Here is a 112,292-nt window from a genome sequence, read left to right on the forward strand (position 1 = left end):
TCAGCCGAAAGGCGATCCGCCCGATTGGGCCGCGGCCGCCGAGGGCATCCTCGCTAACAAAAAGCGGACGCCATTGTCCTCATGCTCGGACTCGATGACCGTGCCCGACGTCAATGTGCGGCCGGGTCAACCGGCCTGCGCCCGCTTGCCGGACCGATCCTTCCCTTGGGGGCCCCCTCCATTGGCGCGATCAATTGCTCGGCGCTCCGGGGGCGCCGCCGGTGGCGATCGATGCGCTGGCAGCGCGGGTCTTGGTCAAAGGCGAGCTCTCGTCGCCACCGGCCGGTCGCGCCGACGATTTCGTCTGGCCGCGCCGCGAAGTTGGACGCGAAGGGTCCAAGGACACTCCACTGGCATCGGCTTCGTCGGATGGCAGCGCCCCAGTAATGGGGCCGGCGGTATCGCTAAGCGGAAGAAGCAACGCGGCCAACCCTAGACCAGACGCAACCATACGTCGACCTGCAGGTCAATGACGCGTCTTCTCAGCACATTGTACCGAGGCGAGACGAGATTCGGAACTTCCCGCCTAGCCAGTCTGTCTGAGCGCAGCGACGCCATCGACGTGATCGCAAACAATTGCCGTGCGTGCCTTCACGCCTAGGGCACCTACCAGGCTTCTGGGCTGTCCAGGATCCGGCGCAGCGCTGCTCCCCGTGCGCGTCTTTCCTTGGTAACGGACGCACGAACCACTCCCGCGCTCGTGACATTGCGCCTGAAGGTCTCCACGTTAGGCGACGTTATCACGCCATCCCCTATGTTGACCGAGTAATTGTACGTCGGATTGCAACCTCCGCTTGGCGTAACAAAAATGATGTTCCACGAGCCGTCATGCGAAGAGCGAGCGTCAGCAGCCGTAGCAAGCGGCTGTGCAGCACAGCGAACTAGGATCGCGAGCAAGTGACGATTCATGATGAACCTCCATTGGAATATTTATCACCCTGGCAATTTGTCGTCCTTGACGCGCTCATAAGAGTGTACGTGAACTGAACAGTCCGGTCGGTGAGCGCTGTTGCGGTAGATCAATCGCATTCGGCACGGCTTGTGTATTTTTGCCAAGTAATCCTCTCGAGAGAGTTCCAAGCTGCTCGACAAGCGATACGTGCGAGAGTTCGGCGGTAAAGGCAATTATATGATGTTCCCCGAACCATTTTGCGACGTAATTGATGTGGCAAATGGAGGACTGTGAAAAGAATGCCGAGAGAAGAAGTTCTCGACCTCTTACAGAAATACGTCATCCCTTACCGGGTCACCAAACGCAAGGGCTTCCGGCTAAAGGACTTCGATCCGGGTGACACCGGCGGCCTGCAGATGGAAAAGGCCGAGGCCACGGAGCTCCTCCAAGCCGGCACCGCGTGGCTGGCCGAAGAGCAGGACATGCTCTATGCCCAGGACCGATGGTCCTTGCTGCTCGTCTTCCAGGCGATGGACGCGGCCGGGAAAGACGGCACCATCAAGCACGTCATGTCGGGCGTCAATCCTCAGGGATGCCAAGTGTTCTCGTTCAAGCAACCATCATCGGAAGAAATTGCCCACGACTTCATGTGGCGCTACGCCAGACGCCTGCCGGAGCGAGGACACATTGGCATCTTTAACCGTTCGTACTACGAGGAAGTCCTCGTCGTCCGTGTCCATCCCGAGCTCCTCGAACGGCAGAAGCTGCCCCAGCCGCTCGTCAGCAAGCGGATCTGGGACGAACGGCTCGCCGACATCGCGCATTTCGAGGAATACGCCGCCCGACAGGGTACGAAAATTCTGAAGTTCTTCCTTCACGTGTCGCGCCAGGAGCAGGAGAAGCGCTTTATGGAGCGCCTCGAGCAACCCGAGAAGAACTGGAAATTCTCGCCTTCCGACGTACGCGAACGCAAGTTTTGGGACGAGTACATGCACGCGTTCGAGGAAGCGATTGCGGCGACAGCGTCGAAGCAGGCGCCGTGGTTCGTCGTACCTGCCGACAATAAGTGGTTCAGCCGGCTCCTCGTCGCCGCGGCAACCGTGGAGGCAATGGTGAGCCTCGATCTCGCCTACCCGAAGGTCGATGCGGCGAAGAAGAAAGAGCTCGCGGCCGCGAGACTGGCGCTGTCCCGCGAGCGCTAAGGCATTTTTCCGTCATGCACGCCACCCATATTCAGAACTACCTTGCCCAGGCCGAACGACACACCGACTCGGGCTTTGATCGCGTCGATGAGCCGATCAACGAGGCCCGCGCGCGAGCGTGGACCTGCCGCTCACGTTCGAGGTCGGATCCTCCAGGGTCAAGATCGGCACCTTCGAGATTGGATGATACATCATGAATCCATCAGTGATTTCCGCTGTCGCGGCACTGGGCGGAGCCGTCATAGGCGGACTGACATCTATCGTTGCATCGTGGGTGACTCAACGGATACGAGTCAGGGCAAAGCAGCTCGCGCAGCACAAGCGGCGTCGAATAAAGCTTTACAATGAATTCATCGAGGAGGCCTCGAAGCTCTTTGTCGACGCGTTAGAGCACGAAACTCCAAACCCTTCTGCAGTGATCGGGCTCTACACAATAATCAGCAGAATGCGCATCTTATCCTCAGCGGCGGTTATCGAATGCGCTGAAAAGGTCTGCGATGTTATCGCCGAAATTTACCTTGCGCCCAAAATCACTTCTGATGGACTGCGAGAGACGTTGAAAGGTCGGACATTTCACTCGTTCGACTATGTTCGCGATTTCAGCAAAGCTTGTCGCGCGGAACGAGGAACGGATCTCCCGCAACGCGTCTAGGACGGAACGTTGATTGCTTCGACCGCTACTGGAGGCAGGCATGTCTGCCCACCCAAAACAGCACTGGCCGCCCGATCTCTCACCGAGGCAGTCGGAGGCAGTACCAACCTTACGAGCTGCGTATTCGGATCGCATCTCAGCACTGATGGCGCTTTTCTGTGAGCTTGCCCACGATACGTTTGTGGCCGACCAGTGGCCTGCAGAACAGGCTGGCGCTCCAACGGTTGCGGGAGAGGCAGGCCGCGATGAGCTGAAGCGGCGCCTGGACGCGGGCAGCTTTCGGTTGGTACAGGTTTTCAACAAGAATCAAGGTTTCCTGGCGGTTCGGGAAGGGTATTTTGCGGTTCTTGTGTTTCGAGGCACCGAGGGGAAGGAGTTGCTGGAGACTGATCTTAATCTCAGACTCGTCCCATTACCCGGAAAATGTGGAGTGATGGTGCACTGTGGCTTTCTTGAAGTTTTCAGTCGCTGCAAAACAGAGATTGAAGCTGCTGTTAATGAAAGCGTGCCGTCGACGCTCGCGTTCTACATTACAGGGCATTCCCTCGGCGGTGCACTCGCTCAGATCGCGTCGGCTGCGCTCAACCGAGATAACCTCGCGGCGTGTTACACTTTTGGGTCTCCGCGAGTCGGTACCGCTGGCCTTGATGAGCAGGTTAAGTGCCCACACTACCGAGTGATCAACAATTGGGACCTTGTCCCTGGCCTTCCACTAGGATTCTTCCGTGGCTATCGCCACAATGGGGACCCGAGGCTCTTGACGCCCAAAGCATCGTTTGCACTTCGCCGCGACCGGTACGCCGACTTTCTTTACAATATCGCTGCAATAGTCTTCGTGACACTGCGCACAAGCAAGCTCCTAATCAACGACGATCACATGATCTGGAATTATCGGAGACGACTTGAGGAGATCGCGATGGCGCTTGCTCCGGCTCCCATGATCGCGTAACGGGCCACATTCATCCTTGCCAGATCAGCCCTCGGAACTCGAAGCGGTTGCCATTCTCCGATGCCAGCGGGCGTAGTTAAATGGGCGCTCGCTCCGAGAGGGCGTGGGCCCACGGTGCACCATCCTGCCGCTATCGAGTGGTCGGGACGGTCTTGTTTTTCGGGGTGGTTATTGGGATAGCGCGACCAGCAGCGCTGCGGTGTTGATGAGATTTACCGATTTTCAGTTCACTTGGGCCGACAGTCGAGCCCGATCTGACCCGCCTCAAGACGAGGCGAGACGTCGCGGTTGGGCCGCCGCTCAACTCTTGCGTCCACGTCTTGGACCCGTTGTCGTCGCGAAGATCGAACCAAAGCCGCACAGGTGCCGTGCCGAGATCGAATTCCACCTGCTTGGAGGACCAACTCGCGGCGGAATAGACGAGACGGATATTGTTCGACGGCCAGATCACCTCGAAGAAGTAGTTGTCCTGATCGCCGTTCGCCGAGAATATTTTGGTCTCGATGATCTCCTTCGGCACGGCGGGTCCGAGAGCCGCTGGCTGCGCGGCTGATAAACGGGACTGGACAAGTTCGAGTCTGTCGAGCGTAGTGCCCACTCGCGAAGCGGCGTTCTGCACTCGTGTGCGTAGGCCCAGTTCAAACGACGAGTCTTGCGTGCTCTCCTTCCGCGAAACCTGTTGCCGACTAAGCTCAAGCTCGCCCCAGCGGACTGGAGCGCTCGTTTTTTGCGTCGGATTCAGAAAAGTGAATTCGCCTGGGATCCTTTTTTGAATCAAGTCAGACACCTCGGTCCCAGCTCGTTCTTCGATCCGGAAAAATTGTACTGTCCCTATTTGTCCTAAGTAGAATCCCGAGGCGTCCTAATTCGCTAGCAACCATCGGAACACTTGGACCGTACGTCCATTAATCGACATGAACGGCCAACGGGAATTGGCCTTGGGCATCGAGCGCCGGTACCCTAGGTATTTTCGAGACCGCGCGGCGGAGTTCCGGGCAAAGGCTGACATTTGCGAGCACGAACAGACTAGGCAAACGCTTAGCAAAGCTGCCAATGCCTTTGACGAGATAGCCCGACGCGCCGAGTTGATCCGCACCGCCCAAGACGCCGCAGATAAGGCCGCCTCAGTTAGCGCTAGGTCGGTGCTGCAACCTTTTCCCGCTTAGATAGCTGTGCTTAGATCTCATCGCTTTAGTAGCGGGGGAGTACAATGAGTAATGACCGGATTGTTACGGCAGCCATCATTGCAGTTGGCGCCATCAACACGGTGCTCGTAGCGATAGCTCTCTTGTCCTTCTGAGCACCCGCCATGAATAAGAGGCGGCCTCAGTTGGCGGCCTCATTCTGCGCCCGTGGCCCCGCATCCGTTCTTCGACAGTAACGGCGCGTTGATCTCCTCGAGCTCGATACGGCCATCCTGGACCGCCTCGATGCTCTTGGCGAGCTCGATCAGTTTGCGCGCGGCGGCCCCTGGATCGGAGTAGGGGCGTTCGTTCGTTCAGTTTCGTCATGGCTACCGCTCTTCGGTGGGGTGCACCCACTTGTAAGGAGTGATCTGCCGCGCCTCGGTTAATTTGATCATGCGCGCGGGCGGTGCGTACCGGGGCGTCCGGCAAGAGCGGCATTTCAGGGAAGCTTCCAGGGTCCAGAGCGGCGTATCCGGTGGCCGGCGGATAGCGTCAAGCGGCAGGCTCGCGCGGGTCTTGCAGCGAGCGCACTTGACCTCAAGCCAGCCCAAGCCTCCGTTGAGGCACTGTCCGATCGTGGGTGAGGGCTGGGCAGGGCCGCCGTAAACGTCGCCGGTCGCCAAGCCAGCCTCGAACGACAAGAAGCAGCAGCACTGCGATCAGACGGCGGGCAACAACCATAACTCGCCTTGCTATTGAGCCCAGCTCTGCTCATGCGGGCTGAAGCGGACTTGATATGCTCACACAGAGTTCTTCGGGGCCATGCTGATCCTTGGCTTCTCTGGTCTCGGCTTCCTCGCATGTCGGCGCAAGAGCAAACCGGCGCTCGCCGCCCGATCGATACCGATCGTGATCTGCAAAGGCCGCCTTCGGGCAGCTCACACTGCTAACAAGCCTCGGCTCTGCGGGGAGAGGGCAGATCCTCGGAACGTCTCGTCGGTTTGGATCTGATGGAGCGCCTTGCAATCTTTTCAGACATGGACGTGGAAGCAAATAGGCCGGGCAACATGCGCGGCCTGTTGTGGCGATAAAAAACGTCTAGACGAAAGTCAGTATCTCGCCGCGACAGGGGCTTTTCCCCAGCTGCCGAAGCGGTAGTTGAAGCGCACGGTGACCATATCCACGTCCTGGCTGATCCGGCCGCCTAGGAGGGTGACCCCACCCGGCGCGATCGCGCCTGCGCCTGCGAAGGTGCGGTCGTCATGCCCCATCCAGACATGGTGGTATTCAATACCGACCGACCAGTTCGGCGCGAAGCCATACTCCCAGCCGACACCCGCCGTGCCGCCCCAGCGCGTGTTACTTGCCGAGACCAGACCGACCCCGGTGAGGTTGTTGAAGACATCAAGGCGATTGCACGGCGCTTCGGGGCGGTCCCGCGTTTTGCTTTCAACCCTCCCGCGCTGCGTCGTCGCGCGGAAGCCGCGCAATTTCAGCCGAGGCCAAGCCCTATAGCTCCCGCTCCATAGGAAGGGCGCCGCGAGTTTGCCACTCAAAGGAACTGCCCTGCTGCTGAGCCACAGGTTTAGTGCTGTGTCTGATCTAGTGTTTTGAGCAAAGCGTGGAGAAACGCGCTCGCATGATCATAATTTAAGTTGCCGTCGGCTACCGCGTGAGCGCATGGACCAAGCACGCTACCCACAATTTCCGGATTAAGTGCCTCGACGCGCTCGGACCACCGATCGAGGAGGCTATCAGAGATATTTGGACTCGACGCAAAGAGCTTCAGAAGTCGAGACGCACCAGCGTGGTTGTTGTTCAGCTGTGCGGCGAAAGCATAGAGCGCGAACAAGCCACGGAAATCCTCACGGGATACTAGTCGCGGGGCCATGGAAATTCTCCGACTGAAAAAAGCGAGTAAGCAAATCAAATGCACGTTAGGGCATTTTGCTCAGCCTGAATAGAGTCTGGAAATAGATTTAGTGGCGCCGGAATCCGTAGTGAGCAACGCGGACGGATGCTCCTAGCGGTTAAAGCTTAGCGCGCGAAGACGGAGGCGCCCACTATCATTTGTTACGCTTCGTCTTTAGCTGCATTGGAGCGGCATGCGATGTGCCGGGCTTTGCGGGAGCGGCCCGAAGTCAATTGAAAAATCTGACGCCGCACGTCGTTCCGCGCCGCCATACCACACAGCAGCGCGTCGTCGTTTTGAAGCCATCAGGCGACAGATCAAAATCCGAAGAAAAAATGTAAAACGGGCTGTGCAATTTAGCTCCGCGCTCGGTGACATCCTTTACCATGCAGACGTGAACGCCGGAAATTCCATCAAAATGAAGCATCGCGGGCTGGTTGATTTCAATGCGCTCTAGGGATCGTCGCTCAATCATCGGGCCACCTCCAAGAAGTCATAGGACCAAAGCCCTTTGAGGCAGTAATCGGCACAGACTACTCGATCGCACTGAGGCTTAAAAGGCCGGGAGGTTGACTCTTTAAAATTGTACAAGTCAGGATCCGGTAGTTGCCCGTCTTAACCAGAAGCGCTCAACGGCGCGCGACAACATCGGATCCCCTTGCTGATTTAATGCGTATAACCTTGGTTTTATTGTCCACTGTGTCGATCGCGGTACACCGCATCGGCCGGAATCGCCGTAGGCTCCAGATGCGTCTCTTATGGCGCTTACTCCCTGCACTTGAGCCCGCCGGGAATGGCGGGCTTCCTTCGATGCAGTAAATGGCCCTCGCTTTGCGAGAGGCGGGACCTAAAGACTGCGCTATCACATCGGCGGGGTGCCATCTCTCGATGGTCGGTCCCTAACCGTGCTGGTACGCAGGCCGAGCATCTGGCCATCCCGCTCGGCTGCTCAAACGTCCCTGGATTGCAGCCGCGCGACAACGTCTTTTCAATATTTACGTAAGTGATCAAGATTAAGACGCGCCGTCCTTAAGGAGCCGGACATATGTCCCGCTCTCGTGCAGCTCGAGTTAGCCGCGTTCGACCGCGTGCTTGATCCCGGCGCCAAACTCGGCTCCGCTGGCCTTCGGGGTGTACAGGAACGGCGCGTTGATTTTCTCGATGTGGATCCGGCCGTCCTGCATCGGCTCGATGCCGCCCGCGATCTCGACCAGCTTGCGCGCTGCGGCCTCTGGATCGGCAAAAGGCCGGCTCGGGGCGAACTTAGTCACGCCGCGCCCTGACGATCCACGTATCCGTCCGGTGAAGCTTTCAATTACCCATAACTTTGACCACTCGGCCTGATTTGCTGATCGGCGAAATCTTGAGTCGAAAGAATCACTTGTGATTCCTTGCTGAGCACCTGATTCGCGAGGGGGGTGCTCTATGGGGCTGACATTAAGGGATCGATCGGCAAGAGGCCGGTTGCGATCCTTGGAGGGTGAATGTTGGATTGATCGAGAGACTAGTGGATGCGAGTTTAGGGACGCGCGGCTGGGCGACAGATTCCGCAAGCTGCTCACGCAGATTGGAAGCGCCATGGGACAAAGCATTCCGCTCGTCTGCCAGGATTGGGCGAATACCAAGGCAGCCTACCGCTTCTTCTCTAATGACCGGGTCAGCGAAGCGGACATTCTGGCCGGCCATTTCCAATCGACAAGTGATCGCGCCGCAGCCACAAAAGGTCTCGTTCTTGTGCTGCATGACACAACCGAATTTAGCTATCGGCGCGAAAATTCCGAAGCAATCGGCATCACCAAGAGCATAAACAGTGGATGGGATAAGGCGGGGCGCCTCAGATCTCACACGGTTTGCGGCATCCTCATGCATTCGAGCCTCGCAGTTACAATCGAGGGTGTGCCGCTGGGGTTGGCGGCCGTTAAGTTCTGGACCCGGAAGAAATTCAAGGGGACGGCAGCGCTTAAAAGGAAGATCAATCCGACCCGGGTTCCCATCGAGAAAAAGGAAAGCGTCCGGTGGTTGGAAAATCTCAAGCAGTCTACGCAACTCTTGGATCATCCGGGACGATGCATCCATATTGGTGATCGCGAGAGTGACATCTACGAGCTCTTCTGCGCAGCGCAGGAGATCGGAACCCATTTCCTGATCAGGACCTGCGTCGACCGCTTGGCTGGAGACGGGGATCACACGATCGCTGACGAAATGGACGAGGTCGCCGTCAAAGGGCTCCATCGCATCGAAGTCAGAGACAGCAACGGCGATCCCGACCAGGCCATTCTTGAGATCAGGTATCGCAAGATTCGCGTCCTGCCGCCGATTGGAAAGCAGAAGCGCTATCCCGCTCTGACCCTGACGGTGATCCATGCCGAAGAGCGCGGAACGCCGAAAAACAGGAAGAAGATCGATTGGAAGCTGATCACCGACCTGCCTGTTGGTTCCCGCACCGACGCCATTGAGAAGCTGGAATGGTATGGTTTGAGATGGAAGATCGAGGTGTTCCACAAGATCCTCAAATCGGGCTGCAAAGCTGAGGAGTCGAAGCTCAGGACCGCCCAGCGTCTGACCAATCTGATCTCGCTCTTTTGCATCCTGAGTTGGCGGGTCTTCTGGATGACGATGCTCAACCGTTCCGCCCCAGACGCGCCGCCAACCCTCGCGTTGACTGCGACTGAAATCGGCGTGCTCGATCGCCTCGTCAACGATAAACCAAAAGCAAGACGCAAAACGCTCTCGCACTATCTGATCAAGATTGCCCGACTCGGCGGTTACCTCGCCCGTGCCAGCGATCCGCCGCCCGGCAATACGGTCATGTGGCGCGGGCTGTCACGCCTCACTGACATCGCACTGGGCGCCATGGTCGGAGGAGAATTTGTGGGTAATTGAAAGCCGGTGAAGGACGCCTTGCGGAATGGGGCGTGTCAACCCTAGCCACTGTCAATGGAAATGCGACTCAAGGCAACCCGGGCCGCTCCTAGGGAACGTTCATTCTTGTCCCCGAATGCATCTTGATTGCTTTGGCAACTGTGCGCGGGTTAAAGTTCAATGCGCAGATCACTTCCTTCTTTTTCAGCCCAGATTGGCCTCGAGAAAACTGCGAACACGCTCGATGTTGTACAGAAAACCCTTCACACAAGCGGACATCCGTCCGCTGCACGACTATGAACTGCTCCACCTATTCGACACCGTTCGGAGCCGATCCCGCAAGTGGGCGTACTATCAATTCGATGCCGATGCCGCGCAACATCTGAGGGAGTTCGAGAATACTCTGTAGCGTGAACCAACCCCTTGAGATGAAATGCGTCCGCGGTCCGTTCGGTATTGTTCGCTTGGCTGCGTCTAGAACGATCACGTCGGAAATCCATTTGTCGTGCGATTTCGCGATTTCCAGCGCCTGAGCCATATCGATCGAATGTGTGATCAGGACGGCTTTTCGGCCCACGCGCTCCGCAACGTCGCGAATGGCATTTGAGGCCGCTCGCTCATGCGCGGACCGGTGGAAACCGACAGAAAGCCTCGTTATCACCGGACGGTAACCAATGGCCCGGAGCCAAGCCGACAGCGGCAGAATCATGAGGTCGGTGCCAAGCTGCGGTGTCACCAGGAGAACCGGCTTGCCGTCCCCGTAACAGGACACGCTGCCCGCCATGATCGCCTGTCGGGCGGAAGTGAGAGATTTGTATGAGGCTGACGTCAAGGCAAGCGGCCACGTCGCAAACATGTCGACCACGGATGCAAACGGGTTCGATGCCGCCCGCCCCACGTGTTCATGATGCTGGGCAGCAAGTGCGGTGGCTTGTCCTTGGTCCACGGAAGCGAGAAACGCGACGATGTGGTGGATACATTCTTCCGTGCTTTCCCAGAGCACGCGATGCCCGCCGTCAGGAACGACAATCAGCTTCGCGTTCGGAATGCGATTGACCATCAAGCGCGAGTTCTGGGGCGGGATGAGTTCGTCCAGACCGCCAGTGAGCACGAGAGTAGGGCAGCGAATGTCCTTCAGCGACTTCGATCCATCGAACTCTGCAAATGCCTGAAATTGCAGATCGGCGGCATGCAGGGGCGTGGGTAACGCGATCTCGCGCCGTGTCTGATCCACGGCGGCGCTTTGATTTTGAGCCAAATATGCAGGCGCGTAGGTGACTTTCCAGATTTGCCGTGCGGCCTGCTCTGGCGAGAGACCATCGAGATCGCGCATGACCCGAACGACGTTAGCATCTGCGTAGGTGGCGTCAACGCCCCCGCACATGGTCGCACAGAGGATGAGGCTGGTCACGCGCTCGGGAAACTGGCTTACGAATTCCTGGGCAATCGCGCCGCCCATCGAATAGCCCATCAGATGGATTCGCCCGATATCAAGCACGTCGAGCAAGTCATGGATGTCGCGCGCCATGTTGGCCAGGGCATAGCCGTGAACCGGCTTCTCGCTTCGTCCGGTCCCGCGATTATCGAGTGTGATGACTGTGAACTGGCGCGCCAGCGTGTCGAGGAACGCTATCGGCCATGCTGCGGAGCTCAGCCGATAACCCATCACGAGAACCAGCGGCGGCCCGCTACCCTGCACCTGGTACGCGATGTCGATCCCATTGACCCCAGCGATTTGCATCGTCATTTCGCTCGTTTAGTTCAAAGTCCAGACACGAGGTGACCGCCGTCAACTGCGACGACACTGCCGGTCATGAATGATCCCGCGTTAGAAATCAGCAGGAGCAGCGGTCCGTCAAGTTCATGAATCTTGCCGAGGCGACGTTGTGGCACGCGCTTGATCAGCGCCTTGCCGTAATCGCTCTCGAAAAAGTCTTCGTTGAGTTCGGTGGCGAAATAGCCCGGTGCAAGAGCATTCACCCGGATGCCGTAGCGCGCCCATTCGAGCGCGAGCGCCTTGGTCATCTGGATCACGCCGGCCTTGGAAACAGCATACGGAGCGACGGCGCCGGCGACGCGCAGCCCTAAAATCGACGCGATATTGACGATCGAGCCATCAACCTTGTTGGTGATCATTCGCCGCGCTGCAGCTTGCGCGACGAGCCAGACACCCTTGAGATTGGTGTTGACGACGCTGTCCCAGTTTCCTTCATCCTGTTCGAGCGCGGGCCTGGTTGCCGTGACACCGGCGTTGTTGACGACGGCATGAATGGGACCGAAGGTCGCTTCGGCTTGCTGGATTGCTTCATCGACCTTATCGGCCATCGTGACGTCGAGCATGAGGCCCTGCGCCGTACCCCCCGATGCATCGATGTCGGCGACCACCGATCTCAGTGCGTCGACACGCCGCGCGGCCAGCGTGACCTTCGCGCCATGGCCGGCTAGGAATCGTCCAAAATGTCGGCCAAACCCGCTCGAACCGCCGGTCACCAGGATGTGTCGATCGCGTATTTCAAACACAGCTTTCTCCAAAGTTGGCGTCCGCGAGACGGCTTTATGAAGACGCCCGCCATTTGCGCTCGGCCTCATCCCAAGCCGCGAGCGGTTGGAGGTCCGGAACCCACGCAAGTCCGGTCTTGCCGTCGGATGAGATGGCGTCGGGCGTCACAACCATATCGAGGAGGGCAGGACGATTGGCGAGCGCGCGCTCGATCGCCGGTCCAAGCTGTTCCTCGGTCTCGACCCGCTCTGCGTGCATGCCGAACGACCGTGCCATGCCTGCATAGTCGGCCACTTGCAATCGGGTCCCGACCACCTTGCCATGCGTGACGGTCTGATCATGAACCTCGATCTGCCAGGCGCCATTGTTGGCAACGACGATCAGGACGGGTGCCTTGTGGCGAACGGCAGTGTCCACCTCGATGGCGTTGAATCCGAAAGCACCATCGCCCGTCGCCACCACGACCGGCTTGTCTGGGAAGGCAAGGCTGGCAGCTATGCCATATGGCACGCCGACGCCGATGCAGCCGAACGGACCGGGATCAAGCGTCAGCGGAGCGTTGAGTCCGACGCGCGCAAAAGCGAGGAAATCGCCGCCATCTGTGATGACGACGGAGTCATTGCCGAGCGCTCGTTGCAAGGCCGACAGCACCTTGTTTGGGTGGAGTTTCCCGTCGGAACCATTTGGTGCGGTCGCCATGGATGCCTGCAGCTTCTTTGCGCGTTGCTCGTGTCCGGCGCGCAGCTTCGCCGCCCACAGGCGATCGACCTTGGATTCCCGATTGCCTGCATGCTCCACCATGGCGCGCAATGTCTCGGCAGGAGAAGCCAGGATCTCAACCGCGCCGCGGCGGTTATCGCGCATTTCGGACGGTGCATCGCCGATGCGAACGAACTTCGCGTCCTGGAACACGGAAGGAGAGCCGTAGGCGAGCTGGAAGTCGAGCCGTCGGCCGACCGTCAGCACAACATCGGCGTCGCTCATCACTGCGCCGCGCATCGCGCCGACGACCGATGGATGGCTGTCCGCCACCAGTCCGCGGCTCTCGCCGGTGTCGAGGTAGACGGCGCCAAGGCGATCGAGCAATGAAATCAGCTCGGGTCCCGCGCCACGGGCGCCTCGGCCGGAAATTACCAGAACGCGGCGAGCGGACCAGAGCATGTCGACCGCTCTTGAGACCTGCGTCGGATCAGGCCGCGTGACCGCACGCGGCTTTGGCGCGAGGTGCTCTTCTAGTTGCAGCGCCTTCGGCACGATGCCGCGCAACGTGTCGGTGGGGAAATCGATGTAAGACGGGCCCGGCTCGCCTCCTTCGCCAAGGGCGCGCGAGATGGCCTCATCCAGCTCCTGAAGCACCAAGGAGGGTTCGCGAACCGTACGGGCATAGCGGGTGATGGAACGCACGAGTTGTGTGTGATCCATGTCCTGAAGTCCGCCGCGGTTCTCCTGAGGGCGCGGGTTGCCGCCGGAGAGCACCAGCACCGGTGCGCGCGACACATGAGCGTTAGCAATCCCGGTGATGGCATTGGTCATGCCGGGGCCTGCCGTGACCAGTGCGACGCCGAGCTCGCCGGTCAGTTCCGCATGGGCCTGCGCCATGTGCACAGCGGCGCGTTCGTCACGAACGTCGATGATGCGGATGCCTTCCGCATCGAGGCGCATCCAGATCGGCATGATGTGCCCGCCGCAGAGCGCGAACACGCGCGCAATACCGCGACGCTTCAGGAGACGTGCAATCAGGTCGGCAGCACTATCGGGCAGGACTTTCATATGACAACTCCCTCTTCGGGTGACCGATTTCATCTAGTCTGGGCTAATCATCCGACCACCGGCACGGTCAGGACAGCGGATAGTGAGGCGAAGGCGAGCAGGTCACGCCGGCTTCTAGGCCGCAAGCCTCGCGATCTGATACTTATATTCAGCCGCTGAACTTCTTCCTCAGCTCGCGATGAAGAACCTTGCCGGTCGCGTTGCGCGGCATCTCGCTTTCTGCGATGAAAGCATAGGATCGCGGACGCTTGTACCCGGCAAGCCGCTCCTTCGACCATTCCATCAAGTCTGCTTCCTTCAGGGTCGCGCCATCATGCAGCACGATAACTGCGTGAACGCGCTCACCCCACTTTGCGTCAGGCAGCCCGACCACCGCGACATCCTTGACGAGCGGATGCGCGCCTACCAGAGCCTCGATTTCGGATGGATAGATATTCTCGCCGCCCGAGATAATCATGTTACTCTTGCGATCCGAGAGGTGAATGTAGCCATCCTCGTCGCGGCGGGCCATGTCGCCAACCGAGCAGTAGTCGCCGCGGAAAGCTTCCTTGGTTTTCTCAGGCAAGCGCCAGTAACAGTCAAAGGTATGGGCGTTACAGGAATAGAGTTCGCCGGCCTGACCGTCTGGAACCTCGTTGCCCGCGTCGTCTAGAATCTTGATCGGAGCTGCGCCGACGCATTCGCGGCCGACGGAGCCCAGCTTGCTGAATTGCTCGTGCGGATGAAGCATGGTGACCCAGCCTGTCTCGGTGGCGCCATAGAGCTCGAACAGGCCGGAGTTTGGGAACATCTCCATGATTTCCCGCTTGGTCTCGGGACGTGCGGGTGCGGATGAGATCATCAGCTTGGTCACGGCATCATAGTTGAACTTGCTACGAACAGCCTTAGGCAAGCCTAACATCATGATGTAGTGCGTCGGCACCAGTGAGGTGAACGTCGAGCCACCTTCGGCCAACGTCCTGACCGCGTGCTCGGGATCAAAGCTCTTGCGCGAGTAGATCGAGTTCACGCCGCCGCTATAACCGAACGCACCGAAGAAGTTCAGCGAATTGGCGTGACACATCGGCATGACAAGCAGGGCGCCGTCATTGCGGTGCAGACCAAGCTCAATCTCGGTGACCATCGACAGCAGAACCGCGCTGCGGTGGCTGCGCACCACCCCCTTCGGGTTGCCGGTCGTGCCGGAAGTGTACATCAGCGTCCAGGGATCCGAGAGCACGACGATCTGTGACGGCTCGCGGCCGCTGCCGGCTGCAAGAATGTCCTCGTATGGCCGGTAGCCGGCCGGGCACGGCCGGGTACCGAAATGAATGAAGCGGTCCTGCTTGATCGGCAAATCCTTGCGGATTTCCTCGACAAGGCCAAGCAGTTCGTCCTGGACGATGATGGCCGAGGCTTCCGCATTTTCGACGATGAACTGCACTTCCTTGCCGATCAGACGAAAGTTGATCGGCAGCGCGACCAGGCCGGCCTTTGCGCTGGCAGCAAAAATCTCGCACCATTCCACGCAATTATAGGCGAGGACAGCGACTCGATCGCCCTTGGCAAGTCCCAGCCCGAGGAGGGCGTTTGCCAGTCGGCACGAACGCTCGTTCCATTGCGAGAAGGTCATGGTGCGTTCGAGGTCGCGGGCGCCAATGCGGTTGGGCGTGACCCGCGCGTGCACCGACAGCATTTGTCCGAAGTTCAGAAGGTCTTTCATGTTTTTGCTCCGCAGGGCGTGAGTCAATGCGTGTTCACAAAAGTCCGATGGAAAACCAAGGCACAGCCGCGATCACAATGGTGCCGATCAGCAGTGCCAGAATGTAGCCGAGCATCGGCTTGATGCCTTCGTCAGGATGGATCCGGCTGATGGCGCAGGCGGCGTAGTAGCCAACACCGAACGGCGGGGCGAACAGGCCGATACCCATCGCGAGAATGACCACCATCGCGTAGTGAACCTCGTGTACGCCGACCTGCTTGGCGATCGGGAACAGCAAGGGTCCGAACAGCACGATGGCGGGGATGCCTTCCAGCACGCTGCCGAGGATGATGAACGCAACAATGGTGACGGCAAGGAACGTCGGTGCGCCGCCCGGCAGGCCGGTCATCATCATCGCAAGTGACGAGGAGAAGCCGGATTGGGTGAGCGCCCAGGCCATTCCGGTTGCTGCGCCGATGATGAGCAGGATCGCGCCTGATAGCGCCGCAGTCTCGACAAGCATCGGGTAGAGCCGATTCCAGTCGAACTTGCGGTAGATTAGAAGCCCTGTTAGCGTCGAATAGACGATGCCGATCGTGGAGACCTCGGTCGCGGTCGCGACCCCGCCGACAACCGCTGCACGGATCACGAAGGGCAGCGCGATCGCAGGCAGCGCAATCAGCAGGGCCTTTCCGATCTCGCTCGCGGCAGCCTTCCTGACGTGAGAGAGATCATCATTCCGATAGCGCCGCCAGACGACCGCGCACAGCATGACCGCCAGGACTAGACCCGGCAGCAGACCCCCGGTGAACAGCGCGGCGATCGAGACGCCGGTCACCGATCCGATGGTGATGAGCACGAGGCTCGGCGGGATGGTTTCAGTCTGTGCGCCGGTTGCCGATAGTAGTGCGACCAGATCGCCGGGCTGCGCGCCGCGCCTGATCATTTCCGGGAACAGCACGGGGGCGACGGCTGCCATGTCGGCTGCCTTTGCACCGGAAATGCCGGAGACCAGGTACATGGCCGCGACCAGAACGTATTGCAAACCGCCGCGAACGTGGCCAAGCAGGCTTGCGAGGAAGCCGACCATGGCACGCGCCATTCCCGTCATTTCGATCAGCAGACCGAGAAAGACAAAGAGCGGCACCGACAGCAGGATAAGGTGGCTCATGCCTTCGTCCATGCGTCCCACAACAACGGTTGCCGGCGTCGAGGTGGTCAGGGTGATGTAGGCGAAGGTTGCAAGGCCGAAGGCGAATGCGATCGGCACGGCCGCGAAGACCATCAGGGCAACAAGGCCAACGAAGAAGATCAGTAGGTTGATATTGCCGAGGGGAATAAGGGCCGGGCTGAGCAAGTAAAGTACGCCGCCAACCACCAATATGAGAGCGACGGCACTCCCGGTCAGTTTCCAGTCACCGACCGACGCAAGGCGCAGGAAAGCGAACAGGGTCATGAGACCGAGGCCGACCGGAAGGGCAGCGGCGCGCCAGAGATTGGAAATGTCGAGGGCCGCCGTCGTCACGAACAGCTCGTCGGACGCAAATTCGTAGGCAGGATGAATGACCAGCAGCAGAAAAGCGAGGGGCGCGGCAATCGCGAGAATGTCGAGGAACGCTCTCGCCCTCGGCTTCAACATGCCGATGACCGCCGTCATTCTCATATGCTCGGCCCGCTGGAACGCGAGCACGGCGCCGAGCATGGCGAGCCAGAGAAACAGAATGCCGGCAAGCTCATCGGTCCAGATCAGCGGCTTGTGAAGGAGATAGCGGGAGGAGACTCCCGCAAAGAGCACGATGATTTCTGCCAGGACGAGAGCCGCCGCGACGATTCCGACGATCGAAGCCAGAAAGTGCTCGATCGTTCGCAAGCTGCCGGTTGCATTCGCATTGTTAAATCCTGTCGCCGAGTCGATGTTCTCTGCCAAATGCATGGCGATCACCCGATGTTACCGGCATACTTCTGCAGCAGGGACCACGCCTCCTCGCCGAACTTGGTCTTGGCGTCCTTGTAAAAGGGCGTCTTGGCCAGCGCCGCCTGGAAGACGTCAGCCTGGGTCGTATTGAAGGTAAGGCCCTTCGCCTCCAGCAGCTTCTGGTATTCTGCGTTGGCCTTCACGATGTCGCCACGCTGCTGCTTGGCGGCGGCGTTGAAATGCTTCTGCAGGAGTTCCTGAAAGTCCTTCGGGATGGTCTTCCAGACCCTGCCGCTCGAGATAAGCCAGAAGCCGTCCCATGCGTGGTTCGTCAGCGAGCAGTATTTTTGAACTTCGTAGAACTTCGCCGACTCGATCAGCGCAAGCGGATTCTCCTGACCGTCGGCGATCTTGGTCTGAAGCGCGGAGTAGGCTTCGTTCAGTGGGATGCTGACCGGTGCCGCGCCTAGTGCGGAGAACATCGAGACCCAAAGGGGCACGACTGGAACGCGGATCTTGAAGTTGGCGAGGTCTTCGGGCGTTTTGATCGCGCGCGTGCTGCTGGTGATCTGGCGAAAGCCGTTGTCCCAGACCGCCTCGAAAGGGATGAGCCCCGTCTTCTCTATATTGCCACGGATGAACTTGCCGACCTCGCCGTCCATCGCGGCCCACACCTTGTCGTAGTTGGTGAAGGCGAAGCCGACACCGGTGAGCGAGGCGGTCGGGATCAACGTCGACATCACTGTGCCGGGCATAGTGGCCAGCTCGAGCGCACCGGAGCGCAGCTGCGCCATCATGTCGGTATCGCTGCCGAGCTGATTATTGGGGAATAGGCTGATCGCGACCTGCCCCTTGGTCTCGGCGGTGATCGCGTCGATCGCTTCCTTCAGTCGCACGTTCACAGAGTGGGTGACGGGCAGGTCGTTGCCGAACTTCAGCTTGAGCGGAGCGCTCTGCGCGAAAACGGTGGGGCTCTTGAACAGGCCTCCTGCCGCGGCGATCCCGGCAGCGGATTTCAACAGCGAACGACGGCTAACCGCGAGCATTGGATCCTCCCATATGATGACCGCTTCGAGGCGGATTGAATTCGAATACGGAATTCGTATTCTGAATTCGAATTCGACGCAATAGATTTTTTGACATTGCAGTGTTAAGGCTTGGCAGCCGCTCCTGGAGTTCCCTATGCCTCAAATTCCATCCCCGCCGACCCTGGTCGAACAGGTTGTAAATGCTATCGTTTCTGAGATCGTGGAGGGGGAACTGCCTGCGAACTCCCGGCTCATCCAGGATGAGTTGGCCCGCGCCTATGGCGTTTCGCGGCAGCCGGTTCAGCAAGCTTTGCTATTGCTGCGAGACCGCGGAATGGTGAAGGAGGCGCCCGGGCGGGGGCTGATCGTCTCACCGCTGGATGTGGGCTTTGTTCGCAATTTGTACGAGATTCGGGCCATGTTGGATGGGCTGGCGGCACGCCTTGCCGCTGAGCGCGGTGCAGAGCGGGCGCGGGCTGAAGGGCCCTCCGTTCTCGACCTGGGGCGCGCTGCGGTCGAAAGCGGATCACTCAGCGAGCAGATCGAAGCCGACATGCGGTTTCACGCCTTTGTCAATGAACTCGCTGGCAATTCATTGATTGGCGAGACGACGGCTCCGCATTGGCCCTACCTGCGCCGTGTCATGGGCGAGGTTCTCCGGGACGACGAGCAGATGCCGCAGTCCATTCTGAGCGAACATGTTGCCATCCTCGGCGCGATCATCGCGGGCGACGGTCCGCGCGCGGAGACGCTCAGTCGCGATCACATTTCGCGCGCTGCAAAAATATTTGTGCAGCGACTCGAGGCCAAGCAGGAGGCGTCAGAGAAGAAACTACGGGATCGCCCCGTTCGGCGAATCCGTTGATGATGCTTCGGGTGTCACCAGTGCTCGGCTGCGAAGCACTCATATCTGGACACGTTTTTAATCAGATGCTAAAGCGCCAGAACGAAAGACTGAAGCCGGGTCTATTGCTATCCCATCAGACCGGACGCGCCCGGAACCTACTGGGCTGACCCAGCCTATATGCGCGACCTCATGGCTTATTGGCGGTCAGTTCGACTGGCGCGCGCAGGAGGTAAGGCTAGCGGATTCCCAATTGAAGGTGGCGTTGAACACACCGCGATCGTCGTGAAGGGCGCCGTGAGGGTCCTAGTCAAACCGGTCGGCTCGACCGGAGGCCGCTCAAGTCGAGGATGCGAGAGCAAAGTTTCCATGTGATCGCTGCTTCTCAAGACGAGCAACAAACACCTCTGCGGTTCTTGAGATATGAAGACGCGCTAGTTTTTCGGCTTTTGACGCATCCCCTTCGATTACTGAATCCAGGATCTCCTGATGCTGATCCCATATACGCCGTGGTGTCTCATCACGCATCAAGACCTCACCCATAAGACGTCGCAGATGCAGCCAATACGGTTGTGTCATTTCCTTGATGAGTTTGTTGCCAGAAATCTCGTAAAGGAATTCGTGGAATTTGACATCCGCATTAATCAATTTTGATACCGAGCATTCGCGCTCAGCTTTTCGACCCTCTTCAATTAATTTGGCTCCGTGCTTCGCTGCTTTGTCCGCTCCTCGATTGGCGGCGAGACTGCAAGCTAGGCCCTCTGCTGCTGCTCTGATCTCATAAAGATTGCGAACGAACTCGATGTCGATCGGAGTGACTTCGACGCCACGACCTGGCGCCTCCCGCACGAATCCCTGATTTCTCAGCAAAATAAACGCCTGCTGAACTGGGTGGCGCGATACGCCCAAGTCTCTCGCAACGTCTTCTTGTATGAGGCGTGCATTTTGAGGCAATCGGCCGGAGACGATTTCGCCAAGTATTTCTTGATAAACCTGTTCTGACATGCTCGGCGGCGCGGTCAGAGTTCGCATTGTCGACCTCACAGCTAGTGGATTGAATTATAACCGCTATTCCCAGTCGCGCCAAGGAGCGATTTGCATTCAGAAGTCCGAAGTCTTGCGCGAACTCTGAATTCAGAGTACGATAGCACTCGTTCCGCTAGGATGGAAATGCGTCGGCACCCGCAATCGAGACTGGCAAGTTTGGGTTGTTTTTCTGAATCGACGAAATTTGTGAAGTCCGCGCACTCGTCGTTAAGCCGATTTGTCTGGTCGGCCGGCTTGTGATGCGAGGAGCTCCGCGGTCATACGAAGTGAAAATGGCGCGAGAAGTCCGAGAGGACGCATGAAGAGGCTTGTCGAATTTCTGCATCAAGCAGGCTGGAAGAGTTGCTGTTCGATGCAAGAACGCTGCCCGCGTGAGTGACAGCAATAACCTTGCTCTCCTGGGAGACGAAAATGAAGTGGACCACGCCCAAGATCGTTGAACTGCCAGTCGGCATGGAAATCAACATGTACGCTTGCGCGGGCAGGAGCCTTAGCAAGGCGAGCTAACGGAACAGTGGTTCACATCCCGATTGACGCTTCGCAGCGATCGGGAAGCGACGCATTCACACAATGACCGGCCGCAAGCGTCGGCTTTTCGGCAAACTTCGAGCCAACTGGTTCGCATGCCCGACAACACTTGTGCACTGACAATCAATCGATCAACCCAGGAGCGAGACGCGACCCATGACCTTCACGATCCACTCGTCCAAAAACGGTAATGTTCAACAAACGCTTAGATTGAGCTTGCATGCAGCCGTCGAGCGCGCGTTGGAGCTGCAGCGTGCAGGTTGGGAAGTCCACATCACTGGCCCAAGCGGTGAACGATTTCAGCCGGAGGTTTTGGCTGGTGCGGGACCTGAAACCGAGTGCCCCGCGGAACAAACTCGACGAGCAGTTTTGCTCGGTACGCTCGCAGTGACCTCGTATCTCGTTAGTTCCGGACAGGCCGCCGCCGATGATAAGCCTGGCGCCGACGAGCGCCCGCAGAAGGGCGACCTGCTGGTCATCTCCGATGGGGACAATGAAGGTCAAGTGATCAAGGCCACCGACCTAAAGCAGGGTGGGCCTCCGGTTCGCGCCTGGCCGAAAAATCCCAAGACCTCGGTGGTACGCGACGGCTCGCGGCTAAACGAGATCCTGGTGGTGAAGCTTGATCCAGGCGAACTCGACGAGACTACGCGCGCCCGCGCCGTCGATGGCATCGTCGCCTATTCCGCAGTCTGTGCTCACGCCGCCTGTCCAGTGACAGAATGGGTCAAGAGTGATGTCGGCGACAAGGAGGTCTTGAAATGTCCCTGCCACAACTCCGAGTTCGATCCCCGCGCGGGCGCGCAGGTCGTGTTCGGACCGGCGCCACGGCGGCTCGCCGCGCTTCCGCTGGCGGTGAACGAGGGCTCCCTCACTGTCGCAGGTCCTTTCATCGGAAAGTTGGGAGGCGCTCAGCCAGGATGACAGACGGATGGGTTGTGCCCGCACGAGAGGCCGCATTCGCCTAGGGGCGGACGACGGAACGAACGACAAGAATTCAAACGGAAGCAAAAGGAAAACGTCCATGACCAGGAAGCAATGGTACCTGTCCGGCTTTGTCGCCTTCACCTGTCTTGCCGCGACCGCTGCGACGGCCGGTCCGATCGAGAATTATTCGCCGGTGACCGCGCAGCGGCTGGAAAATCCGGAGCCCGGCAACTGGATGCTCTACCGCCGAACCTATGACGGGCAGGGCTACAGCCCGCTCGACCAGATCAACGCCTCGAACGTGAAGAATCTCACGCCGGTCTGGACCTTTGCCACTGGCGTGGTCGAAGGCCACGAGGCGCCGCCGATCGTCAACAACGGCGTGATGTTCGTGGCGACCCCGATGGGGCAGGTCATCGCATTGAACGCGAAGACCGGCGACGAATATTGGCGCTACAAGCGGCAGCTTCCCGACGATCTGTTCCAGCTGCATCCGACCAGCCGCGGCGTCGGCCTCTGGGAGGACAAGCTCTATCTCGCCACCACCGACGATCACGTCGTCGCGCTCGATGCCAAGACGGGCAAGGTGGTGTGGGACACCAAGGTGCAGGACTACAAGAAGGGCCAGTACATGACCCTGATGCCGCTGATCGTCGACGGCAAGGTTATCGTCGGCGGCTCCGGCGGCGAGTTCGGTGTGCGCGGCTATGTCGCCGCCTATGACGCCAAGGACGGCAAGGAGCTGTGGCGGACTTACACCATTCCCGGTGAAGGCGAGCCCGGTCACGACACCTGGCAGGGCGACGACTGGAAGAACGGCGGTGGCTCGGCCTGGATGACCGGCAATTACGACAAGGACACCAAGACGATCTATTGGGGCGTTGGCAATGCGGCGCCGTGGCCCGGCGAGACTCATCCCGGCGACAATCTCTACACCTCCTCGGTGCTGGCACTCGATCCGAACAACGGCAAGATCAAGACCTATCACCAGTATCACCAGAACGATTCCTGGGATTGGGACGAAGTCGAGGCGCCGATGCTGATCGACCTGCAACGCGATGGCCGCAACATCAAGAGCCTGGTCCATCCAGGGCGCGATGCGATCTTCTGGGTGCTCGAGCGCACGCCGACCAAGATCAATTACGTTGCCGGCTGGCCGTTCGTCTCCACCGACGTGTGGAAGGGTATCGATGCCGAGACCGGCAAGCCGATCGTCGATCCCTCGCACAAGCCAGGGATCGGGAAGCGCGTCGAGTTCTGCCCATCGCTGTGGGGCGGCAAGGATTGGCCGTCGGCGGCATACAGCGAAAGGACCAAGCTGGTCTACGTGCCCGCCAACGAGAACTTCTGCGGCGGCTTCACCGGCGAGAAGGTTGCGCTCAAGCCGGGTGAGCTCTGGCTCGGTACCAAGCCCGAGGACATCGGGCTGAAGACAAAGCCTGGCGCTGATCATTTCGGCGAGCTGCAGGCGTGGGATCCCGTCACCGGCAAGAAGGTGTGGCAGCACAACTTCCCGAAGTCGCAGCTGTTCGGATCGGTCACGGCAACCGCGGGCGATCTCGTCTTCGCCGGCGGTACCAACGACCGCAACTTCCGTGCCTTCAACGCCAAGACCGGAGAGCTGTTGTGGGAGCAGAAGACCAACTCCGGCGTCATGGGCATGCCGGTGTCCTATGAGATCGACGGCACCCAGTACATCGCGATCCAGTCGGGATGGGGCGTGGACGCGCAGCGCATCCAGGATGCGCTGGTGACCAACAACATTGGCATCGAGGCCAATGTGCCGCAAGGCGGCGTGATCTGGGTGTTCGCGCTGAAGAAATAGCTCCGCGGGCGGATCGACGAAGGCGGAGCAATCGGCGAATGCGGTGGACGGAAACGGCCACCGCAGGGGCCTGATTTGAGATAGGAACGATTCCGCTGGTTCTTAGCTTAAGTTAACAGCCGTTAGTTGTTAAACGCTTAGCCATGCTGCGCATCACGCTTAGGCCGAACCAGTCCTACGAGATGCCGTCAATGTCGGAAGATCGTGGAGGCCCGATTGTCCTCCTGAAGGCCCTTCGCAGCGCCCTAGTGAGAACGTAGGGACGTCGCTCGGGGGCTCTCGCGGTCACTATAGTGGCATGAATAACTTCAGCCTCTGGCTCAAAAGCAGCGGTCGTCTAATCAATCCGGCGGCGTCCGGCTTTGGTCCAGGCACGCTATTTGGCGCGCAAATTTTCGCTACGAACTCACACGATTTGACTTGGCTCAAGTGCGCACCGCAGGAATCGTAGACTGTATCTACGCGAAGGCGGACAGCCGCAATGGGTTGTTACAGCCTCGGCGCCCCCGAATACCCGCGCCGGGGCTCGCTACTCAGTGCGCTTTCGATCGGTCACGTGCGACTCGGGCCGGGAAGCTCCTGATGTCAGTTGATGCAGATAACCTTCAATTAGCCGTGCGCTTCGCGTTGTTGACGACGCGAGCTATCACTGTTTGTCCATTTCATCCGGATGTGATTATCCGCGTCGGCGATGATTGCGCCGAGACCCATGCTTATTATCGCGCCCGGAACATCGTCAAAAGCGATGGCTCGCGCTGGGACCACGACGATCTGATGGACGAGATTGCACGCCAACTGGTGCATGCGGCCGATGGCGAGTGCCCCGGTGTACCCAACTCCTCGGACCTCGTAATTGACCGCCCGAATACAGTCTCGCATGCGTCCCGTTCACAACGGGAATGGGCCCGCTGTCTGCTCGACTGGCGATTGTGTTGCAAAACTCCCGATTCGTCCGAAGAAACGGCCAAAGGGAGAGAACGTCGTCGATCTGATGGAGGCGCTGCGGCAGAGCGTTGGAAGGGAAGCATCGGCCGGACCCAAAAGCACGTCGAAAAACTTAGCCAAGAAGCCGCCCAAGGCCGTGTCCGGGACAGAAGGAAATACTGATGCCTATCGCCGGTACGAAGCAAGTAAGGGCGAAAAGTGCCAAAGGGCCGGCGCCTAGGTCCCAGCGACGGTCCGCATAGCCGAGGAGGCTGAGGCCTAGACCTGCCTCTTGTGCTGTGCGTCACCGGGAACCCGACTTGCCTCTTTTGCGTTCCCTGTCATGGCCGAAATTGGGATCGCTCTACTCTGCCGAGAGGCTCTGAGTAGACGCAAGGGGAGTGCGGATGTCGACCAAATCCGTCGGTGGAGGCAAGAAAATCAAAGAGTTGCCACGAGTCTCGACGGGCAGCGATGGTCTGGACGACATTCTGGGCGGGGGCCTCGACCCTAACCGAATGTATCTTTATGAAGGCCGGCCCGGGACGGGAAAGACGACGTTAGCCCTTCAGTTCCTACTAAGGGGCCGGCAAGCACAAGAACGCGTACTTTACATTTCCCTGTCTGAAACAAAGGGAGAGTTGGACCTCGTGGCACAGCGACATGGCTGGTCGCTGGAGGGCGTCGACATCTTTGAACTTGTTCCAGCGGAGACAACGCTTGACCCAGAGCGAGAACTCACAGTCTTCCATCCCGCTGAAATGGAGTTGAGCGAAACGACAGCTGTGATCTTCAAGGAAGTAGAACGGATTAATCCCACCCGCGTGGTACTGGATAGCTTGTCCGAGCTGCGCCTTCTGGCACAAAGCCCTTTACGCTACCGTCGGCAAGTGTTGGCGTTGAAGCACTTTTTCACCAATCGCAATTGCACGGTGGTACTGCTCGACGATCTCTCTTCATCGCAGGACGACCTGCAATTGCATTCCATCGCTCATGGCGTGGTGATGCTCGAGCAGTTGGCGATCGACTACGGGGCCGAGCGGCGCCGCCTCCGAGTGATCAAAATGCGAGGGATACGATTTCGCGGAGGCTTCCACGACTTCACGATTGAAGAGGGAGGGCTTCGCATTTTTCCTCGCTTGATCGCCGCGGAACATCACAAGGCCTTCCTGGGTGACTTCACTCCGAGCGGCAACGTCGAGCTTGACCAGTTGTTGGGCGGTGGCCTCGAACGGGGTACAAATGCACTTCTTATAGGCGCTGCCGGGGTAGGGAAATCTTCCGTTGCACTCACTTATGTTATCGCGGCTGCTGAACGCGGCGAACATGCGGTCTTCTTTGCCTTCGACGAGGGACGCGGAACGGTAGAAGCTCGGTCTCGTACGCTAGGTCTCCCCCTCTTAAAGTTCGTCGAGTCCGGACATATCCGATTTCAACAAATCGATCCCGCAGAATTGTCGCCAGGTGAATTCGCTGCCAACGTGCGAAGGAGTGTTGAAGTCGACAATGCTCGCATCGTCGTTATCGATAGCCTGAACGGCTATCTTAACGCCATGCCTGATGAGCGCTTTCTAGTCTTGCAGATGCACGAGCTGCTGACGTATTTGGGCCAGCAGGGCGTCCTCACCATTCTGGTGCTCGCTCAACACGGCTTGGTGGGGCCGATGGATACGCCTCTGGACATCAGTTACTTGAGCGATGCTGTGCTCATGCTGCGTTACTTCGAACTGGGAGGAACGGTTCGGAGAGCCTTGTCGGTTGTCAAGAAGCGCAGTGGAAACCATGAGCATACAATTCGCGAGTTTCGTCTCACTAGTGAGGGAATTAAGCTCGGCCCGCCACTCAGGGAATTCAGTGGGATATTCTCCGGCAATCCACACTATACGGGAACGAGCATGCCTGAGGGATCGGTCGGATGAGCGCCGACCGGGACCATGTGGTTCTCGTCTTTGCTCCGATCGGCCGCGACGGACCCGCGGCGGTAGAACTTTTTCGAAACGCGAGCCTCGAGGCTAGGGCCTGCCGGAGTCTTGAAGAACTCGTCAGCGGGTTGAACGCCGAAACAGGACTCGTTTTCATCGCAGAGGAGGGGCTTTTTGGGAAGGATACAGGCCCCTTGGAGCGATGGATCGAGACTCAGCCGCCGTGGTCGGACCTTCCGTTCGTCATGCTCACTAGCCATCGAGAGCAGCCAACAGTCCTGGCCTGGCGGCGAAGCATCGTGCAACTACTCCAAAACGTTTCGCTGCTTGAAAGGCCGGTCCAGCCGATCACGCTGACCAGCGCCGTTCAAGCTGCAATGCGCGCCAGGCGCCGGCAATATGAGATACGAGCCTTGTTGGAGGCGCGCGAGCGGACTGCTCAGGAGCTTGAACAGCTTGTGATAAATCGTACTCGTGAATTGGAGGAAGCCAATAATCAGCTCAGGGTCGAAATGAGCGAGCGCGCAAAGGTGGAAGAGACGCTTCGTCAAGCGCAGAAAATAGAAGCTATCGGTCAGCTCACCGGCGGAGTTGCCCACGACTTCAACAATCTATTGATGGTCATAACCGGCGGCTTGGAGATGCTCGAACGTCAGGCTGATCCCAAGCGGCGCCGTCAGCTGATGGACGGAATGATTAGAGCTGCCCAGCGTGGTTCTGGATTGACGAAACAGCTTCTAGCCTTCTCGCGCCGTCAGGAGCTTCGACCCGAAACTGTCGACGTCGCTCTGCAAATCGGCGGTATGCGCGAGCTTCTCGACCGCAGTTTGAGAGGTGATGTGCACGTTGAATTTGAATTTCCGGAATCCCTCTGGCCGGTCGAGGTGGATCCGGGGGAGCTTGAGCTGGTTATCCTGAACCTGGCTGTCAATGCCCGAGATGCCATGCCTAACGGTGGAACGATCACTGTAAAGGCAGACAATCTTCCAAACCTGAGGGATGATCAGCTCGCGGGTGATTACGTACGTCTATCAGTCGTTGACGTTGGGGTGGGCATGAGCGCCGAAACTCTTTCTCACGTGTTCGAACCATTTTTTACAACGAAGGAGATCGGCAAGGGCTCCGGCCTTGGGCTTGCGCAGGTTCATGGGTTTGCGACGCAATCACGCGGTGCTGTGCGCATAAATTCTGAGGTCGGCGTTGGAACGTGTATAGATCTCTATTTACCTCGATCTTCCGGCGAGCCAATTCGGACGGGACGCGTCATCGATTTCAACAAGGTCAGGCCGAACAAAATTAACCAAGGCAAGGTCCTACTGGTTGAAGATGATGATGAAGTGGCCGCGTTAGTGAGCGAAATGTTGCGGCAACTTGGCTACGAGGTGATGCGAGCAGCCAGTGCCGCTGCGGCGCTGGGAGCCTTAGCAGACGGACGACCAATAGATATGATCTTTTCCGACGTCATGATGCCGGGAGGAATGAATGGGGTCGAACTTGCGCATGAGGTCAAGAAGAGGCGGAGCGACATCCCAATCCTCCTGACTAGCGGCTATTCAGAAGCCGTTGCTCACGAAGCGAAGCTGGAAGGCATTCAGATTCTTCCGAAGCCTTATCAAATAGATGATTTGGCATCTGCTCTCAGCGCCTTGAGGTCGCCTACGGCTCATTAAGCCCAGCAGAGAACGTTTTCCTTTTGCCCGAAGACGCGCGCAACATCCAGAGCTCGGCGCGGTTGCTTAGGCGGATGCTCGGATTCGTATCAAGACGTGTCGGTACCTCGTCGTGAAATTATGTTTGGCGTGCAGGGCCATGAAGGACTATCTGGCACACGTCGAAAGGTTCTGGAAAGAGGCCGCTTGAGTGTGCCCTCATCCGCGATCCAGCCGCTGACAAAGCAAAGCGCGAAATGTTTAATCGATTGGCCGCGCATCTTAGCTCCGTTCCTGACGAATTGAAAAATGAGATGCTCAAGCGTTGATAATGAAAATGCTCTTCGAATATCTGGAGCGAGCCGTGGCGCTGGAACAGCTCGCCGCGACCGAACAGGACGAGACCTTCAAGTCCCAGCCACAGAAGCAGGCTGACGCCTATCGGAAGTTGGCGATCGAGCGAGCGCAGCAGTATGGCCTGCCTATGCAAGCCCACCGCGAACGTCTTAGAGAGTAGCGCTTCGAAGCATCGGTCTTCGGGCCAGATGTTCAAGCGGCATCGCGTACCTCGGTTCGGTCATTGCTTGTCAGCGCGCCAACGATTCGTCGCAGCCATGTTCGCGAACGGTAGCACGGCGATGGAGGACTTGTCGGGAACTGCAGGAGCGCTCTCGGCCGCATCGCTCGAAGTTGAGTCCGCAACTTGGCGCGCCTCCCGCACTTGTCCGACGAAGCGAGAGCCCTTGGTAGTTTTAATGAAACGCTGTTCCCCGCCGGAATCGCCAATTGCGCCGCGGGCGGCATTCAGGCGGGTTGTCAACGCCACGTCAGATACACTGCGCCCCTTCCAAATGGCCTTCATGAGGTCGTCCTTGCTGACAACCCGCTCCCTGTTGCGGATCAGGTAATCGCCCGCATCACGGGGCTACGGGCGCGCACATCTGGGCGGACAAGTTCGAGCGTGACATGACGGACATCTTTCGCGTTGCAGGACGAAGTCACGCTCGCCGTTGTCGCAGCTATTCAGCCAAAGTTGTTTCAAGCAGAAATTGCATTGACGACGAGGCGGCGACCGGAAGACCTCACTCGTATGATCTTCATCTCCGGGCTATACGGCAAGCCGTCCGTTCAACCCGCGAAGGCTTGGCCGGAAGCAACTCACATAAGCAAGCATCGCGACCCCGCGACATTGCCACTGCTGGATTAGGAAAAACAACGTGTTATAGTTTGCGAAACTTACTTGTAAAAGTGGAGCGCGCAAATGGCCATTCTCGGATACGCGCGCGTCAGCACTTTGGACCAGCACCTCACCGGTCGGTTCTTGGACTGATAAGGTTTTAAGAGTTTGCTTATCGTGTTTGCCCCCGTGTTCGGCAGTTCGAAGAGAGCCCTCGAAGACTTCTTCGCGAAGGAAGGAACATGAAGTTCGTCTTCATCGCGAAGCACCGGGCGATCTGGCCGGTGGCATGGCTATGCGATGCGCTGGAGGTGTCGCGGTCGGGGCTTCCATGCCTGGCTGAATCGCTCGCCCAGCGCAGATCCCGCAGCGACGAAGAGCTCGGGGGGCCCCTCCTGTTTCCGGCGGCTTATAATCGTCATGGAATGGCAGCGTGAGATTAGGCCCCACTGGGGGGAATTCCTTGTCCAGTCGGTCCATGAATACGCGCCAATTAGGCGAGTAATTCATAAGCCGCAGCTAGATGTTCCCCGAGCTTGGGATGTCCGCGAGTGGCCCAAATGTCTGGACCGCGCGGCGTTGGGCGACGTATAGCGCGGAATATCGTTAGTGCCTGGGCCATGATTTGGTTGTGAGTTCCACGCTCGCTCTTGATGCGATTCACTATGGGGAGTGGTAGGTCACCAATTGGTAGGCTCTAATTTTTTCGACGACGCGTGCGTTTCATGTAGTTGTTTACCGGGGATGCGCGGGAGATGTACGTCCTTGCTCTGGTCACCCAAAAAGGCGGAAGCGGCAAGAGCACGCTGGCCGTCGGACTTGCAGTCGCGGCAATGGAGAACGGGGAGCGCGTCGCATTTGTCGAGGCTGATCCACAAGGCACGGTTTCAAAATGGAAGGAGCGGCGCGGCAATCCCTTTCCGCGGGTCGTTCGGGTCGCCGATCCTGCCGAGATAGAAAGGGCGCTGGTCCGCCTCGAAGCCGAGGGGATCTGGCTTGCGATCATCGATACTGCCGCCACCAACAATGCGCTTGCCACGCACGCCATCACGAAGGCCGATCTTTGCCTGATCCCAACGCGTCCAAGTCCCGCCGATATCGAAGCTGCAATACCGACGCTGATTGCTATTCGTAGATTTAAGCGCCGATTTGCGTTCGTCCTCAATCAGACGCCACCGCGGGGCTGCCGTTTGAGCGAAGCTGCAACTTCGCTCAATTCGCTCGGCGTGCTAGCGCTTCCCTACGTCGGACAGCGCAACGACCACCAGGACGCGCTGGGGACAGGATTGGGCGTGACCGAGTTTGCACAAGAGGGAAGAGCCTCGGAGGAAGTTCGTGAACTGTGGCGCTGGGTCTTGAAAAAGCTTGTCGAGGGGTCGTTAGATCATGAGCCACCCGCAAAAAAGGCGGCGTGCTAGCCATAAGCGCTGTGCGCGACGCTCGCTCGTGGAGCTTACCGCGGCGGCGAGCCGAGCCATTGACGATCGACTGTTTCTGTTGCCCAGCGGGATTGCTGCTTCCAATTCGCGATCGGAGCACACACGCGAGAAGACGTTTGATCAAACAATCCTTGCAAGGCAAGCGATGGCTCCGAGTCCCGTTGCGGTGCTTGAATCTCGGAATGCGGCGGCGCCGCGCACGGAGGAACGCCTAGATTCCGACACTGCTACCGACAAGATGGTGAAGATTGCCAAGGACTATCAAAACAGAGCTTTTGAAAACATCAACGCCAGCCTAAATGCTGCGTTGGACCATGCAAAGGATCCATTAGAGACACGGGTGGGAGGCGACGCGACGTGGAAAGACCTCGGCGGCTCCAGTCTTGAAAGCAATTTTTTGACCGTAGAAGCCGCGCCGGAGCTCCGCGCGGATGTGGTCGAATTGATTGTGCAGAAGGAACCGGCCGACAGCGCAGGGCAGCCGCAACCGCGATACATGCGGCGGCTCACTGACGAGGCGGTCAGATTGCTGGACGATCTTCGGAGCGGCGAGCTGGAGAATCAGGCAAACTTCATCCTGAGCGAATGCTTCAGAGAAGCCGCCAGCGCGTTCTCTATGATCAATCAGCAGCTCAGGCGCGACGGCTATGCCGCGAGCATTGATCCATCAATCTTCACCTGGCTTGCCAATATCACCGAACCGGAGACGCGCGACATGGGGACCATGCGGCTCGAGATCATACCCAACCACCGAGGTCGTCCGAGCACGTACGCGCGCCAGGTCGCTCAGTTCATCTGGCACCTTGTCGAGGGGCAGGGCTGCGGGCGACAGGCCGCATATAGGGGGGCGCTCACGAAGTTCACCGTGAGCGCGAGTTTCGCCGAGAAGGCCTATGCCTTTTGGGAGCCGATCTTCAAACGGGCGGGACCGCACGTGAAGATGCTGACGCGTATTTCAGATCCAGAAATGTAACGCTAAGCAGCGCGCCTTTCCCACCTTATCCTAAGCTCATCGAGAAGTTTCCATGCCTGTCGCGCAAGCTGACGGCGTTGCGTCAGGACTCATGGCCACGCGGCACTGGCACGCAGCACGAGTGGTTCGCCGCCGTTCTGCGCGGGCACTACGGCTACTATGGTAGGCCGAATAATTATCCAGCGCTCAACGGCTCCTACCGCGAAGTGCATCGGACCTGGCCGCGTTGTCTGAGACGGCGCAGCCAGAAAAGTCGGCGCATGGGGTGGCCGAAGTTCGAGACCCTGACAGCGCGCTTCCGCCTGCCAACTCCACGCATCACTCGCACATGGGCGCAGGGCGCGGGTATGACGCGGGTTACGCTCGGGAAGAGCCGGGTGCGGGAAAGCCGCCCGCCCCGATCTATGAGGGCAAAGCCAAATGGCCGAGCTACTCGACCATCATCCGACGACCGGCCCTACAGCGAGTACCGCCATATGGTGGTTCGCGCGAACTTGCTGCTTCCAGCAAGGTCAGGGCGAAGGCTGAGACGGTCCAGACCTTCATGCCCAATGTTCGATCGTCCAAGCCTTGAACCCAGGCGGGCCGTGTACTCACCTCGCTGCCCACTTTCGACGGACGAACGGTGAGAACGGAGCCGAATTGCCGACTGATAAGCTTTGGTGGCAAAGCTTATCAGTCGAGGCACGGGTAGTTCGCGACTGGGTAATTTCTCAACTCGCAAACTAGGAGGGCTCTTGGGATTCGCCACGGTGCAGGCTCGGGCTTCAGTTGCAGCGAGACGCCCTCTCGGCCTCCACACCAAAACTCCTGCTCCACAGGGGACTGTTGTGGCATCTTGCCCAGGGCAGACATAGTCGTCGGGACGGTTTCGGAAAAAGCTGGCAGATAACCCGCTTGTTTCCAGATGCGTGTGCGCGGATCGCGGCGTCATCACGCCCTTTGCTTTTTCGCTCCTCGTAGGACCGGCCGAGCTAAGCGTCATGATCACCCTTTCCAATGACGATCCACGATGGCTTGCCATGATACTGCTTGCGGCTGCATCGGCACTCGCAACGTTTCTCATCGGGCTGACGCTGTGGATGGCCGCAGCAATCGAACGCTTCTTGGGCATGGCCGGCTTAATGTCATGACCCGCGTCACGGCCCTCATCGTCGCAGCGATCGGCGTGAATTTCGTCACGACGGCCATCAGGAGCGAATTGCCAGGCCAATGAGATGGGTGTCCGGATTCGGCTAGAGCCCTCCCTGACACTTTCAGAATCTAGCCAGTACGAGAAGCAAGGGTCCTGCGTGCCGCTCATGAGCGCAATGATTTATTGTGTTAACTCAATAACTTACACCTGCGCCGGCCCACAAGCCGCTGACTAGCACTCTCCTCTTGAAAGTGCCAGTGATCGTCCCAAATCAAAGCCTCGAGGGGCGACCATGATCCTTCCTCGCCCCGTTAACCAAATAGGGGTTGCAAACATGATCATGGGATTTGCTGATCCGTTCGACACACTGCTCGACCTACAACGCTCCCTTGAATCGACTTTGGCCAGCGACTGGCTGCAAGATCTGACCACCAGTCGCGGGCCATTCCCACCGATCAACGTTTTCCAGCAGGGCGACGACATCCTAGCGATTATCGAATTGCCGGGTGTTAGCAAAAGCGACCTGCAGATCCAAGCCAAGGAGAACTCGATCCGCATCTTCGGAAAGAAGGCGGTCGGCTATCCCGGTGAGTCGAGCCTGCATCGGCGCGAGCGCGTTTCCGGTGATTTCGACCGAACGTTGTCATTGCCGGTGCAGATCGACCCGGATGGCATCAAGGCCGAATATCGGGACGGCATCTTGGCGCTCTTCCTGCCGCGTGCGGAAAACGACAAACCGCGCACCATCAAGATCACCTGAACCCCTCTGCCGCCACCAGTTCGACCAAACGGTGGAGGACCGCGTGGCGTGGCAGCTTTGAGGAGTAACTATCATGGCTTCCAAAAAGGAACTGCAGGTCCCGCAGAAGCGCGAGTTGGAAAAGAAGGAGGAGACTACCATCCCTGCCCGGATATTTATGCCAAGCGCGGACATCTATGAGACCAAGGACGGGCTCAATGTGGTACTCGAGATGCCGGGGGTCGAGAAAAATAGTGTCGACATTCGAGTTGAGGACGACGTGCTGAAGGTCGACGGAAAGCTCGACTTCTCCAAATACCGCGGTCTCCAACCCCTCTACACCGAATACAATGTCGGGCACTTCTCGCGAAGCTTTCGTCTCTCGAGCAAGATTGACCAGGGCAAGATCGCAGCTGAACTCAAGGACGGCGTGCTGTCGCTCATGCTGCCTTTGGCCGAGAAAGCCAAGCCGCGAGCGATTCAAGTCAACTGAAGCGGCGGTAGTCCCGGGTGGCGTGCGCTACGTTGCTAGCTCGCGCCCTGAAGCAAGCAGAGATTGTTGCGGTCCTGAGCATGTTTCGGCCGTGACAGGAGGTGACTAGCCGCACGCGCGGGCTCTCGGCGCAGCCATTTTTAGGGAGGAACGATCATGAGCTCAAAGGAGGTACGAATGAGTGCCAAAAAGTAAAGACGCGCAGCCGCCCGCGTGGGGCCTATCGCTGGTCATGGGCCTGCTCACACTCGTGTCCAAGTCGGTCGTTAGCGCTCATACTCCCGCGGTCGTGTTTGTAGCGAAGAACGGATCGTCGCGACGAGAGCAAGGACGAAAGCGGCTGGGCTGGGCAGGACTGGAGACAGAATTCGGCGCGCGATCGCCCTCAGGAAGAGCGAAGAAGACCCGCCGGAATGAGAAGGGGTGGCGCCGATCTCATCGCACGAAGCATTGCCAACGGCTGACACAGTCGCCGAATGCTGCGGCAAACGGAAACAAAACAGGCCGCCCTACCGAGGCGGCCAACTGCCGTCGCCCCCGCTAACAGGATGGCGTCACGATGCTGGCGATACCTTCATCGCTGTGGTGGCCCTTTCCTCACCGGAGGCCGCCACTCCCTGACATGCAGATCGGAGAGTGCTTGTAACCGACTTAACCGCGACCTTACGCCGGTGGACGATACGGATATGCGCACCGCGAATGGTCCGCCAGCTATGGGAACTCCTAATCTGAGTCATTTAGCCTCCGAGGTCGAGTGAATAGCGACGGTTGGCTCAGCGTCGTGCTTTGCAACTCACGCCCGGGATAGCCGATCGGAAGGTCAATGACCGTGATGCGCGTCACGGTAACTTCGAGGATTAAATTGGCTGATGGCTTGTAGCACTAGACTGGGCGGCGGGTGAGGTCGGTGCTCTCGGCCGGCGCTCTCAGCGCGTCTATGCTGCACAAATCGACGCGTCCATGTTCTAGCGGATTCGGACGCCCGCTGGTGATCAATACGGCCGAGCGGCGGTCGCCGGGCTTCTCAACAAGAAGCCGGTCAACTATCGGGCCGCAAGGCAGCCAACAAGCACGCGCGTCTTGCAACATGTGATTAGGATCACGGCCCTAGCGTACGACTTGTAAGATTGTCGCGCCTATCAGTTGTTTGCTGTTCTTTGAGGAAGCACACTATGAACGTCGTGATCAAAAGACTTAATGGCCTGTGGCACCTCGTCGTCGGATCGTGCCAGCTCCGAACCCCCTTCGTTGAGACTCAGGACCGGGAGCTGGTCGTAACGTACGCCCGGAGGATTTACCCTGGCGCCAAAGTCTTCGAACGCAGCTGACCTCAGAGCGACGCACTCGAGCGGATGTTGTCTGATACTCGAGCTGATTGGCAGGTGCGTAGAAGAGACCGCTCGCGCGGAGCACTCGGCGCACTCCTTGAGCGCGTCTGGAGAGTGCTCCGATTCGGTCACGGTCGGATGGCTATTGTTGTGTCGAGCTTCAATCGAGAAATGTCCCGGACACACCGCGAAGTGTGCAGACTAGATCACGGAGCGACGCTCTCGCGCAATCGGCGGAGCTGAAACCGGAGCCGTTCGCAGCCTAATTCCTTTTCAAAAGTGGTGATCGCCTGAAGTGTAGGTTCAGCGCGCAGGCTCTGCAACCGTGCCATGTCGCGGGCGCAAGTATCTTCGGAACGGACAGACTCATTCTGTGCCTGCTGCGTCGGAGCCGCTTGCGGCGCCGCATTTCCGCCAGAAGGCAGAGAGGTAGTGCCAACAATACTCTCAAACAGACGCTGCACTTGTGAACGCAGCCGCTTGCAGGCGACCTCGCGTTGGAAGTTGGTGATCTCGTCCGGCGCAGGGTTGGTGCGCAGACGCGACCGCGGACACAGTGGTCCGTGATTTCGGGGGGCGGCTGAGCGGGAAGCGGCGCCTTGGGCAGTTTCGCCTTCACCTCCGGTGGCGTCCTTGGCGGCGGCGGATTGACCACGGCCGGCTTCGGCAGGGTTGGCGCCGGAACTGGCGGGGGGGGGGCCGGGGGCGGCGGTACCGGCGCGACATTTGTTGCACCCAACTGCGGCACTAAGGAGATGGTTGCGCCGCCGAGAGAGCCATAGATGAATGGCTCCTGCCGTCCGCCGGTCATGGTGATCACCTCATCGCTCACGCGGCCAAGCGCGATCCGAACGTCGACACCAGGCTCGGCAAGATGCCGGAGCAACGCAGTTGCGTAGGGACTGTTCACGCCGTCGCCGTCATAGGAAATCGAGCCCGCCTTAGCCGCGAAGGCCACCAGCGTATCGGCGCTGATTTCATCAAGCTTAGCAAGTCCGCCTCTGGTCGGCGAGCGGCTTGCGAACCGCAGCTTGGCCGCAAACGGGTTCTCGCGGCAGGCGTCGAGCAGTATCAAACGAAAACGACGTACCGGTTTGCGCCCAAATGATGCGATCGAGCGCGATAGCCTCATCGTCGACGTCGTAGTCGTGGCTCAGCCTGGCATCCGTCGGTATCAAATAATTCATGCCGCCGATCTCCATGCCGTGGCCGGCGTAATAGACCACCGCCACATCGGCATTCTCGGCAGTAACGAGAAACTCGTGCACAGTGCGCTTGAAGTCGACGACGCCGAGATCGTTGCGCGAAATGACGACGTCGAAACCGATAGATTTGAAGAGCGCTGCGATTGCTTTGGAGTCGTTGCCGGTATTGGGCAGCGTCGGTGCGTTCGTATAGGCGGAGAGGCCGACCACCAGCGCGACCCGACGCTCCGCTGCGGCCGCATCGGCGAACATCGCGCTAACGATGAGGCAGAGGACGTAGATCAAGAGCCGGCGCGATTTCATCGCTGCATAAGTAACCCCGCCAGGAGCGATGGCGGTACTTGCGCTTTCTCGGCGGCTGGCCGCTCTCCGCCACGGTGACGTTGATGATGTCGGAGAATCGGAAATAACTGCAAACATTGATAATATGCCCGTCCGATTTGCCGCCCAATGTAAACCAAAATCCCGCGGCGCGATCGTCGCCTTGCCAGTCGCGGCCGGATGAAGCATTCTATGCCACATTGAATGTGATGTGTGCATACTCCCGATCGTTCGAGCCGACCGGAGATCACAAGATGAAATCCGCCGCCTTGTCTGTGATTTTTCTCACAGCACTATTTGCAAGTACTGGGGCAACTGCCCAACGAGCGCTGAGCAGCGGCCCATCTGGCGACCAATCATTCGCGATCAAGCCGGCGGAGCTGGAGAATTCCGTGGGCGTCATCGTCGGCACCTTCAACAAGGATCCAAACGACGAGAGCTGGAAGGACGATGAGGCCATCAAGGCCTATCGCGCCTTCTTCGATCGGTATCTAGCAGGCTCCGATATCATCAATACGAGTTATCTGACCGGCTATCAGCAGGGCATGCTGCTAGAGCAGATCCTCAAGCGGCGACGACCTCTCGCGCGAGAACATCATCAAGCAGGCGAAGTCGCTGAAGAACTTCACGTTGTCGACAGCACTGCCGGGCATCCGGATCAACACCAGCGAAGCCAACAACATGGTCTGGACGCAACTGCAGCTTCAGCGCTGGACCGGGAGCCGCTGGGAGCCGGTCGGTGGGATTCTTGACGCGAGCTCGGAGTAGCCTATCCGCCGCGTGACTTCTCGGCCTCGAGGCGAGGAGCGACGAGGGCGGAGACGACCAGGAGGAAGCCATCATGCCTGACTTGCGGATATTCTCCTACTTGCCGAACCCCCGGGTCTGGAAGGCGACCATCGCAGCGCGGTGCTGCGGAGTGGAGGTCGAGGTCAGGGGAGCGCCGCCCAAGGAGCTGCGCGACTGGTTGTGGGACTATGACGCCCATCCTTTGGCGGAGCATGAACGCTCCTCGCTATCTTCGCTGGCGCGAACCGGTCGCGTTGGGCTGACCGGCTCGCAACTCTTCAAGACCGATGCGTTCATGGCAGCGCAGCCGTTCGGAAATGTGCCTGCTGCCTTCGGGCCCGATGGCAAAATCGGCATCTTCGAGTCGAACAGCATCATGCGGGCGGTGGCGCGGCTCGGCGAGTCGAAGTCCGCGCTCTATGGTCGCGACGCCTATGAGGCGTCCAGGATCGACAGCTTTCTCGACGTCAGCCTGGTGTTTGCCCGGGATTCGCAGATCTATCTCTTGGCACTGTCGGACGGCACGGTCGACGCGGCCGCTCACGCGCGAGCAAGAGAAGCGTTTGCGATCTATGCATCGGGGATTGAGCAGGCGTTGTCCCCGCGGCGCGAGGCACTGGTGGGTACGGGATTATCGCTGGCCGATATCTGCTTTGCCGCAGAGCTTGCGCTGTTCATGAACGAGCATACGCGGGCCGACCAATTGCACAAGCTTGGGCTGGACAGGATCCTGCATCCAGCGGTGCGGGATGAATATCCGCGGACCTTTGCTCATTTCGCTCGTCTCGTCGAGCACGCAGATTTCCAACCTGATCTGAAGCCATACGTCGAAAAGCTGTTGGCGAAGGCTGGCGACTGAGCTGCCGGCCGAACGTGGAGGACTGATCGCATGACCGCGCCTGTCTGCCTGATATCCGGTGTCGGCCCCGGCACAGGTTCCGCTCTCGCCAGGCGGTTTGCCGAGGGCGGCTATCGCGTCGCTCTGCTCGCCAGGAACGAGGAACGTCTCGCCGCCCTGGAGAAAGAACTGGCGGGTGCGAAAGGATTCCGCTGCGATGTTTCCGATCCCGAGCAGGTCGAAGCGGTGGGGGCGGCCGTGGAGCGCGATCTCGGCAATCCCGCCATCGTCATCCACAACGCCGTTGGTGGTGCGTTCGGCACTTTTCGCGAGATCGATCCATCGATCCTGAATCGCAACTTCCAGGTCAACACCATGGGTCTATTGTATCTCGCGCGGCGGTTCGTCCCCGCGATGGTGACGGTCGGAAAGGGCGCCATCGTTGCCACCGGAAACACCTCGGCCCTGCGCGGCAAAGCCGGTTTCGCCGGCTTCGCGCCGACCAAGGCGGCGCAGCGAATCCTGGCCGAAGCGATGGCGCGCGATCTCGGGCCACGGGGCGTTCACGTCGCTTATGTCGTTGTCGATGCCGTGATCGATCTCGAGTGGACACGGAAACGCTGGCCGGATCGCTCGGACGATTTCTTCATCAAACCGTATGCCATCGCGGACGAGATATGGCACGTCGTCCACCAGGATCGCTCCGCATGGTCGTTCAACGTTGAACTGCGACCATTCGGAGAGAGCTGGTAGTATGCCGGCTTGTAGCAACGCTGCTGCGGCAATAGCTCGGCAGCAGCTAAGTCGTCGATATTAGGTAATCGGTTTCCTAAACCTTTTGAGTTGCGCCGAGGCATAGGGGCGCCAGGTCGACCCCAGCCTTGCAAGGCCGCTGTCCCATCACCTTCCTACCGACATCGAACTTGATGGCGAGCAGGCATCTCATTCCATTTCGAACGGACGATTTGGCATGCGCTGAATGGCGGTTGAAATCGCCGAAAAAGAGCACAAAGGTCACCACACAACCGAAACCGGGCTCCGAAAAGCTTTATTTTAATGGGTTTTCTATTCTCGTTAGATCGCTCGGTGAGAGTCCCGCTCTCTCCGCTCCACTACTTGTCCATTAAACCCGCCGCCAGGAAACCGCAGGACGCATTTCGCATAGCACGCAAAGGCCAAGCCGCTTGAGGTCGGAGCGGAAGCGGCACCCCGATATGAACGTGCGGGGGGCTCGTGGGGGATGAGTGATGGACAAACCTTTCTCTGATTGGCTCAAACTGGACATCTATTGCTGTCAAACGACAGTTGGCGCGGCTTGTCTGAGATACGTTGCTGTGGACGGCCGCCAGAGCCGTCCGACTACAGGAACGACCGTTCTTGGCGCAAAGCGGACCGGATAGATGGCGGGCAGTAGTGCGGTGAGCGGCGCGCGAACCACCAAACCAGCGCTTTCCTGATCTCTGACGGTATATGAAGCTACGCGGGCTCGAGGAACTGGCGGAGCTGATCCAGCGGGTGGAGGCCAATCCGCGGGGTAAGTCTGCCCGCGAGATTGCGCGCATCCTGAACGACCGCAATGGCGCCACGCCCACAGGCAAACCGTGGTCTGCGATGACGGTTATCCGAGCCCGCGATCGCCTTGCGGCGGCCGCGTAGAGTAGCCAAGCGCGGTCTGAGGGAGTTGTTTCCAAAACAACCCTCACTCTCGACGGGGGCGCCTCCGGGCGCCGCCCTTGCTGACCAACAGCGCCACCACGAAAACGACGATCGCGCCTAGGTCGGTTGCAATCGTAAACCTCTCCATGCAGGCCAGTCAGCCACATGGTCTATGACAGGTGTGTGACGCATGGCGGCACGCACGCCCGCGTCGCCGAATTTTTTCCGAACACGAGCCTACCAGTCGATCAGAGTCCTATGCCCCAGATCCCAATGCCGATGATCGTCAGTGATACCAGGATCACCAGCACGTCGATCGCGAGCCACTGAGGTATGCGCTTTGCAGGTTGCTCGGCCATGCTATCGGCCCTCCGCACACCCCTGATGTTGCCAGCGAAATGCGCAAACCGGTATGAAGCAACTCACATAAGCAAGCATCGCGACCCGGCGACAAACTGCTGGATTAGGAAAAACAACGTGTTATAGTTTGCGAAACTTACTTGTAAAAGTGCAGCGCGCAAATGGCCATTCTCGGATACGCCCGCGTCAGCACTTTCGACCAGCAACTCAGCCAGATCGAAGCCCTGACGGCGGCCGGCGCCACTACGATCTTCAAGGAAAAGGTCAGCGGTGCCCGGGCCGATCGACCCCAGCTCGCAAAGCTGATCGCGTCACTCAAGGCTGGTGACATGGTCCTGGTCACCAAGCTCGATCGGCTCGGCCGCTCGACGCGCGAGCTGCTCGACCTGATCGAGCGCATCGGCAAGGCCGGCGCCGCCTTTCGGTCCCTTGGTGATCCGCTCTGGGATACGTCCTCATCGCAAGGCCGGCTGCTGTCGACGCTCCTGGCCGCAATCGCTGAGTTTGAGAGGGACTTGATCCGGGAGCGCACCGGTGAGGGCCGGAAGTGCGCGCAGGCCAAAGGCGTCAAGTTTGGCCGCAAGCCGAAGCTGTCGGAATACCAGCGGCTGGAAGCGCTCAAGCGCCGCGCCGCCGGTGAGACCCTGGCCGAGATCGCGAAGTCCTACGCGGTCGATCTCAGCATGATCTCGCGTCTGGCCGAATAGGGAGGGCCGACCCATGACCGATTTGGTGCAACGATTGCAATCCGAGCGATCCCCCATCTGCCTCGAGGCAGCACGCGAGATCGAGCGCACGGCCTCGATGCTGCGCGAGGCAAAAGCCGAGATCGTTCGTCTGCGCGATGCCAAGCGCCGCGCTATGCAGGTCGCCGACGAGCGCGCGAAAGAGATAGTCGACCTGCGCATGCAACTCGCCAAGAGCTTTGCGGTCGACGTATCGATGATTTCGCGGCTGAGTCGAAAGTCTACGGATCGTTAAACCGCGGAACGCGCGCATCATTACGCCGCGACCCCGGCCTTCAGATCAGGCCGGTGGTCTGCCGGCTGTCGACTGAAGTGGCGCTCCCGATCGAGCCGGTGCCGCCATCTCGGCGGCCCTTTCCGTGGCCGCCTCCGATGCGCCAGCGGCGCCCGTGCTCTGGCAGCGCGTGGCGTGTTGCCCCTCACTCTCGGCGGCCCGCCTCCGGGCGCCGCTCTTGCTGACCAGAGGCTCGCCAGCCCGCGAGCGCGGGTCCCAGGGGCCGCCCGAGGTCACGCCAGGCGCTGGGCGGCCTGCAAGGCTGCCCCACTCGACAACGGGGGCGGCTTAAGCGTTTGATATAGTGTCTAAGGCCCGTATAATCCCGCATCTGCGGCGGTGGTGTAGGACGAATGGTCTCTTCGATTCTTCAGGCCTTTACGGAAGACCACGTGATTCGGCTGACGGCCTGTCGCGATCGCAGTTGCGCGCCTGGGACCGCATCGGCTTCTTCAAGCCGGACTACGCCTATGAGGATCGGCACCAGCCTTATAGCCGCATCTATTAGTTCCAGGATGTCGTCGGCCTCCGGAAGATCGCGGTCCTCCGTAAGCAGTACCGCATCTCGCTCCAGCAACTGCGCAAGGTTGCGGACGAGTTGAGCGCGCGCGGGATGGCCAACTGGCGATGGTCCCGGTGATCGACGTCATCCCCAACGTTGAGGATCGCGTACGCGAGCTCCGGGAGCGCAAGAGCGACCAACGCGGCCATATCGAACATCTTCGCCGGCCTTCTTTAGCCGCACACGAGTCCCGCTCTCGTGTATTCCAGCCAGTTGCGCTCCACGGCATACTTGATGCCGCGCCAAACTCTGGGCCTGTCGCGTTGCCAGCCGTTCTTGGAAAGGAAGGGCGCGTTTATTTTCTCGATGTGGATGCGGTCGTCCTGGACCGCCTCGATGCTCATGGCGAGCTCGATCAGCTTTGCGCGCGGCGGCCTCAACTTGGCAGCCTTCCTGACCTTAACGTGGCGCCCCCGCAACAGTAGCGATGTTCCTTTTTGGAACAGGATTTCTCGACTCAAACCGCGCAGCAAATTCTGGAATCAATCCGATCAACCGGGCTGGAAGTGGCCATTCAATAAACAGTCAATTTTCCCGGACAGGCCGCAGGGCCGGAGCTGGCGAACCAATTTTTCCCGTTCGGTAAAATTGGCGAGTAGGTCCTGCGGCCATTTCCCCTTTAGCTTCGCCGGAAAACTTGAATGAGGACACTTAAGGGACGGCGCCGGGGTGGCGGCTTGTTGCTGTCGCGGACGACAAGCACCGCGAGAACGCATGGGCATTGAGAACCCGTCGGCTCCCAGGCCGGCGGGTTTTGCTTTGCGCTCGAAGGCGCTAAAATGTTCGTATGGCGGAACGAGTAACGGTTTTCTTCTACGGCCTGTTCATGGATCCGGAAGGCCTCCAGGCCAAGGGCCTGCGGCCATTGCTGGTTAAGCAGGCTTTTGTCGAGCGTTTTGCCTCAAGCTTGGTGAGCGGGCCACACTGGTGAGAAGCAAGGGCGAGTCTACGGCACGTAATGCAACTCACCTACGCTGAGGTTGACCAATTGTATTCGGACTCCAGCGTCGCTGCTTACCGGCCTGAGCCCGTGCTGGCGCAGGTGCCGACGGCTCAGCTGAGCTGGCTCTTTGCTTCAACCTGCCGAGCACTCCGGAGGGATCTAGCGGCAACCCGGAGTATGCTAGTGCGCTGCAGGCCGTCGCACGAAAGATGGGCCTTCCAGAAGCCTATGTCGCGGAGCTCAAAAACTCGACGTGACCGAGAGAGCTTAGAAGCAAAGAGTCGCGAAGATGCTGGGAACTTGGGTTCAGAACGGCGACTTGGCGGTGCAGCATGTCGAAAATAGGGACGGCAAAACGAAGGTACTACGACTGGGCGATGGTCATGCCCCTAGGACAGGCTGGCGAGGCCGTACAGCGGCTTTGGTGCTTGGCTAAGCGAACGCCCTCTATCAGCATTGTTCTCTACAACACCTCGGCGCGAATCTGAGCCACGCCACGATCCGTAATCCCTAAGCTGTGCGCGGCGGCCAGGGATAGGTCTAGAATGCGGCCCCTGACCCATGGCCCGCGGTCATTGACGGTGACAATGACGCTTCGGTTGCCATGAGTGACGCGTAACTTGGTACCGAACGGCAGGCGGCGGTGCGCCGCGGTCATTAGATTTCGATCAAACAATGAACCGCTAGCTGTCCTGCCTTTGGCATACGAATAGTAGGAAGCCTTTCCGGAAAAGACCCGCTTGAAAGATTGAGCCGGATGATCGTTCGGGGGCTCTTGCGCGGGTTGCGCTTGCGATTGCGGCTCATCCTTCTTTGTTTGATTAAGTCCGTCAGGAGGTGGCTCCGCGTGAGCCTTTGGGATGATGGACCACCGGTCATCGAAGGACTGCGCCACAGCAGGATTCGCATGGATTGCCATCCACGCCGGCATTGTTGCAATCGCGATCATTCCGCAAAGAAGTCGCATGATCGGCCTCACGCACAAATGACACTGATGGACAATGCAAACTCATTCGCCCGCGTTCCTGCGCAAGCATTCACGTGCAGAACAAAGGTGAATTGGTACCGATGGCGTGACGTTCCGGAGATGTTTAGGAGCGGCGCAGCAAACGGCCATTTCGCTGCGGTGCATCACACCAAATGAGGTAGCGGGCTTCGATCTTTGCGAAACGAAGGGCTCTAACCGGCCCATGGGAAATTCGTGCGCGGGGTCCCGCGGTGAATCAAGATTTTCGGACAAGAAAGGAATTTGATGACGAAATCGAATCCTAAGGGACCGAAGCATCTACGCAAAGAGGACTTTTCGAGAGGATCTGCTTGGTTTGCCTCCGCTGAGGCCGGTGGACACAACTCCGAAATGACTTTCCGTGAGTGCAGTCCTGCCGGCTCGGCACGACTTGGGCGAAGCGGGCTATGCGGATTTCTGGAGATCGATCCTCCCGGGGCGCCAAGGCAGACGCGCGCGATGATGCGGAACGGCGCCAGTTTCGCGTCGTTGCAGGATCATGGGCGCAAGGTCGAGGAGTGGCATGCCTGGACGAATGACCTGCTGGTGAAGTGTCCCAGGTGCGGCACCTGGCCGATGGCCGCCAGCTCCGGGAAGGGCACGTTCTCGAAACGTGAAATTGCGTTCAGATGCCCAAAGTGGGGCAGCGAGGAAACGGGACAACTCCGCCGCGCCGCGCTTACAGCGGTCTCGGCGGAGGGCGGTCGTGATGCTGCCTGAGCCGGCCCGCGGCTCGGTCGCTTGGAACGCGCCTTGTCCGCGCGACTTGATCCAGCGGAAATCTACGCGCGCAGGAGCGCGAGATCCGGATGCTGCAGCGCGCCGGCGTCCCGACGTGATCAGCCGAGCTCCTGCTGACGCGTATGCGAGCGAAGGTCGGAGACCTTGCCGCCACCCCGCGTTGCGGAACGGCGCCGGCTCGGCCACGCGAAGTTCAGATGGCTCATCGGCTGCAAGAACGTCGGGCACAGCTTCCGGCTCGAAAGAGCACAGCCATCGTGTTTTCCCCACCCGGCTGGAGCGCAGGTCCATCCGCCCAGTCGTGCAACAGTGTCGCGGAAAGTTGTCCGCGATGTTGTCCGCTCTTGACCTCTCCGGCGGTCGATATTGAAATCGGGCCTTCGGTGATGAGGGGGTGGCGTCGTGGAAGAGTTCTACAAAAGCTTTGCGCAGCGGGCACGCGATCTGGCGGAGAAGGCGGATCCCTTCACCAGGCGGCGGCTGCTCGCGAACCGCAGTTATGTGCAGCCGAAGATGTTCACGCTCATCGCAAGCATCCAAAAAGTCTGGATGCGTGGGAACTGCTGATGCGTGCATTGTCGCACTATTGGCTGGTTACGCGGCGGGATAACGAAATCGCGCAGAACCTTCTCGAGCGGGCCGTTGCAATCGATCCCAACTACGGCCCGGCGCTCGGCGTGCTCGCTACCAGCATAGCTTTTGGCGCCCACATGGGCTGGGCGGAGATAAAAACCGTCGGAACGACCGCGGAGCGCACGGCGCTGGCGGCGATCCGATCCGATGGTGAGGACCCATGGGCCCACCATGCGCTCGGATCTTTTTATTTGATAACGCGGCGCTTTGACGATCCACAAGGGGGGAAATTCGACCCGCCAACGTTAATTGGTTGGTGCTTCGCGCCGCTCCACTCTTGCGCGCCAAAGGGAATCGAAAGTGTCTCGGTGCGTTAGCGCCAGCGCTTCTGAGCCGATCGGATCCCCAAGCTTTTCTCTAAGCGCGCCCGCATCAGATCGCGTCGAAGCTAGAGCAGGCCACTCCAACGATGATTTCGAAAGCAGAGGCTTGCCTGCGTACCAACATTTTCGTCCGTCGATCAGGCGCCAAGACCAATATTCGCGGGGATTTTGCGGCATTGCCGCGCTGCATTGTTGTTTTGCCTGTACAATTGGAAGTTCGATCAAAGGGAGCGCAGCGACGCAAATGGCAAGAGGAATCGATGGAAGTTGTTTCGCCATCTGAGGACTAAGCGCTAGTTCGTTGCTGCAATCGAGCCATGGCAACTACCAAATCGGGCCGCTCAAGAACCTCCACCAGCTTGTCGAGGAGGCGCTCATTGTCATGGGGGCGCGGCTGAAGGTATTCGTCCAGTATGCATCGGGCTTCGCTGATCGCGTGAATAGCCAATTGCTGATCGGTCATCGCTTCTTACCTATTCGCAGTTGCGCGTTTACAGAAGGATGGCAGATCAAGTCCTCATTTTGACTTATCCCATCAAATTTTGTTTCAGTGTAGGGCCTTTAGCGGGGCTCGGACTCATTCTGTTCGGCTAGCTAGCTTTGCATGCGAGCCTTGCCGCGCAGGAGCGGACCGCTGATTCGGGGGGATGTTGAGGTAGTGGTCACGGGCGCGATCTCGGCTCAACGCGCCACGGCCAATGCCTTTCCTAGATCGCCTTACGCGGTCCCCAGTTGGGTGCAATGGTCGTGGGTGATGGCCGTTGCCACGGTCCCCGGCCGCCTGATCACCTACGTACGAATATAGTCACCGGGCGGTTCACGGGGGTCAGCGTCTCGTCCGGAGGCCGCTCAGCGACCGTCCATTCGCTCAAAGGCACTGAGATAGATTGCATTGCGCCTGTCAAGGTTTACTCGCGATCCAGCTTCGTTCACCCGCTGACTACTACGCTGAGGAAAACTCCCTATTTGGCCTCACACCATGGACACGCTCGAAACGATCGGGGTCATAGCCGTCCCTTTCGCCCCGTTTCTGGTCTCGCTTGGAGCGGTGCTCTCGGCTGGAGGGCTCCGCAGATGGCCATTCTTCTCGTACGCGTTTTCGTTTTTAGCTGGCTTGGTGGCCGAAAAGGTTTCGGCTTTCTGCTGTGGTCCATCTGCTGGATCGTTGCATGGGTGTTTGCCGGGATTGCCCTGAAGGCGCGTGGAGCTACGGCTAGCGGATGATGCAGCAGCTCCCGGTCCTAAACAAAGATCGCATCAGCCGGAGAAGGATGCCGGGCCAGCAGGGCAGCGCTAGGACCGCCCGATCACGGGTGGTGGTCCACTGGCCAGAACCGCGGGATGCCGCGTTCGCGCGATTAAATTGAAGGGCTGACGGATCCGCACGGCTTACGGGTTACGAGCACGTGCCCATGCCGCCAATTTTGGAGCACGTGCCCGTTCCAACATTGATGGTGTGTTTGCGCGAAGCCGATCGAGGCCATTATAATCAAGGCCACTGCGACGCATGCGGCTAAAATGTTCTGTACCATGGCTGCCACTCCCCGCGGGACCGCACGGCCAAGGCTTTAGAGAGAACACCCTGGGATGGAAGCCGTCAATGCGGCGCATCAGCGGAAGGTCGTCGATGCCACCCACGTTACTGGCGGCCGCGACGAATCATTTCCATGATCTGCTCGGGCGTCTCGCGCACGGTAATGCTGTGTTTGCGCGCTTCTTTGGCAAACCTGAGGGGTTGTGTACTGGTCCTGAAATCGAACCATCAAGACCACCAGGTCCATGTTGACGTATACGTCTTCGAAATTACTTGCTGAGCATTGTTTGTTTTCTTTTTCAGCCGCCTCCGTATCGTGGTGCGTGGTATACCAGTGCTAGGTTGAGCGTATATGGATCGTCCTCTCCGCTGCGCTCTGCGACAGTATCAGGCGTGCAGAAGTACGTCACGGCATTAGCGCACTGACCATGGCCATGCCGATGAAGGTTGCGGTTTGTTGGCTTGCGGCCGCGCCGGGGTTGGCACCGGCTTGTGCGTCTGGGCGACATTGGTCGGCCGCCGCGGACGTGGCACTGGTATTTCGGGCATCACCTTTGGTTCTTCAGGGCTCATCTTTGGTTCTTCGAGGCTCGCCTTTGACTCTTCAGGGCTCACCTTTGGCTCTGAAGCGGTGGCGATGACGCGGGCCAGTTGTTTCTGGCTTTCGTTGAGCCGCTCGGTAACCGTTTCTCTTTCGCGCTCGAACTGTATTTGGGTCGCCCTGATCTGCTCCATGATAGTGTTGTTGCGCGCCGCTTCTGCCTGGCTCGCCTTGAGTTGGCTCGCGACATTTTCATTGTCGCGGACCAACTGTCCTTGCCTCATCTCGAGCTGCGCGACCGCTTGCCTCAAGGCAGCGAGATCGTTCGCTATCGGTTGGAGCTGCTGCGCCAAGTCGGACGAAAGGGCGACTGCAGTCGGCGCGTCCTGTTTCAGAGGTGCTGGGTCTGAGGAGGGCATGGTTTCCGTATGAACGGAAGACGACCACCACCAGGCAGCAACGCCGATGGATGCTGCCAGCAGAGAACCGACCAAAGCCAGGTAACGCCAATCGGCCGGTGTATGAATCGTTGGCGGAGGACTAAACGTCTTCGTGCTGGTCGGCGGGTCCGAAGGATTGACCCACGCTTCGCGCGCTAGGTTCGAAAGCTGCTCCTCCAAGCTCGCAAACATCCCTTCCGAGAGTTTGTCGTCCAGCGTGGGATCCATTTCGGTGCTCCGTATTAAACACAAATGTCACCCGCGCGAGAGCGATCCACAGCCCCGCAACGGCGAGCTAACTTTCGACGGGCGCAGATAGTTTTTGCAGCTGCGATCCTTCGCAGCGCTGATAATACAGCCTGCACGTCACCGTCTTTTTTGTGAGTTCATCCCTGAACTGTCCCTGGGTGTTTAAACTAGCCGACGAGGCGGAACTATGTTCACGGCGGGAGAACTACGGAAGGAACCCTTACTGTTCTATCTGGCCCCAGCGCGTCCGTTGAGAGGGACCCGTAGCCGGAAAGCGGCCGGACCTAGGCACATAATGCCCGTAGGCGCCGCGAACGAGTGGCGGAATCGATTGCGGAAGGTGAAGCATGCTTCACGCGTGCGTTCAGTCTCCCTCCGGGGACGGCCGCCTTGTCGAGCCAAGTCGGGTACTGTCCTGGTGGAAGCAATAAGTGCAGTTCTCAGGTTGAAGTCGCGACATTTGTGATTCCACCAGGGCAGGGTGTCAGTCCCGAGAAACTGCCGAAGATCTTCAGGGCGCTGCATGCGGGTTGGCTTGCGAGGGGTTGCGGAGCGAAGGCTGCGAATGAGCTGGATGCCATCATAGCGAGCCGGCCGCTTAGCTGTGTGCCGGTGAGCGTGGATCGATATGGCAGTAGTTCGATTGCTGGCGTTGACGTTGCGCAGTGGCTGATTCGCAACGGCTCGCGTTGGATTGGCCTCTGTACTCAAAGGGCAAGTACGAGGAGGCATATGGGCGAGCAGCTACGTAGAGCCCTGGCGATTCGCATGTGTAATTAAGCGAGGCGAAAGGCCGCGCGACCGTTCGGACGATGCGAGCGCTTTTGGCGGCTGCGGAATGATCTGCGTCCCTGAGCGCGTTAATTGGCGTCGTTTATCCCGCCGCTCCCCGAATTAAATCGTCGCTGATCGGCACGTCATCGTCTGAGCGCGGCGAGGATGATCGAGCCGCGAGTCGGCGCGCCGCCGCGCCACCGCACGTTGTTATCGTGAGGGCGAACGACGCGCTGCCTATCCGCGCCTGGGCGCTCAGCGCTGATGACCTAGGCCGATCCCCAGCTGGGACGCTTTGACGCGTAACGCGCTGATCGTTCGCTTGAGTTCCTTGGAGATCTTCGTGACCGGCGTGCGAGACTTCGAGTGCTTCTTCAAAGTCCGCACGTCCGCCGATGTCCATTCACGGCGCTGTGGTATCGCCTTCTTCTTCGTTGATTTCAGCTTGTAAGCTCCGGTGTTGTTAGGTCCACCCGCACATGGCTGCGCTACACCTGCGCCTTCGCGCTGGCAAACAAGGTCCGCGACACCCGCCCTGAGATGCAGCACACCGTCAGATAAACGGAGCCATCACTAGCCGTCGCTGTTAGCAATCGTCAGCAGCGTTCGCAACTAGCAATGTGTCCAAAATGTCAGGGCTTATCGTACAATATCCTGTCTACTAAAATCGTTTCCCGACGGGAGCTGAACGTGTCTGAACGGCTATCATTCAAGGCGTCCCGCAGGCACTCGCGTGCTCGCAAAATACGAATTGATCATGCACTGAGCCCGGCGGCCGGATGCCATCGCGATGCACTGGGGCAGCGACGGGTAGCGGCATTCGTAATAGTTCGCGTCCGGGTGATACACGTGCAGGCAAACCAGATAAGCCGGATCGTAGGTCTGAGCCTCCGCCGGCTCTATTGAGACCGTTCCGATCGCGGACATCGCAAAGATCAGAATGCGCATCAGAACCTCCTTGGGAATTGACGGCTGGGATGCGACGGCAGCTCCGCACTGACGCTGAAAAGGAATGGTGCGCGCAATGCCCAACTTTACGCATTCGAGGCACCTCGTTGCGCATGTGTAGATAATCCCAATCGCCTCATATTGCGCCGGCGTAAACTCGGAAGCTCCGCCGCGACTGCGCGTCGATCGGATTGCCGGTGCACCAATCAAGGGCCAGAAACCTGCCAGCCTCGCCGGGGGCCGGGGCAGCCGCTTCGGTCCGCTCCATCACCATGACCTCCATCCTCCGGCAAGTGAGTAAGTAGGCAGTCCAGGCTGTTGCGCGCGTTCCAGCTCCAACTGTGGCTGACCCTCTGCCCCTGCGCCCAGGAATGGTTCGCTCCGCCGCAGGTCGGCGTGAAGCCGAGCGTTCTCAAGTGAAATCGCTGCTCACGCAGTAAGTGTAGTCCGACCTGTGCATTAACTATCACCGCTGTGATCGCGTTGATGCTGCCGCGGATGCGGTGCCTGTTGTACTTGCGGGCCTGTAGGAAGCTTTGGATCTTCTCGACCGCCGCCGGGCTGGTTCTGCCGACCTCCATCTGGTCGACCATTCCGACGAGGATGGTGTCTGCGAGCTCGAACGTGTCTCTGTCGTGCTGCGTTAGCGACTGGGCGAGATTGGCCATGTCGACTTCGGCATTGCGCAGCTCGACCTGGCAGGTCTCCCACTCGCGCCAGCCGCTCAACACCAGAATGGAGACGCCTGAAGGCCACGAATGCCGCCCACAACGGGAAGAGAGCCTTCTCCCTCGCGGCGGGTATTTGGCGAGCTTGCTCCTTTTCGCGCTACGTCCCTTAACGGACGATCACCCTGGAGCGCAAGATCAACGACGAGACAACGGTCGCCGGAACGCAACATCCTGCCGCGATCGCAAACCCGTCCCTTAACGAGCGACTAAAGCCGGCCCCGGATGACTACGTAAAGGACGACGCGCGAGGCCGCTCCCCAGGTGCGTGGTTGATGACGGAAGCGGCGTCACGCTCAGGGGACGGCGATCCCGCAGGGTCTCGTCAGAACGGGCGCGGGTGGGTTCGGCTCCAAGCATCGCCCGTCGTGCAAATGAGAGTGCCATGGACCATAGCTCGCAATCGCTAGCTTCGATCTTGAGCAAGCTGCGCCTCCATGATGGCGACGGCGAACCGGACATCACGCGGCCCCGCGCCCCGTCTCGGGTGCGGGAGCCGGCCAGACAGCCGGAACCTTAACGACGCCGAAGCGGCATTCAACGGCCGAATTCGTTGCTGCCGCTGCTCGGCCTAGAGGTCTGACGCTGAGCGTAATGCCCGCGCGCCTCGCGCTCGCGCGCCGCTTGCCGCTCGGAGGGGGCGCGACCGATCTTGGCCCGCAGCTCTGCCAGGTCAATGAAAACGTCCGCCTGGCGCCGCAGCTCATCGGCGATCATAGGCGGCTGAGTGGCGATCGTCGAGACCACTGCGACACGGACGCCGCGCCGTTGCACCGCAACGACGAGAGGCCGAAAATCGCCGTCGCCGGAGAACAGGATCATTTCGTCGATTCGTCCAGCGAGCTCCATTGCATCGACCGCCAGCTCGATGTCCATGTTGCCTTTGACCTTGCGGCGTCCGGAAGCGTCGACGAATTCCTTGGTTGCCTTGGTCACGACGGTGTAGCCGTTGTAGTCGAGCCAATCCACCAGAGGGCGAATCGAAGAGAACTCCTGATCCTCGAGAACGGCCGTATAGTAGAAGGCACGGAGCAGTGTGCTCCCAGCCTCAAACTCCTTCAGGAGGCGCTTGTAATCGATGTCGAAGCCGAGCGTCTTGGCCGTGGCGTAAAGGTTGGCCCCGTCGATGAAAAGGGCGATTCTGCGAGGTACGGGATACATCCAGACCCTCGAAATGCGGAAAGTGCGCTCCGCACGCGCCCATATTCAGTCTCGACGGTCGGGCGGCTTGGGCCGTTCTGTCGTTCCGTCGTGCAGCCGAGCTGCGGCTGTGAGAGGCTATCTTCAATCCTTTGCTGATTCAAAAGTTTTTTCGTGATTACTTGAACCCCGAGACCCGCGTTGATGACATGGAAGTATACCCGACGAAGGCCATGCCCAATAATCTGCCGCTCTTTGAAATCCATTTGAGAGGGCGTCGCGGGACGGTCCGGTTCTACAGGTCCAACGGCCCACCGCTCATGCTCGGATCGGAGACCAGCAGCGCGGCCGCCAGAGACCAGGCAGGTCGGGCACTCTTCCTGATGCTGCTGGGGTCGGCCGCCACTGCGAATGATCGCCCTGCATGCCGCAGTGGCTCATCGGCAAAGTATACCGACTTCGGCAGCTCGCGCATCTGACCGAACCGGGTGCCCTGCATAGTGACGAGCAATCCGGCGGCGAGGTCCGCATCTCAGAATTCCGTTGCTGCGGACTGGCGGTGTTCTGAAGCCGCCGCGCTAGAACTTCAACGTGGTCCGCAGGCCAAAGACGGCCGCGTTCTTGAGCGCTCTTCCCGGCGTCGGGCCCGCAGGATCCGTCGCTCCGCCTCCAATGACGTATTGAAAATTGGGTTGTAGGGTCCGCCCGTCTCTCAGCTGATGCTGATACACCGCCGTCAAGAGTCGCTCGAAACGGCGCACCGGCCACGCTGGGCCGGCAAGTGCGCGATAGTCGAAGTCGAGCGCCTGCGCTCGCTTCGAGACGTGCGCATAGCCGGCCGCGATGCCGAACTTGTCATCCGGCCGCTTGTCGCTGAGGCCGATGAACTCAAGTCCTGCATTGGCGGCAGAATGGAGGTCACCCATTCAGGCATCGATGTCCATCCGGCGAGCATTGCGCTCCCTCTGGAAATGCATCCAATGACGCTGGACGAGCAGCTCGCGCAGGAGCGCCGTCACTCGGAGAGCGTGTCTCGGTCGCGGCAGAGGTCCGGTCACCCCCGACCGCATGCGCCATCCCGAACTCCGTCGAGGTCTCGAGACGCCGACCAGCTGCAGCTCCAGTCGTGCTCTTGGGCCGCAGGTCTACCTGCCAACCCTTGAAGGATGCCGGCCAGCACCCTAGATAGCATCCACACGCCATCCAATCGGATGGTAAAAATGGATGCTATCGATGGCCGATAATGTGCGCGAGCTGCGACCCAAGCCCCCCGACACCGAGAAGATCACGATCAACCTTGGCTATGTCGACCTCGGTCATGTCGATCTCATGGTGCAGGAAGGGTTCTATTCGAACCGGACCGATTTCATTCGGACAGCAATCCGGAACCAGCTTGAGCGCCACGCGGAGGTCGTCAGACAATCCACGGTCCGGAAGAACCTGGACCTCGGGCTGCGCAACTACGCGCGCGAGGATCTCGAAGCGGCGCGCCGCGCCGGCGAGATGCTGCAGATCAATGTTTTGGGCTTAGCCACCATCGCCCAAGACGTCACCCCCGAGTTGGCGCGCGCCACAATCGCGTCGGTCTCGGTGCTGGGGGCCCTTCACGCCCCTCCCGCGGTCAAGGCCGCTCTCGCCGACAGAATGAGGTGAACGATGCTGAATCAAGACATAGTCCGTGAGGCAACCCGTCTTACGCGTGCCGGCCAACTGGTCGAGGCCACCGCGCTCCTGCAGCGCATGCTCCAGGGCGGTTACGCTCCAAGACCGGAGCCTCGTAGCGCCGCTCAGGCCCGGTTTCCGCTCGATCCGCTTACTATCGACGCCACTGCCGACGTCGTCGAGCAGCGGGAAGCTCCGCAGATATCGCCGGCCCGTTCTGCTCGGGGGCGCAGACGCTCCTTACCGCTCGACGGCATGCGAGATTTTCCCGGGCTCGGCCTGCGAAGTCCGATCACGCGCGCTCCTCTGGCCCGATCGGACATCGTGCCCGAGGGCACACAATTTATCACCGGTACCTTCAGTAACGCCGCAGGAAGCCGGACCTACAAGCTGTTCATCCCAAGCCGCTTTCAGGGGCGACGGCTTCCCCTCGTAGTCATGCTTCATGGCTGCACGCAGTCGCCGGATGATTTCGCGGCCGGCACCCGGATGAACTTTCTGGCGGAAGAGCAGAATTGCTATGTGGTCTATCCTGAGCAGCCGAGCGGAGCCAACCAGTCGAAGTGCTGGAACTGGTTTCGCACCGGTGACCAGCGTCGCGGCGAGGGCGAGCCCTCGATGATCGCCGGCATTACCCGCCAGATCATGCGCGCTCATGCGATCGATCCGAAGCGCGTATACGTCGCGGGTATGTCGGCCGGCGGGGCCGCCGCCGCGATCATGGGCGCAACGTATAACGACCTGTACGCGGCCGTCGGTATTCATTCAGGCCTCGCGTGCGGGGCCGCGAGCGATCTTCCCTCCGCGTTCGTCGCCATGCGGCAGGGAGGCGGCTCCAAGGCGAATGCGGAGTGCAAAACTCCCGTGCCGACCATCGTTTTCCACGGCAATCGCGACACTACGGTGCATCCAAAGAATGGCGACCAGATTATCGAGCAGTCCGCCAGGGCGAGGCCGACGAGGAAGGTACTTCGCGGACGCGTACCCCACGGCCATGCCTATACGCGCACCGTCCTGATCGACCGGGCCGGTCGAGCGATCTCGGAACAGTGGAACATCGATGGCGCCGGACACGCGTGGTCAGGCGGCAGCCCCGTCGGGTCTTACACTGATCCGCAAGGGCCGGATGCGACAAGGGAAATGCTGCGCTTCTTTCTTGAGCATTCGCTCGATGGGTAATCTGGTTTTGAAGGGCGCTCAGGGTTGTCTTCGCGCACGTCACTGAGCTTCCGGATCAGCTTGGCGGCCTCTATCCGCCCGTCTCGCAATCAAGGCACGAATGCTAGCGTAGTCCCCGCAACGTAAAGCGGTCTTTGGAGAGGACAACGGGCGGAGAGCTGATGGCTCCTCAGACCGCCACCCGTTGAGCGTAGGTCCGGAAGATCGCCAGCCATACGTGTGGATGCCGTGCGACATGACGTCAGTCAGAGAATACGCTCACGAGCGAGGCGGAGGCAAACGCCGGACGGGACTAAGCCTGATTGCGGGCGGGCAGCGGGGGGCCATCGACCAGATCCGCCGCAACACGCTCATCTTCGGCGCCGGTCACTCTGCCTTCGAGGACTGCGTTCAACCGGGCGGGATCGAGCTCGCCCTCGGTCCGCGCGATCACGATGGTCGCCACGCCATTGCCGATCACGTTGACCAGCGCGCGCGCCTCGCTCATGAACCGGTCGATGCCGAGGATGAGCGCCATGCCCGCGACCGGGATGGTGGGGACGACCGACAGCGTTCCGACCAGCGCGATGAAGGACGCGCCGGTCACACCGCTCGCGCCCTTCGAGGTCAGCATGGCGACGGCGAAGATCGCGATCTGCTGCGAGAGCGAGAGATCGGTGTTGGTGGCTTGCGCCACGAAGAGTGCGGCGAGCGTCATGTAGATGGACGAGCCATCGGTATTGAACACGTAGCCGGTCGGCACGACGAGTCCGACGACCGGCTTGGAGCAGCCGAGGCGTTCCAGTTTTTCCATCAGGCTCGGCAGCACCGGATCGGAAGATGACGTCCCCAGCACGATCAGGATCTCTTCCTTGATGTAGACGAGGAACTTCCAGATGCTGAAGCCGGACCACCAGGCGATCGGGCCGAGAATGCCGAACACGAAAACAGCCGACGTCAGATAGAAAAGGCCGATGAGCTTGGCCAGCGGGCCGAGGGAGCCGACGCCGTAGCGGCCGACAGTGAACGCCATTGCTCCGAAAGCGCCGATCGGTGCGAATCGCATGATCACGTTGATGGCGCCAAAGATCAGCATCGATCCCCCGTCGATCGTGTCCCGGACGGGCCTGGCGCGCTCGCCAAGACGGGACAGGACGCATCCGAACAGGATCGAGACCAGGACCACCGGAAGAATGTCGCCGCGCGCGAATGCGTCGATGACGGTATTGGGGATGATGTTGAGCAGGAATTCGGCGATGGTTTGCTCTTTTGCTTTGCCGGCATATTGCGCGACGGCCCTGGCATCGAGGGTTGCGGGATCGACGTTGAAGCCGGCGCCGGGCGTCGCTACATGAGCGGCGAGGAATCCGATCAACAGGGCCAGGGTCGAGAGGACCTCGAAGTAGAGCAACGCCTTGCCGCCGACGCGGCTTACCTTCTTCATGTTCGACATGCCGGCAATGCCGGTCACGACCGTGCAGAAGATCGCGAGGGCAATCACCATCTTGATCAGTTTGATGAAGCCGTCGCCGAACGGCTTCATGTCGACCGCGATGGCGGGCCAATAGTGCCCCAGGACGATCGCGACCGCGATCGCGGCCAGGACCTGCACGTATAGAATGGTGTAGAACGGCTTCCTTGATCGTCCGGTCGAGCTCGTGCCCATCGGTTTCTCCCTGTCGTTATTTTGAATGTTGATTACAGACCCCGCTGACGCTCATCGGCCGTGAGCGGCATCACCAAGAGCACGGCCACCGGTGCGTCCGTCCTGTTGGTCAGCCGGCGGTTCTCGCCGCCGGCGATGCGGCAGGAGTCCCACTTGCCCAGCGTGATTTCGGTCTCGCCGTTCGAGACGTGGAGCGTCCCGTCAGGCGCGACGTACATCTTCTCCTGCGGCGATGAGGACAAGGTCGTCCCGCCGCCCGGGGCGATCACCGACACGCCGATCCAGAGGTCGGAGGAGGGGCCGGCCTCTCTGCCTTGCAGGCGGACCATCGCCATCTCGTGATGGCCCGGGGCGGTATATTCCGGCGCGTCGGCGAAGCGAACGACATGCATGATCAAGTCCCCGGACGAAGCACGATGCGGTCGCGTGACGATCCGATCACCGCGGCGTAGGCCGCCTTCGCGTCGGCCAGGGAATAGATGGCGTTGCCCGTGATCGGGAACGGGCGAAGAGAGCCGTCGGCGAAGCCGGACAGCACGCTGCGCAGGACGTCGGCGCTCTCGACCGAGGAGAAGGCGAGGGTGTCGATCCCGACATAGGTGTGCCGGCCCCGGTAGAACTCCAGGATGTTCAATTGCACGATCTTGTGGACGGCCGCGATCAGGATCTGCCGTCCGTCCTTCGCAAGGGAATGGTGGGCGTCGTCGAAATAGGGATCACCGACCGTGTTGAAGACGATATCGGCGCCCTTGCCGTCGGTCAGCTCGCGGACCCGTTTTGCGACGTCGGTCGTGGCCGAGTTGACGATCTCGACGGGAGCGTTGGCGTGGCCTTCATAGGCCTCGTCCTTGCGCACCACGCCGATCACCTTGGCGCCTCGCCAGGTCGCAAGCTGCACCGCTGCCTGCCCCACCTTGCCGTTGACGCCCATCACGAGGACATGCTCGCCGGGCTTCGGTCGGCCGGACCGGCGGAAGCCTTCGATGGCCGTCACGAACGGCACGCCCAGCCCGGCGGCTTCGTCCATCGAGATGCCGGCGGGCTTTTCGACCAGCGCGGCGGTTTCGACGACCAGATGCGACGCGTGCGTGCCGTCGCGGCGGATGCCGAGATCGCCGGAGGTGCCGAATACGGACTTGCCGACCCATTCGCTCGGACCGTCGATCACCCGTCCGGCGAAGTCGCGGCCCGGCGTCCGCGGAAACAGCGCGTAGGGCATCAGGCCGGTGGCGGCCTTCACGTCGGATGGATTGACGCCCGCGGCGTCGATGGCGACGATGACCTCGTTTGCTTGCCGGGACAGTGATTGCCGTTCGACGACGGGTTCGATCGACGCGGTGTCGGCGGCCTTGGTGTTGAGCCGCACGCTGGTGGCTTCGACGACGAGGTTCGCTTTCGCTCTGGTCATGACGGACACGGGCCGCTCCTATGCTGCGCTTTTGGCTGAAGGCGGCAGGCCCACGATGCGGCGTGCCTCCTCGACGGTCGCGATCGTGCCGCCGAGGTCCTCGACAATTCGGCGCGCCTTGGCGACCATCGCGGCATTGGAAACGGCGAGCCGACCGCGGGAGAGATAGACGGAGTCCTCGAGGCCGACCCGCACATGGCCGCCGGCGAGATAGGACTGTGCCACTGTCGTGAACGCGGCCTTGCCGATGCCGATGGCGGTGAACTCGGTGCCTTCGGGCAGCAAATTGCGCGCGTAGAGCACGGTCTCGGGAGAGGGCTGGAAGCCGTAGCGCACGCCCATGACGAAGGAGCACAGCACCGGCCCGCTCAGCATGCCGTCGGCGATGAGATCATGCATCAGCGCGATGTCGCCGGAATCGAACAACTCGATCTCCGGCTTGACACCGGCCTCGCTGATTACTTTCGCCATGCGACGGACGTTGCCGGGCGTATTGATCACGACCTCCCGGCCGGAATTCATGGTGTTGAGATCCAAAGTGCAGATGTCGGGTCGCAATGCGACGATGTGCTCGACCCGTTTCTCCGGCACCATCAGGGTCGTTCCCTCGGCGGCCACCTTCGGATCATCCTGCGACGGCACGAAGCGGCCGCCCGGACCGGTCGTGATGTTGAGGATGAGCTCCGGATTGCGCCCGCGGATGCGCTGCACGACGTCGACATAGTGGTCGAGCAGCATCGACGGGCGCCCGGTCAGGGGATCGCGCGCGTGGATATGGACGATGGCAGCGCCCGCATCCGCGGCGCCGAGGCAGGCATCGGCGATCTGTTGCGGCGTGATCGGCAGATGCGGCGTCTGTTCGGGCGTCGTGAGATTGCCGGTCACGGCGCAGGTGATGATGACCTTGTCGCGTGGAGTTCGCATGGGTTGTTCCTCAGAGCGAGCGGCCGCCGTCCACCACGAAGGTGGTGCCGGTGGCGAAGCGGAGCTGCGTGGCGCAGGCGACGATCGCTGAGGCAATGTCCTCGGCCGTGCCGATCCGCTTCAGCGGGGTGGTCGCTGCGGTCTTGGCGTTGAAGTCGGCGCCGCGCCCCGGAACGAAGCTGGTGTCGACCACGCCGGGAGCGACGGCGAGCACGCGCACCTCGGGTGCGAGCACGCGGGCCAGCGACTTGGTCATCACGTCGATGCCGGCCTTGGCCGCGCAATAGGCGATCGACGAGCCGATCCCGTTAGTGCCGGCAATGGACGAGATCGAGACGATCAGCCCGTCTCCGGAAGCCTTGAGCAGCGGGGCGAACGTGCGGATGGTCGCGAACTGTCCGCGCCAGTTGACCGCAAACATTCGGTCGATCAGCTCGTCGTCCAGCGCATCCAGATCGGCATGTGGTACCGGCTTGGTGAAGCCGGCGGCATTGACGAGAACGTCGAGCCGGCCGAAAAGGCGTTCGATCTCGGCGCGCAGTAGCTTCAAGGTATCGGTCCGCGACACGTCGGCGATCAGCGCCGCGTGGCCTTCTCCGGGCAGGGTTTGCACCACCTTCGCGGCCGCCGCGGCTTCCTCCGGAACATCGCGATGACTGATCGCGATGCGGGCGCCAAGCTCGGCAAATTTTCGGGCGGACACGGCGCCGATGCTGCCGCCGCCGCCGACGACGAGGACGACCTTGCCGTCCATGGACTGGTTCATGATTTCTCTCACTTGATCGGTGGTTTGGGAAGGATCGCCTCGCCGGCCTCCATGACGAAGCGGTAGTTCAGCGTGTACCAGGGCGCCTCGACGCGAGGTGCGGGACGCTCGCCCGCGTCATGGCGGCGATAGTCGCCGACCAGCGCGCGAGTGACGCCGAACACCACGTCGCTTTCGAGATGCTCGTCGTCATCGACGAAGACCTGCGTGATGAGGGTCTTGTAGCCGGGCTTGAAGCCGAGGAAGTGGATGTGCGCCGGACGGTAGGGATGCCTGTTCTGGGCACGCAGGAGATCGCCGACGGGGCCGTCGGTCGGGACCGGATAGCCGGCCGGCTTTACGGAGCGGAACGAGAATCGGCCTGCTTCATCGGTCGTGAACTTGCCGCGCAAATTCATGTCCGTCTGCGTGTCGTCCTGGTTCTCGTAGAGGCCGACCGGGGAGGATTGCCAGACGTCGATGTCGGCGCCCGCGACGGGCTCGCCTGCGACATCCACGACCTCGCAGCTCACGAACAGTTCGGGGCCGGGTGTCGTCGAGCGGACGATTGATCCGCCGTTCGCGGTCCGCGGCGAGTTGGCGCGCCAGAACGGGCCGAGCAGCGCCGCGGCGGTCTCGGTGGCGCCGGCATTTCCGTTGTTGAGGAGGCAGACGAGCGTCGAAAAGCCGATCGCGTCGGCAAACAGGATGCCCTCGTTGTGGCTGTCGTGGGTGGCCTGTCCGATCCGGTTGAGGAAGTCGACGCCGAGATCGTATTCCGCCTCGGTCAGCTTCACCTCGCGGGCGAAGGCGTGCATGTGCCGGACGAACGCCTCCATGACCGTGCGGAGCCTCGGGTTGTCCGCAGCCGACATCGCCTTGAGCACGTTGGGCGTCACGTCCTCGAGCGTCGCGATTATCCCTGTCTCCATCGCCTCACTCCTACATTTATTTCTTGCAATCGATTGCATACATATTGCAATCGATTGCAATCCGTCAAGTAGGGCGCTATCGTCATTTGCAAGAGCTGGCTAAATGTTGAAAATCGCTCAGTGAATCGACCTGTCGCTACCATCAAGCAGATCGCCGATGCGACCGGGGTGCACCCGTCCACGGTGTCGCGCGCGCTTGATCCTAAGAAGCGGCATCTCGTCGCCGATGACTTGGCGAAGCGGATTGCTTCGCGGGCGGAGGCTCTCGGCTACCAGCCTAACCGTTTGGCCGCGAACCTGCGCCTGGGCCGGTCCGATCTGGTTGGAGTGCTGCTGCCCGATATTGCCAACCCGGTGTTCGCGCCGATCCTCGGCGGCATCGCGGAGGTCCTGTCTGCGCAAGGCTATGCACCGATCGTTGCCGATGCCGGCAACGCATCGTCGCAACAAATCTCTTTTGTCGAGAGGCTGCTCAGCCAGCGCGTTGATGGTCTGATCCTCGCAACGGTTTCGCAGGATGATGAATTGGTCGGCTTCTGCATCGAGCGCGGCCTTCCAGTCATCCTGGTCAACCGCTCTGAAGCGCGCGATCGAGTCTCTTCGGTGGTCTCTGACGACGAGATGGGCATGCGCCTTGCGGTCGACCATCTTGTTGGTCTTGCACACAGGCACATCGCACATGTCGCCGGGCCGCCGTCCACATCGACCGGCGCGCTACGGCGCGACGGATTCGAGCGCGCGATGTCATCGCATGGATTGAGCGGTCTGATCCGCGAGGCCTCCGCCTACGGCCGCGAGGAAGGTGCGCAAGCGGCGACGCATCTGCTCAATTCCACGCGCGACATCACCGCAGTTGTAGCCGCCAACGATCTGCTCGCCCTCGGCGTCCTCGATGCGCTGAAGCAGCGGCGACTGCACTGCCCGGAAAATGTCTCGATCGTCGGTCACAACGACATGCCGCTGATGGACGTGGTCTCGCCGCCGCTCACCACGGTGCGGATCGAGCACAGGGAAATGGGCCGCATAGCCGCCAAGTTGCTCCTCGATGCAATCAAGAGCGGCTCGTCTGAGCGCCGGCACGTCGTGCTCCGCTCGGAACTCGTTGTCCGAGGATCGACCGCGAGCCTGCGAAACGTGTAGTCCTTTCCGCCAGCGATATTTTCGGCTGAAAAAGCCCGAAAACGATTGAAAATAAAGGGATTTTTCTGTTCTTGTCGGACGAGCGAAAGGCCCGGGCCGACCTGCTGGGCCCTAATAGGCCCTAGTTTCACATGGCGCTGGCGCGGCCCGATCCCGTCACCCGTCGTCCGGTTGCGCTGTGCGGGCTTCCTGTGGCCTTGCGCCTGCCGTCTGCCAGCGTCGTGCTGTTGCTGATGCGGAGCGCGAGAAGAGCGCCTGTGTCAATGGGTCAAGTTGAGCGTCTTATCGGCGCAGACGTTGATGCCGGAAGCATTCGCCGACTGGCCGTCGTCGAACGTTTTAGAGATCCCACTAGACGGCGCGCTGTGCGGCCTTCCTGCCGCGCGACAGTCCTCCCATCACGCGAGGCTCGTGGTAATGTTATGGATACGGACACGCCCACGAGCCGGGGCAGCCATGGTCGAATATCCTGCAAGGCGGATCGACTACCGGGAGCAAGGATCGGGGCCGACAATTCTTTTCGTGCCCGGCTCATGGAGTACGGGAGCACTGTGGCGCGGCGTGATCGCCCCGTTAGGAGATCGCTTTCGGGCGGTGACAACGAGCCTGCTCGGCTATGGCGACACCGATGAGAGCCGGACACCGGACGACCTTTCGATTGAACGGGAGATCGACGTCATCGAGGCGGTCATCCAGCGCACCAACAGCGCCGTCCACCTTGTGGGGCATTCGTGGGGTGCCACGGTATGCTTGGCGACCGTCCTCCGTGACCGGACCAAGGTCGCAAGCATGACCTTGATCGAGGCGACCCCGTTCAATCTGCTTCGCCACTCCGGCGATCTTGAGCTGTATGAACAAGCGCGCGCGGTGGCCGACTCTTATGTCCGCGCGTGTGACGACGGAAAGCTGCTGGCTGCGCGGAGCATCATCGACTTCTACGGCGGCGACGGCAGCTTTGATAGTTTCCCGGCCCGGACCCAGGACTACATTGTTGCCACTACGCCGACGAACCTTCTCGACTGGTCGTCGGCGTGGGATTTCGATGCGCCGCTTGCCGCCTATGCGGGCATCACTGCGCCAAGCCTCTTCGTGCGAGGGGAGCGCGGCCACCCAGTCGTTAAGCGCGTCGCCGAGGTGCTGACTAACGTAGTCTCCAGATCGTCACTGGTGACCGTTCCAGGGGCCAGTCATTTCATGCCCGCGACTCATGCGTCGGATGTCGCGAGGCTCATCCGTGAACACGTCGCGACGGTCGAGACGATGCGCTAAGCGTCGTTAACACTCGCCCGCTGGGGCTTTTCTCGTGCCTATCAGTCGTCAGGGGCTGGTGCTTGCCGCGATGTCGCGGTGACGATGGCGCGCGTTTGCGGAAACGCTCGCCGGGGGCGATACGCGGACGCACCAAGAACGGAACGGCTCCGCCGCTGCCGGGCTGGCTAGGCATGTGCGTCGGAGCCGCCTCGGCTTCCCGCGCATTCAGCATCCCGAGAGCGTGGCGACCATCCGCGCTGCGCTATGGAGTTTCGTCGCTTTGCGAATGAGCGGTGAGTGCCTTCCGCGCCTGTTGCTCGATAACTTTCACCGCTGCGTCGACCACCCGCTCGTGCTTGTCGTCGAGAGATTTGTCGCTCATCCAAACATACAGGTAGACCGCCAAAGCGTCCTGCAGGGTCATTGGCAGTTCCTCCTCGCAACAGCGTCCATAAGCCTTTCGGAATGATCCTGCTTTACGTACACCGACGCAATCAGTTGCAGCCCTTAAGTCGAGGTTAAGCTTGATTGCAGCAATGCGATTCAAATCTGTGCGCCCTGAGGAAAAGTCCCGCCATCTCCATCAAGGAAGACCGAGCCGAAGTGTCAGCCTGCTCTTGCTCGAAGACGTTCTGCTCGCCACGCAACAGGTGATGCTCAGCTTCCTCTAAATGTTGAAGTTAGCGGGACCGATTCCATTTTGGCTCCTCCGCTAAAGGCGGGAGCGCAATCGGTCTCTCAGCCACCGCCTACTGGCAAACTCTTGGCGGGTGATAGTGATAGAAACAAACCCTTGCGCGAAACGTTGCTAGACACTGGCCAGCATGTTTCTGAATGCTCACATTGCGCCTGATCGCGCCAGCTGACTACTCCGTCCGCGAAGACGGTCGGCCAATCGGCCGCATCAGGCTGGCCCACGAGCGCGCGCCCCCCGATACGTCACCGTGCCGCTGCCACGGCCCCCCGTTGGGTGATGCCCAGACGCTCGACGAGGCCAAGGGCCGGTTCAAGGTGGCTTGGGAGAGGTTCAAGGCGCAACGCAGTGCGGAGGAACAGGTGCGAGCCTATGAGGGCATAGGCCAGGCGAACCGACCGGGTCGATATGGGCGTGAACTCAGCTAGCCAAGACCCACCCTTGCACTGCAGGAAGCGCACACGAGGTTAATACAACAGGCGGTCGCACTACTTCGCTTCTGATTTCATGAGAGTAATGACTTCGCCGACGCGACCACAATGGTCACAAGTGAATACGTGCTCGATTGTCTTTTCTGCCGCGCGAAGCATCGACCGCGACCATGACATCGCAACATTACACTCCGAGCAAATCGGGGCGCTGAGTTGATCGATCGACCGCCTGAGTATTTCCATCTGGGACCCGCCTCCGCCGGAACATTTTCGGCGCGCCACGAACATACGGCAATAACTTGAGATAGCGTAACCGTGATGTTCCGCCCCTGAACAGAGCATTCAACCGCCGTTCATAGGAATTCCGGTCGCAAACAAAGCGGAGAATTACCCGGGCCAAATACATCCGAACGGGGCGGTCCCGGCGATCCCGCGCCGCCTCGGCTTTCCCAAAGTACCTTTGCAATTGATGGGCCCTGGCGCGCCTCGCGCGGGGCGGGGGGCAGTCGACCCACGCCGGCCATCACTTTCGCTCGACATAGGAGAGCACGCGCTGCCGATCCCAGCCGAGCTGCGAGATGGGTGCCTTAGGACTGCTCGTGGGCGGCACAAGAATGTGTTGGGCGCCGGCTTGAACTTGCCTGCCGGAGAGAACGCAAAATCTGGAGGGTTGATCGGCCCGTGCCGCGCTGATCTCTTCCACGCCCCAGACACAGGCCCGAACGCCCTTCTATGGGGAACGTCGCAGTTGCCAGATCGTTGGAGCCCTAGGTCACAAGGGTTGCTGCGCATGGACCTGCGAGAGGCGAACAGTCGTATCGCTCGGGCAGAAATGGCTGTCATGCTGCAGATCGTCGAGATCGACAAACTCCGGGTGGCGGGACGGGACACCATCATTGCTGAGCGTGCGTTGCTCGCTTTTGTCCAAAGCCTTGAGGGCATGCGCGAGCGTAGAGAACTGATCGCGCAAAGCAGCCGCTGCGTACGTGAAGCCGTTGGCTTCCAATTCAATTGGGAACCCTTCAACAAAAGGTTTATGAGTTGCCAATCACCGGCTGAGGCTCTGCCGGAGGCGTCGGCACGAACAGGGAGCCGTCTATGCCCGGAAACGAGAAGAGCTATTGCTTGGCTAGGAATATCGCCACATGTGGAACTGGATGATGCTCGGGCTGGAAAGCAACCGCGTGATCGGCCTACGGATGGCGAAGCTGATGCGCGGCGGCAAAGCCGCTCAACGTGAAGCCCATCGGATGGTGAGTGAAAAAATGTTTGCGGCGGCGAAGGCCGGTATAAGCCTGATGGCTGGAGCATCCGCAGACAAGATTGTTGCGCAGTATCGAAAGAAGGTGGCGGCCAACGCCAAACGGCTCAGCCGCAAGCAAACACGCCGCAGGCGAAAATTGCGCTGATCCTTCGACGGCAGGGCTTACTTGCTCTGCTCCTTGACCGCGCACCGCCGGTAGGCTTCGTACTCGTAGGGATCATCTTCGGTTGGCGGCGGGATCAGCTTCGACTAGCAGCAATCGTTGGTCGGCATGTTAGCTTGGAGGCGATTACTCCGGGTGAGCCGGGCCGGGCGGTCGTACCCAAGTGGGTTCTCTTGTGGGCGACGTGACGCTAGCCTCGCTCGCACGGCCAGCAGCCGCTGACCACGCTGCACCATGTCCGACCTTGCGGTGCACACTTCAGCAGACGCTCAAAGGGACAGAAGCGCTATTGCCGCGAGCACCGTGTTGAGGGCGCCGATCGCAATGATAGCGACCGTTACGATCCGGTCATGCCTCATCTTACTTCCCCAGCGCTAGAGAGCGGTATTTCAGCACAGTAGCTGACGGGAAAAAGGGGCGAATGCCTGACCTTTAGCGAGAGCGCTACAAATCAGAACTGATCCTGCACGCGCCGATATGTCGGATGCTTCGCGTTCTTCACCCACTCAAAGGGTAGTAGGGCGAACGGCTCAGGCTGAACGGGAATTTCCCTGCGGATGGTGCTTGAAGAAGAGATCAAGCTTCACAGGTTCGCCGGTATCTCTCCAGAACAATCTTTTGCCCATGCTGCCCGCCACCGCCAGGCGATGGTGGCCCCCGAGCAGAATATGATCATCCGTTGCTATGGCGATGACTTCGCCCGTTTCATCAACGATGACTTTCATGCGGCGCCTCCAATGCAGCGCGCGTCCGTCAGCGCAGCGCGATGATGCGCCAAAAGTAAACCTTATGTCGGTCTCCGAGTTCCAACCATGAAGATCACGGCTTGCGTAAGCGACTCTGCGCAGCGCATTTGTGTCCGAGTTGGTACCAAGGCTCAAAAACTGCGAACATCCTCACACGGCGTGACCTGATGCTCGTCGCTGGTGAGCTGCTCCGGCCCGACTTTTACGGTGACCTTGTCGAGTTTGCCGCTGAAGGAAATCCTGAAACCCATTATGTGGCCGATCATCTGATCAAACGTGCCCGAAACTCCATAGCCTTGGTTGTCGGTCATGATCAGCAACACGTTCGGCGCACCTTTGGGCGGCACCACGCGGGCAGGCCAATATGGTTTCAAGCACTAAAACGGGGAGTGCCCAATACGCGGGTTATCCTGCTAATTGCGTCGTAAGATCCGGGGTCCTAGTCACACGAAGCCATGAGCTTCGCAGAATTGAACCCGCAATTGATCCTCGCCTGAGCGGCCTTATTAGGCAGGACTTATTCGATCGGAATAACCCGAACAATCTGCGATCGGATTGGCCCAGCCCACCTGCTCTGAGCGAAGCACCGCAACAGCCTCTTCTCGCGCGGGCTGAGTATCGGAGCCCGCAACGCCAATGGTCGTTGCAGCACGTCGGTCAAGGCACGAGGACCGCCGCGAGAGCCATCGCCAGAGGGAGCAACCCGAGCCCGATCACGCCAGCGGTATAGGCCTTCTCGCTTTGGAGTAGCTGACTTGGGTGACGCATGGCCAAGCCTCCCTCGCCGAGGGTCAGGGCAAGATCATGGACCTATGAAGCGCTATTTGCCAGAACTTTGCAACCGTGTTGCGCCGCGAAAAGGCCCCGCCGGCGAGGTGCTGGCCGGGCTGCTTAAGTTCGAAACTGTTGCGGATTTGCGCTGGATCACGCCGCCAGCCGTACTTTCACCTCTACGGCTTTGCCGGTAGCCTCACTGATAATCCGCCGCAGCTCCGCCGTTACGCCATTTAGCACCGCGCGCTTTTCCTTCATCCGCTTGGAATGATTGTAGACCTTGCCGGTGACAGTCGGCACGATCACGTCCCCCTTCTTGCTGACAGCATGGTCAAGGCATTTTACGATAGCTGCGTCATCGAAGCCGAGGTCACCGGCCAATGTCGCGGCCGTCCGGCGCAGATCATGCGGCGTGAACGGCTTGAGACCAAGTAGCTCGCAGAGACCCGCAGTTTTCGTCTTGTCCTTGTTCTTCTCGTTCTTGGTGCCACGCAGCGCGTCGCGCCATCGCCTTGCGGTGGATTGGCTGGCCCTTATACATCGAGCTCTCGAACACAAACTGCTGATCATCCGAGGTGAGTGCCTCCTTGATGATCTCGACGGCCAGATCGGACAACGGCTGCTGGATCACCCGCCGCTTCTTGACACGCTTGAGAGGAACGTCGAAGCGCGGATGCTTGCCGTCGAGGTCGAACAGCTCATCCCGATGTGCGCTGAGCAGTTCACGTGAGCGCAGCATGGTGACCAGCTCGAACTTGAGCGCCAGCCGCGTCCGGCGGTCATAGGGGAGATCTTCCCGGTCCAGACCATGCCAGAAGATCCTGATCTCGTCCTCGGAGAGGACGCGGGTGCGGGGATGCTCGGGGTCGAGTTTGGGCAGATTGACGCAGGGGCTGGCCGTCACATAGTCGCGGCCGGCCTCGGCTGCCCAGTTGAACAGGCCCGAGGCTGCCTTGCGCATATGGCGCGCGTTGCTGACGGAGGCCTTGCCGAACTTGCCTGCGACGATGTCGTTCGAGAGTGTCGCGATGTCGTGCTTGGTGACCTCCATCGCCAGCTTACTGCCGAGGCGGGGGCGGACGAAACGGTCGAGGTGGCTGGCCGTGTTCTCCCAGCTTTCCAGCCGGGGGCGCATCTCGCCGTCCGGTTTCTTGACCGGCGGCTTCATCCAGCTGATGCGTTCGTCAATGATCTCGGCGACGGTCTTGCCGCGTTTCACCTTCGCCGTCTTCTGGTTGCGGAAGGTCTCGGCGAGCGCGTCGCCGCCCATGGCCTTGAGGCCGTAGACTTTGCTGCCGGCGTCCTCGACCGTGAAGGTCTCCGGATTGTAGACGCCCAGCCAGCCGGTGCGCTGCTTGCCGGTCTGCTTGTCGGTGAACTTGAAGGAGAAGGTCGCGACGCCGGCCGTGGTGATGCTGACGTACAGGCCAGGACACTTGCGGTCGTAGAGCTTGGTTCGCCTGGCGACCCTTTTTTCACACAGGCGGTCGGTCAGGATGACGCTGCTGTTCCGGCCCCGCTTGCCGGCGGGGGAGGGGACAGTGGTAGTATCCATGTGGTTTCGGCTCCTAAGGCTTGGGACCATAGGGCTCGGCTTTGGGGCTTTCAGTTGTCGTGCGGACGCTGAAAGGCTTAGGGCCGGGCCCTTGTTTTGGTGAAGTCCGCTGAAACAGCCCGCATCAGGGTAGTCGAAAAGCACTTGTTTTGAAGGGTTTTCTTAGTTTCGGCGTGTTTCACCGAATGCCAAAATATAGACGTGTGGTCCTGACACATCCTCCATTGCTCAAGGCCTGAACTCGGCTCGTGATCTCAACAGATTGTGCCGCGCCTACGCAGCGCGCCTCCGGCAAAAAGGAGAGGCGGGTCAAGTTGTCTTGACTGAACGGGCTTCGCAAGACGAGCTATTGGCTTCTAAAAGCAGTTCTAGGCGGACAGCAATTTCTTCCGCAGAAAGCGCATCTGTGAAGTGACAAACGAAACGGCCGCGGGGATCCATAACATAGGTTATCGCGGTGTGCGGAACCGCGTACTCGCCGTCCGCGGCGGGATCTCTTTGCGCAAAGACACGGAATGCTTTCTTGGCACGATCAACCTGCTCGCGCGAGCCGGTCAGCCCGGTAAAGCGGGGATACAACTGCAGGAATGATCGCATGGCGTCCGGCGTGTCGCGTTCCGGATCGACAGTGACATAGATCGGTCGAATTCGGTCGGCGAGTGGACCAAGCGAATCCAGCACGGCGGACAGTTTCGCAAGCGCACGGGGACACACCACGCGGCAGTGGGTGAAACCGAAAAAGATCAGAACATAGTGCCCGCGATACGTTTCGTCAGAAACGTTGCGACCGTCGTGGTCAATCAGGCGAAACGAGCCGCCGATCGGCGTCAGCGGCGAAATTTCGACGCTTGTCATCTGAAGTTCTCTTCGCCGAGTCCAAAACTCATTGCGCACAAATGTGCAAAAGCCTCCGGACAATGAAGCACGACGTCGCCACCTTCGATTTCAATTCGAACGGCTCCCGCAATATTCACGTCGGTTGCCGAGCCGTGTGCGATTTCCACCCCATCACAGGCCAGCGACCACGGACCGCGAGCCAGCGCCTTTGCGATCCGCACTATACCGCTACCGCGAATATCGCGCCGGCGTTCGACGGCAAAGTTTAGCCTGTTGTTCTTTGAATCAAATATCGCACGGCTGATGTCGACATCCGATCCGACAGCGACAATGGCCGGCTCTTCAAAGTGCGTCGACTCCCAGCGCTCATTATACAGATGCCAAAGCCCGTCCGGGATATTGAGCCGAGCGTACCCCAACAGCACGTTTCCAGACATCGGTTCGACCAACGTCCGGATCCCGTCTGCGTTCTCGACCATATCGTTACGTAGATAGTACAATCCACCGTCGAGCCAGGTCGGAGCCATGTAGCGATCGGCGTGCGCCAGCAGGCCGCGTAGCGTTTCGGCATCTCCCATTTCCGACGCCCATGCAGTAACCCAACCGAAATCGCAATCGTCGGTGATGATACGCTGACCCATGACTTCCGGCCGTACCGGCACATTGATCGAAAGCGCGCCATCGTCGCCGGGTTTCAGAAAGTCGCGGATCTGCCTCGGATAATGCTCATGGACAAATTCGCGGTTCCACATGTTGAGCAAGGCACCCGTCCACGCATCAACCCACGGCGCTTTGCCGACATTCTGACGCACCGCCTTGGTGTCCTGGGCCATCATGATGTGATAGTGGCCGTTGTCGCCGATGCGGCCGAAATCCTTCCACGCCTGCTCATAGCTCCGCGTCACCTCCTCGGCGATCGATCCGCCGTTGATCAGATCATGCATGCGGAAGCCGAGAATGGCGGGCTGATTGCAGATCTGAAATACGCAGTTCGGCTCGCAGGCGACGCCGAGGTAGCCAGACTGAACCATCTGCCAGTAGATGTGATTGTTCAGCGAATTCTGGTCGTACGCGAAGCGTTTCTCGTCGCCTCCCCAGAAATAAGACCAGAAACGGAAAGTCAGCGCGCCGGGCTGCGCGTAGCGATTGTCGCCAAAGAGATAATTATACAATAGCGCCATCGATTGTACGTAGGCGCTGTACATGATGTTGTCGTGGCCGACCGGATTCCATTCCTCCCGATAATTGGCCGAGAGATGGGCATTGAAAATGCTCCCACCGCGGCTAACGTCGCGCCAATATATCCACACTTCCGGCAAAAGAATCTTTTCGATCAGCCGCTCGAAGATCGGCTTGAACAGACCGGGCGCCGCCGGCAGTCGGTGCTTATGGGTCAGCGCCAGGGCAAAGGCCATGTAGGCAAGTTGGAAGCGGAAGCCGCCGAAATCCTCCTGCCCGTACCCCTTGCCTTTCATCAATTCCCATTGATTGGGCAGTTGACGGGAGAGATTGTCGAAATGCCTGATATGACCGACCTGCAAACGGTCCAGCCCTTCCAGCGCATAGGGGTTGCTCATGGATTCCTCCCGGTACCGCTCGTTGCTGAAATCTTACATCGCCACCACGAGCATTGCATCGCGATCTTGCAGGAAACTCGTGGCCTCCGCTGCCCGGTCAGGCGGAAAGGTCGCCGTGACTGCCGGCGTGACAGGGCCGCGCGTACAACGCTAGCGACTCACTCTTATTGGTGGCGTTGACTGCAGGCAGCGACAGCATGAACGTGCCGGTTGATGCAGCGAGGGACATAAACCGTCACCTTCCCGATGCAGCTCGCGCGCCGCACGGTCCCTAGTCCCATGGCGGCGTGCCGCGAAACGCCTCGGCCAGAAAATCCACCATCACGCGCACCTTGGCGCTGAGGTGGCGGCGGCTGGGATAGACCGCCAGCACGTCGGTTTCAGGCATGCGGTAGCCGGTCAACAGGGGCACCAGCCGTTTCCGCCGCAAATCCTCGCCGATCAGGAAGGTCGGCTGCCGGACAATGCCAAGTCCGGCCAGCGCCGCTGCGCGGGCAGTATCACCATTGTTGGTGCGCATGACGTGGCGCACGGCGACGGAATGCTCGTTGCCTGCACTGTCCAGCAACCGCCACTCGTCAACTGACTCCGAATAGACATAGGCAATGCAGCCATGATCCTTGAGGTCCTCGGGGCTCAGCGGCGCGCCGTGGCGCGCGACGTAGTCGGGGGAAGCGCAGATCAGGTGGCGCGTGGTCGCGAGCTTGCGACCGACAAGGGCCGGCGATCCGCCGCGCGAGATGCGGACGGCCAGATCATACCCCTCCTCGACGAGATCGACGACCCGGTCGACCAGGCTGACATCCAGCTCGATATCCGGATAGAGCGCGCAAAAGCGCGGCCAGAGCGGCGCCAGATGGCGAATGCCGAAACTCAACGGCGCGTTGACCCGTAGCCGTCCGCGCGGCTGCATCGTGGCGGTGGACGCGATTGCTTCGGCTTCGGCCACGTCCTCGAGGATGGCGAGCGCCCGGTCGTGCAACATCTTTCCGGTTTCGGTCAGCGACAGGCGCCTCGACGTGCGGTGGAGCAGGCGGGCGCCGAGCATCTCCTCCAGTTCGTTGACGTACCGGGTGACATTCGCCGGCGAGGTGTCGAGCTTGTCCGCGGCACGGGTGAAGCTGCCTTGGCCTACGACAGCGGCGAAAACTGCGAAAGCCCGCAACCGGTCCATGTCTCGCCTCGCATCATTCATAAAAACTGAATGATATAACCAATTTCTGTGTCTTCTTTCAATTATGTGTCGAGTTTACCTATGATCCATGAGGCCGCGATTGGCGCAGCCGCAAACGGGAAAAACGTACATGACACAGCAGCAAACAGGGCGCCTTCAGAACAAGGTCGCCATTGTCACGGGCGCCAGCTCCGGCATCGGCCGCGCGACCGCCAAGCTCTTCGCAGCTGAAGGTGCCAAGATCGTCGTCGGCGCACGGCGAGAATCCGAACTTGCGAGCCTCGTGGACGAAATCAAGGCGAGCGGCGGTACGGCCGTGGCACTCGCCGGTGACGTGCGCTCCGAAGCCTATGCCCAGGCCCTCGTCGCGCTGGCCGTCAAGACATTCGGCAGGCTCGACATCGCCTTCAACAATGCCGGCACGCTCGGCGAAGGCGGGCCCTCGACAGGCGTTTCCGAGGCCGGCTGGAACGATGCCATCGCCATCAATCTCACCGGCTCGTTCCTCGGCGCCAAGCATCAGATCGCCGAGATGGTCAAGCATGGCGGCGGATCGGTGATCTTCACCTCGACCTTTGTCGGCCACACTTCCTCATTTCCCGGCGTCGCCGCCTATGCCGCAAGCAAGTCGGGCCTGATCGGACTGACGCAGACACTGGCCGCCGAGTTCGGCCCGCAGAATGTCAGGGTCAACGCGATCCTGCCGGGCGCGGTCGACACCGACATGTATCGTGAGATGAACGACACCCCCGACAAGACGGCGTTCATCACCAATCTTCACGCCCTGAAGCGCGTCGGGCGGCCGGAGGAAGTCGCGCGGTCGGTCCTCTATCTGGCATCCGACGACTCCACCTTTGTCACGGGTACCGCGTCGTTGATCGACGGCGGCCTTTCCATCACCCGCACCTGAGCGGGACGCCAACACACAGGGCAACGAGGAGGCTGAAATGGGACTGCTGGTCGAAGGTCAATGGCGCGACGTCTGGTACGACACCGCGTCGACGCGTGGGCGCTTCGTGCGCAAGGATGCAGCCTTTCGCAACTGGATCACGGCCGACGGCAGCGCCGGCCCGAGCGGGGCGGCCGGCTTCAAGGCCGAAGCCGGCCGCTACCATCTCTACGTCAGTCTCGCCTGCCCGTGGGCCCATCGCACGCTGATCATGCGCGCGCTCAAAGGCCTCGAGGACATGATTTCCGTCTCGGTGGCGCACTGGCTGATGTTCGAGAACGGCTGGACCTTCGGGGACGGCCCGGGCGTCGTCCCCGACAGCGTCTGCCATGCGCGGTTTCTACATCAGATCTACAGCGCAGCCGACCCGTGCTACACTGGCCGCGTGACCGTTCCCGTGCTCTGGGACAAGCATGGGCGCACGATCGTCAGCAACGAATCCTCGGAAATCATCCGGATGCTGAATTCGGCATTCGACGCGATCGGCGCGAAATTCGGCGACTATTACTCGCAAGCGCTACGCCCCAATATCGACGCGGTCAACGCCCGCATCTACGACACGCTGAACAACGGCGTCTACAAGGCCGGCTTCGCGACGACCCAGGAAGCGTATGAGGAAGCCGTCGTCCCGCTGTTCGATACGCTCGACTGGCTCGAGCAACGGCTTGCCGACCGCAGGTTTCTGTTCGGCGACAGCCTGACCGAAGCCGACATCCGCCTGTTCACCACGCTGATCCGCTTCGACGCGGTCTATGTCGGGCATTTCAAGTGCAACATCCGCCGCATTGCCGATTATCCCAACCTGTCGGCCTATACGCGCGACATGTACCAATGGCCCGGCATCGCCGCGACCGTGAATTTCGAGCATATCCGGCGGCACTATTACGAGAGCCACCGCTCGATCAATCCGACGGGGATCGTACCCGTCGGGCCTCTGCTTGACTTCACCGCGCCGCACGGGCGCGAGCACTTGGCTGCCGTATGACACTGCCATCGCAGCACCGGCAGTCATCCCGGACCGCGGCTTGATTGAAGTCAGCGGCGTTCCCTGGACACACATTTTGGCGGCTGCAACCCGGGAGAATCGACCCACCGCTCGGCTTCATCATTAGTTATCGGGAATGGCTCATGCGTCTTGCGGCCGAGGAATTTATCAGGAGCCGACTGCTTGAGAACTTTGGCCGCTCGGGCCGCCGCCTCCCGCATAATCGCGCTCTGCTCGGCGAGCTCGAATTCGCGCGTGGTGCAAAAATGGGGATGCTCGGCCAGGGTAGCGCTCCCTGGTTGTGCAGGTGGGAGCGCGATCGGTCTCTCAGCCACCGACGCCTACGGGCAGAGCCACGGCCGGTGAAGACCGGTAAACTCCCACGGGTCCCTTACGGGTTTGCTGAGCATACTCGGCCTCGACGGCCCCGAGCAGGGCGGCAAGGCGGAAATATGTCCACGCCAGCGCGAGAGTAGCGGTTGACGCGCTCGACATAGCGGGCCGATCCATCGGGCCTGCCGCGCCAGCTGAACAGCAGCACGGCGCTGTTGTGCTGGCGCAGAACGTGGCCGGCGCCCTTACCGAAATACTTGCTCATTGCGTGGCGCTTCATGGCCGCGCCTCCAGCTTCGCCAGCTCCGACTCGTCCATTCCCGGAGAGCGTCCGGGACGGAGACGTTCCTATTGTAGGCGAGGAGAGATGCGGCGGGCGTGAACAGCTTCACACTTGTTGGTTTGAGGCGGGTTGGAGCTGCACAGGTCGGGAGCTTCATGGCTGCCTTCACTGCATGACTCCTTCCCGGCAAACGAGAACACCGGAGGCGTCACGTCTGCGCCGCGTAATGACCGCGGCAACGATGCGACGATGACGAAGGCGACGACAATGGCCCAGAGACCTTCTGCGCTGATACTCACGCCCTCCGTTGCGTAGACGGAATCCGGCGAGGAGAAGTGGAAGGCGCCCAGCGGGGTCGCCCGAGGGAAGCGCCGTTCGGAATGGGCAACGCCATGAACGCGTATGCCGCCTCGATGCCGATCGGCGCGGCCTGCGCAGGCTGCCGCTGCGAGCCGTGGTCGATGTTCGGCGAAGCCAACTTTGCCGGCGGCACTGCTTGGAGTGGGGAAGGGGGGTAGCGGGCCCCGCCACCAACTGTACGATTTTGCACGCCAAGCTTCAAATTTCCACGATTTGCACTGCTGACGGCAGCAGCTTGCGCTTCAAGAGTGTATCCCGTTGATGAACGAAGCAAGCCCAGCTGTCGATAGTGGGACTGGCGCCAGGACTTGAGAAGTACTCTCGGGCCGGAGACCGCTGCGCAAGCGATGAAATCTTCAGACCTGCTCTCTCTTGGCTCCGTAGGAGTTGCTTGACTCGCCGTCTCGCGAAATTCATAGTTACCATACTGCAATTGAAATAATCGGAATGCGATTATTTGCAGTCCGCGACCGGGGCCACTGTCGGCCCGCCCGGGAGGCAGGTTCGATGGCTCTGATCGAGGCATTCAAGCGGTTGCTCGGCGACGCGGCGGTGCTGACGCGCGAGGAGGATCTTGCCGCATTCACCGAGGATTGGCGCGGCCGCTATCGGGCGCCGGCACTTTGCGCAGTGCTGCCCTCGACAACCGAGCAGGTCGCCGCAGTCGTTCGCCTCTGTGTCGAGAGCGGCGTACCGGTGCTGCCGCAGGGCGGCAACACCAGCCTGTGCGGCGGCGCAACGCCGTCCGATCAAGGCGAGCGTCCGGTCATCGTCCTATTGACGCGCATGCGGAGGATCCGCGCGATCGATCCGGCCAATAATACCATGGTCGTCGATGCCGGCTGCGTGCTCGCCACCATTCGGGAAGCGGCCGCGGCCGAAGGGCGGCTCTATCCCGTCAGCCTTGGCGCCGAGGGCTCCTGCCAGATTGGCGGCAACATCGCGACCAATGCCGGGGGCACCGGCGTGCTGCGCTACGGCAACACGCGAGAGAACGTGCTCGGCCTCGAAGTCGTGATGCCGGACGGCTCGGTCTGGGACGGGCTCTACGCTTTGCGCAAGAACAACACGGGCTACGACCTCAAGCATCTCTTCATCGGCTCGGAAGGCACGCTCGGCATCGTTACCGGGGCGGTGCTGAAGCTGCATCCGCTGCCGACGGCGGAAGCCGTTGCGTGGCTCGCGGTCGAGAATCCGCAGCGGGCGCTCGACGTGCTCGGCCTGTTCCAGGCGACGTCGAATTCGCGCCTTTCCGCCTTCGAGATGATGAATGCGGAACAGGTTCGGCTCGTGCTTGAACAGGTGCCGGGCCGTCGCTGTCCGCTCGCCCAGATCGATACCTGGCACGTGCTGGTCGAGCTCTCCGACACCGGTGATGCCGGGGCGTTGGCTGCGGCCATGCAAGGCGTGCTCGAGCAGGCGCTTGCGGCCGGCATGATCCGTGACGGCGTCATCGCCGCGAGCGAGGCGCAGCGCAAGGCGATGTGGCTGTTGCGGCACAGCGTGTCCGAGGCCAACAAGAAGGCGGGCGTTGGCCTCACGTCGGATTGCGCGGTGCCGGTCTCAGCGGTGCCCGCGTTCATCGACCTAGCGATGGCGTCGGTACGCGCCATCGTGGCCGATGTTCGGTTCGTGATCGTCGGCCATCTCGGCGACGGCAACGTCCACTTCATTCCGTTTTTCAGCTTTGCGCAATGGGACGCTCTGCCGGATCGCGACGCCATCGCGCAGCACATCCGCCGCGCCATGAACGACGCGGCAAGCTCGCTGCGAGGCACCTTCAGTGCTGAGCACGGGGTCGGTCGGACGCTGACCGGCGAGATGAGCCGCTACAAGCCTCAGCCAGAGCTCGCTTTGATGTGCGCGGTGAAGCAGGCGTTCGATCCGAAGGGCCTGTTCAATCCCGGCCGCGTCCTGCCGCCATCACCAGGTGCCTCGCCATCCATCGCAACATTGCAAAGAGGGGACTGACATGAACCATCTTCCGAAGATCATCACCTCCCGCCGCCTTCTGCTGCTTGGCGCCGTCGCACTGGCCGCGCCCGCCGTCTGGTCTCCGTCCCGCGCCGCGGGCAAGCGCATCGTGGTGCGCGACGATGGCGGCATCTACACCAAGGCCTACGGCGCGGTGTTCTACCGTCCCTTCACCGAGGCGACGGGAATCGAGGTCGTCGGCGTGCAGGCCAATGCCGAGCCGGTCGCCCAGATCAAAACCATGGTCGACACCAAGAACTACACCTGGGACATGGCCAAGATCAGCTGGCCCGCGATCCTGCTGCTGACCACCGGCAGCAAGCAATATCTTGAGAAGCATGGCCTCGAGGCCGAGCCGGTCATCAAGTCGATTCCCGCCGAATTCATGTCGCCCTATGGCGTCGGCACCAACGTCTACACCACGGTGCTCGCCTATCGCACCGATGCCTTCAAGGGCCGCAAGGCGCCGCAATCCTGGGCCGACTTCTGGAACGTGAACGAATTTCCGGGCCGCCGCGCCGTCCGCAAGCACCCCTTCGACACGATCGAGGAGGCGCTGATGGGGGCGGGCACGCCGTCGGCGCAGGTCTACCCTTGCGACCTCGACAAGGCGTTCGCCTCGCTCGACAAGATCAAGCCATCGGTCGCGGTATGGTGGACGAGCGGAGCGCAGGTCGAGCAGATGCTGACCTCGGGCGAGATCGACCTGTTGCCGACCTGGGTGTCCCGTCCGCAGGCGGCCCAGGCGGCCGGCGCGCCGGTCGAGATCGTCTGGAACCAGGGCATCTGGGGCGGCGACAACTGGTCCATCCTCGCCGGCACGCCGAACGCGGATGCATGTCGCGAGTTCATCAAGTTCGCCTCCGACCCGAAGCGCCAGGCAGCGCTGACGGAGTACTTCCCGGCCGGGCTGACGCAGCCGGAGGCCTTCAATTTCGTCAAGCCGGAAATCGCCAAGAATTGTCCGACCTATCCGGACAACATCAAGGTCGGCCTTAAGATCGATGCGAAATTCTGGCTCGACAATCAGGCCGCGGTCATCGAGCGATTCAACAGCTGGGTCCTGTCCTAAACCGTCTTGCCTGATTGGAGCAGCCCATGGTCTCGTCGAGCCTGCGCATCCTAGGACTGTCCAAGCGCTATGGCGACTTCGTCGCCCTGGCGCCGACCAGTCTCGACGTCGCCAAGGGCGAATTTCTCACGCTGCTCGGCCCCTCCGGCTCGGGCAAGACGACGCTGCTTAGCTTGATCGCCGGGCTCGCGCATCCCGATGAGGGCCAGATCCTCGTCGACGATGCCGAGGTGACGCACAGCCCCGCCTATGCGCGTGACATCGGCGTGGTGTTCCAGAACTACGCGCTGTTTCCTCACATGACCGTCGAAGACAACATCGCCTTTCCCCTGAAGATGCGAAAGGTGAGCGAAGCCGAGGCGCGCCGGCGCACCATGGAAGCGCTGGAGACGGTGCGGCTGCCGCATGTTGCAAAACGCTATCCGCGCGAGCTCTCCGGGGGCCAGCAGCAGCGCATTGCGCTCGCGCGCTGCATCGTCTACCGGCCCGCGATCATCCTGATGGATGAGCCGCTGGGCGCGCTCGACAAGAAGCTGCGCGACCAGATGCAGCTCGAGATCAAGCGCATCCATCGCGAGCTTCGCACCACCATCATCTACGTTACCCACGATCAGGAAGAGGCGATGACAATGTCGGATCGCATTTGCCTGATGAATGCGGGCGCGATCGAGCAGCTCGGCACGCCGGGGGATCTCTACTTCCGTCCGCGTTCGGTGTTCGTCGCAGACTTTCTCGGCGAGTCGAACCTGCTCAGCGCCACCGTGCGCGACGTCGATGCGGAAGGACTCGGCATCGTGCTGGCCGACCAGGCCGCGCCCTCGCGTGCTGTCGGCAATGGCTCCAGATTCACTGCCGGCGAGCCCATCAAGATCATGGTCCGGCCGCAGAACCTGCATGTCGGGACCGTCGCCGCGGATAGCGGCGGGCTCACCGGCCGGCTGGTCGACGTGATGATCAGCGGCAGCCTGACGCGGCTCTACATCGCGCCGGAGACCTCGGGCATGCCGCAGCTCGTCGCGGCCTATCCAACCCGCTCGGGATCTCCGCCCCATGAGATCGGGCAGCTCGTTTCGCTCGGCTGGAACCCGGCGGATGCGGTCGCGATCCGGGACGGCGGAGGGCATTGAATGGGGCCGGCCAAGCAGCGCGCGCTGCCGCAGAGGCAGATCTGGAGCTGGGCCGCCATGGGCGGCCCGCTCGCGCTGCTGCTCGTGCTGTTCCTGGTCTATCCAGTCGGCCAACTGCTGCTGCTCAGCATCCACGACGACAGGGGCTTCACGCTGGCGCAGTATCGCCAGCTCTTCGCCTCCTCGGTCTATGTCGACGTTCTTCTCATCACCTTGAAGATTTCGCTGGTCACGACGCTGGTCTGCGTCGTCACTGGCTATCCCATCGCCTACCTGATCTCGATGGTCGGCAAGGAGCGCAAGGCGACGCTGCTGTTCTGGGTCCTATTGTCGTTCTGGACCAGCTTTCTCGTGCGCGCCTTCGCCTGGATCGTGCTGCTCGGCCGTAACGGCGTCATCAACAAGCTGTTGTTGTCGCTCGGCATCATTTCGAGTCCGGCAAGCCTGCTCTATAATTTTGGCAGCGTGCTGGTCGGCATGGTAAATGCGCTGCTGCCGCTCGCCGTGCTGACCATGCTCTCAGTCATGGAGAACATCGATCGCAATCTGCCGCGCGCAGCGGCAACGCTCGGCGCTAGGCCCGGCATGGCGTTCTGGAAAATCTACTTTCCGCTGTCGCTGCCCGGCGTGGCGGCGGCCGGCATCATGGTGTTCGTCACCGCGATCGGCTTCTTCATCGTGCCGGCGCTGCTCGGCGGCCGGCGCGAGACCATGATCACGCAGCTCATCATCGATCAGATCCAGCAGACCATGAACTGGGGCTTTGCCGGCGCGATCTCGGTGCTGTTGCTGTGTGCCGTGCTGATCGTCTTTGCCGCCTATGATCGGCTGCTCGGCCTGTCGATGATGCCGGGCGCCGCATCGGCACGCAAGTCCAAGCCGTCGCACCTCGCGGGGCCGTTCGCGAAAGCCGGCGACGCGCTCCTGACGATGCTCGGCGCGATTTCGGACGCCGTCATCTCGCTTGTGCCGTCGCGCAAGCGAGACCGCAATCCGGATCAGCCGGGCCTCGGCTTGCAGGTTTTCGCCTGGACCATGGTCCTCGTCATCAGTCTGCCGACGATCCTGATGATCCCGCTGTCCTTCGGCAAAGGCGGCCTCAACTGGCCACCCCAGGGCTTCACGCTGCATTGGTACGAGACAGTGCTGGCTTCGACAGTGTGGACGCAAGCGCTGCTGCGTTCGCTGATGGTCGGCATCGGCACAGGCCTGCTTGCGATGCTGATCGGCACGCCGGCGGCGTTCCTGCTCGTGCGCAGCAACGTTCCGGGGAAGGGGGCCTGGCTAGCCTTCATCCTGTCGCCGATCGTCGTGCCGCGCATGATCATCGCGGTCGGTCTTTTCTATATGTTCGCGAATATCGGCCTCGTCGGCAGTGCCTTCGGGCTGATCCTCGGCCACACCGTCGTCGCGGTGCCCTATGTCGTGATGACCATGATGGCCGTGCTGCGCAACTACGATACGCGACTCGATCATGCCGCCTCGAGCCTCGGTGCGCGGCCGTTCGCCACGCTGCGCCACATCACCTTTCCGATCCTCGGCGCGGGCATGATGTCGTCGTTCCTGTTTGCATTCGCCACCTCCTTCGACGAGCTGACTATCGCGCTGTTTGCGACCGGCGGTCTCAATGCCACGCTGCCGAAGCAGTTCTGGGACGAGGTGACGCTCCAGGTCTCGCCCGTGATCGCTGCCGTCTCGACCTGCCTGTTCATCTTCATGGGGCTCTTGATATTCACTGCCGAACGCCTGCGTCGGCGCGCTGCCGCACGATAGCCGTTCCACTCTGGAATAGAGGTTCTCTCACATGCTCGCTGCTTCCCGACTTCGCGGCCTGTTCCCCGCCATTCCGACCCCGGTCAAGACAGACGACACCGTCGATGCCGCCGCCGTTTCGGCGCTATTCGCCTGGCTCAACAAGCAGGGTATCGACGGCGTGGTGCCGCTCGGCGGCACCGGCGAGTACGGCGCTCTGGCACGTGCCGAGCGCATCAAGATGGCGGGCCTTTCCGTGAAGGCCATGAACGGCAGAGGTCCGGTGATCGCGGGCGTGCTGGACACCGGATTTCACGACGCGCTTGCCGCGGGCAGGGAATTCGCCGCCGTGGGCGTGGACGGCCTCCTGGTTCTCACGCCATATTACACCAACCCGACTCAGCTCGGCATTCGCGACTATTTCCTGCGCTACGCTGACGCCTCGCCGGTGCCTGTCCTGATCTATGAAATCCCCTACCGTACCCGCATCGCAATCGAACCGAAGATCCTGCATGAGCTCTCGCGACATCCCAACATCATCGGGATGAAAGCCTGCAATCTCGACATGTATCATTTCCTCCAAGTGATCGCCGGCGTCGATGACAGCTTTGCGGTGCTGAGCGGGGAAGACAGCCTGTTTCCACTGCATCTGGCGGCCGGCGCGAGGGGCGGCATCATCGTGACCGCGTGCCTGCTGCCGCGCGCCTGGCGGCAAATCTACGAGACGGCGATTGCCGGGCGAACCGCGGAGGCATTGAGTCTGCATCGTCGCCTGATCCCGCTCATGAACATGGCGTTTGCCGAAACCAATCCTGGGCCGATGAAGGCGGTGATGGACATGATTGGCGTCGACGCACCGCGCATGCTGGCACCCCTGGTCCAACCGATGCCGGCGCTGGTATCCGATCTCCGCGCCGAATTCGGCAAGCAGTTGGCGGTTTCCGAGAACGTTGCATGATGGGAGATAGCGACATGGCGCGTGGTGGCCAGGGTGGCTCCGAGAAGTCCGGCAAGGCCAAGAGCCCGGCAAAAGCTCGTGCTGCGACGCGTGTCGCCAAAGGTGCAGAGCCAGGACGCTCGTCCCTGTTCGTCGGCTCGACCGAGAAGGCGTTCCAGGTCCTGCATGCCTTCGATGGACCGCGACGCTTCATGACACTTGCCGATATCGCGCGGGCTGCCGGTCTCGATCGCAGCGCCACGCAGCGCGTGGTCTACACGCTGGAATCGCTCGGCTATCTCAAGCGGATCGAGGGCACGCGCGACTACGGGCTGACGTCGAAAGTGCTGCAGTTCTCCCACAGCTATCTCAAGGCCAATGAGCTCTTCGACAAGGCCTCGCCCTATCTTCTCGATATGAGCCGCAATCTTGGCGAGACCTGCAACCTGCATGAGCTCGACGGCCACGAGGTCGTGTTCGTGGCGCGCTTTCCCGGCCAGCACCTGATCCATATCGACTTCGTGATCGGAAGCCGTCTGCCGGCGTACTTCACGGCTTCCGGCATAGCCATCCTGGCGGCCCTTCCTGGGGCAGAGCAACAGGAGCTCTTGAAGCGTACGCGCCTTGAGCCACTCACTCCTTACACAATTACGGATCCGGATAAGCTCATGAAGCAGGTGCACCTCGCCGCCAAGCGCGGCTATTCGATCCAGACCAACCAAAGCGTCATGGGCGATATTTCCGTTGCGGCTCCGATCATCGACGAGCACGGACGGGCCATCGCCGCGGTCAACATCTCCGTACCCACCACGCGCTGGACCACGGAGCGTGTGGAGGCCGAGCTCGTTCAGCATGTTCACGTCGCCGCGACGTCGATCTCGAAGTCCAAGTTCAAACGCTACGCGGCCTGAAACGCCGATGCCGATGTTCCTCAATGCCAGCGACTATCGCCGCCGCGCGCGACGGTTCCTCCCGCGCGGCTTGTTCGAGTACATTGATCGCGGCTCGGAGGACGAAACGGCATTGACGCGCCTGCGGGCCTCGCTTGACGCCATTACCTTGCTCCCCGCGGTACTGGCGGGACAAGAAAGGCGCGATCTCGACACGGTGCTGTTCAATCGAAGGATCGCCGCGCCCCTCGTTGTCGCGCCAACGGCGCTCGCCGGTCTTGTTTCGCACGATGGAGAGACGAAGCTTGCCCGCGCGGCATCGCGCGTCGGCATCCCCGTCTGCATCTCGACGCAATCGGTGACAACCGTGGAGACAATCCGGCGCGGCGCGCCGGATGCGCTGCTCTGGTTCCAGCTCTATGTTTGGCGCGATCGCGCCCTGACCGCGCGCCTGCTGGAGCGTGCGAGCGCCTGCGGCTGCGACAACCTGCTCGTCACGGTCGATACTCCGGTCTCGCCCAAGCGGGAGTATAATGAACGCAACGGTTTCGGCATTCCCTTCAAGCCGCATCTGCGCAGCATGATCGACGTGGCACTGCATCCAAGCTGGCTGTTCGGAGTTCTCGCGCGCTATCTCATTGGCGAGGGAATGCCGACCTACGGCCACTATCCAGACGCATTTCGCACCGCCATCACGCGCGCGAGCATCGCCGAGGCGGTCCGGCTCGAGCCTCGGCTCAACTGGGACGACATGCGCTGGCTACGCGAGATCTGGAGGGGCAAGCTCACCATCAAGGGCGTGCTTGCGGTGGAGGATGCCGAAAGGGCAGTCGAGATCGGCGCCGACGGCATCGTGGTATCGGCCCATGGCGGGCGCAATCTCGACTGTTTGCCGGTTCCTGCGGACTGCATGCCGGCGATTGTCGGCGCCGTGAAGGGTCGCCTGACGATTCTGGCCGACAGCGGCGTCCGGCGCGGCACCGACGTCCTGAAGTATCTAGCGCTGGGCGCGGAAGCTGTGCTTCTCGGCCGCTTGCCGCTTTGGGGGCTTGCATCCGGGGGAGAGGCGGGCGCCGAAGCCATCCTGCGCATGGTCCTGCGTGAGATGGATACTGCCATGGCTTTCCTGGGAGCGCATTGCGTGCCGGCCTTGCGGGACGGGCGAGCGAGCCGGCAACGCAACTAAGATTGACTCCAACATTTGGAAAACCAACATGTCCATCAAATCCGCACCGCACATGCATGCTGCCAATGCAGATCTTTCCGGCGAAGTCGACAGGCTTCTCGCTGCGCTCGGCGTCAAGCGCTCCGACTACGCGGAGGGCGCCATCGTCGTTCACACGCCGATCACCGGCGGGATTATCGGCCGCGTCGCGGAGATCAGTGCAGCCGAAGCCGCCGACGTGATCGATCAGGCGCACGCGGCCTACCTTGGCTGGCGGCTGATACCGCCACCCAAGCGAGGGGAGCTAGTGCGCCTCTTCGGCGAGGAGCTACGTACCAGCAAGGAGGCTTTGGGCCGACTGGTGTCGATCGAGGTCGGCAAGATCGTTTCTGAAGGCCTCGGCGAGGTTCAGGAGATGATCGACATCTGCGATTTCGCGGTGGGCCTGTCACGGCAGCTCTACGGCCTGACGATCGCGACCGAGCGCGGCGAGCACCGCATGATGGAAAACTGGCATCCGCTTGGCGTCGTGGGCATCATCTCTGCGTTCAATTTTCCGGTCGCGGTGTGGGCCTGGAACGCAGCCCTGGCGCTGGTGTGCGGCAACAGCCTGGTCTGGAAGCCCTCGGAGAAGACGCCGCTGACCGCGCTTGCGACACATGCTCTGTTCGAGCGAGCGCTCAAACGCTTCAATGAGGCTGGCGGAGGCGCGCCGCAGGGACTTGCGGCAGTGCTGTTCGGTGGTCGTGCGATCGGCGAGGTGCTCGTGGACCATGCGAAGGTGCCGCTGGTCTCGGCCACCGGCTCCACAGCGATGGGACGCGCGGTCGGTCCGCGGCTCGCCAGTCGGTTCGCCCGGGCGCTGCTTGAGCTCGGCGGCAACAATGCGGCGATCGTCGCGCCGACGGCCGATCTCGACCTCACGCTGCGTGGCGTTGCCTTTGCCGCGATGGGAACGGCGGGACAGCGCTGCACCACGTTGCGGCGCCTGTTCGTCCACGAGAGCGTCTACGACAGCTTTGTGCCGCGGCTGAAACAGGCCTATGCCTCCGTCACCGTCGGCTCTCCGCTGGAAGGCGGTAACCTGGTAGGTCCGCTGATCGATGGCGCGGCCTATCGCGCGATGCAGAGTGCGCTCGAGGCTGCGACCGCTGCCGGAGGGCAGGTTCAGGGAGGCGAGCGGGTTGCCATCGAAGGCATGGCTGATGCCTACTATGTCCGCCCGGCGCTGGTCGAGATCCCGGCACAGACCGGACCGGTAGAGCACGAGACTTTTGCGCCAATCCTCTACGTGATGAAATATGATGATTTCGATTCCGTGCTTGAGCTGCACAATGCCGTTCCGCAAGGGTTGTCGTCATCGATCTTCACCAACGACCTACGCGAAGCGGAAACCTTCTTGTCGGCCCGCGGCTCCGACTGCGGCATTGTCAACGTCAATATCGGCCCATCCGGGGCGGAGATTGGTGGCGCCTTCGGCGGTGAGAAGGAGACCGGCGGCGGGCGCGAGTCCGGATCCGACGCGTGGAAAACGTATATGCGGCGTGTCACCAACACCATCAATTACGGTCGTACGCTCCCGCTGGCGCAAGGCGTCAAGTTCGACGTGGCCTGACCAATTGCGCCCGGGAAAGTCTCGTTCGATGGGATAGAACTTTGAGTCCGCGGCGAAGGAGCCGCTTCAGTCAATGGAAGCTGCGGAGCTGATTGAGACGGTTGACGTGCTAAGGCCATACGTGGAATCCCTCTAGCTCAGTAAGTAACCAGACGGGCTTTTCGCAACAACGATCTTGATGCAAACTCAACTTCGGATATTCCATAATGAAGGTTATGCGAATCGTTCGTGTAGACGCTCATTAGAAAGGTCACATCCTCCCCATTAGAGATGTCACGCTCGGACTTGTCTAAATCATCGGGCCTGGGGGTTTTGAGTGATGACGGTGCTGTCGATGAGCCGGGCTGAGATCGACGGGTGTATGTGTTGCGGGATGTCGTGGCGGAACGGATTACAGTGCGAGAGGCGCAACTGCTTCAGGTAACATCGCGACAGGCGTTCCTGCTGCTGAAGGCCTATCGGATCGGAGCTCCTGCGGCACTGCTGTCGAAGAAGCGCGGCAAGCCGAGCAATCGAGCCTATCCGGCGATCGTACGGAGCGAGGCACTGGCGCTGATCAAGCTCACTACGTGGATTTTGGTCCGACGCTTGCTGCAGAGAAGCTGGCGGAGCGGCATGGTTTGCATCTCGGCGTTGAGACGGTGCGGCGCTGGATGCTGATGGACGGGATTTGGAAGGACCGCCGCCAACGGTTGAAGCCGGTGCACCAGCCGCGGCATCGCCGCGATTGCGTTGGTGAGTTGGTCCAGATCGACGGCTCCGAACACTGGTGGTTTGAGAACCGCGGCCCGCAATGCACCCTGCTCGTCTTTATCGACGACGCCACCAGCCGATTGATGCATCTGCAATTTGTCCAGACTAAATCGACAAGCACGCAACGTTCCGGGTTAGCAAGGTCGGCGCGACCGGCGGCGACCGGATGACGCAGTTCGGTCGCGCGCGGCACGAGCAACTTCCCAATTTGACGAATACGGGCAAATTGGTTTCGCGCGGTTCGGCGTGCTCCAACTGTTCATCAGGAGTTCAGGCCCGCGCTGTTAACCGTTCCTTTGGAGCGAATTCCCGGCAGTCTGGGAAAGTTGGGAGGCCTGGAGTTCCCTAGGGACAGGCATATTCATCACGACGCAGATCCGGAGCTCCAGCTTGCCAGGCATGGGGTCGGCCTTCTTGGCATCCTTCCACAAGCGAGGGGTGCTCAGCGTTGGTCAGTCACTTGAACTCCCGTTCATGAACCTAACGAGGTTTCTCAGCGTTTAGTAAGAACCCAAAAAGAAGGAGATACAAATGCGTAGCGCAATCCTGGGAGCAGCGAGTGCACTCGCTCTTGCCTCCCCCGCAATAGCCGCCGATATGCCCGTGACGCCTTACAGCGAACACTATTCGCGCGCGTACGAATATCGCGCTCCGCCCGCCGTTGTTGTCGAAGAACCAGCTCCGGTGGTTTCCGAAACCGTGGTGGTTCGCCGCCCTGTGATTGTGGCGCCGCCGCCCGCGGTTGTCGTTGAAGAGTACCCGGTCTACGCGGCACCGCGCATGTATGCCGCACCGCATGCGTATGCATACGCAGGTCCGCATTGGCGCGGCGGTTGGGGCCATCGGCGCCACTTCTACGAGCACTGGTGACACGCGCTCTATCGCGCCGCAAACTCTTCGCAGGCTGGTTCCACGCTGCCCAAAATTCGTGTTCTTTAGTGCAGGTTAACAGCCGGCGGCGCTCGAGGCGTGAACCCAACCCTCAGTCAGCGTATGCTCGTTTGACGCCCGCAAAAGGGAGCTCCCCTGCCCGCCCGCGGCTGTGCGAAAAGATCCCAGCTCTTTCGAAGCTGCGATCTTTTTTTTCGTCAAGCTTGGACTAGCCCTGCCTCCGGCGCCCTCTTCGATTCATTCATTGGGTAACCGGACCTATTCCGCGCCACCACCGGAGCGTCCGGATCGCTGTAGTCCACGCCCTAACGCGGTTAGTACTCGTTACGCAATTGGCGGCAGGCGCTACTCGCCTCCGAAAATTAGAAATGACCTGGGCACGGCTTGGCAGCCTCTGCTGATGCAAACCTTCTGCCTCATCGGTAAGTGGGCGAGTCAAGAGGCAATGGTCGCCGCTGGCCCCGCAATGATCAAGACACTCGACAGCTTCCGTAGTCTGCTCGAGCATCAATGTGACGGTCGCGCGTGACGCCGGCATCCTCCGCCCCTTTCGCTCGCCCGCCGATTACCCGTGCAAGTTGATCAGTTTGCCACCAGCTCCGTCGCTTGAGAGCTCGAAGTCATCTGAGGTGTACTGACCGAGCAGCCCGATATTGGCGGTATGGACACCATCGGTGACGCTCAGCGTCCCGTGACATCCTGGCGCTCGGCGGCGAGGATCAGCGCCAGCTGCCCCTGGAGATGCGCAAGACCAACCTCGCCCGGCTGCTGCGCGGCCGCCCTGACGGCATGTTCATCGGGCCGTTCGAGAGAGGTGCGATCCGACCCAACCTGTTTCGCGCGGCCCGCGACCTCCGCCTCGAGGGCATCATCTCCAAGCGCCGGGATCGCCGCTACCTCGTCGGCCGCACGCGCGAATGGCTCGAGGCCAAGAACCGCACTCATCCAGCCATGAGCCAGCGAGTTCCAAGCCGTGTGCTCATAGATTGAAGGTCGAGCGTGCCCGGTTCAGCCACGCGAAGTTGAGCTGGCTCAAGATGAACCGCGCCAGGGGGGTGTAGAGTTGGTTTTGTACCGAGCGGCATGAGCTCGCGCTCCAGTGCCGTTGCGGTTGCGGCGTCCCGGACTCCTAGGCACTCCGGGCTCCGCCCCCCATGCTGCTTTGCGATGCTGCCTCTTGCGGCGCTTATGGCCGCGAAAAGAGTGCTCGCTAGTCGCTGACCTGAATCGGAGCGGCGGAGTCCAGCAGCTTCAGCGCGGTCTCGATTTTGGCGAGGAGCGTCTCGATTTCCTGGCGCTCGTTGGGTCCCGGATCGCTCTCGAGCCGCTCCATTAGCTGCTGCTTCTGCGCGAGCAGTTTGCGACCGCCGGCATTGCCTCCTCCTCGGGTTCATGACTGCCCGCACCATGAGATGGTGCGCTGACACATAAGCGCCAGTGGCGCGTCCGCGCTTAGAAGATCCCGAGCAGTGCGAACACCGCGACCTCGCCCAGGAAGGCGATGGTCATGACTGCGACCGTGAGAACCATGTCGCCTATCGGCATAGGTGGACATTGCTGCTGCCCCGCGTTGCAGCCCCTGTCCTGAATTCATGAAGGAAGGAGTTTCGGTTCCTCGGCACGGCCAGCGGGTATAGCGTCCGCGCGGGCAGGACGTTCGGTCCGGGCGCTGGATGCGATTCCTTGAACTGTCCGTTTGGTGTGTGACCGCAGCCGGTCTGATCGCGGTGGTCGCCGTCATAACGCTCCTCTGAAGCAGCACAGCCTTTCAATCTAGGCGGGCGTTGAGCCCGTGTTCAGAAGCTGGGAAATGGCCGTGACGAGTTGCCCCGCGCGTACGGCTTTTCGGCGGGGACGCTGTTCGGAACCCCTTTGCGACTTCCAATTCTGCGAGTGGCCCACCGGAAAATCGGGATTGATCTCCCCGACCCTTATGGCGAACGCCCAACCGTTGAGCTCCGCGCCGATGCCGATGTCGGTTTAGTAGAGCACGGTAGCTCTGGCGACCCTCGTCGAGCGCCTGCGTGGATCGGAAGACGCCCGCAATTAGCGGGGCTTTGCCCGAACACGGACCCGCAGGCCGGGGTCGAGCCGTTCATAGGTGATCTCCCCCTCGAGCTGTTGCGTGAGAAGCTGGACGATACGCGAGCCAAGCCCTCGCGGTTCGCCAGGACCCGAAAGCCCGACTCCATTGTCGGAGACCAAGAGTTCGATGCCGTCGGCTTTCGAGAGTTCGACGACGACGTGACCCGCAGTCTCGTTCGGAAAAGCGTACTTGAGGGCGTTGGTGACCAGCTCATTGGCGATGATGCCAATCGCCAAGGCGTGATTGTGCGGCAAGGAGAAGTCGGCACAAATCACCTTGAAGGCCACAGGTCCGGATGGCGCCAGAGACTGGAAGACCTTCTCGACAACATCGTTCAGGAAGTACCGCATGTTGACCGAGCGGGAGTCCTGCTTGACCGTAGACCTCCGCCATGACCTGCAGCCTCCGGGCGGTGGCCTCCAGCGCGGCCGCGAGTTCGGGGCTGGCGTGCCGCGCCTCCAGCCGGATCATGCCCCCGAGAATCGCAAGATTGTTCTTGGTCCGGTGCGCCAACACGCGCACCCTGCCGCCGCCCAGCAGTTCGTGCGTGGCAATCTCGTCCTCGGCTTCGACGACTGTCAGTTCGGTTTCTGGTTTCCAGTCGAGCGTCCGGTCGAGATCGCCCGGGAAGATCTGCCAGCGCCGTCCTCGAGCTCGACGACGTGGCTCTCGGAGTGGGAGCGGATCTTCATCAGGCGCTCCCTGGCATTCAGTCCAGCGCTCGTTACTTCTGTCCCGAGGGCGCCTGGGCATTGGAATCGTTCGGGTTCTTTTGCTTGTTGGCCTCATGATGTCCAATCGCGCATCCCGCTGCGGCGCCAAGCTTACCATGACCCGCCATGTGGCCGGCGACGCCGCCGACGATGGCGCCCTTGATGCAGCCTTTCGCTTCCGCGGGCGAGACCGAGGCAAGAGCAAGCAGGCACACGGCGGCAAGAATCAGCTTCATGGTTGTCCTCCACTCTCCGGTAATTCCTAATCAAGTCGCGCGACGGGCATGCGTTCCGAGGAACCAACCAGAGAGCCCACTCACGCCGCGTCAGAGACCTGCGGGAGAGCCGCATGGCCGAGCCGGCTCTGTTCCTCGCTGCCGCACTTCGGACATTTGAAAGTTATCTCGCGCTGGCCGAAGGTGTCCTTCCCCGAACTGACGGCCATCGGCCACGCTCCGCACCTCGGACACTTGACCAGCAGATCGTTTGTTTCCAGCATCGTGTCGGCTCCTCAACTTGCGCCCCATTTCGGCCAACGAGGCGATGTTGCAGCCGTTCCCCGCAGCGCGCGCAGGACTGCCATCGCCTCAGACAGACTGCATCCGCCCGGAGCACAATTTGTCCGCTGCCTCTGGAGGGGCCTTCCACCACCCGCAGGCGGAGCGAACCCGGCGGATTCATTCGAAAAGCCCGTGAACCGCTTGAAATTCGGATAACCTCGTGGAGACTTTGTGTGCTGCCGACGACGGGCTCGCCGGCACTGGCGCTCCTGCTCGAGACCGCCCGCAAGCCGACGATGCGGATCTGGGCGGAGCAGACCGCGTTCGAGCTCAAGGACTCGCTGAAGCGAAGGGGCTATCCTTGGAACGACGGAAGCGACGGGAGACCAAGTCCTGGTTCATAGACGTCGACGAGAGCGGCCTGGACGACGAGATCACGTTTCTGCGGACCGAGATCTACATGCAGGACGTCGAGGCCGTTCAGAGGCTGACCGCATTCACACGGTTCTCCGGCCGGATCTGAGGCGGCCTAACGGCCGAGACGCTTCTCTACCCGCTTGCGGCTGTTGCCGACCTTCTTGACGGCCTTCTTCACGGCCGATGCGGAGCGGCCGGTCTTCTTCGCTTCGTAGCGGACTTCGTAGTCCTGTCCCTTGGCGACGCGTGCCCGGTCCTGCTTGGGTCCACGCGCGGTCTTCTTCTTCGCTGCCGCCATCGGCTCCTCCTCTTGCGAACTGATGGCGATCCAACGCCGCAAGGATTCGCGGGTTCCGGAAAGGAATCCTGCGGTCCCGACTTTGAGTCCACCGGTTGTAGCGTTGGAGTTCATTGCGTGGCGTCTGAGCGACGTAAACCGGCGGCGGTCGGCGCAAGGCGCCGTTCCCCGGCTTCGTAGAACCGGCCTTGGCATCACCGATCGAGAAGGTGCCGTCCGGCGCGATGGATTCACGAAATCAAGTTCGACGGCTAACGCGTGCAGGTGCATCTGGCGAACGAAGCCGTGAAGGCGACGGCTTCATCGAGAACGTCCGCTACAAGAGCCTCACCCGGCCGGGCTGGCTCTTGTCGCTCTCCGGATGGCGGGACGAGAAATCCGTTGTGCGGTGGCGGACCGCGCAGCGGCATCATATCGCTCTTCTTGAGCTCCGCCTTCCGTTGGATAAGAGGAAGCTTCCGCGGGTCACGGCCGTTCAGGTACGCGCAATTGCGCGAAATCCGCCGGCCTAGGGGAAGGGAGTCCCACTCTCTCCGCCAGTGGCATCGTTGGCACCGCTATAGAACGCAGCGACCTTCGAAGGGGGAGCCCATTCACCGTCTGACTATACGATCTCCTCCTTGGTGAGCCTGCAATGAATTTGCTAAACGTTGCGGGTGGGGTGCCTCTCAAGGGTGCCACACAAAAACAGACCGCCGGGCCGAAAAAAACTAATAAACTCAACCCTCCATGGGATTGTTGCAACAGTTCAATCCTGTCTGGCATCTTCCGAGAAAGCGATGGCCCACCGCTCCGCGGCCGAGCTCCATGTGCCTGCCGTCGTATCACGGAGGCAGCTCACCCGGCGACGCTCCTGTTGCAGAGCCCTTATCAGTGTAGACGGAGATAGATTCGCTGCCGCAGGTGGATTTAGTGCTGCCACCCGGCTGTCTGCGGAGCTGACAAGTCATCCAAAACTCTTAGAAAGGCTGCCTTGGAACTAGAGAAGGCCGCCAAATTCTAGCGACCTTCCAAGACAACCTTATTACTCAAAGAACTCCAAGTCCCAGCGGTTCAAGCCAGTCTGCTTGACCGTCAGATTGAGTGTCTTTCCAGAAAGCTGAGCGAACGGGCCAGAAGCGAACTTGACTGCTGCCTTGCCTGTTCCTTCGAACGAGCCAGGCTTACCATCCTTCATGTTGAAGATCGTAACACCTTCCAGGGCCTGGGTGACGACAAGCCCACCCTGCCCGCGATGAACTCCGCCGGCTAGCAAGTACTTCCCTTTCGGACCATCGAACTCGGTGACATTTACTGCGGTGTAGATGGCCCCCTTAAGAAGGCCGTCCATGCCGACACAGGTGAACTGATTAGCTACAACCGTATGTCCGTCGCGATCGCCTACCGGTTCAGGAGTGGCGGTCCCGATGGTATTACATGCATACCGACCCACAGGATCAGCAGCTGCGGATCCCGCAAGACTGATCAACGCAAATATGGAGTAAAGGAGGGGTGCACTCCGCATGCTCATGAGCTTCTCTCCCCGATTTGAGGTTTAGCTGAAGATTATCGACGCAAGTGTCCCCTGGCCCGCGGTGGGTGCGTTGACGCAAATCAACAATCGCGACCCGAAGTTGTGGCCCTCCACGTCGTTTGCTCAGCCCGTCCACATTGGATGCGCGCGCCGTCGAGTGAAGCGAAAGGCGTGCAGCCGCCGTTGCCGGACGATGTACTTATGACCGTGATGCGCGGGTAGAGCCGGAAGATCGGGCGGTGGGAAGAATTCAACACGAGGGGCTGGCAGTTGGCCTTACGAGCGGCGAGCCGGCTTTGGCAGCGCGTCCGCGCTGACCACAACTTAATTCCGGACCATGTTCAGGGCGAGTAAGCAAGGTTCTCGCGCGATCGGAATTTGCTGCAGGCGCGCCTTGGATCTTTTCGACCTAACGCTCCGGGGCAGCGCGCCCGGGAAATTTGTTTGACTCAGCGCAAAGGGTAGCCTTGCGGCCCCTGTTATCTGAATTGCCAATCGATAGGAGCGGGTTGGATGACGCTACGAAATTGGTGCGCGGTCCTTGCAATCTGGTCGGGCGCGGCCACAGCCGCGATTGCCCAATCGGACTTTCAGCCATCCCCAAATGTTAGGCAATATGCTCCTCGATTGGTCGAGATCATGAGCGCGGCACAGCTCCAGCACTTAAAATTGTGGTTTGCCGGGAGAGCAAAGAACTGGGATCTCGCGGCTTATGAGTTGCGCCAGCTGACCGACAGTCTGGCCGAAGCTGCCGTATTCTATCCAGGCATTCCAGTGAGCAACATCACCACGATGAAGGAACCGCTGCTCGCAATCGCAGATGCGGTCCAAGTGGGAGATGAGCGCAAGTTCGCCGCCTCCGTGCGTGCACTAACCGACGGCTGCAATACCTGCCACACCTCGCTCGAGCGCAGTTTCATCTTCATCCGGGTGCCGACCGACCAGCAGCCACCCGCCAATCAAGTTTTTGCGCCGATCGGAGGAACTCAGAAGAAGTGACCCACTGAAGCAACGCGCTAGAGCGGGAAACGATAAGACGCGGCCCGCCGATGAGGCTGTTGATCAACCAAGGGATGACAGTTGCTCGTATGCCATCGGCGTCGAGCTCCTTTGGTTGAGATTTGAAGCAAGAATCACAGCGCTGGCGAAAGACCTTCGATTTCATTCCCCGCGCCGCCCGCAATCCGCCCCCAGAGTTCCCGTCACTGGAGCCACTCCTGGCGACCTGCTCGAAGCGTTGACCGGTCGCCGACAACACTGGCAATTATCAACCACCTCAGAAAACCGGCCATCAAACCCTGTGCTTTTCTAGGTTTTCAGACAAGTATAGCCTTCATTTTCAATTGAAGGCTGAGGCGCGATGCCCAAATGATCCGAGACAGACTCGATTCCTGGCGTCGCCTCGGCCGCAACGCGAACGGCGGTCTTCTCAACCGCACTGTAGACAAATCCCCAGAGATCGGCGCGGCGATTCTCAACGATGATATTGAAGGGCCTACCCGCCCACGGCTGGTTCTTGATGCTGTCGACGATCCGTTGATGCAACATGCGATCGCTCTCAGCCCAATTCGCATTGTTGGTATCTCGGGCCAAGACTTGCAACAGGTTCGCACGACTGACGATACCGACCACCAATCTGTCCTGAACGATCGGAACCCGCTTGATGCTGTGTTTCTCCATCAGGTTCACGATTTCCCGCAACGGTGTTTCCGGCTGCGCCGTTATTACCTCCCGCGTCATCACATCGCTAACTCGCTTGGCATGCGACTTGACGAACTCCTTCGCCAAGGCGTCGCTTGACGTGAATGCCTCGCTCCCTAGGGGGGAGCAGGGTCGTTCGGTGCCGATCTCGACGCGTCGGATCAAATCGCCTTCTGAGACGATGCCGACCAGCTTGGCGTGGATATCGATGACCGGGAGCGCGCTGACGCAGTTGCTGACCATCGCATTGGCCGCGATTTGAACTGGGATATCGGGGCCAACCGAGATAATCCCACGAACCATCACGTCTCGGGCTTGCATATCCGGCTCCCTTGGGGGCGAAAGAAACTACCGCGTGCCGTCGCATGATGCACCGGCGCATCATAGTAGAGCCCGCCAAAATCCGTCCGGGCTTGATCGAAATCAACTCAGGAGCGTCGTCATCATTGTTGCGGGAAGCATCTGGTCGAGCCGCTATATCTTTGGACGCAACATCGCGTCACGGTATGACAGCTACAAAATCCGCTTCGGGCGTTCGCTCCTGGAGATTTTGGTGGCTGCGGATATCGTGGAAGACGATCGCCAGACTGCACCATCCGTCCAGCCATCTTGGGTGCCACCTTAAAAGTCCGACCGTCGACCATCTGGAGGACGCGCACGGATCGGCTAGCAAGGTCATGAGTCGGGTGATCCATTTTCATCGTCGCTCTGCACGACAGCAATCTCATTGCTTTCAGCGGACCGCACGTTGGCGGGATGCTGGTTCATGCCGGTCTTTGGGCGGCAAAGCGTCTCCGCGCCGGCCACTAGCTTCCTCGCCCAAAGCAGTTCAGGACCATCACTTTTCGTGACTGCAGTCGCTCCACTACCATGACACCTTTTAAGCGGGGCGGAGCCGCCATCTTCACCGTACCATCTTTGAGTGGTATCATTTAACGGCTCTAGAGATTAGCGTCATGTATCGGTATGTTGCGCGAGCGAATGTCGACCGTTACCTCGCGCTGTTGAATGGCAGCGAGCTAGCGCCTCACAGCCGAACCGCGATCACTAAGATGCTGATCTCGGAAGAAGACAAGCTCAGTCACGATCTGGAGCATCTCGACTTCGCCGAACGTAGAGCTGTGGAGGGACGCAGACGCTTGAACCATGTCAAGAACCTGCGTGAGAGCTTCGCATTCGGGACGGAGGAGCGCCAACAAGCGGACAAGCTGCTGGTTAACATCGAAAATCTTCAGACCCTTCTGGAGGACCTCTGTCATCGCCTGCGCGATAAAATAAAATCGGGCGGCCTTTAGTGCTCCTCATTCCTGTCTTTGCGCTCGGCCTACTGAAACATTCAGCGCGCCGTTGACGGCACCGCGCTTGGCGTCACCATTTCCTCTGCTTGATCGGCATCAACATCGTATCCAGGCGACGTCCTATGCTGAGAAATAGGAGGCATCGCCATGATCGGAATTACGTTGACCGCAGATCAGATTTGCAATGCACCCATTGAGGTACGACGGTGGATTGAACATGAGGTCATTGCCGACCTCCGCCTGGCGCCGCGAGCTCCCGCTTCGTCGCCTCAACGCTCCGCCCATCCAGCTATCTGCAGTGAGGACGAAATCGCAGCGATATTCGGCCAATTGCGAGGAATGCCTGTCGCGCTCAGCGTCCTATTCGAGTTCAGGCAGCCGGGCATCGCCTTTGGAAACCCACCCCTCAAGAGCTTCCGGCTGATGGATGTCCTGCACAACGCCAAGCTAGAGAGCATCGAGCAGGTGATGACCGGCCTCGATGCCATCAACGCCGCCCTTGCTGAACTGCGCGGTGATCCAGGCGCTCGCTTTTGTGACTTCGACAACGAAGGTCACTGTTTCCTAACTATCGAAACGCAAGCGAGCATCGCAAGGCTGTGGCACGACATCGTCGTTCGTCAGGAGGCGCCAGCGAACCGTCGGGAACCGCTAGTGCGCCCCGCGGGCTGAACTCAAGCTACTCCGAACTCGGCTCAAGGGCCGATTCACGCGGCAATCATGCGGCGACCGGCTCTCTTTCCTTGCTGCACGTGCCGCGCAGCGGAGCAAACTGGTCCGACGTTACCGTTTCATTTGCGATGAGCAGTTCGACACCGGCTTCGAGCTCGGTGCGTTGTCGTTTTAGGATTTCCCTGGCGCGACGATCGCCCTCCTCGATCAAGTTACGCACGGCGAGATCGATCTCGCGGCCTGTCTCTTCCGCGGCCGCAAGGACCGCATCCTGCGCCGCAGCGAGGAAGGCTTGCGGCTTGGGGGCGTAGGTGCGCTGCCCCACTGTCTCATCCATGCCGTACTTGGTCACCATCTCCATCGCGACTTCGGTCGCACGTTGAAGATCATCGGCCGCGCCGGTCGAAATGGAACCTTCGAAGATCATGCGCTCCGACGCGCGCCCTCCCATCAGCACAGCAATGCGGTTCTTTAGCTCCTCAACGGTAAGTAAGAACCTGTCCTCGGTCGGGCGCTGGATTGTGTACCCCAGTGCACCGATCCCGCGCGGAATGATCGATACCTTCTGTACAGGGTCGACGCCGGGCAGGCTCGCCGCAACGAGGGCGTGGCCCATCTCGTGATAGGCAACCCTGCGCCTTTCGTCCTTGTTGAGCACCCTGCTCTTCTTCTCGATCCCGGCCACGATCCGTTCGATGGCCGCAACAAAATCGGTGAACGTGACCTCCGTGCCGCACCGTCTCGTGGCAGAGATCGCGGCCTCGTTGATGAGATTTGCGAGGTCAGCACCCGTGAACCCGGTCGTAAGACCCGCCACCTTGTCCAGGTCGACATCCTTGCCCATACAGATCTTGCGGACGTGCACCTTGAGAATGGCAACGCGCCCGACCTTGTCAGGACGGTCAACGAGAACCTGTCGATCGAACCTCCCCGCCCGCAGCAGCGCGGGATCCAGAATCTCGGGACGGTTGGTCGCAGCCAGCAAAATGACGCCGACGCTCGGGTCGAAACCGTCGAGCTCGGACAACAGCTGATTGAGGGTCTGCTCCTTCTCGTCGTGGCTCCCGAACGACATCGGCCCGCGGCTGCGTCCCAGCGCGTCGAGTTCGTCGACGAAAATGATGCAAGGTGCCGCTTTACGGGCCTGCTCAAACAAGTCCCGAACGCGCGCAGCACCAACCCCAACAAACATCTCGACGAACTCCGAGCCCGAGATCGAGAAGAATGGCACTCCGGCCTCGCCCGCCACGGCGCGGGCAAGCAGGGTCTTCCCCGTCCCCGGCGGGCCCACCAACAAAATCCCCTTCGGCACATGCGCTCCCAACCGGCCGTAGCCACCGGGATCTTTAAGGAACGAAACCACTTCCTGGAGCTCGAACTTCGCCTCCTCCACGCCGGCCACGTCCGCGAAGGTGACCTTGATATCCTTCTCGACATAGACCTTTGCCCGGGATTTTCCGATGGCCATCAGCCCACCGAATCCCTGACGGCCGGCCACACTGCGACCTATCCAAAGCCAGATCACAAAGAAGACGACGACCGGGAATATCCAAGACAGCAATGTCTGCAGTGCGCCATTTCCGGGAACGCCAGTAACGCTCACGCCTTTGGCTGCGAGCCTTTCGCCCAATGCCATGTCGACCCGCGCTGTAACGAACGCGGATTTTCCACTGGGAAGAGGTTCTTTCAATCTTCCAGTTATCGTATCGGGTCCCACGGAGACTTCGGCGACCTTATCTTGCGCGAGTAACTGCTCGAACTGGCTGTAGGCAATGGTTTCGATTGAATTGTACGCCGACAGAATGAACTGCACGATCACGAGCAGCATGCCGCCCGCGAAAATGATGCCCATCGCTATAGCCTGCTTTCGCGACACTTGATCGGGCCCCAATTGCTCCTCCCATTGACGCCGGCTGTGATATGAATGGTAACCCTGGACGGCGCACTTCGCTTGATTCAGGTCAACATCGCCAGCCGCCAACGATCGCTTAATTACTTTAGCGCAATCGCACAAGCTGGTGCCCAGCCCGCATTGGCAACGGCAGCAAACCTGAGGCATTCAAATGGCGCACAAGCAAGTCCTGTTTCACTCAGCGGCGCGTGAAAAAGTCTTGCGCGGCGCATCGCTGCTCGCAGACGCCGTGCGCGTCACTCTGGGCCCGAAGTCAAAATCCGTTCTGATACAGAAGTCGTGGGGGATGCCCATTGTTTGCAACGATGGCGTTACCATTGCGAAGGAATTCGACCTAAAGGACGCGGAAGAGAACCTTGGTGCTCAGGTGCTGCGGCAGGCAGCCGAGAAGACTGGCGACGTCGTCGGCGACGGCACCAGCACTTCGACCATCCTCGCTCACGCCATCCTTTCGGACGGGGTTCGTAACGTCGTTGCCGGCGCGAGCGCGATCGACCTGAAGCGCGGCCTCGATCGCGGGACGCAGGCCGCCATCTCCGCTTTGCACGCCATGGCGAAGCCGGTGAAGACCAGGGCGGAAAAGGTACAGGTCGCCACGATTTCAGCGCACAACGACCTTTCCATCGGCGAACTGGTGGCAGATGCTATCGAGAAGGTCGGCGGCGAAGGCGTGATATCGGTCGAGGAATCCAAAACCACCGAGACCCTTCTGGACGTCGTCGAAGGAATGAAATTCGATCGCGGCTTCCTGTCGCCCTATTTCGTTACGGATGCTGACCGGATGGAAGCAGTACTGCAGGACCCCTACGTGCTGCTATGCGATCATAAGATTGGCGCTCTACGGGATCTGGTTTCTCTGCTCGAGCAGGTCGCAAAAAGCGGCCGCCCGCTTCTGATCATCGCCGAGGATATCGAGGGAGAAGCCCTGGCCACTCTCATCGTCAATCAACTTCGCGGCGTGCTTAAAGCCTGCGCCGTCAAGGCCCCCGGCTTCGGCGATCGACGCAAGGCCATGCTGGAGGACATTGCAATACTCACGGGAGCGCAGGTGATCTCGGAAGAGATCGGCCTGAAGCTGGAAAGCGCCACTCTGCAACACCTCGGTCGCGCCGCGCGCGTAGTCGCCGACAAGGAGAGTACCACGCTGATCGGCAGCGGTGGCGATCGCGGCCGGATCGACGCTCGGCTGGCGCAAATTCGGGTCGAGATCGAAAAGACGACCAGCGACTACGATCGCGAGAAGCTCGAGGAACGCCTCGCCAGGCTGTCGGGCGGCATCGCCGTGATCCGGGTGGGAGCACCGACCGAAGCCGAGATGAAAGCGAAGAAGGAAGCGCTGGATGATGCCATCAGCTCGACGAAGGCTGCGGTCGCGGAAGGCATTGTGCCGGGCGGCGGTCTTGCACTGCTTCGGGCTGTCGCGGCTGTGGCCAAAGAAGAGGCCGCTTGCGAGGGCGACGAACGAACGGGCGTACAGATCCTGAGGCGCGCGCTCGAAGCCCCAGCCCGGCAGATCGCCGAAAATTCCGCGGCCGACGGTGGCGTCGTGGTTGCACGAATGGTCGACAGCGAAGGCAATTTTGGCTTCGATGCGGCCCGGAAGGTCTATGTCGACCTCGTGGAGGCGGGCATCGTCGACCCGGTGAAGGTCGTGCGGACCGCGCTTGAAAACGCGGTTTCGGTCGCAAGCGTGCTTCTTCTGACGGAGGCGACAATGACGGAAGTCTCTGAGCCAAAGCGCGACGGGATGCGCGAGCCCGACATGGCGATGTAGCTGCAGAGCCGCGAACTCCAGGAGCCCATCGCCAATCTCGGGCCCGGGGAGATCCTGGCACAGGAAGCAGGGATGCCTTATCGGTCAAACGAAGACCTTCCCTCGGGCGTACGACACCACTTGCCGCCTCATGCCCTGAACATCTACCGGGAAGCCTTCAACCACTCCTATATCTCGTATCTCGGGGACCAACGGCGGGAAGAGATCGCAAATCGAACGGCTTGGGCGGCCGTGAAGCGCTCCTACGTGAAACTTGGGGACCGTTGGGTGCCAAGAGAAACGGAAGCATAGCCGATGTGCGCCCGACGTCGAGCAGCGTCTGTCTTCCTGCCTCATTTGCCCGGATGAGCTCTGGTCAACGAGCTCGCACCGCATCGGACAGGCACACACTCGCACCCCTTTTCATCGCCTCCCAGATCAGAAGAGCTGCGAGACATCCTTTTCGAGTTGAGCGAAATCAAGCCCGGCTCGATGGCCAAGACTATTCTTCCCGGCGACCGAGACGGTCAGACCTCGAAGGAGACATGATCATGGTAACCGAGACAAAATTGCCCGTCACAAAATCGTCCACTACGCCCGCGACCGCTGCTGAGACGTGGCGGCCGTTTCAAGCATTGAGAAACGAAATCGACCAGATCTTCGACGATTTCGGCAGCGGCTTCTGGAATCGACCATTCCGATCGCTCGCGCGGATCGAACGCGAGCTTTCCAAGTCGATCTCTGCGCCGGCCGTCGACGTCGCCGAAAGCGACAAGGCGTACGAAATCACGGCTGAGCTGCCTGGCCTCGACGAAAAGAACATTAACATCACGGTCGCAAACGGCGCCCTTACTATCAAGGGCGAGAAGCGAGAAGAGACCGAGGAAAAGAAAAAGGACTACCACGTCTCCGAGCGCCGCTACGGCACTTTCGAGCGCTATTTTACCCTGCCGGACGGCGTCAACGCCGACAAGATCGAGGCCACCTTCAAGAACGGCGTGCTCAAGGTCACGCTCCCGAAGACGGAAGAAGCGCAAAAGCCAGCCAAGACGATCAACGTGAAAGCGGCCTGACGACCTTCGCCGGCGGGACGCTGCAGTAGTCGTAGCCTCCCGCCGACGCAGGACCCAAACTCCCACTCTGTTCTCCGACGGCACATAATGCACGCAATTCATATGCTTCGGATGCATATCGGCGGGCTCCCTGTCATCGACGATGCTGGCAGTCTCGTCGGCGCCGTCTCGGAGAGCGATTTTCTCCGCCGCAGCGAGATCGGAACTGGCGGCCGCCACGCGGCTTGGTTGACCTTCTTTATGGGACCACGGCGGGCGGCCGCGGAGTTCATTCACGAGCGCGCCGGAAACGTCGAGGACGTCATGACGCGGGAGGTCACCACGGCCTCATCATGACCGATGAGGCGCGGCGAGCGACGATCATCGCCGCCGAGAACACCAATGGCGTCAAGGAAGTTCACGATCATCTCTGGTGCGTTGATACCTACTCCGGTTATTATGTGGAGTCCCCGCAAGATATGAAGGCGGCGGGCTGAGAATCCGCAGATCGGGGCAATCATGCTTGGACGGGATGGTCCCATAATAATTGTCATCGCAAAGCGCCGCTCACGGCGCTGTTCGTTGCGCGCGACGCGTTGAACTTCGACTTAATTCAGACCTTGGTTGCGATACTCCTCGTCACGGCCCTGGTCGGGTTGATCGCCGACCTACTCCGGACGCAAACGCGCTCTTCACTGAATGCATTGGCTTCATGGTGCCCTTCAGCGCGATTGCGACGGGCCCAAGAAACAGCAGCAACTCTTCGACGTGACGGCTCTCGCGATGATTCTGAGAAGCACTCACTTCCTATTGGGCAGCCACAAAGAGCCTTTCGACTGCTTCCACCGGTGCCGCAAAAGCAAAGCCGCCTCTTCGCGCGACGATCACTCCGATCATCCTACCCTCTAGATTCACCAACGCGCCTCCCGAGCTCCCCTGGTCCACGAGTACATCTGATTGAACCAGATCGCCATTGGCGATGCCTGGACACGACCGATGCAACGCTGAAACGATCCCTGATGTCACGCTCTGCCCCCAATTCTGGGGATTCGCAACGGCCAAGACCGGCTCTCCGACGTCAAGTGCGCCGGGTTTCTCCAGAGTCAGCGCGTGAAGGTCATCGGCTTCTATCCGGAGCAGCGCAACGTCATCTCGCTCGGATCGGACCAGCACGGCTGCGCTCAGCGCTCGCCCATCCCAGAGCAGCGCTTTAACGACCGTCGCGTTTGCAACCAGGTGATTTGCGGTGACGATCAGGCCCGCCAAGGCATCCACGATGACGCCGGCTCCCTGCCATTCTCGAAGCAAGGGAGGATCTGGAACTCCAGCTTCCGGATCGAATATGCGCGGCTCTGACGGCACGCCCCAGCCGCGTATCCCTACCACAGCCGGAGAGATGCGTTTTACGAGGGGAGCAAGGCTTGTCATCGAGGACGTCTCGCGTTGTTCTCTGTAGAGATCGTCGCCCGAACAGGCCCCGGATCCGACGGCAAACGCCAGATCCCACACGGAGAAGCTTATCCACCTTAGATATCGGCAAAACGTGCTGCGTGACATAGGATACCGCCCCAGTGATCAGAGGACCGACGCTGAAGAGCCTACTGATCTGGGATCGGATGCAATTTGAGGTGCCTCAAGCTCAGCCTCAGCCGTGCCCCCTCCTTTCCTGGCCTATGGATACTTCCTTAGGTGAAGCTCCCACATTTTTGCCGCCGGGCCGATGGCCTAGAACGATTTCGCCCAGCACGCATTTGGCTCGACGAAGGGGCCCGCAATGAATCACTCGATTTACACCGCGGATAAGGCAACGCACCTGAAGGTGGTTGTGTCTGTGGTGCTCACCAGCATCGCCATCGTGGCGATCACACTGACCGCCCGGCTGACCCATCCGGAAAGAGACGTGAAGGTGACGACCCATACTGTCTACGAACCTCGATCAAACCATGCTCTTATGGAGATCGTGCCACGTGAGAGGGATCCGATTTAGATCGCCTCGGGATCCTGAGATGACTAGAGACGCAATGAAGGCGCTGATGATGTTGGCGGAGCTTGAGGCAGGCCAGGGAGGGGCACTGAAGCAAGATTGCAGAACCCTACCCCTCGCCGAGAGGAGGCTGACGCCAGATTCTGGTCGCGGCCAGCGAGCAAAACGGCTGATACGATTCCCTCACGAGCAGCACCCAGTCCTGCGACACATGCAGCAGGATTGCCGCGCTGCCGCGGATGAGCGACCAGAGGATAGGAATAATCAGCAGCAGGTGGGGAATCGGCCGTATTGTGAGCAGCAACATCCCGAACGTGAAGATCGTGACGGGGCATGGCGTTACACCGAACGCAGGCAGTTCCGCAAGGTCATGACCGGCCGCCACTCCAAGAAGCCAGTAGATGGCAGCCGCATAGAGAACGAATGCAATGCCAATCCACGCGGCCGAACCGTTGCTCCGGCCGAAAGTCATTCGACCCTGTATGTTACCAACGTATCCAAACCCTGCAAACAGCGCACCGAATGCATAGGCCATTTGTTGGTGGGCGCGAAAACAACAAATGGTAGATGAGCCACGCCCACATCGCGGCAAGAACACCGGCGATGATCTCATCGGATCGCTTGCACCTGCCGAATACTAGTGCGAACGCCAGGCCCCCCATCATCAAAGCAACGATCTGTGCCGGCTAGATCGCTCTGTTATAGCTTGCGAAGACCCCGAAAAATTGCTCGACAGAAAAGGGCAACGTAATCGCTGCTCCGCCTCCGATCTAACGTTAGCTGCTTCCGATGCCTATCATTTGACACGGATCAAGTCGACGAACTGTTGAAGGAGTCCGCCAGCCCCACTCTACCTGCCGCGTACCCGGAGACATTACGAGCGCATCTGTCTCGCTCAGGCAGCCGCATCGCCTGCACCCCACGACCTCTCTGTGCTTGAGGACCGGCGGCGGGTTGATCTGTCGCAAATCGGGCTCGTCGGCCAGGCCTATCCTCGCTTCGCCGCGACAAAGAAGCTTCATCGATGAACGCCATTCCACCCGGCCGCGCCCAGCTCAGATCCCGCCGTGTCAATCTCGACACCGGCCGGGAAAACGTCGTTGTAATCTCCCGTCGCTCAACCGCGCTGCGGCCGGACCTTTTTCGAGGATTTTCGAGAGTCGAGCTGCGCAGCGGCTCGAAGACGCAGCTGGCGACGGTCCTCCTCACCGATGACGACAGCCTGGTCGGACCCAACGAGCTTGGCATGGCTGAGCCCGCCTTTCGCCGCTTTGGTCAGCCGGCAGGCAGCTACATTGCAGTCACCCCTGCTCCATCGCCAGCAAGTCTGGACGCGGTTCGCTCCAAGATTCAGGGCAAGACGCTCGAGGCTTCCGAGATCGGCGCCGTCATCGACGATCTCGTGCATTATCGCTATTCCGATATGGAAATCGCCGCGTTCCTCGTGAGCTCCGCCAATTTCATGACATCCGGCGAATTGATCGCTCTTACGGAGGCCATGGCGAGAGCGGGAACGCAGCTCAGATGGAATGCCAGGACCGTCGTCGACAAGCATTGCATTGGCGGCATTCCTGGCAATCGCACGTCCATGATCGTGGTCCCGATTGTAGCCGCGCACGGGCTTACGATCCCGAAGACGTCGTCGCGCGCGATCACGTCGCCTGCCGGAACGGCCGACGCCATGGAGGTGCTGGCCCGGGTCGACCTCAGCGTCGAAGCGATGAAGGAAGTCGTCGCCTCCTGCAACGGCTGCCTTGCCTGGGGCGGGCATGTCAATCTGTCGCCGGCAGATGACATCCTGATCGGCGTCGAGCGACCGCTGGCGCTGGATACGCACGAACAGATGGTTGCATCCATTATGTCGAAGAAGCTGGCCGCCGGCTCGACGCATCTTCTTATCGACCTTCCGGTGGGACCCAACGCCAAGCTTACGACTGCATCCCAGACTATGCGACTCCGCAAGCTGTTTCAGTTTGTCGGCGACCGTTTTGGCCTCGAGGTGGAGGTCGTGACCACCGATGGACGGCAGCCCATCGGCAGCGGTATCGGCCCGGCGCTTGAGGCACAGGACGTGATGGCAGTGCTCGCCAATGAGCCCCAGGCCCCGCGCGATCTTCGTGAGAAGTCGTTGCGGCTTGCCGCCCACCTTCTGGAACACGACCCAGACTTGCGCGGAGGCACTGGCTATGCACGCGCAAGCGAGCTCCTGGAGAGCGGGGCGGCGCTTCGACAGATGGTGAAGATAATCGAGGCTCAGGGCCCGGCGCCTTCCGCCACCGAAATCGGCAGCCTTGCCCTCGACATTCCCGCCGCAAGCGATGGTGTCATCTCCGCGATCGATTGCTTGCGCCTCAACCGGCTGGCGCGGACGGCAGGTGCCCCGCTCGACAAGGGTGCTGGCATCAAGTTGTTCAAGAAGATTGGCAATCGGGTCGCGCAAGGAGAGCCGCTCTTTCGTATTCACGCGTTCGAACCATCGGGGTTTGACCTTGCCGTCGGCATGGCCCAGCTGGACTCTGCTTACCGGATCGAACCGCAAGCCGGGGCAACACCATGATCCGGAGTGCGGTTCAATGGCTGCCCACTTCCACCCATTTCGGGCCTCGGCTTGCTGAAACTCTGGGTATTGTCGGCCATGAAATCATCTTGCATCGATTTCCCGATGGGGAGCTGCGGGTAACGGTAGGCCCAGCGGCAACCATCACGATAGTCTGTTGCTCGCTCAATCAACCCAATGAAAAGCTGATTGCGCTGTTGTTTGCTGCAGAGGCCTTGCGGCGCGAAGGAGCCAAGCGTCTCGTGCTCGTTTCGCCATATCTCGGCTACATGCGCCAGGACACAGCGTTCCATCCGGGTGAGGCGATTAGTCAGCGCGCAATCGGTACCCTTCTGACGAACACCTTCGATTGCGTCATCACGTTTGATGCACATCTCCATCGGACGCCGAACCTCGCCGGCGTCTTTCCTGGCATTGAAGCGCACAACCTGTCGGCGGCTCCTGCGATCGAAGCTGTGCTTCGTGCCGAGACAGTAGCGCCCACGACCGTCGTGGTCGGTCCCGATGAGGAATCGCGATCTTGGGTGGCCGACATCGCCGGCCGTCTCGGACTTGCATACAGCGTGGCGCGAAAAGTACGCCGGAGTGATCAGTCGGTGCAGATCGCCTTCGCAGACGCGCCACTGTTCGCCGGGCGTCCCGTCCTCTTCATCGACGACATCGTGTCGTCTGGTGGGACGCTTACCGCCTGTGCGGAAGCTCTGGCCGCGTCAGGAGCCTCTTCTATCGAGGCCATCATCGTTCACGCACTATTTCCACCGGCGCTTATGACAGAGTTCGGTCGCGCCGGCATTCGGTCCGTCCGATCCACCAACAGCGTGCCACATCCAACCAATGCCATCCGCCTCGACGATCTTCTCGCCCGCGCGTTACGGCGGGAAGTTGTTGGCATGCCGGAGACTGCGAGCCCCCCGTGAGCGTCACCATCCAGTTTTGCGGCGCCGCCCGCACCGTTACCGGCTCCTGCTATCTCTTTGTTACGCCGAAAGGACAATTCCTGGTCGATTGCGGGTTGTTTCAGGGACCGAAAACGTTGAAAGCGCTCAACTACGGTGCATTCCCGTTCCGCCCGGCGGATGTCGATGCCGTTTTGCTGACGCATGCCCACATCGACCACAGCGGGCTCCTGCCGAGGCTCAAGCATGAGGGCTTTTCGGGCCCGATCCTGGCGACGCGCGGCACGATGGACCTCTGCTCCTACATGCTTCCCGACGCAGGCAACATCCAGGAAACGGAGGTTGCCGCCCTGAACCGCCGAAACGCCGCGCGAGGGCGGGCCGCGGTCACGCCCATCTACACGCAGGCCGATGCGATTGCGACACTCGATGCCTTCCGGCCGGTCGAATACCAAACGTGGTACACGGTGGTGCCGGGCGTACGCGCCTGCTATTGGAATGCCGGCCATTTACTCGGCTCGGCTTCGATCGAGCTGGAATTCGCTGATCAAGGCAGAAACGGTGGGCCGTTGCGTGTCTTGATGTCGGGTGACATCGGCCCAGACGCCAAACTGCTGGAGCCGGATCCGGAGTCACCGACCGGCCTCGATTACGTATTTTGCGAGTCGACCTACGGCGATAGCGATCGCCCGTCCACAACTCACGCACTGCGCCGCGCGCATCTCGCCCAGGAGGTGTGCGATGCCGCCAGCGGACGCGGCGCACTGCTAATCCCCGCTTTTGCGGTAGAACGGACCCAGGAGCTGATCGTCGATCTGGCCGACTTGATGGCGCGCAGTGAGATTCCGACAGCACCGATCTTCCTCGATTCGCCGTTGGCGATCCGTGCGACGGAAGTGTTCCGGAATCACGCGGCCAGTCTCGATCCGAGCGTCGGTCTGGACCGGCTTCTGACTTCCAGTCAGTTGCACTTCACGGAAACCGTTGACGAGAGCAAGTCCATCGCCAGGCTCTCCGGCTTTCACATCATCATCGCCGCAAGCGGAATGTGCGACGCCGGCCGCATCCGCCATCATCTGAAGCGATGGTTGTGGCGCAGGGAGTGCACGGTCTTGCTTGTGGGATTCCAGGCTCAAGGGACCCTAGGCCGCTTCCTGCGAGATGGCGCGAAAGCGGTGAGGATTCAGGGCGAAGAGATCAAAGTCGCTGCGAGGATTCGATATATCGACGAATACTCCGGGCATGCCGACGGTCCGGAACTCGCGCGCTGGATTGCCGCTCGGCGCCCCATTCAACGTGGTCTGTTCATCGTGCATGGAGAAGAGCATGCGCTCGGAGGCCTTCTGCACCGGGTCGCCGAGCGGACCGTGCCAACCGCGCAGATTTTCACGCCTATGCTGGACGACGTCTACGAATTATCGACAGCCGCACCGACACCGATCGACGTTGCTCGCCGCCGCAGGCTCGCTCCCAATGCAGTCGTCAACCTCGATTGGCACAATGATATGTCAAAACTGCTTCTCGATATCAATGACCAGATCGAAGCGGCCGCAGACGATCGATCACGGGGCGTGATCATCCGAAAATTGCGCAGAGCGCTTGAAGGCATGTGAACGATCCGAAATGTCGACGATTTATTTGATCAAAGTCGCTTATTCGCAGCGCGAAGGCCAGCGAACCCGATCAGCAAGGTCGCAAAGACGGTAAGAAGAGCGATGCCCGTGCCGCTGACGATGACTTGAGCGAGCACGCCGTCAGATACGGTTCTCAGAACGGTATATGCCGCAAGAGACAACAAGACCCCCACGCAGTAGATCTCAAGCGAAATCTCTCCGCAACGAACGGCTCCCAGCAGCGCGCTCGACCGTGGAGCGGCCCAATGCGCCGGGACGAGATTGGTGATACAAATCGAAAGCGCAAGGAAATGCAGAAGTCGCAGCGGGTCAAGATCCGGCTTGTTTATCAGGTAGAGCAAGCCTTTCGGGAATTGCGGAACTGCGAGCTCAAGCGCCGGACTGATCCAACTCATTGCAACAGCAAGCGACCAAATCAGGTATACGGCCGACAATGCGAACACCGGACGTGACGTCACGAGTGGCAATAACCGCCAACGCCCCACCACCACCACAATCCACCGAGCGTGACGAGAAACTGCCAGGTACGAAGGTCGGCAGCACATCCGTATTGACGGGGCGGTATTGCAGGATCGCAGCACGCGAGAGCGCTTAGCCCGGCTGCTGCAGGACGATCGCCACATTTGCGCCGTCCGCGAGATCGGCATCCATTGAATGAACGGCCGCGACCAGAAATAGCGTCAACAGCAGAAACGCCGAATACATCTCCGAACCAGAGTGCAATGCCTCTGCAGGCATCGAGCCGAATGGCTCGGTCTGGTATATTATCGAGTGGGTCCATCGCGATTGTTCGGAATATCTCCGCCCGCTAATCCTATTCCCGTAAGGCTTGGCCAGGCTCCCTAAGACAGCTCTCCAGCGCTGTGAGCACCTGCATTCGCCCGACGATACCAACGACCTTTCTCTTGCGGAGCACCGGCACCTGCGAGATCTGGTAGACATCCATTTCCTTGACGACCGCATGGATTGTGGCATTCTCGTCGACGCAAACGGGATGACGGCTCATGACTGCTTCGACCCGCAGTCCTCTGGTTCGCTCACGAGCGAGCTCGCCTTCCTGCTTTCCCAGTAGCCATTCGAGCCAACACCCCTCGGGATAGTCGACGCCCAGCTCGTGACGATGGAGGAAATCGCCTTCGGCAATGATGCCGACAAGCGCCCCTGCATTATCGAGGACCGGCAGGCCGCGTTGATTGGTCTCGAGCAGGAGGTGGAGTGCCTCCAGCAGCGGCGCTTCCGGCTTCACAGTTGCGAACGACCTCCGCATGATATCTGACGCCCGCATTTCTTTTCTCCCATCGGAATCGCGAGTCGGGCCTTCTCGATTGCAGCGTCGAACCGCCGTCGTCGAGACCGAGCGTCGCGGCCTAGTGGACCATCAGCAGGCAGACTCGCGCCTGCTGCAGAAGGCTACTCGTCATGCCGCCGAACATCCATTCGCCCAACCGGCTATGTCCATAACCTCCTGCAACGATGAGGTCGGCGCCCACCTCCGCCGCCAGGCGAATGAGATAGCCAGCATCTGGCTCTGCTGTATGCACACGAACTTCGTGTTCGCAGCTCACTCCGTGTTTCTTGAGATAACCCGCCACATCCCGCACCCGGCTATGCGCCGCATCCTGCTCCTCAGATGTGCATATTTCGGTGATTGCGACCCTCGACGCCCTCCTAAGGAACGGCAACGCTTCACGAACGGCGAGACGCGCCTCCCGGGTATCCTTCCAGCCAATCACGATTCGATCGCCGGCTAGTTGCGTGACACTGTCCGGCACCAAAAGCGTTGGACGGCCCATTCGCAGCATGGCGCCGGCGGGATCGAGATGCCGGGTGTAATTGACGTTAGGCTTCTTACGCCTGATCACGATAAGGTCAGCAGCCCTGGCCTGCTCCACCAGGAACTCGGTCGGAGGCGCGATCGCCGAGCGCCACTCCACCTTCTCACTCGGCAGGCGGACGATCCGCCTGAACCATGCTTCCTTTTCTGAAAGCATCGCCCGCATTCGATCGAGATCCTCGGCCGTTGTCTGCTCGATGATAACGCCCTCGGCAACGAACGGGGGCTCTACTGCGACGGCTGAGACACCAACCAGGGACGCTCCAAACCCTCCTGCGATGCCTTCAGCGACAGCAATCTGTCCCTCTTCCTGCTGCTTTGGGTCGACGTACACCATGACGCTCGCAAGAGACATGTACATGCTCCAATACCTGATGCGATGGCCGTTTATCCTGCATCCGGCTGTTTTCAGACTTGACGCACATCAAGCGGGATATTCCCGTCTGTCCTCGAATCGCTTCTGGTCGGAGGCGAGTCTCGGACAGGTTGCTCCAGACGGTCCGCCCTACTCGTCCAGCACATGCTTTTCGATGTCGCGGACCGGGTGCCTGGTGAGGTCCTTGGCAAGCTCCGCCACGATCCGTCGCCTTACATCGGGATGAAAATCCGACCGAAGCGCCGCCAGAGTGCGCGGCGGTGCGACGATGATCAGCGCCGTCGACGGCTCGCCGCGCACCATGCGCTCCACGGCAACCGCCACTTGCTTCACAAAGCGGCGCTCCTCGAGCTCATGCCAATCGGTCGCCTCCACGGCGCTTCTCTGCCCGCTATGCGAGGCTTTGCTCACCCGGCCAGGCCGATCGCTTCCTTGGTCATGGGCAGTCGGGTTCTGATCCTCGAAGGCGGCCTCTACCTTCAAATGCGGGAACTTCTCGTCGCCTTCGTTCCGGAAGAATAGCGCCTTTCGCCCATCACCGACGAACACCACAGCACGATGCGGTATCTTGGTCATGCGAATGTCCTCCCTCGAAGGTCGAACATTCTGACCGCTCAGCAGGCCTGTCGCTTGATCCCGATCAATCTCGACGGCCCCCAATCCGGCAAGATGCAGACAAATCGAAGCTGAGCGATTAATACGGAGGATGCCATGCAGGCAAGAGACGTGATGGTTTCCCCCGTCATAACTGTCGATGCAAGCGCCACGATCCGCGAGGTCGCGCAACTCCTGCTTGCTCGACGCATCAGCGCGGTGCCTGTCGTCAATGCCGACAACAAGATCCTCGGGATTGTGACCGAAGGCGATCTGATCCACCGAGCCGAAGCCGGCACCGAACGCCCCTACTCCTGGTGGCTGCGTCTTTTGACCGGCGACGCTCAACTGGCCACCGACTATGTCAAATCGCACGCGGTCAAGGTCGAGGACGTCATGACGCGCGACGTCGTAACCGCGGCGCCGGAGACGCCGCTGCACGAGATCGCAATGCAGCTTGAGGCCAATCAAATCAAACGTGTGCCAATCGTCAACCAGTACGGCCAGCTTATCGGAATCGTCAGTCGGCCCAACCTGCTTCAGGCGATCGCAAGCGCTAGGCCGAAGCTCGAGGTGTCACTTTCCGATGCATCCATCAGGACGAGGTTCCTCGAGGAGCTCAAGAAGCAGTCTTGGGCGCATACGTCGAACCTGAACGCAACGGTACGGAATGGAGTCGTCGACCTCTGGGGCTTCGCACCATCCGTGGCCGAACGAACAGCCATCCGCGTAGCAGCCGAAGCTATTCCTGGCGTCGTGACAGTGAATGATCACCTGCTTGAGACACCGGTCTTTGTGTATTGACGCGAGGCGGAACTCACGATTGGCGTAAGGAGGTATGCACGGCACATTTTGTCGTCCGCTCTATCAAAGATATAGTCGGCGACCAAGGCCAATTTTGCGAAGCGTGCCAGCGCACCATCGACCTCGATGCGCGGGACGAGACGGAAGCGGCTTACCTAGCGAAGCCAAAGTTCTGCGAGGGGCGCGCAATTCGGCACCGGTCACTTCATGCCGATCGAATCGACGTGGAGCCGGCCGACTTTCCGCCTTAAGCGGATTGGCGACGTGCCGTGGCGGTCCATACGAGTGTCGTGCGCCGCGACGATCTACTCGCTGCTCGC

Annotated in this window: 104 protein-coding genes and 9 pseudogenes; 60 read left to right on the forward strand and 53 right to left on the reverse strand. The window is 60.4% G+C overall.

What is annotated here, in order from left to right:
* Positions 1–103: 103 nt before the first annotated feature.
* The 4 genes and pseudogenes from ACRQ5Q_RS40920 to ACRQ5Q_RS40935 form a co-directional block, all read left to right on the forward strand.
* Positions 104–473: pseudogene (locus ACRQ5Q_RS40920) on the forward strand (DUF459 domain-containing protein); the annotation flags it as partial.
* A 718-nt stretch (positions 474–1,191) separates the two neighbouring features.
* Positions 1,192–2,094: a polyphosphate kinase 2 family protein gene (locus ACRQ5Q_RS40925; RefSeq protein WP_439399989.1), complete on the forward strand. Its 903-nt coding sequence runs from the start codon at positions 1,192–1,194 to the stop codon at positions 2,092–2,094.
* Positions 2,095–2,287: 193 nt separating this feature from the next.
* Positions 2,288–2,746 carry a hypothetical protein gene (locus ACRQ5Q_RS40930; RefSeq protein ID WP_439399990.1) on the forward strand — a complete coding sequence of 153 codons (459 nt, stop codon included), beginning with the start codon at positions 2,288–2,290 and terminating at the stop codon, positions 2,744–2,746.
* A 40-nt stretch (positions 2,747–2,786) separates the two neighbouring features.
* Positions 2,787–3,695, forward strand: a complete 909-nt coding sequence (locus ACRQ5Q_RS40935) for a lipase family protein (RefSeq protein WP_439399991.1) — start codon at positions 2,787–2,789, stop codon at positions 3,693–3,695.
* A 130-nt stretch (positions 3,696–3,825) separates the two neighbouring features.
* Here the strand turns inward: ACRQ5Q_RS40935 and ACRQ5Q_RS40940 are convergent, their stop codons facing one another.
* The 5 genes and pseudogenes from ACRQ5Q_RS40940 to ACRQ5Q_RS40960 form a co-directional block, all read right to left on the reverse strand.
* Positions 3,826–4,215: a hypothetical protein gene (locus ACRQ5Q_RS40940; RefSeq protein WP_439399992.1), complete on the reverse strand. Its 390-nt coding sequence runs from the start codon at positions 4,213–4,215 to the stop codon at positions 3,826–3,828.
* A 993-nt stretch (positions 4,216–5,208) separates the two neighbouring features.
* Positions 5,209–5,487: pseudogene (locus ACRQ5Q_RS40945) on the reverse strand (hypothetical protein); the annotation flags it as partial.
* A 444-nt stretch (positions 5,488–5,931) separates the two neighbouring features.
* A pseudogene (locus ACRQ5Q_RS40950) lies at positions 5,932–6,237 on the reverse strand (outer membrane protein); the annotation flags it as partial.
* A gap of 726 nt (positions 6,238–6,963) precedes the next feature.
* Positions 6,964–7,209, reverse strand: coding sequence for a PilZ domain-containing protein (locus ACRQ5Q_RS40955; RefSeq protein WP_439399993.1), 246 nt, complete (start codon positions 7,207–7,209; stop codon positions 6,964–6,966).
* A 595-nt stretch (positions 7,210–7,804) separates the two neighbouring features.
* Positions 7,805–8,005, reverse strand: coding sequence for a hypothetical protein (locus ACRQ5Q_RS40960; protein ID WP_439399994.1), 201 nt, complete (start codon positions 8,003–8,005; stop codon positions 7,805–7,807).
* Between the two features lie 154 nt (positions 8,006–8,159).
* Here ACRQ5Q_RS40960 and ACRQ5Q_RS40965 point away from each other — a divergent pair, with 154 nt between their 5' ends.
* Positions 8,160–9,617, forward strand: a complete 1,458-nt coding sequence (locus ACRQ5Q_RS40965; RefSeq protein ID WP_439397375.1) for an IS4 family transposase — start codon at positions 8,160–8,162, stop codon at positions 9,615–9,617.
* Between the two features lie 289 nt (positions 9,618–9,906).
* On the opposite strand, the gene ACRQ5Q_RS40970 is transcribed toward ACRQ5Q_RS40965, so the two are convergent.
* The 6 genes from ACRQ5Q_RS40970 to ACRQ5Q_RS40995 all read right to left on the reverse strand — a co-directional run bounded on the left by ACRQ5Q_RS40970 (position 9,907) and on the right by ACRQ5Q_RS40995 (position 18,508).
* A complete protein-coding gene (locus tag ACRQ5Q_RS40970) occupies positions 9,907–11,343 on the reverse strand; it encodes an alpha/beta fold hydrolase (protein ID WP_439399995.1) in 1,437 nt (478 codons plus the stop codon).
* 14 nt (positions 11,344–11,357) lie between these two features.
* Positions 11,358–12,128 (reverse strand): SDR family NAD(P)-dependent oxidoreductase, encoded by a 771-nt coding sequence (locus tag ACRQ5Q_RS40975; RefSeq protein ID WP_439399996.1) that lies wholly within the window; start codon positions 12,126–12,128, stop codon positions 11,358–11,360.
* A 22-nt stretch (positions 12,129–12,150) separates the two neighbouring features.
* Positions 12,151–13,866, reverse strand: a complete 1,716-nt coding sequence (locus ACRQ5Q_RS40980) for a thiamine pyrophosphate-binding protein (protein ID WP_439399997.1) — start codon at positions 13,864–13,866, stop codon at positions 12,151–12,153.
* Between the two features lie 148 nt (positions 13,867–14,014).
* Positions 14,015–15,568, reverse strand: a complete 1,554-nt coding sequence (locus tag ACRQ5Q_RS40985) for an AMP-binding protein (protein ID WP_439399998.1) — start codon at positions 15,566–15,568, stop codon at positions 14,015–14,017.
* Between the two features lie 34 nt (positions 15,569–15,602).
* Positions 15,603–17,480 (reverse strand): TRAP transporter large permease, encoded by a 1,878-nt coding sequence (locus ACRQ5Q_RS40990; protein WP_439399999.1) that lies wholly within the window; start codon positions 17,478–17,480, stop codon positions 15,603–15,605.
* 5 nt (positions 17,481–17,485) lie between these two features.
* A complete protein-coding gene (locus tag ACRQ5Q_RS40995; protein WP_439400000.1) occupies positions 17,486–18,508 on the reverse strand; it encodes a TRAP transporter substrate-binding protein in 1,023 nt (340 codons plus the stop codon).
* A gap of 136 nt (positions 18,509–18,644) precedes the next feature.
* On the opposite strand from ACRQ5Q_RS40995, the gene ACRQ5Q_RS41000 reads away from it, so the two are divergent.
* Entirely contained in the window at positions 18,645–19,355 is a 711-nt protein-coding gene (locus tag ACRQ5Q_RS41000) for a GntR family transcriptional regulator (RefSeq protein ID WP_439400001.1), read from the forward strand.
* A gap of 318 nt (positions 19,356–19,673) precedes the next feature.
* On the opposite strand, the gene ACRQ5Q_RS41005 is transcribed toward ACRQ5Q_RS41000, so the two are convergent.
* Positions 19,674–20,366, reverse strand: coding sequence for a GntR family transcriptional regulator (locus ACRQ5Q_RS41005; protein ID WP_439400002.1), 693 nt, complete (start codon positions 20,364–20,366; stop codon positions 19,674–19,676).
* A gap of 426 nt (positions 20,367–20,792) precedes the next feature.
* Between ACRQ5Q_RS41005 and pqqA the strand changes: the two genes are divergently transcribed.
* From pqqA to ACRQ5Q_RS41040, 7 genes are all read left to right on the forward strand, one after another.
* Positions 20,793–20,888: a pyrroloquinoline quinone precursor peptide PqqA gene (gene pqqA / locus ACRQ5Q_RS41010; RefSeq protein ID WP_439400003.1), complete on the forward strand. Its 96-nt coding sequence runs from the start codon at positions 20,793–20,795 to the stop codon at positions 20,886–20,888.
* A 333-nt stretch (positions 20,889–21,221) separates the two neighbouring features.
* Positions 21,222–21,833 (forward strand): ubiquinol-cytochrome c reductase iron-sulfur subunit, encoded by a 612-nt coding sequence (locus tag ACRQ5Q_RS41015; RefSeq protein ID WP_439400507.1) that lies wholly within the window; start codon positions 21,222–21,224, stop codon positions 21,831–21,833.
* A gap of 100 nt (positions 21,834–21,933) precedes the next feature.
* Positions 21,934–23,661 carry a methanol/ethanol family PQQ-dependent dehydrogenase gene (locus ACRQ5Q_RS41020; RefSeq protein WP_439400004.1) on the forward strand — a complete coding sequence of 576 codons (1,728 nt, stop codon included), beginning with the start codon at positions 21,934–21,936 and terminating at the stop codon, positions 23,659–23,661.
* A 582-nt stretch (positions 23,662–24,243) separates the two neighbouring features.
* Entirely contained in the window at positions 24,244–24,768 is a 525-nt protein-coding gene (locus ACRQ5Q_RS41025) for a hypothetical protein (protein ID WP_439400005.1), read from the forward strand.
* 224 nt (positions 24,769–24,992) lie between these two features.
* Positions 24,993–26,504, forward strand: coding sequence for an ATPase domain-containing protein (locus tag ACRQ5Q_RS41030; protein ID WP_439400006.1), 1,512 nt, complete (start codon positions 24,993–24,995; stop codon positions 26,502–26,504).
* Entirely contained in the window at positions 26,501–28,177 is a 1,677-nt protein-coding gene (locus tag ACRQ5Q_RS41035) for a response regulator (RefSeq protein ID WP_439400007.1), read from the forward strand. Before ACRQ5Q_RS41030 ends, ACRQ5Q_RS41035 begins: the two co-directional genes overlap by 4 nt.
* Before the next feature lie 310 nt (positions 28,178–28,487).
* A complete protein-coding gene (locus tag ACRQ5Q_RS41040; protein WP_439400008.1) occupies positions 28,488–28,673 on the forward strand; it encodes a hypothetical protein in 186 nt (61 codons plus the stop codon).
* A gap of 191 nt (positions 28,674–28,864) precedes the next feature.
* Here ACRQ5Q_RS41040 and ACRQ5Q_RS41045 read toward each other — a convergent pair.
* A pseudogene (locus tag ACRQ5Q_RS41045) lies at positions 28,865–29,075 on the reverse strand (winged helix-turn-helix domain-containing protein); the annotation flags it as partial.
* Between the two features lie 473 nt (positions 29,076–29,548).
* Between ACRQ5Q_RS41045 and ACRQ5Q_RS41050 the strand changes: the two are divergent.
* From ACRQ5Q_RS41050 to ACRQ5Q_RS41075, 6 genes and pseudogenes are all read left to right on the forward strand, one after another.
* Positions 29,549–29,690: pseudogene (locus ACRQ5Q_RS41050) on the forward strand (IS3 family transposase); the annotation flags it as partial.
* 398 nt (positions 29,691–30,088) lie between these two features.
* A complete protein-coding gene (locus tag ACRQ5Q_RS41055) occupies positions 30,089–30,751 on the forward strand; it encodes an AAA family ATPase (RefSeq protein WP_439400009.1) in 663 nt (220 codons plus the stop codon).
* A gap of 28 nt (positions 30,752–30,779) precedes the next feature.
* Positions 30,780–31,745: a hypothetical protein gene (locus ACRQ5Q_RS41060; protein ID WP_439400010.1), complete on the forward strand. Its 966-nt coding sequence runs from the start codon at positions 30,780–30,782 to the stop codon at positions 31,743–31,745.
* Positions 31,746–32,656: 911 nt separating this feature from the next.
* A complete protein-coding gene (locus tag ACRQ5Q_RS41065) occupies positions 32,657–32,878 on the forward strand; it encodes a MarC family protein (RefSeq protein WP_439400011.1) in 222 nt (73 codons plus the stop codon).
* 336 nt (positions 32,879–33,214) lie between these two features.
* Positions 33,215–33,640 carry an Hsp20/alpha crystallin family protein gene (locus tag ACRQ5Q_RS41070; RefSeq protein WP_439400012.1) on the forward strand — a complete coding sequence of 142 codons (426 nt, stop codon included), beginning with the start codon at positions 33,215–33,217 and terminating at the stop codon, positions 33,638–33,640.
* A 73-nt stretch (positions 33,641–33,713) separates the two neighbouring features.
* A complete protein-coding gene (locus tag ACRQ5Q_RS41075) occupies positions 33,714–34,112 on the forward strand; it encodes an Hsp20/alpha crystallin family protein (RefSeq protein WP_439400013.1) in 399 nt (132 codons plus the stop codon).
* A 1,590-nt stretch (positions 34,113–35,702) separates the two neighbouring features.
* On the opposite strand, the gene ACRQ5Q_RS41080 is transcribed toward ACRQ5Q_RS41075, so the two are convergent.
* Together ACRQ5Q_RS41080 and ACRQ5Q_RS41085 are read right to left on the reverse strand one after the other, a co-directional pair.
* On the reverse strand, positions 35,703–36,572 hold the full coding sequence (locus ACRQ5Q_RS41080) for a caspase family protein (RefSeq protein WP_439400014.1): 870 nt from the start codon (positions 36,570–36,572) through the stop codon (positions 35,703–35,705).
* Between the two features lie 40 nt (positions 36,573–36,612).
* A pseudogene (locus ACRQ5Q_RS41085) lies at positions 36,613–37,185 on the reverse strand (caspase family protein); the annotation flags it as partial.
* 35 nt (positions 37,186–37,220) lie between these two features.
* Here ACRQ5Q_RS41085 and ACRQ5Q_RS41090 point away from each other — a divergent pair.
* The 6 genes from ACRQ5Q_RS41090 to ACRQ5Q_RS41115 all read left to right on the forward strand — a co-directional run bounded on the left by ACRQ5Q_RS41090 (position 37,221) and on the right by ACRQ5Q_RS41115 (position 41,590).
* Positions 37,221–37,718: a hypothetical protein gene (locus tag ACRQ5Q_RS41090; RefSeq protein WP_439400015.1), complete on the forward strand. Its 498-nt coding sequence runs from the start codon at positions 37,221–37,223 to the stop codon at positions 37,716–37,718.
* A gap of 167 nt (positions 37,719–37,885) precedes the next feature.
* Positions 37,886–38,614, forward strand: a complete 729-nt coding sequence (locus ACRQ5Q_RS41095) for a glutathione S-transferase (RefSeq protein ID WP_439400016.1) — start codon at positions 37,886–37,888, stop codon at positions 38,612–38,614.
* A gap of 30 nt (positions 38,615–38,644) precedes the next feature.
* Positions 38,645–39,346 (forward strand): SDR family NAD(P)-dependent oxidoreductase, encoded by a 702-nt coding sequence (locus tag ACRQ5Q_RS41100; protein ID WP_439400017.1) that lies wholly within the window; start codon positions 38,645–38,647, stop codon positions 39,344–39,346.
* 717 nt (positions 39,347–40,063) lie between these two features.
* Positions 40,064–40,249: a recombinase family protein gene (locus ACRQ5Q_RS41105; RefSeq protein ID WP_439400018.1), complete on the forward strand. Its 186-nt coding sequence runs from the start codon at positions 40,064–40,066 to the stop codon at positions 40,247–40,249.
* A 521-nt stretch (positions 40,250–40,770) separates the two neighbouring features.
* Positions 40,771–41,316: a recombinase family protein gene (locus ACRQ5Q_RS41110; protein ID WP_439400019.1), complete on the forward strand. Its 546-nt coding sequence runs from the start codon at positions 40,771–40,773 to the stop codon at positions 41,314–41,316.
* Between the two features lie 13 nt (positions 41,317–41,329).
* Positions 41,330–41,590 carry a hypothetical protein gene (locus tag ACRQ5Q_RS41115; RefSeq protein ID WP_439400020.1) on the forward strand — a complete coding sequence of 87 codons (261 nt, stop codon included), beginning with the start codon at positions 41,330–41,332 and terminating at the stop codon, positions 41,588–41,590.
* Between the two features lie 774 nt (positions 41,591–42,364).
* Here the strand turns inward: ACRQ5Q_RS41115 and ACRQ5Q_RS41120 are convergent.
* Together ACRQ5Q_RS41120 and ACRQ5Q_RS41125 are read right to left on the reverse strand one after the other, a co-directional pair.
* Positions 42,365–42,535 (reverse strand): hypothetical protein, encoded by a 171-nt coding sequence (locus ACRQ5Q_RS41120; protein WP_439400021.1) that lies wholly within the window; start codon positions 42,533–42,535, stop codon positions 42,365–42,367.
* A gap of 1,062 nt (positions 42,536–43,597) precedes the next feature.
* Complete coding sequence (locus ACRQ5Q_RS41125) at positions 43,598–44,101, reverse strand: septal ring lytic transglycosylase RlpA family protein (RefSeq protein ID WP_439400022.1); 504 nt, start codon at positions 44,099–44,101, stop codon at positions 43,598–43,600.
* 1,256 nt (positions 44,102–45,357) lie between these two features.
* On the opposite strand from ACRQ5Q_RS41125, the pseudogene ACRQ5Q_RS41130 reads away from it, so the two are divergent.
* Positions 45,358–45,729, forward strand: a pseudogene (locus tag ACRQ5Q_RS41130) (hypothetical protein); the annotation flags it as partial.
* Positions 45,730–46,123: 394 nt separating this feature from the next.
* On the opposite strand, the gene ACRQ5Q_RS41135 reads toward ACRQ5Q_RS41130, so the two are convergent.
* A complete protein-coding gene (locus ACRQ5Q_RS41135; RefSeq protein ID WP_439400023.1) occupies positions 46,124–46,300 on the reverse strand; it encodes a hypothetical protein in 177 nt (58 codons plus the stop codon).
* Between the two features lie 611 nt (positions 46,301–46,911).
* Between ACRQ5Q_RS41135 and ACRQ5Q_RS41140 the strand changes: the two genes are divergently transcribed.
* Positions 46,912–47,061: a hypothetical protein gene (locus ACRQ5Q_RS41140; protein ID WP_439400024.1), complete on the forward strand. Its 150-nt coding sequence runs from the start codon at positions 46,912–46,914 to the stop codon at positions 47,059–47,061.
* 724 nt (positions 47,062–47,785) lie between these two features.
* Here ACRQ5Q_RS41140 and ACRQ5Q_RS41145 read toward each other — a convergent pair.
* From ACRQ5Q_RS41145 to ACRQ5Q_RS41165, 5 genes are all read right to left on the reverse strand, one after another.
* The gene (locus ACRQ5Q_RS41145; RefSeq protein WP_439400025.1) at positions 47,786–48,580 is read right to left on the reverse strand and encodes a hypothetical protein; all 795 of its coding nucleotides are present in this window, start codon (positions 48,578–48,580) and stop codon (positions 47,786–47,788) included.
* 1,500 nt (positions 48,581–50,080) lie between these two features.
* Positions 50,081–50,323 carry a DUF3551 domain-containing protein gene (locus tag ACRQ5Q_RS41150; protein ID WP_439400026.1) on the reverse strand — a complete coding sequence of 81 codons (243 nt, stop codon included), beginning with the start codon at positions 50,321–50,323 and terminating at the stop codon, positions 50,081–50,083.
* 206 nt (positions 50,324–50,529) lie between these two features.
* Entirely contained in the window at positions 50,530–51,054 is a 525-nt protein-coding gene (locus tag ACRQ5Q_RS41155) for a hypothetical protein (protein WP_439400027.1), read from the reverse strand.
* A 534-nt stretch (positions 51,055–51,588) separates the two neighbouring features.
* Positions 51,589–52,212: a LabA-like NYN domain-containing protein gene (locus tag ACRQ5Q_RS41160; RefSeq protein WP_439400028.1), complete on the reverse strand. Its 624-nt coding sequence runs from the start codon at positions 52,210–52,212 to the stop codon at positions 51,589–51,591.
* Positions 52,213–52,769: 557 nt separating this feature from the next.
* Positions 52,770–53,117, reverse strand: a complete 348-nt coding sequence (locus ACRQ5Q_RS41165; RefSeq protein WP_439400029.1) for a carbohydrate porin — start codon at positions 53,115–53,117, stop codon at positions 52,770–52,772.
* A 307-nt stretch (positions 53,118–53,424) separates the two neighbouring features.
* Here ACRQ5Q_RS41165 and ACRQ5Q_RS41170 point away from each other — a divergent pair, with 307 nt between their 5' ends.
* Positions 53,425–53,844, forward strand: a complete 420-nt coding sequence (locus ACRQ5Q_RS41170) for a CopG family transcriptional regulator (protein ID WP_439400030.1) — start codon at positions 53,425–53,427, stop codon at positions 53,842–53,844.
* A 3-nt stretch (positions 53,845–53,847) separates the two neighbouring features.
* A complete protein-coding gene (locus ACRQ5Q_RS41175) occupies positions 53,848–55,032 on the forward strand; it encodes an extracellular catalytic domain type 1 short-chain-length polyhydroxyalkanoate depolymerase (RefSeq protein WP_439400031.1) in 1,185 nt (394 codons plus the stop codon).
* Between the two features lie 292 nt (positions 55,033–55,324).
* On the opposite strand, the gene ACRQ5Q_RS41180 is transcribed toward ACRQ5Q_RS41175, so the two are convergent.
* Genes ACRQ5Q_RS41180 through ACRQ5Q_RS41205 form a run of 6 tightly spaced genes read right to left on the reverse strand, consistent with a single transcriptional unit; the run spans position 55,325 to position 60,686 of the window.
* Positions 55,325–56,677: a dicarboxylate/amino acid:cation symporter gene (locus ACRQ5Q_RS41180; RefSeq protein WP_439400032.1), complete on the reverse strand. Its 1,353-nt coding sequence runs from the start codon at positions 56,675–56,677 to the stop codon at positions 55,325–55,327.
* A 32-nt stretch (positions 56,678–56,709) separates the two neighbouring features.
* The gene (locus ACRQ5Q_RS41185; RefSeq protein WP_439400033.1) at positions 56,710–57,069 is read right to left on the reverse strand and encodes a cupin domain-containing protein; all 360 of its coding nucleotides are present in this window, start codon (positions 57,067–57,069) and stop codon (positions 56,710–56,712) included.
* A gap of 2 nt (positions 57,070–57,071) precedes the next feature.
* The gene (locus ACRQ5Q_RS41190; protein ID WP_439400034.1) at positions 57,072–58,085 is read right to left on the reverse strand and encodes a quinone oxidoreductase family protein; all 1,014 of its coding nucleotides are present in this window, start codon (positions 58,083–58,085) and stop codon (positions 57,072–57,074) included.
* Positions 58,086–58,103: 18 nt separating this feature from the next.
* Entirely contained in the window at positions 58,104–59,009 is a 906-nt protein-coding gene (locus ACRQ5Q_RS41195) for a 3-keto-5-aminohexanoate cleavage protein (protein ID WP_439400035.1), read from the reverse strand.
* Between the two features lie 10 nt (positions 59,010–59,019).
* Complete coding sequence (locus ACRQ5Q_RS41200) at positions 59,020–59,775, reverse strand: SDR family NAD(P)-dependent oxidoreductase (RefSeq protein ID WP_439400036.1); 756 nt, start codon at positions 59,773–59,775, stop codon at positions 59,020–59,022.
* Between the two features lie 8 nt (positions 59,776–59,783).
* Positions 59,784–60,686, reverse strand: a complete 903-nt coding sequence (locus ACRQ5Q_RS41205) for a dioxygenase (RefSeq protein ID WP_439400037.1) — start codon at positions 60,684–60,686, stop codon at positions 59,784–59,786.
* 120 nt (positions 60,687–60,806) lie between these two features.
* Here ACRQ5Q_RS41205 and ACRQ5Q_RS41210 point away from each other — a divergent pair, with 120 nt between their 5' ends.
* A complete protein-coding gene (locus ACRQ5Q_RS41210; RefSeq protein WP_439400038.1) occupies positions 60,807–61,826 on the forward strand; it encodes a LacI family DNA-binding transcriptional regulator in 1,020 nt (339 codons plus the stop codon).
* Between the two features lie 456 nt (positions 61,827–62,282).
* Positions 62,283–63,095: an alpha/beta fold hydrolase gene (locus ACRQ5Q_RS41215; RefSeq protein WP_439400039.1), complete on the forward strand. Its 813-nt coding sequence runs from the start codon at positions 62,283–62,285 to the stop codon at positions 63,093–63,095.
* A 244-nt stretch (positions 63,096–63,339) separates the two neighbouring features.
* Here ACRQ5Q_RS41215 and ACRQ5Q_RS41220 read toward each other — a convergent pair whose 3' ends face one another.
* A complete protein-coding gene (locus ACRQ5Q_RS41220) occupies positions 63,340–63,501 on the reverse strand; it encodes a hypothetical protein (protein ID WP_439400040.1) in 162 nt (53 codons plus the stop codon).
* A 1,473-nt stretch (positions 63,502–64,974) separates the two neighbouring features.
* The gene (locus ACRQ5Q_RS41225; RefSeq protein WP_439400041.1) at positions 64,975–65,250 is read right to left on the reverse strand and encodes a hypothetical protein; all 276 of its coding nucleotides are present in this window, start codon (positions 65,248–65,250) and stop codon (positions 64,975–64,977) included.
* A 97-nt stretch (positions 65,251–65,347) separates the two neighbouring features.
* Here ACRQ5Q_RS41225 and ACRQ5Q_RS41230 point away from each other — a divergent pair, with 97 nt between their 5' ends.
* Positions 65,348–65,611, forward strand: coding sequence for a hypothetical protein (locus ACRQ5Q_RS41230; RefSeq protein WP_439400042.1), 264 nt, complete (start codon positions 65,348–65,350; stop codon positions 65,609–65,611).
* A gap of 548 nt (positions 65,612–66,159) precedes the next feature.
* On the opposite strand, the gene ACRQ5Q_RS41235 is transcribed toward ACRQ5Q_RS41230, so the two are convergent.
* The 7 genes from ACRQ5Q_RS41235 to ACRQ5Q_RS41265 form a co-directional block, all read right to left on the reverse strand.
* The gene (locus tag ACRQ5Q_RS41235; RefSeq protein WP_439400043.1) at positions 66,160–66,354 is read right to left on the reverse strand and encodes a hypothetical protein; all 195 of its coding nucleotides are present in this window, start codon (positions 66,352–66,354) and stop codon (positions 66,160–66,162) included.
* A gap of 152 nt (positions 66,355–66,506) precedes the next feature.
* A complete protein-coding gene (locus ACRQ5Q_RS41240) occupies positions 66,507–66,698 on the reverse strand; it encodes a hypothetical protein (protein WP_439400540.1) in 192 nt (63 codons plus the stop codon).
* A 601-nt stretch (positions 66,699–67,299) separates the two neighbouring features.
* A complete protein-coding gene (locus ACRQ5Q_RS41245; RefSeq protein ID WP_439400044.1) occupies positions 67,300–67,530 on the reverse strand; it encodes a hypothetical protein in 231 nt (76 codons plus the stop codon).
* Between the two features lie 22 nt (positions 67,531–67,552).
* Entirely contained in the window at positions 67,553–68,704 is a 1,152-nt protein-coding gene (locus tag ACRQ5Q_RS41250) for a tyrosine-type recombinase/integrase (protein WP_439400045.1), read from the reverse strand.
* Positions 68,705–69,013: 309 nt separating this feature from the next.
* On the reverse strand, positions 69,014–69,559 hold the full coding sequence (locus ACRQ5Q_RS41255; protein WP_439400046.1) for an SCO family protein: 546 nt from the start codon (positions 69,557–69,559) through the stop codon (positions 69,014–69,016).
* On the reverse strand, positions 69,556–71,118 hold the full coding sequence (locus tag ACRQ5Q_RS41260) for a hypothetical protein (RefSeq protein WP_439400047.1): 1,563 nt from the start codon (positions 71,116–71,118) through the stop codon (positions 69,556–69,558). The genes ACRQ5Q_RS41255 and ACRQ5Q_RS41260 overlap by 4 nt, the downstream gene beginning before the upstream one ends.
* Before the next feature lie 271 nt (positions 71,119–71,389).
* A complete protein-coding gene (locus ACRQ5Q_RS41265; RefSeq protein ID WP_439400048.1) occupies positions 71,390–72,292 on the reverse strand; it encodes a LysR family transcriptional regulator in 903 nt (300 codons plus the stop codon).
* A 130-nt stretch (positions 72,293–72,422) separates the two neighbouring features.
* Between ACRQ5Q_RS41265 and ACRQ5Q_RS41270 the strand changes: the two genes are divergently transcribed.
* The 13 genes from ACRQ5Q_RS41270 (at position 72,423) to ACRQ5Q_RS41330 (ending at position 88,368) form a co-directional block, all read left to right on the forward strand.
* Positions 72,423–73,202: an SDR family oxidoreductase gene (locus tag ACRQ5Q_RS41270; RefSeq protein WP_439400049.1), complete on the forward strand. Its 780-nt coding sequence runs from the start codon at positions 72,423–72,425 to the stop codon at positions 73,200–73,202.
* 37 nt (positions 73,203–73,239) lie between these two features.
* A complete protein-coding gene (locus tag ACRQ5Q_RS41275) occupies positions 73,240–74,226 on the forward strand; it encodes a glutathione S-transferase family protein (protein ID WP_439400050.1) in 987 nt (328 codons plus the stop codon).
* 1,483 nt (positions 74,227–75,709) lie between these two features.
* The gene (locus ACRQ5Q_RS41280) at positions 75,710–77,173 is read left to right on the forward strand and encodes an FAD-binding oxidoreductase (protein WP_439400051.1); all 1,464 of its coding nucleotides are present in this window, start codon (positions 75,710–75,712) and stop codon (positions 77,171–77,173) included.
* A 1-nt stretch (position 77,174) separates the two neighbouring features.
* The gene (locus ACRQ5Q_RS41285) at positions 77,175–78,248 is read left to right on the forward strand and encodes an ABC transporter substrate-binding protein (RefSeq protein WP_439400052.1); all 1,074 of its coding nucleotides are present in this window, start codon (positions 77,175–77,177) and stop codon (positions 78,246–78,248) included.
* 26 nt (positions 78,249–78,274) lie between these two features.
* Entirely contained in the window at positions 78,275–79,375 is a 1,101-nt protein-coding gene (locus ACRQ5Q_RS41290) for an ABC transporter ATP-binding protein (protein ID WP_439400053.1), read from the forward strand.
* Positions 79,376–81,148, forward strand: coding sequence for an ABC transporter permease subunit (locus tag ACRQ5Q_RS41295; RefSeq protein ID WP_439400054.1), 1,773 nt, complete (start codon positions 79,376–79,378; stop codon positions 81,146–81,148). It abuts the gene before it with no gap.
* A 31-nt stretch (positions 81,149–81,179) separates the two neighbouring features.
* Positions 81,180–82,085, forward strand: coding sequence for a 4-hydroxy-tetrahydrodipicolinate synthase (dapA, locus tag ACRQ5Q_RS41300; protein ID WP_439400055.1), 906 nt, complete (start codon positions 81,180–81,182; stop codon positions 82,083–82,085).
* A complete protein-coding gene (locus tag ACRQ5Q_RS41305; protein WP_439400056.1) occupies positions 82,082–82,975 on the forward strand; it encodes an IclR family transcriptional regulator in 894 nt (297 codons plus the stop codon). Before dapA ends, ACRQ5Q_RS41305 begins: the two co-directional genes overlap by 4 nt.
* 7 nt (positions 82,976–82,982) lie before the next feature.
* The gene (locus ACRQ5Q_RS41310; protein ID WP_439400057.1) at positions 82,983–84,140 is read left to right on the forward strand and encodes an alpha-hydroxy acid oxidase; all 1,158 of its coding nucleotides are present in this window, start codon (positions 82,983–82,985) and stop codon (positions 84,138–84,140) included.
* A gap of 52 nt (positions 84,141–84,192) precedes the next feature.
* Entirely contained in the window at positions 84,193–85,734 is a 1,542-nt protein-coding gene (amaB, locus tag ACRQ5Q_RS41315; protein ID WP_439400508.1) for an L-piperidine-6-carboxylate dehydrogenase, read from the forward strand.
* A 569-nt stretch (positions 85,735–86,303) separates the two neighbouring features.
* Positions 86,304–86,657, forward strand: a complete 354-nt coding sequence (locus ACRQ5Q_RS41320) for a hypothetical protein (RefSeq protein ID WP_439400058.1) — start codon at positions 86,304–86,306, stop codon at positions 86,655–86,657.
* 361 nt (positions 86,658–87,018) lie between these two features.
* Positions 87,019–87,357, forward strand: a complete 339-nt coding sequence (locus ACRQ5Q_RS41325) for a hypothetical protein (RefSeq protein WP_439400059.1) — start codon at positions 87,019–87,021, stop codon at positions 87,355–87,357.
* Between the two features lie 762 nt (positions 87,358–88,119).
* Complete coding sequence (locus ACRQ5Q_RS41330; RefSeq protein WP_439400060.1) at positions 88,120–88,368, forward strand: hypothetical protein; 249 nt, start codon at positions 88,120–88,122, stop codon at positions 88,366–88,368.
* 220 nt (positions 88,369–88,588) lie between these two features.
* On the opposite strand, the gene ACRQ5Q_RS41335 is transcribed toward ACRQ5Q_RS41330, so the two are convergent.
* The 4 genes from ACRQ5Q_RS41335 to ACRQ5Q_RS41350 all read right to left on the reverse strand — a co-directional run bounded on the left by ACRQ5Q_RS41335 (position 88,589) and on the right by ACRQ5Q_RS41350 (position 90,622).
* Positions 88,589–88,711 carry a hypothetical protein gene (locus ACRQ5Q_RS41335; protein WP_439400061.1) on the reverse strand — a complete coding sequence of 41 codons (123 nt, stop codon included), beginning with the start codon at positions 88,709–88,711 and terminating at the stop codon, positions 88,589–88,591.
* Positions 88,712–89,424: 713 nt separating this feature from the next.
* Positions 89,425–89,814 carry a sensor histidine kinase gene (locus ACRQ5Q_RS41340; RefSeq protein WP_439400062.1) on the reverse strand — a complete coding sequence of 130 codons (390 nt, stop codon included), beginning with the start codon at positions 89,812–89,814 and terminating at the stop codon, positions 89,425–89,427.
* A 374-nt stretch (positions 89,815–90,188) separates the two neighbouring features.
* Positions 90,189–90,413 carry a hypothetical protein gene (locus tag ACRQ5Q_RS41345; protein ID WP_439400063.1) on the reverse strand — a complete coding sequence of 75 codons (225 nt, stop codon included), beginning with the start codon at positions 90,411–90,413 and terminating at the stop codon, positions 90,189–90,191.
* A gap of 80 nt (positions 90,414–90,493) precedes the next feature.
* Entirely contained in the window at positions 90,494–90,622 is a 129-nt protein-coding gene (locus ACRQ5Q_RS41350; RefSeq protein ID WP_439400064.1) for a hypothetical protein, read from the reverse strand.
* Between the two features lie 291 nt (positions 90,623–90,913).
* Between ACRQ5Q_RS41350 and ACRQ5Q_RS41355 the strand changes: the two are divergent.
* Positions 90,914–91,200: pseudogene (locus ACRQ5Q_RS41355) on the forward strand (3'-5' exonuclease); the annotation flags it as partial.
* 6 nt (positions 91,201–91,206) lie between these two features.
* On the opposite strand, the gene ACRQ5Q_RS41360 reads toward ACRQ5Q_RS41355, so the two are convergent.
* Positions 91,207–91,392: a DUF3606 domain-containing protein gene (locus ACRQ5Q_RS41360; protein ID WP_439400065.1), complete on the reverse strand. Its 186-nt coding sequence runs from the start codon at positions 91,390–91,392 to the stop codon at positions 91,207–91,209.
* 117 nt (positions 91,393–91,509) lie between these two features.
* On the opposite strand from ACRQ5Q_RS41360, the pseudogene ACRQ5Q_RS41365 reads away from it, so the two are divergent.
* Positions 91,510–91,644, forward strand: a pseudogene (locus ACRQ5Q_RS41365) (DNA ligase); the annotation flags it as partial.
* 772 nt (positions 91,645–92,416) lie between these two features.
* Here the strand turns inward: ACRQ5Q_RS41365 and ACRQ5Q_RS41370 are convergent.
* Positions 92,417–92,902, reverse strand: a complete 486-nt coding sequence (locus tag ACRQ5Q_RS41370) for a hypothetical protein (protein ID WP_439400066.1) — start codon at positions 92,900–92,902, stop codon at positions 92,417–92,419.
* A 642-nt stretch (positions 92,903–93,544) separates the two neighbouring features.
* Between ACRQ5Q_RS41370 and ACRQ5Q_RS41375 the strand changes: the two genes are divergently transcribed.
* Positions 93,545–93,904, forward strand: coding sequence for a hypothetical protein (locus tag ACRQ5Q_RS41375; RefSeq protein ID WP_439400067.1), 360 nt, complete (start codon positions 93,545–93,547; stop codon positions 93,902–93,904).
* 309 nt (positions 93,905–94,213) lie between these two features.
* Here ACRQ5Q_RS41375 and ACRQ5Q_RS41380 read toward each other — a convergent pair whose 3' ends face one another.
* Positions 94,214–94,927, reverse strand: a complete 714-nt coding sequence (locus ACRQ5Q_RS41380; RefSeq protein ID WP_439400068.1) for a CBS domain-containing protein — start codon at positions 94,925–94,927, stop codon at positions 94,214–94,216.
* A 635-nt stretch (positions 94,928–95,562) separates the two neighbouring features.
* Between ACRQ5Q_RS41380 and ACRQ5Q_RS41385 the strand changes: the two genes are divergently transcribed.
* Both ACRQ5Q_RS41385 and ACRQ5Q_RS41390 read left to right on the forward strand, forming a co-directional pair.
* Positions 95,563–95,901: a hypothetical protein gene (locus tag ACRQ5Q_RS41385; RefSeq protein WP_439400069.1), complete on the forward strand. Its 339-nt coding sequence runs from the start codon at positions 95,563–95,565 to the stop codon at positions 95,899–95,901.
* Positions 95,902–96,051: 150 nt separating this feature from the next.
* The gene (locus tag ACRQ5Q_RS41390; protein WP_439400070.1) at positions 96,052–96,576 is read left to right on the forward strand and encodes a hypothetical protein; all 525 of its coding nucleotides are present in this window, start codon (positions 96,052–96,054) and stop codon (positions 96,574–96,576) included.
* Positions 96,577–96,622: 46 nt separating this feature from the next.
* Here the strand turns inward: ACRQ5Q_RS41390 and ftsH are convergent, their stop codons facing one another.
* Positions 96,623–98,428, reverse strand: a complete 1,806-nt coding sequence (ftsH, locus tag ACRQ5Q_RS41395) for an ATP-dependent zinc metalloprotease FtsH (RefSeq protein ID WP_439400071.1) — start codon at positions 98,426–98,428, stop codon at positions 96,623–96,625.
* A 211-nt stretch (positions 98,429–98,639) separates the two neighbouring features.
* Here ftsH and groL point away from each other — a divergent pair, with 211 nt between their 5' ends.
* From groL to ACRQ5Q_RS41420, 5 genes are all read left to right on the forward strand, one after another.
* Positions 98,640–100,262, forward strand: coding sequence for a chaperonin GroEL (gene groL / locus ACRQ5Q_RS41400; RefSeq protein WP_439400072.1), 1,623 nt, complete (start codon positions 98,640–98,642; stop codon positions 100,260–100,262).
* Between the two features lie 72 nt (positions 100,263–100,334).
* Entirely contained in the window at positions 100,335–100,553 is a 219-nt protein-coding gene (locus ACRQ5Q_RS41405; RefSeq protein ID WP_439400073.1) for a ChaB family protein, read from the forward strand.
* A 239-nt stretch (positions 100,554–100,792) separates the two neighbouring features.
* Positions 100,793–101,314, forward strand: coding sequence for an Hsp20/alpha crystallin family protein (locus ACRQ5Q_RS41410; protein ID WP_439400509.1), 522 nt, complete (start codon positions 100,793–100,795; stop codon positions 101,312–101,314).
* Positions 101,315–101,416: 102 nt separating this feature from the next.
* On the forward strand, positions 101,417–101,650 hold the full coding sequence (locus tag ACRQ5Q_RS41415) for a CBS domain-containing protein (protein WP_439400074.1): 234 nt from the start codon (positions 101,417–101,419) through the stop codon (positions 101,648–101,650).
* Positions 101,647–101,790 (forward strand): BON domain-containing protein, encoded by a 144-nt coding sequence (locus tag ACRQ5Q_RS41420; protein ID WP_439400075.1) that lies wholly within the window; start codon positions 101,647–101,649, stop codon positions 101,788–101,790. The genes ACRQ5Q_RS41415 and ACRQ5Q_RS41420 overlap by 4 nt, the downstream gene beginning before the upstream one ends.
* Positions 101,791–102,100: 310 nt before the next feature.
* Here ACRQ5Q_RS41420 and ACRQ5Q_RS41425 read toward each other — a convergent pair whose 3' ends face one another.
* Positions 102,101–102,850: a trypsin-like peptidase domain-containing protein gene (locus ACRQ5Q_RS41425; protein ID WP_439400076.1), complete on the reverse strand. Its 750-nt coding sequence runs from the start codon at positions 102,848–102,850 to the stop codon at positions 102,101–102,103.
* A gap of 217 nt (positions 102,851–103,067) precedes the next feature.
* Between ACRQ5Q_RS41425 and ACRQ5Q_RS41430 the strand changes: the two genes are divergently transcribed.
* The gene (locus tag ACRQ5Q_RS41430; protein WP_439400077.1) at positions 103,068–103,280 is read left to right on the forward strand and encodes a hypothetical protein; all 213 of its coding nucleotides are present in this window, start codon (positions 103,068–103,070) and stop codon (positions 103,278–103,280) included.
* 106 nt (positions 103,281–103,386) lie between these two features.
* Here the strand turns inward: ACRQ5Q_RS41430 and ACRQ5Q_RS41435 are convergent, their stop codons facing one another.
* Positions 103,387–103,812: a DUF6064 family protein gene (locus tag ACRQ5Q_RS41435; RefSeq protein ID WP_439400078.1), complete on the reverse strand. Its 426-nt coding sequence runs from the start codon at positions 103,810–103,812 to the stop codon at positions 103,387–103,389.
* Between the two features lie 489 nt (positions 103,813–104,301).
* Between ACRQ5Q_RS41435 and ACRQ5Q_RS41440 the strand changes: the two genes are divergently transcribed.
* Genes ACRQ5Q_RS41440 through ACRQ5Q_RS41450 form a run of 3 tightly spaced genes read left to right on the forward strand, consistent with a single transcriptional unit; the run spans position 104,302 to position 108,343 of the window.
* Entirely contained in the window at positions 104,302–105,834 is a 1,533-nt protein-coding gene (locus tag ACRQ5Q_RS41440; RefSeq protein ID WP_439400079.1) for a thymidine phosphorylase family protein, read from the forward strand.
* The gene (locus ACRQ5Q_RS41445; RefSeq protein ID WP_439400080.1) at positions 105,831–106,751 is read left to right on the forward strand and encodes a ribose-phosphate pyrophosphokinase; all 921 of its coding nucleotides are present in this window, start codon (positions 105,831–105,833) and stop codon (positions 106,749–106,751) included. Before ACRQ5Q_RS41440 ends, ACRQ5Q_RS41445 begins: the two co-directional genes overlap by 4 nt.
* The gene (locus ACRQ5Q_RS41450; protein WP_439400081.1) at positions 106,748–108,343 is read left to right on the forward strand and encodes an MBL fold metallo-hydrolase RNA specificity domain-containing protein; all 1,596 of its coding nucleotides are present in this window, start codon (positions 106,748–106,750) and stop codon (positions 108,341–108,343) included. Before ACRQ5Q_RS41445 ends, ACRQ5Q_RS41450 begins: the two co-directional genes overlap by 4 nt.
* Before the next feature lie 29 nt (positions 108,344–108,372).
* Here the strand turns inward: ACRQ5Q_RS41450 and opgC are convergent, their stop codons facing one another.
* From opgC to ACRQ5Q_RS41475, 5 genes are all read right to left on the reverse strand, one after another.
* A complete protein-coding gene (gene opgC, locus ACRQ5Q_RS41455; RefSeq protein ID WP_439400082.1) occupies positions 108,373–109,011 on the reverse strand; it encodes an OpgC domain-containing protein in 639 nt (212 codons plus the stop codon).
* Positions 108,956–109,102, reverse strand: coding sequence for a hypothetical protein (locus ACRQ5Q_RS41460; protein WP_439400541.1), 147 nt, complete (start codon positions 109,100–109,102; stop codon positions 108,956–108,958). Before ACRQ5Q_RS41460 ends, opgC begins: the two co-directional genes overlap by 56 nt.
* A gap of 76 nt (positions 109,103–109,178) precedes the next feature.
* Positions 109,179–109,649, reverse strand: a complete 471-nt coding sequence (locus tag ACRQ5Q_RS41465) for a CBS domain-containing protein (RefSeq protein ID WP_439400083.1) — start codon at positions 109,647–109,649, stop codon at positions 109,179–109,181.
* An 82-nt stretch (positions 109,650–109,731) separates the two neighbouring features.
* Positions 109,732–110,553, reverse strand: a complete 822-nt coding sequence (locus tag ACRQ5Q_RS41470; protein WP_439400084.1) for a universal stress protein — start codon at positions 110,551–110,553, stop codon at positions 109,732–109,734.
* 150 nt (positions 110,554–110,703) lie between these two features.
* The gene (locus tag ACRQ5Q_RS41475; RefSeq protein WP_439400510.1) at positions 110,704–111,150 is read right to left on the reverse strand and encodes a baeRF12 domain-containing protein; all 447 of its coding nucleotides are present in this window, start codon (positions 111,148–111,150) and stop codon (positions 110,704–110,706) included.
* 135 nt (positions 111,151–111,285) lie between these two features.
* Here ACRQ5Q_RS41475 and ACRQ5Q_RS41480 point away from each other — a divergent pair, with 135 nt between their 5' ends.
* On the forward strand, positions 111,286–111,972 hold the full coding sequence (locus ACRQ5Q_RS41480) for a CBS domain-containing protein (protein ID WP_439400085.1): 687 nt from the start codon (positions 111,286–111,288) through the stop codon (positions 111,970–111,972).
* Positions 111,973–112,292: the final 320 nt, after the last annotated feature.

Source organism: Bradyrhizobium sp. PMVTL-01 (assembly GCF_051861855.1).
In the GTDB taxonomy this organism is placed as follows: domain Bacteria; phylum Pseudomonadota; class Alphaproteobacteria; order Rhizobiales; family Xanthobacteraceae; genus Bradyrhizobium.

What these genes read in the sequence shown, in the direction of transcription:
- ACRQ5Q_RS40925 (WP_439399989.1), top strand. Translation starts at nt 1,192, where the DNA reads ATGCCGAGAGAAGAAGTTCTCGACCTCTTACAGAAATACGTCATCCCT.
- ACRQ5Q_RS40930 (WP_439399990.1), top strand. Translation starts at nt 2,288, where the DNA reads ATGAATCCATCAGTGATTTCCGCTGTCGCGGCACTGGGCGGAGCCGTC.
- ACRQ5Q_RS40935 (WP_439399991.1), top strand. Translation starts at nt 2,787, where the DNA reads ATGTCTGCCCACCCAAAACAGCACTGGCCGCCCGATCTCTCACCGAGG.
- ACRQ5Q_RS40955 (WP_439399993.1), bottom strand. Translation starts at nt 7,209, where the DNA reads ATGATTGAGCGACGATCCCTAGAGCGCATTGAAATCAACCAGCCCGCG.
- ACRQ5Q_RS40965 (WP_439397375.1), top strand. Translation starts at nt 8,160, where the DNA reads ATGGGGCTGACATTAAGGGATCGATCGGCAAGAGGCCGGTTGCGATCC.
- ACRQ5Q_RS40970 (WP_439399995.1), bottom strand. Translation starts at nt 11,343, where the DNA reads ATGACGATGCAAATCGCTGGGGTCAATGGGATCGACATCGCGTACCAG.
- ACRQ5Q_RS40980 (WP_439399997.1), bottom strand. Translation starts at nt 13,866, where the DNA reads ATGAAAGTCCTGCCCGATAGTGCTGCCGACCTGATTGCACGTCTCCTG.
- ACRQ5Q_RS40985 (WP_439399998.1), bottom strand. Translation starts at nt 15,568, where the DNA reads ATGAAAGACCTTCTGAACTTCGGACAAATGCTGTCGGTGCACGCGCGG.
- ACRQ5Q_RS40990 (WP_439399999.1), bottom strand. Translation starts at nt 17,480, where the DNA reads ATGCATTTGGCAGAGAACATCGACTCGGCGACAGGATTTAACAATGCG.
- ACRQ5Q_RS40995 (WP_439400000.1), bottom strand. Translation starts at nt 18,508, where the DNA reads ATGCTCGCGGTTAGCCGTCGTTCGCTGTTGAAATCCGCTGCCGGGATC.
- ACRQ5Q_RS41000 (WP_439400001.1), top strand. Translation starts at nt 18,645, where the DNA reads ATGCCTCAAATTCCATCCCCGCCGACCCTGGTCGAACAGGTTGTAAAT.
- ACRQ5Q_RS41005 (WP_439400002.1), bottom strand. Translation starts at nt 20,366, where the DNA reads ATGCGAACTCTGACCGCGCCGCCGAGCATGTCAGAACAGGTTTATCAA.
- pqqA (WP_439400003.1), top strand. Translation starts at nt 20,793, where the DNA reads ATGAAGTGGACCACGCCCAAGATCGTTGAACTGCCAGTCGGCATGGAA.
- ACRQ5Q_RS41020 (WP_439400004.1), top strand. Translation starts at nt 21,934, where the DNA reads ATGACCAGGAAGCAATGGTACCTGTCCGGCTTTGTCGCCTTCACCTGT.
- ACRQ5Q_RS41025 (WP_439400005.1), top strand. Translation starts at nt 24,244, where the DNA reads ATGTCAGTTGATGCAGATAACCTTCAATTAGCCGTGCGCTTCGCGTTG.
- ACRQ5Q_RS41030 (WP_439400006.1), top strand. Translation starts at nt 24,993, where the DNA reads ATGTCGACCAAATCCGTCGGTGGAGGCAAGAAAATCAAAGAGTTGCCA.
- ACRQ5Q_RS41035 (WP_439400007.1), top strand. Translation starts at nt 26,501, where the DNA reads ATGAGCGCCGACCGGGACCATGTGGTTCTCGTCTTTGCTCCGATCGGC.
- ACRQ5Q_RS41040 (WP_439400008.1), top strand. Translation starts at nt 28,488, where the DNA reads ATGAAAATGCTCTTCGAATATCTGGAGCGAGCCGTGGCGCTGGAACAG.
- ACRQ5Q_RS41055 (WP_439400009.1), top strand. Translation starts at nt 30,089, where the DNA reads ATGTACGTCCTTGCTCTGGTCACCCAAAAAGGCGGAAGCGGCAAGAGC.
- ACRQ5Q_RS41070 (WP_439400012.1), top strand. Translation starts at nt 33,215, where the DNA reads ATGATCATGGGATTTGCTGATCCGTTCGACACACTGCTCGACCTACAA.
- ACRQ5Q_RS41075 (WP_439400013.1), top strand. Translation starts at nt 33,714, where the DNA reads ATGGCTTCCAAAAAGGAACTGCAGGTCCCGCAGAAGCGCGAGTTGGAA.
- ACRQ5Q_RS41080 (WP_439400014.1), bottom strand. Translation starts at nt 36,572, where the DNA reads ATGAGGCTATCGCGCTCGATCGCATCATTTGGGCGCAAACCGGTACGT.
- ACRQ5Q_RS41090 (WP_439400015.1), top strand. Translation starts at nt 37,221, where the DNA reads ATGAAATCCGCCGCCTTGTCTGTGATTTTTCTCACAGCACTATTTGCA.
- ACRQ5Q_RS41100 (WP_439400017.1), top strand. Translation starts at nt 38,645, where the DNA reads ATGACCGCGCCTGTCTGCCTGATATCCGGTGTCGGCCCCGGCACAGGT.
- ACRQ5Q_RS41105 (WP_439400018.1), top strand. Translation starts at nt 40,064, where the DNA reads ATGAAGCTACGCGGGCTCGAGGAACTGGCGGAGCTGATCCAGCGGGTG.
- ACRQ5Q_RS41110 (WP_439400019.1), top strand. Translation starts at nt 40,771, where the DNA reads ATGGCCATTCTCGGATACGCCCGCGTCAGCACTTTCGACCAGCAACTC.
- ACRQ5Q_RS41115 (WP_439400020.1), top strand. Translation starts at nt 41,330, where the DNA reads ATGACCGATTTGGTGCAACGATTGCAATCCGAGCGATCCCCCATCTGC.
- ACRQ5Q_RS41120 (WP_439400021.1), bottom strand. Translation starts at nt 42,535, where the DNA reads ATGAGCATCGAGGCGGTCCAGGACGACCGCATCCACATCGAGAAAATA.
- ACRQ5Q_RS41125 (WP_439400022.1), bottom strand. Translation starts at nt 44,101, where the DNA reads ATGCGACTTCTTTGCGGAATGATCGCGATTGCAACAATGCCGGCGTGG.
- ACRQ5Q_RS41135 (WP_439400023.1), bottom strand. Translation starts at nt 46,300, where the DNA reads ATGACCGATCAGCAATTGGCTATTCACGCGATCAGCGAAGCCCGATGC.
- ACRQ5Q_RS41140 (WP_439400024.1), top strand. Translation starts at nt 46,912, where the DNA reads ATGGCCATTCTTCTCGTACGCGTTTTCGTTTTTAGCTGGCTTGGTGGC.
- ACRQ5Q_RS41145 (WP_439400025.1), bottom strand. Translation starts at nt 48,580, where the DNA reads ATGGATCCCACGCTGGACGACAAACTCTCGGAAGGGATGTTTGCGAGC.
- ACRQ5Q_RS41150 (WP_439400026.1), bottom strand. Translation starts at nt 50,323, where the DNA reads ATGCGCATTCTGATCTTTGCGATGTCCGCGATCGGAACGGTCTCAATA.
- ACRQ5Q_RS41160 (WP_439400028.1), bottom strand. Translation starts at nt 52,212, where the DNA reads ATGTATCCCGTACCTCGCAGAATCGCCCTTTTCATCGACGGGGCCAAC.
- ACRQ5Q_RS41165 (WP_439400029.1), bottom strand. Translation starts at nt 53,117, where the DNA reads ATGGGTGACCTCCATTCTGCCGCCAATGCAGGACTTGAGTTCATCGGC.
- ACRQ5Q_RS41170 (WP_439400030.1), top strand. Translation starts at nt 53,425, where the DNA reads ATGGCCGATAATGTGCGCGAGCTGCGACCCAAGCCCCCCGACACCGAG.
- ACRQ5Q_RS41175 (WP_439400031.1), top strand. Translation starts at nt 53,848, where the DNA reads ATGCTGAATCAAGACATAGTCCGTGAGGCAACCCGTCTTACGCGTGCC.
- ACRQ5Q_RS41180 (WP_439400032.1), bottom strand. Translation starts at nt 56,677, where the DNA reads ATGGGCACGAGCTCGACCGGACGATCAAGGAAGCCGTTCTACACCATT.
- ACRQ5Q_RS41185 (WP_439400033.1), bottom strand. Translation starts at nt 57,069, where the DNA reads ATGCATGTCGTTCGCTTCGCCGACGCGCCGGAATATACCGCCCCGGGC.
- ACRQ5Q_RS41190 (WP_439400034.1), bottom strand. Translation starts at nt 58,085, where the DNA reads ATGACCAGAGCGAAAGCGAACCTCGTCGTCGAAGCCACCAGCGTGCGG.
- ACRQ5Q_RS41195 (WP_439400035.1), bottom strand. Translation starts at nt 59,009, where the DNA reads ATGCGAACTCCACGCGACAAGGTCATCATCACCTGCGCCGTGACCGGC.
- ACRQ5Q_RS41200 (WP_439400036.1), bottom strand. Translation starts at nt 59,775, where the DNA reads ATGAACCAGTCCATGGACGGCAAGGTCGTCCTCGTCGTCGGCGGCGGC.
- ACRQ5Q_RS41205 (WP_439400037.1), bottom strand. Translation starts at nt 60,686, where the DNA reads ATGGAGACAGGGATAATCGCGACGCTCGAGGACGTGACGCCCAACGTG.
- ACRQ5Q_RS41215 (WP_439400039.1), top strand. Translation starts at nt 62,283, where the DNA reads ATGGTCGAATATCCTGCAAGGCGGATCGACTACCGGGAGCAAGGATCG.
- ACRQ5Q_RS41220 (WP_439400040.1), bottom strand. Translation starts at nt 63,501, where the DNA reads ATGACCCTGCAGGACGCTTTGGCGGTCTACCTGTATGTTTGGATGAGC.
- ACRQ5Q_RS41230 (WP_439400042.1), top strand. Translation starts at nt 65,348, where the DNA reads ATGTGGAACTGGATGATGCTCGGGCTGGAAAGCAACCGCGTGATCGGC.
- ACRQ5Q_RS41235 (WP_439400043.1), bottom strand. Translation starts at nt 66,354, where the DNA reads ATGAAAGTCATCGTTGATGAAACGGGCGAAGTCATCGCCATAGCAACG.
- ACRQ5Q_RS41250 (WP_439400045.1), bottom strand. Translation starts at nt 68,704, where the DNA reads ATGGATACTACCACTGTCCCCTCCCCCGCCGGCAAGCGGGGCCGGAAC.
- ACRQ5Q_RS41255 (WP_439400046.1), bottom strand. Translation starts at nt 69,559, where the DNA reads ATGACAAGCGTCGAAATTTCGCCGCTGACGCCGATCGGCGGCTCGTTT.
- ACRQ5Q_RS41260 (WP_439400047.1), bottom strand. Translation starts at nt 71,118, where the DNA reads ATGAGCAACCCCTATGCGCTGGAAGGGCTGGACCGTTTGCAGGTCGGT.
- ACRQ5Q_RS41265 (WP_439400048.1), bottom strand. Translation starts at nt 72,292, where the DNA reads ATGGACCGGTTGCGGGCTTTCGCAGTTTTCGCCGCTGTCGTAGGCCAA.
- ACRQ5Q_RS41270 (WP_439400049.1), top strand. Translation starts at nt 72,423, where the DNA reads ATGACACAGCAGCAAACAGGGCGCCTTCAGAACAAGGTCGCCATTGTC.
- ACRQ5Q_RS41275 (WP_439400050.1), top strand. Translation starts at nt 73,240, where the DNA reads ATGGGACTGCTGGTCGAAGGTCAATGGCGCGACGTCTGGTACGACACC.
- ACRQ5Q_RS41280 (WP_439400051.1), top strand. Translation starts at nt 75,710, where the DNA reads ATGGCTCTGATCGAGGCATTCAAGCGGTTGCTCGGCGACGCGGCGGTG.
- ACRQ5Q_RS41285 (WP_439400052.1), top strand. Translation starts at nt 77,175, where the DNA reads ATGAACCATCTTCCGAAGATCATCACCTCCCGCCGCCTTCTGCTGCTT.
- ACRQ5Q_RS41290 (WP_439400053.1), top strand. Translation starts at nt 78,275, where the DNA reads ATGGTCTCGTCGAGCCTGCGCATCCTAGGACTGTCCAAGCGCTATGGC.
- ACRQ5Q_RS41295 (WP_439400054.1), top strand. Translation starts at nt 79,376, where the DNA reads ATGGGGCCGGCCAAGCAGCGCGCGCTGCCGCAGAGGCAGATCTGGAGC.
- dapA (WP_439400055.1), top strand. Translation starts at nt 81,180, where the DNA reads ATGCTCGCTGCTTCCCGACTTCGCGGCCTGTTCCCCGCCATTCCGACC.
- ACRQ5Q_RS41305 (WP_439400056.1), top strand. Translation starts at nt 82,082, where the DNA reads ATGATGGGAGATAGCGACATGGCGCGTGGTGGCCAGGGTGGCTCCGAG.
- ACRQ5Q_RS41310 (WP_439400057.1), top strand. Translation starts at nt 82,983, where the DNA reads ATGCCGATGTTCCTCAATGCCAGCGACTATCGCCGCCGCGCGCGACGG.
- amaB (WP_439400508.1), top strand. Translation starts at nt 84,193, where the DNA reads ATGCATGCTGCCAATGCAGATCTTTCCGGCGAAGTCGACAGGCTTCTC.
- ACRQ5Q_RS41325 (WP_439400059.1), top strand. Translation starts at nt 87,019, where the DNA reads ATGCGTAGCGCAATCCTGGGAGCAGCGAGTGCACTCGCTCTTGCCTCC.
- ACRQ5Q_RS41330 (WP_439400060.1), top strand. Translation starts at nt 88,120, where the DNA reads ATGCGCAAGACCAACCTCGCCCGGCTGCTGCGCGGCCGCCCTGACGGC.
- ACRQ5Q_RS41335 (WP_439400061.1), bottom strand. Translation starts at nt 88,711, where the DNA reads ATGGAGCGGCTCGAGAGCGATCCGGGACCCAACGAGCGCCAGGAAATC.
- ACRQ5Q_RS41340 (WP_439400062.1), bottom strand. Translation starts at nt 89,814, where the DNA reads ATGCGGTACTTCCTGAACGATGTTGTCGAGAAGGTCTTCCAGTCTCTG.
- ACRQ5Q_RS41345 (WP_439400063.1), bottom strand. Translation starts at nt 90,413, where the DNA reads ATGAAGCTGATTCTTGCCGCCGTGTGCCTGCTTGCTCTTGCCTCGGTC.
- ACRQ5Q_RS41350 (WP_439400064.1), bottom strand. Translation starts at nt 90,622, where the DNA reads ATGGCCGTCAGTTCGGGGAAGGACACCTTCGGCCAGCGCGAGATAACT.
- ACRQ5Q_RS41360 (WP_439400065.1), bottom strand. Translation starts at nt 91,392, where the DNA reads ATGGCGGCAGCGAAGAAGAAGACCGCGCGTGGACCCAAGCAGGACCGG.
- ACRQ5Q_RS41370 (WP_439400066.1), bottom strand. Translation starts at nt 92,902, where the DNA reads ATGAGCATGCGGAGTGCACCCCTCCTTTACTCCATATTTGCGTTGATC.
- ACRQ5Q_RS41375 (WP_439400067.1), top strand. Translation starts at nt 93,545, where the DNA reads ATGAGCGCGGCACAGCTCCAGCACTTAAAATTGTGGTTTGCCGGGAGA.
- ACRQ5Q_RS41380 (WP_439400068.1), bottom strand. Translation starts at nt 94,927, where the DNA reads ATGCAAGCCCGAGACGTGATGGTTCGTGGGATTATCTCGGTTGGCCCC.
- ACRQ5Q_RS41385 (WP_439400069.1), top strand. Translation starts at nt 95,563, where the DNA reads ATGTATCGGTATGTTGCGCGAGCGAATGTCGACCGTTACCTCGCGCTG.
- ACRQ5Q_RS41390 (WP_439400070.1), top strand. Translation starts at nt 96,052, where the DNA reads ATGATCGGAATTACGTTGACCGCAGATCAGATTTGCAATGCACCCATT.
- ftsH (WP_439400071.1), bottom strand. Translation starts at nt 98,428, where the DNA reads ATGGGCATCATTTTCGCGGGCGGCATGCTGCTCGTGATCGTGCAGTTC.
- groL (WP_439400072.1), top strand. Translation starts at nt 98,640, where the DNA reads ATGGCGCACAAGCAAGTCCTGTTTCACTCAGCGGCGCGTGAAAAAGTC.
- ACRQ5Q_RS41405 (WP_439400073.1), top strand. Translation starts at nt 100,335, where the DNA reads ATGCCTTATCGGTCAAACGAAGACCTTCCCTCGGGCGTACGACACCAC.
- ACRQ5Q_RS41410 (WP_439400509.1), top strand. Translation starts at nt 100,793, where the DNA reads ATGGTAACCGAGACAAAATTGCCCGTCACAAAATCGTCCACTACGCCC.
- ACRQ5Q_RS41415 (WP_439400074.1), top strand. Translation starts at nt 101,417, where the DNA reads ATGCTTCGGATGCATATCGGCGGGCTCCCTGTCATCGACGATGCTGGC.
- ACRQ5Q_RS41420 (WP_439400075.1), top strand. Translation starts at nt 101,647, where the DNA reads ATGACCGATGAGGCGCGGCGAGCGACGATCATCGCCGCCGAGAACACC.
- ACRQ5Q_RS41425 (WP_439400076.1), bottom strand. Translation starts at nt 102,850, where the DNA reads ATGTCACGCAGCACGTTTTGCCGATATCTAAGGTGGATAAGCTTCTCC.
- ACRQ5Q_RS41430 (WP_439400077.1), top strand. Translation starts at nt 103,068, where the DNA reads ATGAATCACTCGATTTACACCGCGGATAAGGCAACGCACCTGAAGGTG.
- ACRQ5Q_RS41435 (WP_439400078.1), bottom strand. Translation starts at nt 103,812, where the DNA reads ATGGCCTATGCATTCGGTGCGCTGTTTGCAGGGTTTGGATACGTTGGT.
- ACRQ5Q_RS41440 (WP_439400079.1), top strand. Translation starts at nt 104,302, where the DNA reads ATGAACGCCATTCCACCCGGCCGCGCCCAGCTCAGATCCCGCCGTGTC.
- ACRQ5Q_RS41445 (WP_439400080.1), top strand. Translation starts at nt 105,831, where the DNA reads ATGATCCGGAGTGCGGTTCAATGGCTGCCCACTTCCACCCATTTCGGG.
- opgC (WP_439400082.1), bottom strand. Translation starts at nt 109,011, where the DNA reads ATGCCGATCTCGCGGACGGCGCAAATGTGGCGATCGTCCTGCAGCAGC.
- ACRQ5Q_RS41460 (WP_439400541.1), bottom strand. Translation starts at nt 109,102, where the DNA reads ATGCCTGCAGAGGCATTGCACTCTGGTTCGGAGATGTATTCGGCGTTT.
- ACRQ5Q_RS41465 (WP_439400083.1), bottom strand. Translation starts at nt 109,649, where the DNA reads ATGCGGGCGTCAGATATCATGCGGAGGTCGTTCGCAACTGTGAAGCCG.
- ACRQ5Q_RS41470 (WP_439400084.1), bottom strand. Translation starts at nt 110,553, where the DNA reads ATGTCTCTTGCGAGCGTCATGGTGTACGTCGACCCAAAGCAGCAGGAA.
- ACRQ5Q_RS41475 (WP_439400510.1), bottom strand. Translation starts at nt 111,150, where the DNA reads ATGACCAAGATACCGCATCGTGCTGTGGTGTTCGTCGGTGATGGGCGA.
- ACRQ5Q_RS41480 (WP_439400085.1), top strand. Translation starts at nt 111,286, where the DNA reads ATGCAGGCAAGAGACGTGATGGTTTCCCCCGTCATAACTGTCGATGCA.